Source organism: Pedobacter hartonius (assembly GCF_900107535.1).
GTDB lineage: Bacteria > Bacteroidota > Bacteroidia > Sphingobacteriales > Sphingobacteriaceae > Pedobacter > Pedobacter hartonius.
The window spans coordinates 57,672-157,934 of record NZ_FNRA01000013.1; the positions used below are offsets into that span (position 1 = coordinate 57,672).

At 43.0% G+C, this 100,263-nt stretch carries 99 protein-coding genes and 1 tRNA gene; 64 read left to right on the top strand and 36 right to left on the bottom strand.

Features of this window, described 5'->3' with window-relative positions; genetic code table 11:
* Together BLW16_RS19375 and BLW16_RS19380 are read left to right on the top strand one after the other, a co-directional pair.
* Positions 1 to 996 carry a fumarylacetoacetate hydrolase family protein gene (locus BLW16_RS19375; protein WP_090559531.1) on the top strand — a complete coding sequence of 332 codons (996 nt, stop codon included), beginning with the start codon at positions 1 to 3 and terminating at the stop codon, positions 994 to 996.
* Positions 996 to 1,889 carry a flavin reductase family protein gene (locus BLW16_RS19380; RefSeq protein WP_090559532.1) on the top strand — a complete coding sequence of 298 codons (894 nt, stop codon included), beginning with the start codon at positions 996 to 998 and terminating at the stop codon, positions 1,887 to 1,889. Before BLW16_RS19375 ends, BLW16_RS19380 begins: the two co-directional genes overlap by 1 nt.
* A 4-nt stretch (positions 1,890 to 1,893) precedes the next feature.
* Here BLW16_RS19380 and BLW16_RS19385 read toward each other — a convergent pair whose 3' ends face one another.
* The 6 genes from BLW16_RS19385 to BLW16_RS19410 all read right to left on the bottom strand — a co-directional run bounded on the left by BLW16_RS19385 (position 1,894) and on the right by BLW16_RS19410 (position 7,925).
* On the bottom strand, positions 1,894 to 2,409 hold the full coding sequence (locus BLW16_RS19385; RefSeq protein WP_090559533.1) for a C40 family peptidase: 516 nt from the start codon (positions 2,407 to 2,409) through the stop codon (positions 1,894 to 1,896).
* A gap of 56 nt (positions 2,410 to 2,465) precedes the next feature.
* Positions 2,466 to 3,167 (bottom strand): SDR family oxidoreductase, encoded by a 702-nt coding sequence (locus BLW16_RS19390; RefSeq protein ID WP_090559534.1) that lies wholly within the window; start codon positions 3,165 to 3,167, stop codon positions 2,466 to 2,468.
* Positions 3,168 to 3,169: 2 nt separating this feature from the next.
* Positions 3,170 to 4,954 carry an aromatic amino acid hydroxylase gene (locus BLW16_RS19395; RefSeq protein WP_090559535.1) on the bottom strand — a complete coding sequence of 595 codons (1,785 nt, stop codon included), beginning with the start codon at positions 4,952 to 4,954 and terminating at the stop codon, positions 3,170 to 3,172.
* Between the two features lie 84 nt (positions 4,955 to 5,038).
* Entirely contained in the window at positions 5,039 to 5,518 is a 480-nt protein-coding gene (locus tag BLW16_RS19400; protein ID WP_090559536.1) for a GtrA family protein, read from the bottom strand.
* Positions 5,519 to 5,590: 72 nt separating this feature from the next.
* Entirely contained in the window at positions 5,591 to 6,286 is a 696-nt protein-coding gene (locus BLW16_RS19405; RefSeq protein ID WP_090559537.1) for a CAP domain-containing protein, read from the bottom strand.
* A gap of 151 nt (positions 6,287 to 6,437) precedes the next feature.
* Positions 6,438 to 7,925 (bottom strand): glycine--tRNA ligase, encoded by a 1,488-nt coding sequence (locus BLW16_RS19410; protein WP_090559538.1) that lies wholly within the window; start codon positions 7,923 to 7,925, stop codon positions 6,438 to 6,440.
* 125 nt (positions 7,926 to 8,050) lie between these two features.
* Here BLW16_RS19410 and BLW16_RS19415 point away from each other — a divergent pair, with 125 nt between their 5' ends.
* The 6 genes from BLW16_RS19415 to BLW16_RS19440 all read left to right on the top strand — a co-directional run bounded on the left by BLW16_RS19415 (position 8,051) and on the right by BLW16_RS19440 (position 13,865).
* Positions 8,051 to 8,758 carry an ATP-binding cassette domain-containing protein gene (locus tag BLW16_RS19415; protein WP_090559539.1) on the top strand — a complete coding sequence of 236 codons (708 nt, stop codon included), beginning with the start codon at positions 8,051 to 8,053 and terminating at the stop codon, positions 8,756 to 8,758.
* Between the two features lie 95 nt (positions 8,759 to 8,853).
* The gene (locus BLW16_RS19420) at positions 8,854 to 9,426 is read left to right on the top strand and encodes an outer membrane protein (protein ID WP_090559540.1); all 573 of its coding nucleotides are present in this window, start codon (positions 8,854 to 8,856) and stop codon (positions 9,424 to 9,426) included.
* A gap of 125 nt (positions 9,427 to 9,551) precedes the next feature.
* Positions 9,552 to 10,280, top strand: coding sequence for a gliding motility-associated ABC transporter permease subunit GldF (gene gldF / locus BLW16_RS19425; protein ID WP_090559541.1), 729 nt, complete (start codon positions 9,552 to 9,554; stop codon positions 10,278 to 10,280).
* Positions 10,274 to 11,965 (top strand): gliding motility-associated ABC transporter substrate-binding protein GldG, encoded by a 1,692-nt coding sequence (gldG, locus tag BLW16_RS19430; protein WP_090559542.1) that lies wholly within the window; start codon positions 10,274 to 10,276, stop codon positions 11,963 to 11,965. The genes gldF and gldG overlap by 7 nt, the downstream gene beginning before the upstream one ends.
* A 35-nt stretch (positions 11,966 to 12,000) precedes the next feature.
* Positions 12,001 to 13,125: a DNA polymerase III subunit beta gene (gene dnaN / locus BLW16_RS19435; RefSeq protein WP_090559543.1), complete on the top strand. Its 1,125-nt coding sequence runs from the start codon at positions 12,001 to 12,003 to the stop codon at positions 13,123 to 13,125.
* Between the two features lie 86 nt (positions 13,126 to 13,211).
* Positions 13,212 to 13,865: a VTT domain-containing protein gene (locus tag BLW16_RS19440; protein ID WP_090559544.1), complete on the top strand. Its 654-nt coding sequence runs from the start codon at positions 13,212 to 13,214 to the stop codon at positions 13,863 to 13,865.
* On the opposite strand, the gene BLW16_RS19445 is transcribed toward BLW16_RS19440, so the two are convergent.
* The 4 genes from BLW16_RS19445 to BLW16_RS19460 are packed head-to-tail and all read right to left on the bottom strand — an operon-like array spanning position 13,843 to position 19,076.
* Complete coding sequence (locus BLW16_RS19445; protein ID WP_139298360.1) at positions 13,843 to 14,736, bottom strand: zinc dependent phospholipase C family protein; 894 nt, start codon at positions 14,734 to 14,736, stop codon at positions 13,843 to 13,845. The two genes, BLW16_RS19440 and BLW16_RS19445, sit on opposite strands and share 23 nt — an antisense overlap.
* Positions 14,737 to 14,773: 37 nt before the next feature.
* Positions 14,774 to 16,603, bottom strand: a complete 1,830-nt coding sequence (hscA, locus tag BLW16_RS19450) for a Fe-S protein assembly chaperone HscA (protein ID WP_090559545.1) — start codon at positions 16,601 to 16,603, stop codon at positions 14,774 to 14,776.
* A gap of 37 nt (positions 16,604 to 16,640) precedes the next feature.
* Positions 16,641 to 17,741 carry a DUF3810 domain-containing protein gene (locus tag BLW16_RS19455; RefSeq protein ID WP_090559546.1) on the bottom strand — a complete coding sequence of 367 codons (1,101 nt, stop codon included), beginning with the start codon at positions 17,739 to 17,741 and terminating at the stop codon, positions 16,641 to 16,643.
* Positions 17,742 to 19,076: a dihydroorotase gene (locus BLW16_RS19460; RefSeq protein ID WP_090559547.1), complete on the bottom strand. Its 1,335-nt coding sequence runs from the start codon at positions 19,074 to 19,076 to the stop codon at positions 17,742 to 17,744.
* Between the two features lie 618 nt (positions 19,077 to 19,694).
* Between BLW16_RS19460 and BLW16_RS19465 the strand changes: the two genes are divergently transcribed.
* From BLW16_RS19465 to BLW16_RS19570, 22 genes are all read left to right on the top strand, one after another.
* A complete protein-coding gene (locus BLW16_RS19465; protein ID WP_090559548.1) occupies positions 19,695 to 21,032 on the top strand; it encodes a DEAD/DEAH box helicase in 1,338 nt (445 codons plus the stop codon).
* Between the two features lie 2 nt (positions 21,033 to 21,034).
* Entirely contained in the window at positions 21,035 to 21,304 is a 270-nt protein-coding gene (locus BLW16_RS19470; protein ID WP_090559549.1) for a hypothetical protein, read from the top strand.
* Between the two features lie 59 nt (positions 21,305 to 21,363).
* Entirely contained in the window at positions 21,364 to 21,699 is a 336-nt protein-coding gene (gene gldC, locus BLW16_RS19475; RefSeq protein WP_090559550.1) for a gliding motility protein GldC, read from the top strand.
* A gap of 144 nt (positions 21,700 to 21,843) precedes the next feature.
* Complete coding sequence (locus BLW16_RS19480) at positions 21,844 to 22,644, top strand: TIGR04325 family methyltransferase (protein ID WP_090559551.1); 801 nt, start codon at positions 21,844 to 21,846, stop codon at positions 22,642 to 22,644.
* Complete coding sequence (locus tag BLW16_RS19485; RefSeq protein ID WP_175470649.1) at positions 22,637 to 23,665, top strand: glycosyl transferase; 1,029 nt, start codon at positions 22,637 to 22,639, stop codon at positions 23,663 to 23,665. The genes BLW16_RS19480 and BLW16_RS19485 overlap by 8 nt, the downstream gene beginning before the upstream one ends.
* Positions 23,666 to 23,702: 37 nt before the next feature.
* Positions 23,703 to 24,182 (top strand): hypothetical protein, encoded by a 480-nt coding sequence (locus BLW16_RS19490; RefSeq protein WP_090559552.1) that lies wholly within the window; start codon positions 23,703 to 23,705, stop codon positions 24,180 to 24,182.
* Between the two features lie 5 nt (positions 24,183 to 24,187).
* Complete coding sequence (locus tag BLW16_RS19495; protein ID WP_245735392.1) at positions 24,188 to 24,778, top strand: RNA polymerase sigma factor; 591 nt, start codon at positions 24,188 to 24,190, stop codon at positions 24,776 to 24,778.
* A gap of 10 nt (positions 24,779 to 24,788) precedes the next feature.
* Complete coding sequence (locus BLW16_RS19500) at positions 24,789 to 25,778, top strand: FecR family protein (protein WP_175470650.1); 990 nt, start codon at positions 24,789 to 24,791, stop codon at positions 25,776 to 25,778.
* Between the two features lie 4 nt (positions 25,779 to 25,782).
* Positions 25,783 to 28,323 (top strand): TonB-dependent receptor, encoded by a 2,541-nt coding sequence (locus BLW16_RS19505; RefSeq protein ID WP_090559555.1) that lies wholly within the window; start codon positions 25,783 to 25,785, stop codon positions 28,321 to 28,323.
* A gap of 1 nt (position 28,324) precedes the next feature.
* Positions 28,325 to 29,164, top strand: a complete 840-nt coding sequence (locus BLW16_RS19510; RefSeq protein WP_090559556.1) for a hypothetical protein — start codon at positions 28,325 to 28,327, stop codon at positions 29,162 to 29,164.
* A 112-nt stretch (positions 29,165 to 29,276) separates the two neighbouring features.
* Positions 29,277 to 29,684 carry a hypothetical protein gene (locus BLW16_RS19515; protein WP_090559557.1) on the top strand — a complete coding sequence of 136 codons (408 nt, stop codon included), beginning with the start codon at positions 29,277 to 29,279 and terminating at the stop codon, positions 29,682 to 29,684.
* 99 nt (positions 29,685 to 29,783) lie between these two features.
* A complete protein-coding gene (locus BLW16_RS19520; protein ID WP_090559558.1) occupies positions 29,784 to 30,443 on the top strand; it encodes a heme exporter protein CcmB in 660 nt (219 codons plus the stop codon).
* A gap of 113 nt (positions 30,444 to 30,556) precedes the next feature.
* Positions 30,557 to 31,216: a cytochrome c biogenesis protein CcsA gene (ccsA, locus tag BLW16_RS19525; RefSeq protein WP_090559559.1), complete on the top strand. Its 660-nt coding sequence runs from the start codon at positions 30,557 to 30,559 to the stop codon at positions 31,214 to 31,216.
* Between the two features lie 2 nt (positions 31,217 to 31,218).
* Positions 31,219 to 31,425 carry a CcmD family protein gene (locus BLW16_RS19530; protein ID WP_090559560.1) on the top strand — a complete coding sequence of 69 codons (207 nt, stop codon included), beginning with the start codon at positions 31,219 to 31,221 and terminating at the stop codon, positions 31,423 to 31,425.
* Between the two features lie 170 nt (positions 31,426 to 31,595).
* The gene (locus BLW16_RS19535; RefSeq protein ID WP_090559561.1) at positions 31,596 to 33,017 is read left to right on the top strand and encodes a Glu/Leu/Phe/Val family dehydrogenase; all 1,422 of its coding nucleotides are present in this window, start codon (positions 31,596 to 31,598) and stop codon (positions 33,015 to 33,017) included.
* Positions 33,018 to 33,339: 322 nt separating this feature from the next.
* Positions 33,340 to 34,011, top strand: a complete 672-nt coding sequence (msrA, locus tag BLW16_RS19540; RefSeq protein WP_090559562.1) for a peptide-methionine (S)-S-oxide reductase MsrA — start codon at positions 33,340 to 33,342, stop codon at positions 34,009 to 34,011.
* A 350-nt stretch (positions 34,012 to 34,361) separates the two neighbouring features.
* Positions 34,362 to 34,853, top strand: coding sequence for a cytochrome c maturation protein CcmE domain-containing protein (locus BLW16_RS19545; protein ID WP_090559563.1), 492 nt, complete (start codon positions 34,362 to 34,364; stop codon positions 34,851 to 34,853).
* A 5-nt stretch (positions 34,854 to 34,858) separates the two neighbouring features.
* Positions 34,859 to 37,327 carry a heme lyase CcmF/NrfE family subunit gene (locus BLW16_RS19550; RefSeq protein ID WP_090559564.1) on the top strand — a complete coding sequence of 823 codons (2,469 nt, stop codon included), beginning with the start codon at positions 34,859 to 34,861 and terminating at the stop codon, positions 37,325 to 37,327.
* A gap of 2 nt (positions 37,328 to 37,329) precedes the next feature.
* Positions 37,330 to 38,094: a Rossmann-like and DUF2520 domain-containing protein gene (locus BLW16_RS19555; protein ID WP_090559565.1), complete on the top strand. Its 765-nt coding sequence runs from the start codon at positions 37,330 to 37,332 to the stop codon at positions 38,092 to 38,094.
* Between the two features lie 14 nt (positions 38,095 to 38,108).
* Positions 38,109 to 38,690 carry a KdsC family phosphatase gene (locus BLW16_RS19560; protein ID WP_317039983.1) on the top strand — a complete coding sequence of 194 codons (582 nt, stop codon included), beginning with the start codon at positions 38,109 to 38,111 and terminating at the stop codon, positions 38,688 to 38,690.
* 105 nt (positions 38,691 to 38,795) lie between these two features.
* Complete coding sequence (locus BLW16_RS19565; protein WP_090559567.1) at positions 38,796 to 39,179, top strand: hypothetical protein; 384 nt, start codon at positions 38,796 to 38,798, stop codon at positions 39,177 to 39,179.
* Positions 39,180 to 39,251: 72 nt separating this feature from the next.
* Positions 39,252 to 39,821 carry a Maf family protein gene (locus BLW16_RS19570; protein WP_090559568.1) on the top strand — a complete coding sequence of 190 codons (570 nt, stop codon included), beginning with the start codon at positions 39,252 to 39,254 and terminating at the stop codon, positions 39,819 to 39,821.
* On the opposite strand, the gene BLW16_RS19575 is transcribed toward BLW16_RS19570, so the two are convergent.
* The 9 genes from BLW16_RS19575 to BLW16_RS19615 all read right to left on the bottom strand — a co-directional run bounded on the left by BLW16_RS19575 (position 39,797) and on the right by BLW16_RS19615 (position 48,455).
* Entirely contained in the window at positions 39,797 to 40,726 is a 930-nt protein-coding gene (locus BLW16_RS19575; protein WP_090559569.1) for a Ppx/GppA phosphatase family protein, read from the bottom strand. The genes BLW16_RS19570 and BLW16_RS19575 overlap by 25 nt on opposite strands.
* Positions 40,727 to 40,755: 29 nt before the next feature.
* Positions 40,756 to 42,087: an ABC transporter permease gene (locus BLW16_RS19580; RefSeq protein ID WP_090559570.1), complete on the bottom strand. Its 1,332-nt coding sequence runs from the start codon at positions 42,085 to 42,087 to the stop codon at positions 40,756 to 40,758.
* A gap of 4 nt (positions 42,088 to 42,091) precedes the next feature.
* Complete coding sequence (locus BLW16_RS19585; protein WP_090559571.1) at positions 42,092 to 42,997, bottom strand: ABC transporter ATP-binding protein; 906 nt, start codon at positions 42,995 to 42,997, stop codon at positions 42,092 to 42,094.
* 146 nt (positions 42,998 to 43,143) lie between these two features.
* Entirely contained in the window at positions 43,144 to 44,226 is a 1,083-nt protein-coding gene (locus BLW16_RS19590; RefSeq protein WP_090559572.1) for an AI-2E family transporter, read from the bottom strand.
* A gap of 92 nt (positions 44,227 to 44,318) precedes the next feature.
* On the bottom strand, positions 44,319 to 45,497 hold the full coding sequence (dnaJ, locus tag BLW16_RS19595; RefSeq protein WP_090559573.1) for a molecular chaperone DnaJ: 1,179 nt from the start codon (positions 45,495 to 45,497) through the stop codon (positions 44,319 to 44,321).
* A gap of 2 nt (positions 45,498 to 45,499) precedes the next feature.
* On the bottom strand, positions 45,500 to 46,087 hold the full coding sequence (locus BLW16_RS19600) for a nucleotide exchange factor GrpE (RefSeq protein WP_090559574.1): 588 nt from the start codon (positions 46,085 to 46,087) through the stop codon (positions 45,500 to 45,502).
* A gap of 126 nt (positions 46,088 to 46,213) precedes the next feature.
* A complete protein-coding gene (locus tag BLW16_RS19605) occupies positions 46,214 to 46,897 on the bottom strand; it encodes a cell division ATP-binding protein FtsE (protein ID WP_090559575.1) in 684 nt (227 codons plus the stop codon).
* A gap of 4 nt (positions 46,898 to 46,901) precedes the next feature.
* Entirely contained in the window at positions 46,902 to 47,105 is a 204-nt protein-coding gene (locus BLW16_RS19610) for a fructose-6-phosphate aldolase (protein ID WP_090559576.1), read from the bottom strand.
* Between the two features lie 330 nt (positions 47,106 to 47,435).
* Positions 47,436 to 48,455: an acyl-CoA reductase gene (locus tag BLW16_RS19615; protein WP_090559577.1), complete on the bottom strand. Its 1,020-nt coding sequence runs from the start codon at positions 48,453 to 48,455 to the stop codon at positions 47,436 to 47,438.
* 78 nt (positions 48,456 to 48,533) lie between these two features.
* Between BLW16_RS19615 and BLW16_RS19620 the strand changes: the two genes are divergently transcribed.
* Positions 48,534 to 48,884 (top strand): 4Fe-4S dicluster domain-containing protein, encoded by a 351-nt coding sequence (locus tag BLW16_RS19620; protein ID WP_090559578.1) that lies wholly within the window; start codon positions 48,534 to 48,536, stop codon positions 48,882 to 48,884.
* Between the two features lie 64 nt (positions 48,885 to 48,948).
* On the opposite strand, the gene BLW16_RS19625 is transcribed toward BLW16_RS19620, so the two are convergent.
* Entirely contained in the window at positions 48,949 to 49,398 is a 450-nt protein-coding gene (locus tag BLW16_RS19625) for a universal stress protein (protein ID WP_090559579.1), read from the bottom strand.
* Positions 49,399 to 49,507: 109 nt separating this feature from the next.
* Here BLW16_RS19625 and BLW16_RS19630 point away from each other — a divergent pair, with 109 nt between their 5' ends.
* Positions 49,508 to 50,287: a C40 family peptidase gene (locus BLW16_RS19630; RefSeq protein WP_090559580.1), complete on the top strand. Its 780-nt coding sequence runs from the start codon at positions 49,508 to 49,510 to the stop codon at positions 50,285 to 50,287.
* Positions 50,288 to 50,607: 320 nt separating this feature from the next.
* Here the strand turns inward: BLW16_RS19630 and BLW16_RS23060 are convergent, their stop codons facing one another.
* The 10 genes from BLW16_RS23060 to hisG all read right to left on the bottom strand — a co-directional run bounded on the left by BLW16_RS23060 (position 50,608) and on the right by hisG (position 59,006).
* Positions 50,608 to 50,808, bottom strand: a complete 201-nt coding sequence (locus tag BLW16_RS23060) for a DUF6934 family protein (protein ID WP_139298361.1) — start codon at positions 50,806 to 50,808, stop codon at positions 50,608 to 50,610.
* A 121-nt stretch (positions 50,809 to 50,929) separates the two neighbouring features.
* A complete protein-coding gene (locus BLW16_RS19635) occupies positions 50,930 to 51,826 on the bottom strand; it encodes a WD40 repeat domain-containing protein (RefSeq protein ID WP_090559581.1) in 897 nt (298 codons plus the stop codon).
* 9 nt (positions 51,827 to 51,835) lie between these two features.
* Positions 51,836 to 52,423: a bifunctional phosphoribosyl-AMP cyclohydrolase/phosphoribosyl-ATP diphosphatase HisIE gene (hisIE, locus tag BLW16_RS19640; protein WP_090559582.1), complete on the bottom strand. Its 588-nt coding sequence runs from the start codon at positions 52,421 to 52,423 to the stop codon at positions 51,836 to 51,838.
* Entirely contained in the window at positions 52,420 to 53,175 is a 756-nt protein-coding gene (hisF, locus tag BLW16_RS19645) for an imidazole glycerol phosphate synthase subunit HisF (RefSeq protein WP_090559583.1), read from the bottom strand. Before hisF ends, hisIE begins: the two co-directional genes overlap by 4 nt.
* A gap of 3 nt (positions 53,176 to 53,178) precedes the next feature.
* Positions 53,179 to 53,928 carry a 1-(5-phosphoribosyl)-5-[(5-phosphoribosylamino)methylideneamino]imidazole-4-carboxamide isomerase gene (hisA, locus tag BLW16_RS19650; RefSeq protein WP_090559584.1) on the bottom strand — a complete coding sequence of 250 codons (750 nt, stop codon included), beginning with the start codon at positions 53,926 to 53,928 and terminating at the stop codon, positions 53,179 to 53,181.
* Positions 53,929 to 53,932: 4 nt separating this feature from the next.
* On the bottom strand, positions 53,933 to 54,523 hold the full coding sequence (gene hisH, locus BLW16_RS19655; RefSeq protein WP_090559585.1) for an imidazole glycerol phosphate synthase subunit HisH: 591 nt from the start codon (positions 54,521 to 54,523) through the stop codon (positions 53,933 to 53,935).
* 104 nt (positions 54,524 to 54,627) lie between these two features.
* Positions 54,628 to 55,761 carry a bifunctional histidinol-phosphatase/imidazoleglycerol-phosphate dehydratase HisB gene (gene hisB / locus BLW16_RS19660; protein ID WP_090559586.1) on the bottom strand — a complete coding sequence of 378 codons (1,134 nt, stop codon included), beginning with the start codon at positions 55,759 to 55,761 and terminating at the stop codon, positions 54,628 to 54,630.
* Between the two features lies 1 nt (position 55,762).
* Complete coding sequence (hisC, locus tag BLW16_RS19665; protein ID WP_090559587.1) at positions 55,763 to 56,809, bottom strand: histidinol-phosphate transaminase; 1,047 nt, start codon at positions 56,807 to 56,809, stop codon at positions 55,763 to 55,765.
* Positions 56,799 to 58,097, bottom strand: a complete 1,299-nt coding sequence (gene hisD / locus BLW16_RS19670) for a histidinol dehydrogenase (RefSeq protein WP_090559588.1) — start codon at positions 58,095 to 58,097, stop codon at positions 56,799 to 56,801. The genes hisC and hisD overlap by 11 nt, the downstream gene beginning before the upstream one ends.
* 57 nt (positions 58,098 to 58,154) lie before the next feature.
* Entirely contained in the window at positions 58,155 to 59,006 is an 852-nt protein-coding gene (hisG, locus tag BLW16_RS19675; protein ID WP_090559632.1) for an ATP phosphoribosyltransferase, read from the bottom strand.
* Between the two features lie 282 nt (positions 59,007 to 59,288).
* On the opposite strand from hisG, the gene BLW16_RS19680 reads away from it, so the two are divergent.
* From BLW16_RS19680 to BLW16_RS19750, 15 genes are all read left to right on the top strand, one after another.
* Positions 59,289 to 60,866, top strand: a complete 1,578-nt coding sequence (locus BLW16_RS19680) for a L,D-transpeptidase family protein (RefSeq protein ID WP_245735394.1) — start codon at positions 59,289 to 59,291, stop codon at positions 60,864 to 60,866.
* Positions 60,867 to 60,887: 21 nt separating this feature from the next.
* Positions 60,888 to 62,915, top strand: a complete 2,028-nt coding sequence (locus tag BLW16_RS19685; protein ID WP_090559590.1) for a BatA domain-containing protein — start codon at positions 60,888 to 60,890, stop codon at positions 62,913 to 62,915.
* Positions 62,916 to 62,918: 3 nt separating this feature from the next.
* Positions 62,919 to 64,199: a dihydroorotase gene (locus tag BLW16_RS19690; RefSeq protein ID WP_090559591.1), complete on the top strand. Its 1,281-nt coding sequence runs from the start codon at positions 62,919 to 62,921 to the stop codon at positions 64,197 to 64,199.
* Positions 64,192 to 64,866, top strand: coding sequence for a hypothetical protein (locus tag BLW16_RS19695; RefSeq protein WP_090559592.1), 675 nt, complete (start codon positions 64,192 to 64,194; stop codon positions 64,864 to 64,866). Before BLW16_RS19690 ends, BLW16_RS19695 begins: the two co-directional genes overlap by 8 nt.
* Before the next feature lie 6 nt (positions 64,867 to 64,872).
* Complete coding sequence (locus BLW16_RS19700; protein WP_090559593.1) at positions 64,873 to 65,430, top strand: DUF4199 domain-containing protein; 558 nt, start codon at positions 64,873 to 64,875, stop codon at positions 65,428 to 65,430.
* 96 nt (positions 65,431 to 65,526) lie between these two features.
* A complete protein-coding gene (locus tag BLW16_RS19705; RefSeq protein ID WP_090559594.1) occupies positions 65,527 to 66,477 on the top strand; it encodes a glycosyltransferase family 2 protein in 951 nt (316 codons plus the stop codon).
* A gap of 1 nt (position 66,478) precedes the next feature.
* Entirely contained in the window at positions 66,479 to 67,447 is a 969-nt protein-coding gene (locus BLW16_RS19710; RefSeq protein WP_090559595.1) for a glycosyltransferase family 2 protein, read from the top strand.
* Positions 67,444 to 68,232 (top strand): hypothetical protein, encoded by a 789-nt coding sequence (locus BLW16_RS19715; protein ID WP_090559596.1) that lies wholly within the window; start codon positions 67,444 to 67,446, stop codon positions 68,230 to 68,232. Before BLW16_RS19710 ends, BLW16_RS19715 begins: the two co-directional genes overlap by 4 nt.
* A gap of 7 nt (positions 68,233 to 68,239) precedes the next feature.
* Entirely contained in the window at positions 68,240 to 69,745 is a 1,506-nt protein-coding gene (locus tag BLW16_RS19720) for a GH3 auxin-responsive promoter family protein (RefSeq protein WP_090559597.1), read from the top strand.
* Positions 69,742 to 70,908 carry a 1-deoxy-D-xylulose-5-phosphate reductoisomerase gene (locus BLW16_RS19725; RefSeq protein WP_090559598.1) on the top strand — a complete coding sequence of 389 codons (1,167 nt, stop codon included), beginning with the start codon at positions 69,742 to 69,744 and terminating at the stop codon, positions 70,906 to 70,908. The genes BLW16_RS19720 and BLW16_RS19725 overlap by 4 nt, the downstream gene beginning before the upstream one ends.
* Positions 70,909 to 70,938: 30 nt before the next feature.
* Entirely contained in the window at positions 70,939 to 72,270 is a 1,332-nt protein-coding gene (gene rseP, locus BLW16_RS19730) for an RIP metalloprotease RseP (RefSeq protein WP_090559599.1), read from the top strand.
* Positions 72,270 to 72,803: a Fe-S protein assembly co-chaperone HscB gene (hscB, locus tag BLW16_RS19735; protein ID WP_090559600.1), complete on the top strand. Its 534-nt coding sequence runs from the start codon at positions 72,270 to 72,272 to the stop codon at positions 72,801 to 72,803. Before rseP ends, hscB begins: the two co-directional genes overlap by 1 nt.
* 78 nt (positions 72,804 to 72,881) lie before the next feature.
* Positions 72,882 to 73,184, top strand: coding sequence for a DUF3817 domain-containing protein (locus BLW16_RS19740; RefSeq protein ID WP_090559601.1), 303 nt, complete (start codon positions 72,882 to 72,884; stop codon positions 73,182 to 73,184).
* Between the two features lie 66 nt (positions 73,185 to 73,250).
* Positions 73,251 to 73,330 (top strand) — tRNA-Leu (locus BLW16_RS19745).
* A gap of 138 nt (positions 73,331 to 73,468) precedes the next feature.
* On the top strand, positions 73,469 to 74,629 hold the full coding sequence (locus BLW16_RS19750) for an RNA-binding domain-containing protein (RefSeq protein ID WP_090559602.1): 1,161 nt from the start codon (positions 73,469 to 73,471) through the stop codon (positions 74,627 to 74,629).
* A 113-nt stretch (positions 74,630 to 74,742) separates the two neighbouring features.
* Here BLW16_RS19750 and BLW16_RS19755 read toward each other — a convergent pair whose 3' ends face one another.
* Positions 74,743 to 75,600: a recombinase zinc beta ribbon domain-containing protein gene (locus tag BLW16_RS19755; protein WP_090559603.1), complete on the bottom strand. Its 858-nt coding sequence runs from the start codon at positions 75,598 to 75,600 to the stop codon at positions 74,743 to 74,745.
* A 35-nt stretch (positions 75,601 to 75,635) separates the two neighbouring features.
* Between BLW16_RS19755 and BLW16_RS19760 the strand changes: the two genes are divergently transcribed.
* Positions 75,636 to 76,181: a hypothetical protein gene (locus tag BLW16_RS19760; protein ID WP_090559604.1), complete on the top strand. Its 546-nt coding sequence runs from the start codon at positions 75,636 to 75,638 to the stop codon at positions 76,179 to 76,181.
* 72 nt (positions 76,182 to 76,253) lie between these two features.
* On the opposite strand, the gene BLW16_RS19765 is transcribed toward BLW16_RS19760, so the two are convergent.
* The 3 genes from BLW16_RS19765 to BLW16_RS19775 form a co-directional block, all read right to left on the bottom strand.
* Positions 76,254 to 76,586 (bottom strand): hypothetical protein, encoded by a 333-nt coding sequence (locus BLW16_RS19765; RefSeq protein ID WP_090559605.1) that lies wholly within the window; start codon positions 76,584 to 76,586, stop codon positions 76,254 to 76,256.
* A 208-nt stretch (positions 76,587 to 76,794) separates the two neighbouring features.
* Positions 76,795 to 77,211: a hypothetical protein gene (locus BLW16_RS19770; RefSeq protein ID WP_175470651.1), complete on the bottom strand. Its 417-nt coding sequence runs from the start codon at positions 77,209 to 77,211 to the stop codon at positions 76,795 to 76,797.
* Positions 77,208 to 78,944, bottom strand: a complete 1,737-nt coding sequence (locus tag BLW16_RS19775) for a T6SS effector amidase Tae4 family protein (protein ID WP_090559607.1) — start codon at positions 78,942 to 78,944, stop codon at positions 77,208 to 77,210. The genes BLW16_RS19770 and BLW16_RS19775 overlap by 4 nt, the downstream gene beginning before the upstream one ends.
* A gap of 1,064 nt (positions 78,945 to 80,008) precedes the next feature.
* On the opposite strand from BLW16_RS19775, the gene BLW16_RS19780 reads away from it, so the two are divergent.
* From BLW16_RS19780 to ltrA, 8 genes are all read left to right on the top strand, one after another.
* A complete protein-coding gene (locus BLW16_RS19780) occupies positions 80,009 to 80,509 on the top strand; it encodes a hypothetical protein (protein WP_090559608.1) in 501 nt (166 codons plus the stop codon).
* Between the two features lies 1 nt (position 80,510).
* The gene (locus tag BLW16_RS19785; protein WP_090559609.1) at positions 80,511 to 81,026 is read left to right on the top strand and encodes a helix-turn-helix domain-containing protein; all 516 of its coding nucleotides are present in this window, start codon (positions 80,511 to 80,513) and stop codon (positions 81,024 to 81,026) included.
* Positions 81,007 to 81,483: a hypothetical protein gene (locus BLW16_RS19790; RefSeq protein WP_090559610.1), complete on the top strand. Its 477-nt coding sequence runs from the start codon at positions 81,007 to 81,009 to the stop codon at positions 81,481 to 81,483. The genes BLW16_RS19785 and BLW16_RS19790 overlap by 20 nt, the downstream gene beginning before the upstream one ends.
* A 631-nt stretch (positions 81,484 to 82,114) precedes the next feature.
* Positions 82,115 to 82,474 (top strand): hypothetical protein, encoded by a 360-nt coding sequence (locus BLW16_RS19795; RefSeq protein ID WP_090559611.1) that lies wholly within the window; start codon positions 82,115 to 82,117, stop codon positions 82,472 to 82,474.
* Positions 82,471 to 82,833, top strand: a complete 363-nt coding sequence (tnpB, locus tag BLW16_RS19800) for an IS66 family insertion sequence element accessory protein TnpB (RefSeq protein WP_090559612.1) — start codon at positions 82,471 to 82,473, stop codon at positions 82,831 to 82,833. Before BLW16_RS19795 ends, tnpB begins: the two co-directional genes overlap by 4 nt.
* Positions 82,834 to 82,888: 55 nt before the next feature.
* Entirely contained in the window at positions 82,889 to 83,524 is a 636-nt protein-coding gene (locus tag BLW16_RS19805; protein WP_090559613.1) for an IS66 family transposase, read from the top strand.
* A gap of 34 nt (positions 83,525 to 83,558) precedes the next feature.
* Positions 83,559 to 83,795, top strand: coding sequence for an IS66 family transposase (locus BLW16_RS19810; RefSeq protein ID WP_139298362.1), 237 nt, complete (start codon positions 83,559 to 83,561; stop codon positions 83,793 to 83,795).
* Positions 83,796 to 84,425: 630 nt separating this feature from the next.
* Complete coding sequence (ltrA, locus tag BLW16_RS19815; RefSeq protein ID WP_090559633.1) at positions 84,426 to 86,144, top strand: group II intron reverse transcriptase/maturase; 1,719 nt, start codon at positions 84,426 to 84,428, stop codon at positions 86,142 to 86,144.
* A gap of 193 nt (positions 86,145 to 86,337) precedes the next feature.
* Here ltrA and BLW16_RS19820 read toward each other — a convergent pair whose 3' ends face one another.
* The gene (locus BLW16_RS19820) at positions 86,338 to 87,042 is read right to left on the bottom strand and encodes a LytR/AlgR family response regulator transcription factor (RefSeq protein WP_090559615.1); all 705 of its coding nucleotides are present in this window, start codon (positions 87,040 to 87,042) and stop codon (positions 86,338 to 86,340) included.
* A gap of 337 nt (positions 87,043 to 87,379) precedes the next feature.
* Between BLW16_RS19820 and BLW16_RS19825 the strand changes: the two genes are divergently transcribed.
* The 8 genes from BLW16_RS19825 to glf all read left to right on the top strand — a co-directional run bounded on the left by BLW16_RS19825 (position 87,380) and on the right by glf (position 99,233).
* The gene (locus tag BLW16_RS19825; protein WP_090559616.1) at positions 87,380 to 89,029 is read left to right on the top strand and encodes a vitamin K epoxide reductase family protein; all 1,650 of its coding nucleotides are present in this window, start codon (positions 87,380 to 87,382) and stop codon (positions 89,027 to 89,029) included.
* 127 nt (positions 89,030 to 89,156) lie between these two features.
* Positions 89,157 to 89,426, top strand: coding sequence for a hypothetical protein (locus tag BLW16_RS19830; protein WP_090559617.1), 270 nt, complete (start codon positions 89,157 to 89,159; stop codon positions 89,424 to 89,426).
* A 42-nt stretch (positions 89,427 to 89,468) separates the two neighbouring features.
* A complete protein-coding gene (locus tag BLW16_RS19835; RefSeq protein ID WP_090559618.1) occupies positions 89,469 to 91,007 on the top strand; it encodes a TlpA family protein disulfide reductase in 1,539 nt (512 codons plus the stop codon).
* A 65-nt stretch (positions 91,008 to 91,072) separates the two neighbouring features.
* A complete protein-coding gene (locus BLW16_RS19840) occupies positions 91,073 to 92,659 on the top strand; it encodes a DUF6734 family protein (protein WP_090559619.1) in 1,587 nt (528 codons plus the stop codon).
* A 5-nt stretch (positions 92,660 to 92,664) separates the two neighbouring features.
* The gene (locus tag BLW16_RS19845; protein ID WP_090559620.1) at positions 92,665 to 94,512 is read left to right on the top strand and encodes a glycosyltransferase family 2 protein; all 1,848 of its coding nucleotides are present in this window, start codon (positions 92,665 to 92,667) and stop codon (positions 94,510 to 94,512) included.
* 42 nt (positions 94,513 to 94,554) lie between these two features.
* The gene (locus BLW16_RS19850; RefSeq protein WP_090559621.1) at positions 94,555 to 96,744 is read left to right on the top strand and encodes a peptidase domain-containing ABC transporter; all 2,190 of its coding nucleotides are present in this window, start codon (positions 94,555 to 94,557) and stop codon (positions 96,742 to 96,744) included.
* 44 nt (positions 96,745 to 96,788) lie between these two features.
* Positions 96,789 to 98,120, top strand: a complete 1,332-nt coding sequence (locus BLW16_RS19855) for an HlyD family secretion protein (RefSeq protein WP_175470652.1) — start codon at positions 96,789 to 96,791, stop codon at positions 98,118 to 98,120.
* Complete coding sequence (gene glf, locus BLW16_RS19860; RefSeq protein ID WP_090559623.1) at positions 98,121 to 99,233, top strand: UDP-galactopyranose mutase; 1,113 nt, start codon at positions 98,121 to 98,123, stop codon at positions 99,231 to 99,233.
* A 334-nt stretch (positions 99,234 to 99,567) separates the two neighbouring features.
* Here glf and BLW16_RS23065 read toward each other — a convergent pair whose 3' ends face one another.
* Complete coding sequence (locus BLW16_RS23065) at positions 99,568 to 100,149, bottom strand: hypothetical protein (RefSeq protein ID WP_139298363.1); 582 nt, start codon at positions 100,147 to 100,149, stop codon at positions 99,568 to 99,570.
* Positions 100,150 to 100,263: the final 114 nt, after the last annotated feature.

A 100,263-nucleotide genomic window follows, 5' to 3' on the forward strand; every position in this document is an offset into this window, starting at 1 on the left:
ATGAAACTAGTATCATACAAAACAGAGGATAGAGAGCACCTGGGTGTTTTCGTAAATGGTCACATTTATAACCTGAATTCCTGTGATAAGCAGATACCGAATGACATGAATTCTTTTTTAAAGGATGCTGAAGTACTGATGGAGCGCGCTTTAAAAATTGACGCAGGGATCAAGTCGGGAGCAATAGAACCTAAAGAAGAAGCCTTCTATGAGGTAATTGCGCCGGTGCCGCACCCTTCCTCCTGCCGTGACGGCTACGCTTTTCGCCAGCATGTTTCTACTGCACGAAGGAACAGGGGCCTGGAGATGATCCCTGAATTTGACCAGTACCCTATATTTTACTTTACAAACCACAACGCTATCAGCGGTCCCGGAGAAATAGAATGTATGCCGGATCATTTTCAGCGGCTGGACTTTGAACTGGAGGCAGCCATAGTGATTGGAAAAAAGGGGAGGAATATTACCGCCGCTGAAGCAGACAATTATATTGCCGGTTACATGATCATGAATGACATGAGTGCCAGGACGCTGCAAATGGAAGAAATGATGTTAAACCTTGGCCCAGCAAAGGGGAAGGATTTTTCTACAGTAATTGGCCCATGGCTCGTTACACCTGACGAACTTGAAGCTTACAAAGTTGCCACTAAAGCAGGTCATACAGGGAATACCTACAATCTGAGCATGACTTGCAGGGTCAACGGAAAACAGGTGTCGGCAGGCAATATGGCCGATATGGACTGGACATTTGCAGAAATTGTGGAACGCTGTGCCTATGGTACAGCTATTTTGCCAGGGGACGTGATTGGCTCAGGAACCGTAGGTACGGGCTGTTTTCTCGAACTGAACGGAACAGGTTTGTTAAATGATGCAAACTACCAGCCGCAGTGGCTGGAGGATGGTGATGTGGTAGAAATGGAGATCACCGGCCTTGGCCGTTTGAGCAATACCATCCGTAAGGCCGATTCTGACTTTTCTATCTTAGCACTGAAAAAATAATGATTACCCTTAATGTCTCCGATCTGAGCCCTGCCCAACTGCAAAACTATATGCATTATGCAGTTGCGCCGCGGCCTATATGTTTTGCTACTACCATTGATCATGCTGGAAATATCAATTTAAGTCCTTTCAGTTTTTTCAATATGTTTAGTACCAATCCTCCGTTATGTATCTTTTCTCCTTCCCGGAGAGTGCGCGACAATACGAACAAACATACGCTGGAAAATATCCTTCAGGTAAAGGAATGTGTGATCAATATTGTCAATTATCCGATGGTACAGCAGATGAGCCTTACCAGTACAGACTATGCAAAAGGCATCAATGAGTTTGAAAAGGCAGGTTTTACCATGCAGGCCTCACAGCTGGTAAAACCACCCCGCGTAGCAGAAGCTCCTGTGCAAATGGAATGTATCGTGCAGGAGGTGATCCACCTGGGGGAGAATCCCGGTGCGGGAAACCTGGTACTGGCAGAAGTGAAACTGATCCATATCAGGGAAGATATCCTGGATGAGGAGGGAAAGATTGACCAGGCGAAGATCGACCTGGTGGCACGTCTGGGGGGCGACTGGTATTGCCGCGTTACGCCTGAAAGCCTTTTTAAAGTGGCCAAGCCATTAACTACAATGGGTATTGGTGTAGACGCATTGCCGCATCAGGTCAGGAATTCTTATGTACTTACAGGAAACGATCTGGGCATGCTGGGTAACCTGGAGCAAATTCCTTCTGAAGAGGAAATAGAGATGATCAGGAATACTTTTGAAGTAAAAGAAATACTGGATGCCACGATCGGCGATGCTGTGAACCGCCAGCGTGAACTACATGAACTGGCCAGGGAAATGCTCAAAAACGGAGAGATATTGAATGCACTGAAAGTTGTTTTGCTGGAAAGCTGAAATACTACAGAATACTCACCGCTCTCAACAACCTGCTGCGGTAATAGGCGTTGAGCGTGGTAATGGTTACACCATGTGCCCTGCCTGATGTGGAATGGATAAAGTGTATGGTATCTCCTTCAATATCGGCGATAATGCCGACATGTCCCACTACCCGTCTCCGGGGGTTAGTACCCGTAAACACCAGTACGTCGCCTACTTTTGCGTTTTCCAGTTTGATGGGAGTACCAGCCACGTTAAATTCTGTAGAAGAACGCGGAACATCAAACCCGAAATTGTGGAACACATAACTTACAAAGCCGGAACAGTCAAACCCGATGGATGGATTGCTGCAGGCATAACGGTAGGGTACACCAATCATGGTTTTTGCAAAGCTGATCAGTTTCCCCCCGGGAGTTTGTGGTGTAAACCGGGAATTGAGTTTTTGAAGTAATTCTTTATACTTGGCAGGCACGGTCTGTGCTTTGCCGGCGGTGGCAAACAGGGCTGTAAAACAAAATAAAAGAAGTATTTTTTTCATGCTCTGCCCTAAAGATATTAAAATATTCTTCAATAGGACAAATGTCTCAAAAAAAATTATGGGGTAGTCACAGCTACAGGGAGGATCTTTCCATTAAAGAATTTATGCCCGGTAGCTGCAAAATCTGCCACGTACTTACCCATTTCAAAGGCCATTACGGGCGACTGGTATCCTGGAAATGCCAGCTCCAGCATTTCTGTCTGTGCTGAGCCCAGGGCCAGGCAATTGATTTTGACCCCGGTTTCTGCAAGTTCAAAGGCAAGGCATTCCGTAAGTGTGGCCAGCGCGCCTTTGCTCGTAGAGTAAGCCAGAAGACCGGGAAATTTGATACTTCCCTGGAAGCCTCCCATACTGCTGATGTTCACAATGTGGCTGCCGGCCTGCATCAGCGGCAGCAGATTTTTGATCATGTTAAAATGACCCGTCACGTTGCCCAGGAACATGTCGTTCATATCCTCTGCAGTTGTTTCGGTAAAAGGTTTATTGATCAGCTGCCCTGCATTATTGATCAGGATATCTATCGTTCCCAGCCGCTGCTGTAAAAAGGGAACAAGGGCAGCGTAATCATCATGTACAATATCGAATTCTACAGGCAGCAGCGTGCAGTCGGGATTGATACCCCTTGCAATTTCCAGCAGTTTCCTTAATTTATCGGCCGATCTTGCAATACAGACTACTTTATTCTCAGTCTTTAAGGTAAACTCCAGTGCGGTCTCGAAGCCTATTCCGCTGCTTGCTCCTGTTAATACGATATTCATCTTTAATCTTCCTCTGTGATTAGTTGTGTAACCGGATTTGCAATTACATGCAGCCCGTCATTGATCAGTTTTTTATGGTCAGGCTCATTGGAAGCTTTCATTTCCAGGTAAATCCTGACATCTTTTTCCAGTTCCGGATAAGCGCCTGTATAGTGGAGTATCTCTAGTATTTCAAGTGCACAAAGCCAGTCCTGGCGGTAGGATGTTTTTAAACGTTCAAATAAATCCGGCAGCTGCTGCAGGTTATCCTGCGTTTCCCTGATTGTCCTTACGGTTTTGTAGATCTGGTGTAATGTCGCTGTGGCAGTGTCATAAACCACCTTTTCTGTTTGTTTCCCGCTGATATGGGTGATCTCTTCATAGGCTTCTTTATCGGCCGCCCCGTTGAATACCGAGACTATTTTTTCACCTACGGCCATGTCATACGTGCCCCATTCCGGTTGAAAGAGAACATTGCCATTACTTTCTTTTACTGTACAGTCATCAAAAGTAATGAGGATGATTTTATCTGCAGCCCTTGTTACTGACCTCACCGTTCCGCTTACCCGGATGCCGCTGTCAAAAATCAGCTCAGTTGCTTTTCCTTCTTCAACAGTAATGGCCTTTAGTTCTTTATCACTAAAATCTTCAAGTGGTTTTACCTCATTTGTCAGTTTGCCAACAGGCGATGAAAAGCCATCTTTATGGTATATTTTGTGATGGCCTTCAAGTTGTTTATCGCCCAGGGCAAGTGCTGAAGGGCCTGTGGTTTTGATAAAGGTCAGTTCATCCCTCTGGTCAATTCCCATATCACTGAATACCCCTGTCACCTGCAGCCCTGAACTGTAAACGGCTGTAGCCGGGTTCCGGGATTCCATTGCTTTGATGATACTTTCTGTGCCTCCTTTTCTGAAGGCCATGGTATCTGCAAATTGTTCCAGTACATCGATCAGGTTCTGAAAGGTCTCTGTGACGAATAACTGGGGTTGTGTTTTAGTAATATCATATGCATAGTTGATCGTGTCTATCGTGTAAGGGATCTTCTTAACGGTGTCCATCATGCAGGAGGCGCTCTCCCCAATTGACGAAAGCAGGCCCGCACCATATATCTTAGGGTCAGACAGGCTACCGATCAGTCCGTATTCCACTGTCCACCAGTGAAGGCGACTCAGCAGGGCCATTTCTGACGGGTCGCCCATATTGTCTGCGATCTGCTGCAGGTTTTCTTCGGCCTTCGCAATTTCATATTCGGGTACGTCTACTGCCTCCTTTAAAATTGACAGCGCACGGATAGCCTCATACAATTCGAAATCTTTAGCCGAAAACATTGCTTTTGCCCCGATAGAACCAATATAACTCAGGTAACTGTTGTAATCTGCATCTGCAATGATCGGTGCGTGGCCGGCCGATTCATGAATGATGTCCGGCGCCGGTGTATACTCAATGTGATTGATCTGCCGGATATCTGCGGCTATAACCAGTACACGGTAGGCCTGGTATTCCATAAAGGCTGCAGGGGGTATAAAACCATCAACAGTTACTGCACCCCAACCCAGTTTACCAAGATTGTTGTTCATCGTTTGCAGGTCCGGAATATATTCAATGCTCAATCCTGCACGCTGCAGCCCTTTGATATAGGGATAATAAGCAACATCTTTCAGATAGCTGTAGTTCTGACGCATTACATAACGCCATACTGCCTGATCTACGGATGTATATTTTTCATAGTTCTGATCCACAATGAACTGCCTCAGATGCCTGGGCAATCCTGCTACCTGCGGATTATTAAAATTATTGAAATCGCTCATAACCAATTTATATTTGTGCCCTCTAAGATAAGCCTGCCGGCAGGATTTAGCAAGGAACGGGCTGCCCTTTTACTTTACGGTGATTTATTTTTTAAGCCTGAAAGAGAAGTGCGTTTGAATAAAATAACTGGCTAGTGCCAATACGATTGTCGTAATGAATTTAGAGATGGTTGGATAGAAGTGAAAAGTCTCCACCATGATCTTGATCATGGCAAAGTTGAGCATCATATTGGTGCTCACCACAATGCCATACCTGAATAGCTGTATCCGGCCTTTAAGTTCAGATTTGGTAAATACGAGGTACTTGTTTAATGTAAAACCGATGATAAACGTTAAGGGAGCCTCAATGATCAGCGTTGCTACAGGGGCTGTAATCATCTCCGGAGGAAAAGATAATATGATATCCTGCTGGTGGAGCACATAATTATAGATCAGAAAGTATAAAATGATTCCGCTGGCGGTATTCGTGCCACCAGAAACGATATACCTGAAGGTATGGATTGATAACCATCGTGAAAACGGCGGGTAAAAGAAATCAATAAATCTGAGGACGGCTTTTCGCATGTGTAATATCGGATATCCGGTAAAGGCCTGCAATTTAGGGATAGAATATCATTTCCCGAAATTATGAGGTGATTACCGGGCAGCGGGTGCCGAAATAAAATCAATGACTGCACAATACCTGTATCCCGGATGGGTTTTAATATTTACTCCTACAAGGCTCAGGTTGTATCCGGTTCCCAATATCGTTTTTCGGTGCCCTAAATCAGGCACATTTTTATCCAGCAGCAGCATACATACGTTGGCCAATCCTTTTGAAAACCCAAAGGCCAGGTTTTCTGCCATTGCCCTTCGGGGATAAAATTTGGAGATCCTGTCCTTTACCGTTCTGCCATCACTGGAATTATGACCGGCCTTATTATTTTTGCTCAGGTCTTTTGCATGTTGCTGTGCAATCCAGGTGAGTGTTTCATCAGGACTAAACAGCGGCAGTCCTTTAATCTCCCGGAGATCCTGCTCCAGCCCCCGGTAGTATTTGTCCTTGCGGTTTACCTTCAGGTCGTCATAATTACTATAGCGCTGCATATCTATATTGTAGGCATTGGCAAAATCCTGGAAGAATGTATTGAAAAATTTCTGTCCGTCTGTACGTGCGAGATTCATATAAAAGATGATCTTTTTTTCTTCCTCGTTCAGATAATCAGTGTTTCTGGCGGTGTTAGCATTGTCGAGTTCTTCCTGGGTCCAGATATTATCGGAAGTGTAAGATTGTGCATTTACATGGCCGAGACCAAAAAAAAGCAATAAGAAAGCAATGGGGATGAATTTCATTTATGGTTAGCGTCGGTATCGGGTTTTAGATCTCTATCCCTCCATAACAATAATAAGACCATTTGCTGCAGAAATAGTTTAATGGCTGTTCGTAAACAAAAAGACCCGCCGGGTTTTGCCGGCAGGTCTGTATTGTATATGAACGCGTATCCTATGATTTCCTGAGCAGGTTTTTCCAGCTCACCCTGCTTTCGATCAGCTCATTCAGCGCCGAAATTTCTACTCTTTGCTGCTCCATGCTGTCACGGTGGCGGATCGTTACGGTATTGTCTTCCAGCGTCTGGTGATCAATGGTGATGCAGAATGGTGTTCCTATTGCGTCCTGTCTGCGGTAGCGTTTTCCGATAGAGTCTTTCTCTTCATAAACCACATTATAATCCAGCATCAGGTCATCCATGATTGCCTGTGCTTTCTCCGGCAGGCCGTCCTTTTTCGTCAATGGCAGGATCGCTGCTTTGATCGGTGCCAGGCAAGGGTGTAAATGAAGAACAATACGGCTATCTGTTTTTTCGCCCTCGCTCAGGTCCTGCTCTTCAAAAGCATTGATCATGGTAAGGAGGAACATACGGTCCAGGCCGATCGATGTTTCAATGACGTAAGGGATATAATTTCCATAAGGCTTGCCATCTTCATTCAGGTCATTGTCAAAATATTGCATTTTCCTGCCTGAGAACTCCTGGTGCTGCGTTAAATCGAAGTTGGTGCGGCTGTGTATACCTTCAACTTCTTTAAATCCGAACGGGAACTCAAATTCAATATCAACTGCTGCATTGGCATAGTGCGCCAGTTTCGCATGGTCATGGTATTTATATTTTGCAGGATCTGTTCCTAAAGCTGTATGCCATTTCAGACGGGCTTCCTTCCAGTAAGCATACCACTTCATTTCTTCACCGGGGCGGACAAAGAACTGCATTTCCATCTGTTCAAATTCGCGCATACGCATAATGAACTGACGGGCAATCACTTCATTCCTGAAAGCCTTGCCGATCTGTGCAATCCCAAAGGGGATCTTCATCCTTCCCGATTTCTGTACATTCAGAAAGTTTACGAAGATACCCTGTGCCGTTTCCGGGCGAAGGTAAACTTCTTCGGCACCTTCCGCCATGGCACCAAACTGGGTGCTGAACATCAGGTTAAACTGGCGTACATCGGTCCAGTTTTTTGTACCGCTTACAGGACAAGCGATCTCATGCTCCTCGATTAGTTCTTTAAGCCGGGGAAGGTTCTCCGCTTTAAGTGCTTCATCCATATCGGCCTGAAGTTTTGCTGCTTTATCTGTTTTTCCGTCTTTTTCATAACGGGCAATTTTATCTTCTAATAACTGATCGGCACGGTAACGTTTTTTCGAATCTTTATTATCGATCATAGGGTCACTAAACCCGTCTACGTGGCCGCTGGCTTTCCATACTTTAGGGTGCATAAATATTGCAGAGTCAATCCCTACGATGTTTTCATGCATTTGTACCATAGATTTCCACCAGTAGGTTTTGATGTTGTTTTTTAATTCGGCGCCCATTTGACCGTAGTCATACACGGCACTTAATCCATCATAAATTTCGCTGCTTTGAAATACGAAACCGTATTCTTTAGCGTGGGAGATCACATTTTTAAATTGTTCGTCGTTATTCGTTTTGGCCATAATACTGCAAAGATAGAAAGTTGAGGGTAATTTTGACCGAATAAGTAAGGACTAATTATTACTTTTGAAAGGGATAGCGGTTAAAAAGGCTTTTTCCATATCAGGACAGATTATAAATTCAGGCATTGAGTATACAGGTAGAAGGTTTATCTAAAACGTACGGTCAGCAAAAGGCTGTCGACAATATCAGTTTTAAAGCCGTTCCCGGCAAAGTACTGGGCTTTTTAGGCCCGAATGGCGCGGGTAAGTCTACTACAATGCGGATGCTGACAGGTTACCTGAAGCCAACGGCCGGCAGTGCGAGCCTTGGTGGCTTTGACACACAGCGCCAGAGTCTGGAGATGAGACGCATTCTCGGGTACCTCCCCGAAAACACACCCTTGTACACAGATATGTATGTCCGCGAATTCCTGACCTTTATTGCTGACACCTATCAGCTGGAAAAACCGGGCATTAAAGTAAAGGAAGTGATAGGCCGGGTGGGGCTTGGCGACGAGCAGCACAAGAAGATTTCCATGTTGAGCAAAGGATACAAACAACGGGTAGGCCTTGCACAGGCAATCATCCATGATCCCCGTATACTGATCCTTGATGAACCTACCACAGGACTGGATCCCAATCAGCTGACAGATATCCGCGAGCTGATCAGAAACCTCGGTAAAGATAAAACTGTGATATTGTCTACGCATATCATGCAGGAAGTAGAGGCTTTATGCGACCAGGTAGTGATCATTAACAAGGGAAAGATCGTAGCTGATTCTTTACTTAATGAACTTAAAACCAAACATCATACTGACTCTTTGGAGGAAATATTCAGGAGTTTAACAAACTGATACATAGTATTTTGTTGAACAACTCTCATCTTTGGCCAACTTTTTGTTTAGGTATTTACGGGAGAGAAATCCCGCTAACTAAATAAAAAACAATTATGAAAAAGTTATTTTTACTAACCGCAATCGCCGGAATATTTGCATTCTCAAATGTTTCTGCACAGACGAAAGATCCTGCAATGACTGGCTCCAAAATCGGAATCGGTGCAGAATTTGCCTTCCCTACAGGTAACTTTGGTGACGCTTACAAATTGGGATATGGAGGAACTTTACAGTTCCAGACGCCAATCATAGAAAAATTGAATTTTACCGCGTCTGCGGGTTATCTTACCTTTAGAGGTGAAGATATCGCCACTGTTGGGGGAGTAACATTTAGAAATGCAGATCTAAACGTAATACCAGTAAAAGCAGGTATCAACTATTTTCTGGCAGAAAACATTTATGTAGGTGGTGAGCTGGGTGCTGCCTTCGGTACCGGTGATAATTCAAAAACCTCATTCGCCTATACTCCGCATATTGGAGTTGAATTTCCGGTATCTGACAAAGGATCTATCGATCTGAGCGCAAGATACGAAGAATGGTCAACCAACTATGATGGGCCGGGTAACACCAACTTTAACTTCAAATCGAGATTTGTTGGGTTAAGACTGGCATATAACTTCGGTTTATAACCAACTAACTTAGAATAGTGAAAGGCAGCCTGTATTCCAGGCTGCTTTTTTTTTGCTGTTTTGCGAATAGAGAATGGTTTCATTTTCCCCTAAATTATCTAACTTCGGCATCATTATCATTTTTCATGTACGCAGTATTTAAACGCGAATTATTCAGTTTATTGAATTCAATGATGGCATACATCACCATTGGTGTCTTCTTACTAGTCTCCGGATTACTCCTCTGGTTTTTCCCCGATACCTCTATCCTGGAATACGGTTATGCTGAACTCAATGGTTTTTTTAGTCTCGCGCCGTTCCTGTTTATATTCTTAGTTCCAGCGCTCACCATGCGGTCATTTGCCGAAGAACGCAGGGAGGGGACGTATGTTTTACTGGCAAGCAGGCCATTAACAGACTGGCAGATCATCCTGGCAAAATATTTTGCCTGCCTTACCCTGATCATATTTGCCTTGATCCCTACCTTATTGTATTATTATTCCATTATGCAGCTGGGCATGCCGAAAGGCAATATTGACGGAGGCGCGGTTGCAGGTTCCTACATCGGGCTATTACTGCTTGGTGGCGCATTTGCTGCAATAGGTATCTTTGCTTCATCCCTTACCAAAAACCAGGTCATTGCTTTTGCCCTTGCTGTGTTTCTGTCGTTTATCGCCTACAGCGGATTTGACGCATTGGGCAAGATCTTCGCCCCGGGTATTCCGGAAGATATTTTTGTATGGCTCAGTGTGAACGAACATTTTCAATCGATGAGCCGGGGAGTACTGGACACGCGGGACCTTGTATATTTTATTACTTTCATGTTATTGTTCCTGGGGATGACTAAGCTGGTGATCGGGGGTAGGAAATGGTAAATGCGGGAAATAACAAATGGCTGAAGCCAATCCTTTTCATCATTGTATTGGCGGGGCTGAATATCGCCGCCCGGTATAGCTATACACGTTTTGATTTTACCCTTGAAAAGAGGTTTACATTACATCCAAAATCGAAGGCTGTCCTGGCTAAGGCCGATCAGCAAATTACGGTTACTGTATTTTTAGATGGAACCCTTCCGGCAGCATTTAAAAGGCTTAAAAATGCAACATCGGATTTGCTGAACGACTATAAGGCAAACTCAGCGGTGAAGATCAAAGTTGTTTTTACAGATCCCCTCAATGGGCTGGACCAGCAGGCGCAGGACACCGTTTTACAAAACCTGTATGCTAAAGGCATAGAGCCAACCAGTCTGAATATCAAAAATGATGCTGGCTTTACCCAAAAGACAGTTTTTCCGATGGCCATCGTACAGGCAGGAGACAGGCAGGTTCCTGTTAAGCTTCTACAAAATCTTGATGCCGCGGGGAACTATGAACAAAACATCAATAACTCTATCCAGAACCTGGAATACGTTTTCACTTCGGCAATTAAAAAAGTCAGTACGGGTGAAAACCCAAGGATCGGATTTACCGAAGGCAATGGAGAGCCTGCCGATCCTTATCTGAGCGATGCGATCAAATCCCTTTCTGACAGTTATGAGGTGGGGAGGGTAGACCTGAACCTGATCAGCAGGCAGGGGCTGGATAAATTGAAGGTGCTGTTTATCACTAAACCCCAGAAAGAATTTTCTGAAGCCCTGAAGTATAAGATCAATTATTTTGTAATGAATGGAGGCAGGATCGTATGGAGCCTGGACCAGGTCAGTGCAGACCTGGATAGCCTGAAAGGCAAAGGGCAGCAGCTGGCCTTTAATAACAAGCTGAACCTGGATGATATGCTCTTTATGTATGGGGCAAGGATAAATTATAACCTGGTGGCCGATCTGAACTGTGCTGAAATACCGCTGGCCATGGGTGGCGGCGGCGGACAGCAGCGTGATATCCAAATGGCACCATGGGTATATTATCCTGTGCTGATTCCGCAGGCTTCCGTCAGCCTGGTAAAAAATATTGACGGGATACGTACGGAATTTCTGAGTACTGTAGACACCATCGGAGTAAAGGGGGTTCGCAAAACATTCATCCTGCAGACATCGCCATACCATATAGAACACAATACACCAGAGGTATTATCCTTACAGACTATTGCTGAGGCACCGGACCAGCGTTTGTATCTGCACCCGCCAAAAAATGCAGCCGTATTGCTGGAAGGATCATTTCCTTCAGTGTTCCTGAACCGGCAGGTCCCGGCCGGAATTACCGAAGATTTCAGCAGCGGAGCACTTAGCAAACCTACCAAAATGATCGTCATCGGAGACGGTGATATCTTCAGAAATCAGGTGAGCGGACGTGACGGTTCCGTTTTTCCTCTGGGATTTGACCGTTATACACAAAGAAATTTCGGAAATAAGGCCCTCCTTTTAAATATTGCAGATTACTTGTCTTCAGATGATAATCTGATTGATTTGCGAAATAAAGAGGTCAGGGTGAGGCTACTGGATAAACAATTACTGCGGGCACAGAAGTCTGAATGGCAGCTGATCAATCTGATTCTGCCCTTATTACTGTTAATATTGTTCGCAATTTTTCAACATTATTACCGCAAGTATAAGTATGCAAGGTAATTTTTATATTTTTGAGAATTGACCAGATCATAATTATGAGATTTATTGTATCCACATCAACACTTTTAAAACATTTACAAACAGTTAATGGTGCCTCAAGCAGCAGTACTGTTTTGCCGATACTGGAAAATTTCCTTTTCGAGATTAAAGATGGTAGCCTGACTATTTCTGCAACTGATCTGCAGACCAGTATGACCACATCTTTACCAGTGGAGTCAAAAGAGGGCGGAAAAGTAGCTGTACCGGCAAGGATCTTATTAGATACTTTAAAAACACTTCCTGATCAGCCGATTTCATTCAATATTGATGATACTTCATTTTCAATAGAGATCAGCGCAGGTGATGGAAAGTATAAGCTGAGTGGTGAAAATGGAGATGATTTTCCTAAGATCCCTACAGTGGAAAATGCCTCTTCGGTAAACCTTCCTGCCTCGGTGTTAACAGAAGCGATCACCAAAACCATCTTTGCGGTAAGCAGTGACGAACTCAGACCGGCAATGACAGGCGTTTTTTGCCAGTTATCTGATCAGTTTATCACCTTTGTGGCTACTGATGCACATAAACTGGTAAGATACAGGCGTATGGACAGCAAGGCTGATAAGACAGCTTCATTCATCCTGCCAAAAAAAGCACTGACTTTACTGAAAGCAGCTTTGCCTTCAACTGATATCAATGTTTCTGTAGATTATAATGCTACCAGCGCATTCTTTAAATTTGAGAATATCAACCTGGTTTGCCGTTTAATTGATGAGCGTTATCCTGATTATGAAGCAGTAATTCCTGCGAACAATCCCAATAAACTGATTATAGACCGGGCCCTGTTCCTGAATACTTTACGCCGTGTGGTTATTTTTGCCAATAAAACTACCCACCAGGTAAGATTAAAAATCAACGGAAGTGAATTAAACATATCTTCTGAAGACCTGGATTTTGCGAATGAAGCGCATGAGCGCTTAAGTTGCCAGTATGAAGGTGAAGACCTTGAAATTGGCTTTAATGCACGTTTCCTGATCGAAATGCTGAGTAACCTGGGAGGCGAGGAAGTAACACTGGAACTTTCTACACCAAACCGTGCAGGATTACTGATCCCTCAGACGAATGATGAAAATGAAGATGTTCTGATGCTGGTCATGCCTGTCATGCTGAATAACTATAACTAAAAAAAAAGATACTACCTTTGAACGTCATTATGCAAGACTCCATTATTCTTTCGTAATGACGTTTTTTTATAAGCAAGATACTACCTATGGATATCATTAATCAGCTCATACAATTTATTCTGCATACAGATGTAGAACTAGTTAAACTCGTAAGTAGCTACCAGACCTGGACCTACCTTATTTTATTTCTTGTCATCTTTGCCGAAACCGGATTTGTGGTAACGCCATTTTTGCCGGGTGACTCGATGCTGTTTGCTGTGGGTGCGCTGATCGCGAAGGGCGGAACCGGATTGGATATCTGGTTGATGTTCTTTCTGTTGACTGCCGCAGGTATATTAGGCAATAGCCTGAATTACCGCCTGGGAATGTTTTTCGGTGTTCAGGTTTTCAAAGAGAACAACAAGATACTGAAGCTTGAATATTATAATAAATCGCACATGTTCTTTGAAAAACATGGGGGCAAGGCGATCATCTTCAGCCGTTTCTTACCGATTATCAGAACAATTGCCCCTTTTGTTGCCGGTGTGGCAAAAATGCCCTTCGGTAAATTCACCTATTTTAATGTACTCGGAGGAATAGCCTGGATTGCTACGTTGCTTTTTGCGGGCTTTTTGATGGGTCAGATTCCGATTATCAAAAACAACTTCTCAGCAGTTATTGCGTTCATCGCCATTGTTACTTTTGCACCTGTAGTTTTTGCAGCCGTAAAATCTATGTTCAAAAGTAAAGAGGTTGTTTAACACCATGCATGTTTTCCAGGGTTGGCTGGCCTGCATCAACCCATGCGGAATACCAGTAGGAACCCACTGCCAGAATTGCCGCACGCATCTGTTTTTCCACCATATGGTTTAACCGGTTATGGTATTCATTTGAATATTCAAATGAATACTGTTTCGTTACCTGTCCGTTTCGTTTGGTGTAGCCGTATTTGCGATAGGAAGGGAAAATATGGTTTAGATGAGACTCTACCGTTAGCGTGCTGTCAGCGAGACTGTGGGTATGCGCAATGATCTTCCACGCTTCTTTGAGCGGGTCCTGAATATAAACAGCCCTTCCCACGAGGAAATTGTACTTTTCTGAGAACAGTTCCGGCAGTCGGCTTTCCCAGAAGCCATGGATGCCTTTCTGATTGCTGAGTTGCCCGTCATGATTTTCGCTGGTATGCAAAGGAACATGGGCATCACTGAGATAGTGGCCAAGGTAAGTGGAGTTGATCAGTATCCTGGCAGAATCCCTTTGTTTAAAAGCATTGACCAGCTTGTAATAGCTGCGCTGGATCTGCCAGGGGAGAATACCATTTTTATATAGTTTTTTTCTTCCGTACTTTTTTACTGCATCTTCCCATTTTCGGGGGATACTGTCCACCACCGTTTCATATACTTCAGTATCCAGGTAATGCCCCGGTGCTTCTGCCGTATCGGCGTAACGGCGTTTATCCGGATCGGTAGAATGATTGGTGATATAGTCTATGTTGTACTTATAGAACCTGGTCATTCCTGAAGGAACGGTGAAAACAGCCAGGTGATTGATCTGCATGTGGGCAAAGAAACCCCAGGAGCAGCTGAGGAGCCCGGCTGCCAGAAATGTTAAGCAAATGAAAGTCCTTTTCATTTGCTTAAACTAATGCCGGGAGGCAATATGTTGGTAATTAATCTGTCTTTTTTCCTCTCATGGCCTGTGCAACAGCCTCTTCCATTAAGCGCTCCGCAAAAGGGCGGGTAAACTCGTTCAGCTCAGCGGATTTTTTAAGGATAAGGTCCTTATTACCTGAAAGCAGTGCCTGTTTCAGCGCCCCGGTCTGCAGTTTGGTTTCATTCAGTTCCATCGAATTCAACAGGTATTTATTCCTGCCGATAAACTGCTCTGCAGTAAATAAGAGTTGTTCACCTGCTGCTCTTGCTTCGATCAGCATTCTTTGTGTGACCTCTGATTCGGCATGGGTAACGCTGTCCGTAAGGCCATAACTCGGCCTGATATCTATTTCCTGTTTCACACCCGAACGCAGTTCAGTAGCCTGCACGGTCAAGATCCCGTCTGCATTCAGCACAAAGTTGATATGAACTTTAGGAACTGCGGCGGGCATCGGAGGAATGCCTTTCAGCTCAAATTCGGCAAGTTTCCGGTTTTCCTTTACCGGGCCGCGCTCTCCCTGGAAGACAGAGATCTTCATATTTACCTGGCCATCAACAGAGGTGGTGTATTGCCTGCCTGCTTTGGCAGGTACTTTTGCATTTCTGGGAATGATTACATCCATTAATCCGCCAGTGGTTTCAATTCCCAGTGAAAGCGGGGTTACATCCAGCAAAAGGATATCCGGACGGTTACCGGCAAGGATATCGGCCTGTATGGCTGCACCAAGGGCAACCACCTCATCAGGATTGATGTGATCATGTGGCGGGCGGCCAAAGAATGCCGCCACCTGTGCTTTTACATAAGGTGTGCGGGTAGAACCACCTGCCATTATCACGTCGTCGATATCCTTAACTGTTAAGTTAGCATCTGCCAGGGCTTGTTTGCATGAATTCAGCGTCCCGGCAACTTTAGAGGCAATCAGCTGTTCAAAAGTTTGCTTATCCAGCGTACACCAGATGTCGCCCAGCTTTTCGTTGAACAGGTTCTGGCTGCTCAGGGCTTTTTTGGCTTCTTCAGCTTTAAGGCGTAGCTGCTGCATCAGAATATTGTCAGCCTTTAGGACTGCGGTGTCCAGTTTGTTATTTTCAATCCAGTAATGAACAATTGCCCGGTCAAAGTCATCTCCGCCGAGGAAGGTATTTCCGTTGGTGGACAGAACTTCAAAAATACCGTTCTGAATGGCTAGTATGGAAACGTCAAACGTTCCTCCGCCAAGGTCATACACAGCAATTGTTTTTTGCTCGGCAGGGTCCAGGCCGATGCCGTAAGCCAGACTTGCCGCGGTGGGCTCATTGACGATCCGCAGTACATCCAGTCCGGCCAGCCTGCCTGCATCTCTCGTTGCCTGTCGCTGGCTATCATTAAAATAGGCAGGTACAGTGATTACCGCCCTGTTCACAGGGGTTTTCAATGCATGTTCTGCCCGCTTTCTTAATTCTTTTAAGATCTCGGCCGACAATTCAATAGGCGTATAGAATTTATCGCCAGCCTGTATCTTTACCAATGAATCATTATTGTCGTCAATCAGTTTATAGGAAAACGTATCCTGTTTTTCAGCAACATCCTTATAGGAGCGGCCGAGCAGGCGTTTCACTGAAAATATAGTGTTTGCCGGATCAGTAATCAGAAATTCCCTGGCCTCATTCCCCACCAGTGGAACACCGGCAGCATTGAAATGCACGATTGAAGGAACCAGGAGGCCTTTGCCTGTATCATTGATCACTTTCGGGTTTTTGTCAGGGTCAATAAAAGCAACAAGGCTGTTGGTCGTTCCTAAATCAATACCAACAATGATCTCTGGTTGCTGTAATGTACCTGTAGCCAGGTTAATCGATATCTTTGCCATGAGAGCAAATTTAGGAATGTTTTAATGTTCTTTTGTTTTAAGGTTGTAATGTTTTGCCCCGCTTCGCCTGCATTTCCTGTTTGTGCAGGTTAAACACCCATAATACAATATCCTGATAGCTGTCAGTCCCTTTTTTCTGATTATTGATCTTCAGGAATTTATCCAAGGCAGTGCCCATATAGGCAGACATATCCCCATTGTATTGCTTCCAGAACTCCTGTTCTTCCTTAAAATCAGCCAATGTGCCGGCATTGATCTTTTTCATCAGTTGTGCAAATTCTTCGGGCTCCTTCATCCTGATCTCAAACAGCACACTTCTCAGGATATTATAATATCCCGAATACTGGAAATTAACATCAGAACTATTAATGCTCACCAGGTAGCCGATCAGGTTGGCTTCATCCTCACGTGCAATGCCCAGGGTATGTGATATTTCGTGGGCAGTAACAAATGGGAGATCCATATAGGGGAGCCTCATATTCACATTGGCTTCGCCGGAAAGCGGGCAGTAATAACCTTCGATGCCTGTTTTGCTGACCAGCCAGCTAAACATCACCGGTTTCACTGAAGGGCTGCGGTAGCTGAAAAATGGATTTTGCAGGGCCAGTTTAGCGTAAGCAGATTCAGACTGATCTTTCAGTTCTGTAACCGTGTATTTCTTTTTTTTGCGTTTTACTTCTGCGGCATTTACCTTTTTGACCAGAAAATCACCCAGCAGCACCAGGTCCTTTGTGGTATACACCTTGTCGCTGATGCCCAGTCGTACTGAGATGGATGGCCGGGAATAATTTAAACCCCACAGTACCTTAAATGTGATATAGAGGATCAATGAGAAATTGACCAACTGTAATACAGTGCTGAGAATGGCTGCCTGGCTTAACTGCTTGCCGGCGGCCTGCTTTATGACTTTAAAAACTGACCATAGGCAGAATATGACCAATAGTGCATACAGGAAATCTCCCAGTGCAAAAGGGATAAGACTGCTGATGAGACGCTGTGCGACCGAAGAAAACTGGTAAAAACCGTCGGAATACAGATATTCCACTGCATTGCTGCTCAGTCCGAAAAGGAAGATCAGCAGCGCGATGCTGAACAATATGCCCAGCTGCAGGAATTTTTTTCGGATCGCGGGATTCATCTATCTGTTGAAAGCCAGTCTTTTTCCTGTTTCATTGGTCATGAACTTGCCTTTCTGGTAAGCCAGGTTGCCCGAGATAAAGGTATGTGTGATCTCTGCCTGAAAGGTTTGTCCCTCGAAAGGTGACCAGCCGCATTTGTATAAGATATTGGCTTTTGTTACCTTAACCGGGTCATTTAGTGCCACGAGTACAAGATCAGCCCAGTAACCTTCCCTGATGAACCCCCGTCTGTCAATCTGGAAGCAGGTGGCCACATTGTGCGCTGTTTTTTCCACGATCTGTTCGAGTCTGAGCTTGCCCTGGTGATACATTTCCAGTAAAGCGGGTAAAGCGTGCTGTACCAGCGGGCCGCCTGAAGGCGCCTGTAAGTAAGGCAGTGCTTTTTCTTCTATCGTGTGCGGGGCATGATCTGTAGCAATGATATCAATATGGCCATCCAGCAGGCCTTTAAGAATGGCTTCCTTGTCGGCCAGCGTTTTCACGGCTGGGTTCCATTTGATCAGGTTTCCTTTGTCGGCATAATCCCTGTCATCAAACCAGAGGTGATGCACACAGGCTTCTGCAGTGATCCTTTTGTCTTTTAAAGGGGTAAGGGCATCAAATATTCCCACTTCCATTGCGGTGGAGATATGCAGGATATGAAGGCGGGTATTGTATTTTTTTGCCAGGGATACTGCAAGAGAGGAGGAGGTATAACATGCTTCTGCGGAGCGGATCAGCGGATGCATCTCTATCGTGATGTGATCCCCGTACCTTTCTTTGAAAGCTGCCATATTCCGCTGAATGGTCAGCTCATCTTCGCAATGGGTGGCCACCAGCATCGGTGCCTGGCTGAAGATGTTTTCAAGCACCTGCTCGTTGTCTACCAGCATATTCCCTGTGGAGGAGCCCATAAATACTTTGATCCCGCAAACATTGGCAGGATCAGTTTTCAGGACTTCTTCAATGTTATTGTTGGAGGCGCCCATGAAAAACGAATAGTTGGCAAGCGACATTTCTGAAGCGATGGCGTATTTATCGGCCAGCAGCTTCTGTGTTAACGTATTGGGAACGGTATTGGGCATTTCCATGAAGGAAGTGATTCCGCCGGCAACGGCAGCCATGCTTTCAGAAAAGATATCTGCTTTATGGGTTAAACCCGGTTCGCGGAAATGGACCTGGTCATCAATCATGCCGGGCAACAGGTGGAGGCCATCTGCATTGATCTCCTGATCTGCTTTCCTGCTGATCTGCGGGTTGATTTCATCAATAAATCCGTCTTTGATATAGACATCCGCAACAACTGTTTTGCCTTCGTTGACAAGGGTTGCGCCTTTGATAAGGATGGTTTTCATATTGTCAAATCTATGAACTTTTTAATCAAATGTTCAGATGGAGACGGATTAAATAAGATGATGTGTTAGGCTTTTGCTAAATGCGGCATATGATTTTAGTTATTTCAATGTTATTAGATTAAAGTTAATTTAATAGAAATTAAAAATTAATATTTGGTTTTTAATATTTCATTTAAATTATTATGTTTGTCTTGTGATTTAATTTAAATGGTACGATGGACAGCGAACGTTATAAAGATGTACGGGCATCAATAGACAATTCTGAATATAAATTTATTAGTGAAGGTTAAAATGGGCTTATTGAAAAGGTCGTACAATATAAAATATTCGATGAGGCCTTACCAGATCTTTATAATCTGGGTTTTGGTCATCTGGGTACACAATCCGCTGTCAAGATTGATAAAAGTCTGAATAAGCTGAAACACGTCAATTTGTTTGAAAAGAAGTTTGAAGAATCAAATGCTGCTTTGTTGAAAACCAATCTCAGCCTGATTGGCTGCTGATCTGAAATGCAGGTTTGCAAACTTGCAAACCTGCATTTCATGACTCCCGGATTTTGCAAACCGCTTCAGTGGTGTTTTTACGCTTAGCTAATATAGATTATAGTATATTTGCAAAATGTCGAAAACATTCGAAGAATTTAACCTGAACAGGCAGATTTTAAATGCTGTTGCTGATGCAGGCTTTACAGTTGCTACGCCAATACAGGAAAAAGCAATTGCACCGGTTTTATCCGGCCAGGATATTTTTGGTATCGCTGAAACAGGAACCGGTAAAACGGCGGCTTATGTGCTGCCGATATTGATGCAGTTAAAATATGCACAGGGTGATGCTGCACGTGCATTGATCCTCGCGCCAACGCGTGAGCTGGCCATGCAGATCGCTGAACATGTAAAAATATTCTCAAAATATACAGACCTCCGTTCCGTTGTTGTATTCGGCGGAATAGGGCCGAAAACGCAGATCGAACAGATCAAAGCCGGTGTGGATATTATTATTGCTACACCCGGACGTTTCCTGGATATCTACCTTTCAGGGCACATCAACACCCAGTACCTGAAATTCCTGGTACTGGATGAAGCAGATAAAATGATGGATATGGGCTTTATCGGCTCTATCCACAGGATACTGGAAGTGGTGCCGCGAAGAAGGCAGAACCTGCTTTTCTCGGCAACAATGAGTGAACTGGTACACAAGATCGCGGGTGATTTTCTGAAAAACCCTACAATCATCGAAGTAGGGGAGCAGGCCACTCCGGCACAAACCGTTACCCAGGTGCTGTATGAGGTACCGAACTTTAAAACCAAGATCAACCTGCTGCAGCACCTGCTGAAAAATGACGTCGATTTTAAAAGACTGATGATCTTCTGTAAAACCAAAACTGTAGCAGATAATATTTTCAGCTTCATCGAGCGCCGGTTCGGCCCGGAAGCCGTTAGGGTAATCCACGCCAATAAAGGGCAGAACACCAGGATCAACTCGATCGCCGCTTTCAAAGAAGGAAACCTGCGCGTACTGGTAGCTACAGATGTGGCCTCCAGGGGAATTGACGTTGCTGAAGTGAGCCACGTGATCAACTTCGATGTGCCGATCATCATTGAAGATTATGTGCACCGTATCGGCCGTACAGGAAGAGCCTATGCAAAAGGCGATGCGCTGACTTTCTGTACAGAAGCAGAAAAGTATTACATCAGGAAGATTGAAAAACTGATGCGCCAAAGTATTCCTGTGGTTCCCCTGCCGGAAGAAGTTTTTGTGGAAGAAACACCTTATGAAGAACGCCAGTATATTGCCAGGGAGATCGATACCCAGAAACGGAAAGACGATCCTGACTTTAAAGGGGCCTTCCATGAGAAGAAACATGCCGCCGCCATAGCCGCTTCGGCTGCTGCTGCTGCCAAAAAGAAAACTGATAAAACACCGGCCTGGAAGAAGAGGAAATTTAAAAAATCGTAAGCTTGAAACTAACACCTTTAAATATAGTGACCTCAGGCTGCCTGGTACTGGCACTGCTGATGCTATTTAGTCCCAGTCAGGCGCTTTCCCTGCAAAAAGGACTGAACGGACTGCTTACCGGACTATGTTTCTTAGCTGCAATTATTGCTTTCATTTCAGACTTGATTTTCAGGAAGTTCATACCTTTGCTCCGAAACTTATGGGTGGTAGAATGTGCTTTTATCGTATTTACCGTAGTTTTAATGGTGATCTTAAAGATCACTGTTGCTTAAATTTCTAAAATAAAACGCTTAAATAACCCGGGCTTGCAAGCTCCTGAATACAAAAATTAATGAAGACAGCAGAAATTAAAATAACAGTTGAGTTAGATGACAACAATGTCCCAGAGAACCTGATGTGGGAATCTACAGATGCAGAAACACAGGAGAAAGTTCCGGTGAAATCGATGATGCTTGCGCTGTGGGACCATAACTATAAAAATTCAATGCGTATAGACCTCTGGACTAAAGATATGCCTGTTGATGAGATGAAAAGGTTTTTCTATGAAACTTTGCAGACCATGGGAGATAGCTTTCTGAAAGCAACCGGTGAAAAACTGATCATTGAAGACCTGCGCGATTACTGTGCACATTTTGCGGATAAAATGGGAATAGACATGGGTAAATAACCCATTTCTTATTTTTATAGAAAATCAGGATTTCAGCAATGGAATCCTTTTTTATTTTACACAAATTTTATTTTATAAATTTCAATTCCTTATAGGACCTTTTGGATAAACGGTTGTCATGAACATGAAAATCGATAAGGTCTCATGTTTAAACTCTTCCCCTCAAAACATAAAAAAATCAAGTATGGCTGGTTTGGAAATTATACCTCCTGGGAAGATGCTGCAGCAGTAGCATGCGGGTACGATTCTGCCAATATCCTTGCCAAAACCAGGGACGCACTGCTGCAGGTAAAAAACGGAACCGCTGTATATGAACGGGATTCCGTGATTTTTGCCGACAAAGAATACCCATTCCCCTTAATTTCCTGTCTGCTTTGCAGTGCTGCACTGCTTAAGCGGCCCCTTCATATCCTTGATTTTGGTGGCTCCCTCGGTAGCACATACTATCAAGTTAAAGATTTCATTGACCAGGACAGCTGTGCCAGCTGGAATATTGTTGAACAGGAGCACTACGTAAATTGTGGCAAAGAGAATTTTGAAGATGACCACCTGAAATTCTACTTTTCCATTGAAGATTGCCTGCAGGAAAAAAAGATTGATCTCATCCTGTTGTCCAGCTCTGCCCAATACCTGTCAGCACCGCACCAGTTTCTGGAAAAACTAGCTGGTTATCCTATCGATTTTATCGTGTTCGACCGTACTGCATTTCATCATGGTGAACAAGACAGGATCACCTTACAAACCGTACCGCCGGAAATTTACGAAGCCTCTTACCCTTCATGGTTTTTCAATACAGATGGTTTTCTAAGCCATTTCAATGCCAACTACCGGATCATATGTGAGTTGCCGCCCTACGTAAACGGCGAGTCAGTCATGTTCATAGACCATCAGCCAACCGGCTTCAACAAAGGATTTTACCTCATTAATCAATCTCTGCATGCTTAAATTTTGTACTTTATTTAACACTACCTATCTCACACGCGGATTGGCCATGTACAATTCGCTGAAACAGGAATGCGAAAGCTTCCATCTGTATATCTTCGCGTTTGACGGTAACAGTTATGACCTGCTGTCAGCAATGGAATTGGAGCATGTTACGGTCATCAGCCTGCAGGCCTTTGAAAACGAAAGGTTACTGGCCATTAAGGACGGGCGTACGGCCGGAGAGTACTGCTGGACCTGCGCTTCCTCGACGATCAAATATTGCATCGAAGAATTTAATCTGGACCACTGCACTTATGTTGATGCAGATCTGCTTTTCTTTAGTGATCCCGGCGTACTGGTTGCAGAGATGGCTGAAAAATCGGTCCTGATTACTGAACACAGGTATACGCCCGGTTACGACCAGACATCAACCAGCGGAATTTACTGTGTACAGTTTGTTACCTTCAAAAGTACTGCCGCAGGTTTGGAAGTGCTGAACTGGTGGGTGGATGCCTGCATCGAATGGTGCTTCAACAGGATGGAAGACAATAAATTTGGGGACCAGAAATACCTTGATGACTGGCTTAGCCGTTTTGACTGCATTCATGTGCTGCAATACCTGGGCGGTGGCGTAGCACCCTGGAATGTTCAGCAATATAACTTCATGCACAGCGGGAAACATATAACGGGTACAGCGCTTGCATCCGGCGATAATTTCGATCTTGTGTTTTATCACTTCCATGATTTCCATTATCTGAAGGGCGAGAATTACTGTTTGTCAGCCCCGCAGTATGTACTGGACCGTAATTCGGTTAAACATATTTATAAACCCTACACACGGGCACTTACTATTGCCAAGGCACAGATATTTGAGCAGAACAGGGAAATTGCCGCACATGAACTCATAGAAGATATCAGCTGGATTACCGCTGTAATTGGTCGTTCAATTTTATTTTTTTTGCGTGGTTATTACAAAAATTTCTACCGTCAGCGAACCATAGAATATGGGGTTGTAAGCGTAAAAATGTTCAACATCTTCTAAACTCTATTTAGTAATTTAGCCTCTTGTTTTTAAATAAATGGGGTTAAAAAAGAATAGGTTTTATATTTTCCCGGCTGTGCTTCTGATACTTTTCTGCATATTATCGTGCAAAAAGCAGCAGCCAGCGGAGGATGCCAGAATTGAACCGCCTGTCAGGACATATATAGTTACAGCAAGGATAGATCAAAAAGGGACGAATTCAACATCTGAAGGTACAGGAGTATTGAAAGGATTTTATGATGAACAAAGTAAAATATTCTTATATTCAATTGAATATAAGAATATTAATGCTTCTTTGATTACGTTGCGAAGCGGTGTTAAGGGCACTGCGGGTGAACTTATAAAAGAGATTTATAAAAATGGAGGGACTGTTGAATTAAAACAACCTATAGGCGGATCTTTGAAACTGACGCCTTTACAAGAGCGAAACCTGCTTAAAGGCCTATGGTTTGTAGCAATAGGTACGGGCTCAACGGCACCTGAGATATCCGGCAGCGTTACTTTGAAGCAGCAATGACCGGAATGAACAGTAAGGAGCAGGAAATTGTAAATGCCATAAGGAACCGTGAGAAAAGTGTATTTGAATCTTTATATAAGGAATATTACAGGCCTTTATTTGCAGTTGCCTTCCGTTATGTACGGTATGCACCCGCTGCTGAAGAAATTGTGCATGATGTGTTTTTAATGATCTGGAAAAAAGCAGATCAAATAAATATTCAATATACAATAAAGAGTTATTTATATAAGGCAGTTGTAAATTCATCGCTCAACTTTATTAAAAAGGAAAAAAATGAGAATGAGAAACAAGCAGCTTATATGAAGATCAATACGACTAATGGGTTGGAAAATGATGAAACTGAACGGCAGGAAGCTTTGTTAACCAGTGTAGAAAATGCGATTGATATCTTACCTCCGAAATGCAGGGAGGTGATGTATTTAAGCCGTTTCGGGAAAATGAAACAACAGGAGATCGCTGATCAGATGCAGATATCGGTGAAAACGGTTAAAAACCATCTGACCTATGGTTTCCACAAAATACGCGAGCACCTGGAAAACCAGAACCCGCAATTATGGCTGGCCGCATTTATCTTATTTGAATACCTGCGGCACTAAAAATAAAAAAATGGAAGAGTTTGATACCAATGAAGAATTTATTTACTCACTGATCATTGATGAGCTGGATGAGCAGATCAGCCCGGAAAAAAAACGGTTGCTGGACAACTGGCGTACCCTGAATCCGGCCAATGAAGATACCTACCATGAATTTGTCAGGATTCAGCAGAATATAGATAAGCTGTACGAAATGCAGGCTTATACCCCTGAAGAATCATGGGATATACTGGACAAAAAGATCGATCAGCTGGGCTTCCATAAGCCCTTCATCAGCAAGAACCTGAGGACATGGTTAAGCGTGGCCGCATCAATATTGCTGATATTTTCTATCGGTTATTATTTTATTGACCATACAAAGTATATTGTTGTGTCAAATGCGCCAAATGCAGCCCTGAAAACAGTGTTCCTTCCTGATGGTACACAGCTGGATCTGAATGCAGGTGCTTCGGTCAGGTATATCGGAAGGGACTTCAATACCGACCGAATGCTTGAATTACTTGACGGTGAAGTTTTTGTGAGGGTAAAACATGATGACCGGTACCCTTTTGTGGTAGATCTTGATAAATTACAGGCCAGGGATATCGGCACAAGCTTTAATATTATTAAAGATCAGCGAAACATTACGCTTACCGTGGAAGAAGGAAAAGTAGCGTTAAAGAAAATCGCTGACAACCAGTCAATTCTATTAACAGGTGGGACAACAGGCCGTTATTCCTCTTTGACAGGAGAGTTGATCGTCCAAAAAAACCAGGATGTAAATTATAAAGCCTGGGCAGACAAAGACTTTGTCTTTGTGGAAACTCCCCTAAAAGAGGTGACCAGGCAGCTGAGTAAAGCTTACCATACACCGATCTCTGTAAATGGTAATGACCTGAAAAGAAAAAAACTCACTGCCCACTTACATTACCAGACCCCGGATAGTGCGTTAAACGTTATCGCTGCTACTTTACAATGTAAATTAACGAATTCAAAGAGCGGCTATATCTTATCCGGGAATTAAGGGTATGCTGAAGCGTGTGATCGCATTCCTTTTATTCGTTGTGATACTGCAGACAACTCAACTCTATGCACAGCAGTCCGGCCCGCTGGATAAACAGGTCAGTATCCATCTTCCACCAGATTCTTTGATCACTGTGTTGTTAAAGCTGCAGAAAAAGACCGGATCCAGCTTTTCCTTTAATCCTGATCTGTTGAGAAACTACAGGGTAGAGGATATAAATGTAGTAAGAACTCCTTTGGGAACGGTATTGCAAAAAATCTTCAGCGGCACGCATTTCACTTTTGCGCTTGTTGGAAAAGATATTGTTATTACTGAGGTTAAACCTGAAAAAAGAACAGTGCATGGGCATGTGTCCGACCGCTCCAATGGTGAAGTGCTGATTGGCGCAACCGTATTTATCCCCGAACTGAAAGTGGGCGTACTGACCAACCAATATGGCTTTTATGCATTGAATATCCCTGAAGGAAATTACGAACTCCATATTTCAAATTTGGGTTACCAGACAAAAAATATACCGCTGAACCTCACTGAGGATGAGCAGATCGAAGTTGAACTTTCAGTAGAGACCAATAATCTTTCTGAAGTAACCATCAGGCAGCCCGTTACACCAGACCCCCTGCTGCTGAATGAACAAAACTTCACACCCAGGCAGCTGAACCGCCTCGCTTATTATGCGGGAGAGTCTGATGCCGTTAAGGCGCTGCAAATGCAAAATGGTATCAAGGCGATTTCCGAAGGCAGTTCCGGCTTATTTATCAGGGGTGGTAATTCTGATCAAAATCTTATTTTGCTGGACGAAGCCGTGATTTACAATCCCTCACACCTGTATGGCCTGGTGTCTGTCTTTAATCCTGATGCCATCAATAACGTGCAGGTATATAAAGATTTTATCCCTGCTAATTATGGGGGCAGGCTTTCTTCAGTGATCGAAAACCGCATGGCAGAGGGCAATAATAAGGAGTTTCATGTCAACGGGGGAATCAGCCTGATGTCTGCCCGGATTTCCGCTGAAGGCCCTATCGTAAAAGACAAAAGTTCATTTATTATCGCATTCAGAAGAAGTCTGCTTGATGTTTTTCACAGCCGGTTTAAGCTGTTTAACCCAAGCTCTGTTTATTATGATATCAATGCCAAGGCAAACTATAAACTAAACACCAGGAACAACCTTTACTACTCAATTTATGGCGGGGAAGATCACCTGCTGTCTGATAATTCATTTGCCAATAACTGGGGCAATATTACCTCTACTTTACGCTGGAACCACCTGTTTAACTCAAGGGTATTTATGAACTTTTCGGCCATATACAGCAATTACAGTAACCTGCTCGACCTTAATGCGGACACGCTTTCTAAAAAAAGCCAATGGAGAACAGGAGTGAAGGACCTGACCTTAAAGGCCGACTTTACCTATTACAACACCCCGGAAAATCTGATCAAGTTTGGCATGATCAGTACCTACCACCGGTTTATTCCCGGTGAAACAAACAACTCAGCAAGCGATGAATTCAATATTGCGAAAGACCGTTCCCTGGAATCTGCCCTTTATTACAATCAGCAAATCTCCCTCGGTAAACATTTTGAATTGAATTACGGATTGCGGATCAGCCTTTTTAAAAATGCAGAAGAACGGCTCGATATTTTCGACCAGGCAGGGAACCGCCTGAAACAGGATGACCATCAGACGTTTTTAAACCCGGAACCCAGGTTAAACCTGAGTTACCTCGTCGCCTCCAAACAGCGTTTCTCCATTACCTACAACCGTAGTTACCAGTATTTACAGCTGATACAGAACAGCACACTCGCATTTTCTTCGCTGGAACCATGGATACCGGCCTCATCAACGATCAAACCCCAGCACATTGATTATTTCTCCGGCGGATACTGGTATGTACAGGAGCAGTTTTCATTTTCAGTGAACGCCTACCTCAAAAGATTGTATCAGCAACTCGATCTGGCGGGCCATGCACAGATCATCCAGAACCCTGACATCAGAAATCAGCTTGAAGCAGGTTCCTCAAAGGCCTCCGGTATTGAGGCAGAGATCAAAACCACAGGAGCGAAGTTCAGCGCCACTCTGGCGTATACCTATGCAAGGGTGTTCCGTACCATACCGGGAATAAATGATGGGAAAACGTTTGCTGCCAATTATGATATCCCTCATGAGATGAAAGCTACTGTGACGTACAATTTCACCAAAAAGCTTTCTGTACAATCTTTTTTCACCTATTCCACCGGAAGACCGCTGACACTTCCGACAGGTTATTACCAGCATGACGGGATCAATGTGCCTATATTTGAGGGCAGGAATACATCCAGGTTTCCGGATTTCAGCAGGCTGGATATTTCCGGGCAGTACCAGATTACATCAAGGTTATCAAAAAAACGTGTGTTGAACAGCGTCCTTTCTATTGGAACCTATAACCTCTATAACCGGAAAAATCCGCTATATTACCACTTGAGTACCGATTCAACCCAACCACAAAAAAGTACGCTTGAATATGCCTTCGGGTTTTATCCCTGGGTTGCTTATCGCTTTAAAATTTAATATGAACCCAGTACGTTATATTTTTGTATTATGTATACTGGCGGCTTTCGCCGGTGCCTGCAAGAAAAGCAATGAGGAAATTGAATTCCGGGCTCCCGGAAAAATATATGATATTACTGTGGAAGGGGGGATAAATACATTTTATCGTGACCAGTATATCCGTTTGACAAAACCTGCCCTAAACCCCGACTCTCTGCCTGCTGCGATCAGGAATGCCGTCGTAACGGTAAATGACGGCAGGGCCGATCTGGTTTTTAAGGAAACAGCGGAGGCCGGCGTCTATTCTGCCGCCAATACCAGGAGCCCCAATTATAACCAGGCATACCGGCTTACAATTGTTTATAAGGGCAAAACTTATACCGCAGTTGATACCCTGAGGCAAGTGGTAAATATCAATGATGACTATTTGCCCCTTGCTGTCAGCAAAACAGCTGACGCACAATACAACGGTACCATCCCCAAACATACCTTCGGCTATCTGAACCCGAATAAATGGTGGATCTGCTATGGGGCGATCCCAAAATGGGACCCCTCAAAATTTATGCTGACGCAATATTACAACTATACCCATTTTCTGGGTTCCCCGAATTCCCTGTATCCGCTAACTAATCTTAAACGCAACTTTACATTGGGGGCCGAAGATGTGGTGACGATTTTTAAAATTTCCATTTCAGAGGGATACGCAAAATATTTATATGGTGTTTTCCTGGAAACAGACTGGAACGGCTTGTTTTCCAGCGTGCCTGTAAATGTTAACGGGAATATTTCAGGAAATTCGCAGGGGTATTTTTCTGTAAGTGACGTGGACAGGAGGATGTATAAGGCAAAAGAGCTGAGGTAGACTGTCATCACTGCAGACCGCTGAAATAATTGTGTAATACTTTCTAAATATTTAAATTCGCCATCTTTTAAGCCTGCAAAGGCATAATTGTAATCTAATTAAGCTTTTTTCTATGAGAATTCAGGGTGTTGTAGGTGCTATCGTCATGGCGGCAGGCGGGATGTGCCCTTTGGTACATGTGACATTTATGGGCAACTGGAACTATTTTCAAATTGATCCGGTTCTGGGAACAGTATTTTATTTCATCGTTGTGTTGGGTTTAGCGGCGTCTTATTTTAATAAAAGCGGTTTGATGCGTTTTTCCGGCTGGGCCGGTCTGATCTGGATTATCCTTACACTTTGTGCCGTATGGCTAAAGTCGCACGATTTCTTTAGCTTCATTCATTTTAAGAAACTGATCAATCTGGCTGCGGGCATGGTAAAATACAGGTGGGGATGGCTGGTCATTCTTGCCGGTGTACTGGCGCTGATGACGGTAAGGAAACCTGTTCCTGTACTGCAGCCCGGTTCAGAAGTTTAGTACTCATTTATCATGGCAATACAATAATATCCTGAATTGGGCTTTCAAATGTATGCCACAGCATAAAAAAACGAACCATAAAATTATCTTTGTCCTGAAATGCAGTTGATAAAAGAAGTAAAATTTTTAATTGGCAAAGAGTTACTGCTGGAATGGCGGTCGAAATATGCCCTGAATGGTGTGGTACTGTATGTGGTATCGACTGTCTTTGTGTGTTTTCTTTCTTTTGTGTCTCTAAAAGGTGTCACCTGGAACGCACTGTTCTGGATCATTATGCTTTTCGCATCCATCAACACGGTCTCCAAAAGTTTCCTTCAGGAAAGTAAGGGAAGGCAGCTGTATATCTATACCATTGCCAGTCCGCTGGCGCTGATCATCTCCAAAACCATTTATAACGTTTTTTTAATGCTGCTGGTCACACTGATCGCCCTTGCATTTTATACGCTTGTGTTTGATTATGTTCCGCAGGATATGGGGTTGTACATTCTGGCAACCATCCTCGGAAGCCTGAGTTTTTCCACGATCTTTACCATGATTTCTGCAATAGCCTCTAAAGCGGGAAACGGAGGTATGCTCATGGCGATCTTAAGTTTCCCCGTGATCATTCCCGTGATCATCATGCTCATTAAGCTGAGTAAAAATGCTGTGGATGGGCTGGACAGGAGCGTAAGCCTGGATGAAATAGCTACGCTGCTGATCATCAATGTGTTGGTTGGCGCATTCTCCCTGCTGCTGTTTCCTTATTTATGGCGCGACTAAGGGATTTACAATAATTGAACAAAATATATAAAGCTTTATTAACTTTGAATCCGCAATTTAAACTGGCCTGAGTAATACACGGCCTGTTTGGTAGCAATCTAAATCTGAAATAAATGTATAAATCCTGGTGGAAAATTTTAGGGGCAGTACTGGTAACCTACTCTACAATAGCTGGTTTCCTGGCTTCAGTGCCCCCATTACCTATATTGCATCAAAGTATTAGAAACTTATATTTCCATGTACCGATGTGGTTCAGCATGATTATACTTTTCAGTATATCGGTAGTTCACAGTATTAAATACCTCAGCAGTAATCAGCAGGATGACGATCTGAAGTCGGTTCAAAGTATTAACGCGGGGATTGTATTCGGGATACTGGGCATTATCACCGGTGCTGTCTGGGCACGGTTTACCTGGGGACAGGCCTGGAGTTTTGATGTGAAACAAAATTTCGCCGCCATTGCATTACTGCTGTATTTCGCCTACCTGGTGCTCAGAAATGCCATCGACGAAGAACAGAAAAGGGCCAAAATCTCGGCCATCTACAATATTTTCGCTTTCCCGATGATGGTAGTACTTCTTTTTGTGCTGCCGAGGTTGTCAGATTCACTGCATCCCGGTAACGGCGGGAACCCGGGCTTTAATGCCTATGACCTGGACAGCCATATGAGAATGGTGTTTTATCCGGCCTGCCTGGGCTGGATATTAATAGGATGCTGGATATACAGCATACTTTTCAGAGTGTCTTCTTTAGAAAAAAACAAACAGATATAACCATGAAGAAATTAATTACTACTGTCCTGATGTTAATGGTTACACTGCAGTTGTTTGCGCAGGGCGAAGGTTCTGCAATTGCAGATACGCTGGCCGGATCGGAAAAAATTTATGTTGTGGTTACCTGCGTGACCATAATTCTGCTCGGACTGCTGTTCTTTCTCTTCTCCATTGAAAGAAGATTAAAAAAACTGGAAAAAAAATCTTAAGATAAAAATCTCGTTTTAAAGCGTTAAATAAGGGTTTTTGCTGAAAAATGTGACCTGTGTGTCGCATACACTAAGCAATTATTTATTTGTATTAATCATTTTTTTTAGTGCAATTTTGCAGCCATAAGGAATTTTAACTAATTCATTTAAATAAAAAAAAACCAAATATAATGGCTACTACAGCAAACGAGACAACTTTTTTTACAGACGTCTGTAAGAATTTTGACAACGCAGCACAATTCACCGGTCACCCCGAAGGACTACTAACCCAGATCAAAGCTTGTAACAGTGTCTATCGCTTCCAGTTTCCCATTCGCAGAGGAAACGGATTTGAAGTAATTGATGCATGGCGTGTGGAACACTCTCATCACATGAGCCCTACCAAAGGAGGAATACGCTACAGTGAGATGGTTAATGAGGACGAGGTCATGGCTTTGGCTGCACTGATGACTTACAAATGCGCAATTGTAAATGTTCCTTTTGGCGGCGCCAAAGGCGGGATTAAAATTACCCCAAAAAATTATACTACCGGCGAGCTGGAAAATATTACCCGCCGCTATACCACAGAATTAATCAAAAAGAATTTCATCGGTCCCGGCATTGATGTTCCTGCACCTGACTATGGGTCTGGTGAGCGTGAAATGAGCTGGATCGCAGACACTTATATGACTATGAACCCCGGGCAGCTTGATGCGCTGGGTTGTGTTACCGGTAAACCAATTGCCCTGCATGGCATCCGCGGTCGTAAAGAAGCAACGGGACGTGGTGTGGCGTATGCAGTCAGAGAATGTGTAAGGGTCACTGAAGATATGCAGAAGATCGGCTTTCAGGCTGGTTTGGGAGATAAAAGGGTAATCGTACAGGGCTTAGGTAATGTAGGCTACCACTCTGCAAAATTCCTGGCCGAATTCGGCGCTACCGTTGTTGGTCTCTGTGAGTATGAAGGCGCAATTTATAACGCGAACGGGCTGAATGTAGATGAAGTGTTCGCACACCGTAAGCTGACAGGTTCAATCCTTGGATTTCCGGGAGCGACAGAATTTAAAAACTCTATGGAAGGCCTTGAACAGCCTTGCGACATCCTGGTTCCTGCAGCTTTGGAGAACCAGATCACGGTTCATAACGTCAGAAATATTAAAGCCAGAATTATTGCTGAAGGTGCCAACGGACCTTGTACGCCGGAAGCAGAAGAGATCTTTACCGAAATGGGAGGGATCATCATCCCTGATATGTATTGCAATGCCGGTGGGGTTACAGTATCGTATTTCGAATGGCTGAAAAACCTTTCACACGTAGCTTTTGGCCGTATGGAAAAACGTTATGCGGAGAACTCCAATGCTAACCTGATCAATACGCTGGAAAGTTTAACCGGACAAAGTATTCCATCTGAGCACCGTTTAATGATTGTTAAAGGTGCTTCTGAGCTGGAACTTGTAAATTCAGGACTGGAAGATACGATGATCCATTCTTATCATGAGATCAGGGAAACACTGGTAACAAAACCGGGTATCCAAACGTTGAGGACAGCTGCTTTTGTAGGTTCGATCGACAAGATTGCAGTTTCTTATATGAACCTTGGTATCTGGCCATAAGGCTGGTATAACTAATCCAGGTTTACTGAGCGAAGTCAGCTTTCTTAAGCTGATCCTGGCTTAGCTGAAAAAAAGGAGTCTCACTTTCGGTGCTGCCTGCTGCTGAAGCGCAGGCAGCACCGAAAGTGAGACTCCTTTTTTCTGAAAATTATCTGTAGCATGATGGCTTGGCAGGCGTTTCAGGGAAATAGTATGGATGCAGGGTCATTTTTGTTATCGCCTTAGTTACCGCCAATCAAAATGACATTCGGGTTAAAAACCACCCCTTCTCTGTTTCGTATATTGTATAACGAACCCCGGGTGGGTTAAAAAACTAACGAAAATGAGAATAGGTATTTTTTTATTGCCGGTCATGCTGCTGCTCAGCGCATGTTCCGGTACGGGTCGCACTACCCAGCAGAAGATAGCCAGTAACAATGGATTTGCCGTTTTACCTCAACCGGCCCCAACTGAGGCCGTGGCAACCTTTGCCGGGGGCTGTTTCTGGGCAATGCAGGAAAGTCTGATCCAGCTGAAGGGAATACATACCGCCATCAGTGGATATGCAGGCGGGATCACACAAAATCCCAATTATGACGAAGTTGGAGGCGGGCAAACAGGACATGCCGAGTCTGTACAGGTGTATTATGATCCGTCGGTGATTTCATATGAGCAATTGCTAAAAGCTTTTTTTATTGCCCATGACCCTACAGAGCTGAACAGGCAGGGGCCTGATATGGGCTCCGAATACAGGTCGATAGCGTTTTACCGGACGCCCCAGGAATTAAAGGCGATTGGTAAGGTGATGTCTGAGATGGAAGCTGCAAAGTATTATAAGGATAGCTTTGTCACCGAAATGGAGCCATTTAAGATCTTTTATCCCGCAGAAAGTTCACATCAGAATTATTATGAACGAAATACATGGAACCCTTATATCAGAAACGTATCTGAACCAAAAGTGATGCATGTAAGAGAAGAACTCCCTCAATTGATTAAAACAGAATACCTTAAATAGGGGCATCTTCTTCCGATTGGTGTGCGTTGCCGAATTTCTGTAATTTTTATGTCAGCCTACTATCAATATATTGTCATCTAAAGTATTAGACTGTGTCCAAAGGGCATTCCGTGCTTATATTTTTTATCTTTGTGCGTTCTTAAAATTTGTTTTACAGAGAAACTGACATTTGCCAAATTTTAACTCCCGTGATCATTAACCACCGGAGGCAGGTTGAAGACCAAAAACAAGAAAGACAACTGAAAAAAACAAATATTTACCGATGAAACCACTAAGAGCATGCAATTCACAAACAGCGATGAAAATGCTCGCAGTAGCTTCATAACCGCTAAAAAAACAAATATATTCTAATGAAAAAAAGTGCAATTATTGGCTTAATTACAATTGCGATCTGCGTATGTTTCCTGGTAAGCTTAAATGCTGATACAAGCAATTACTCTTCCTTTACCGAGGCTGCTAAAGACTCCAGGGAGTTTCACGTAATGGGGCATTGGGTTAAAGAAAAAGGAACTTTTTATGATGCCTTTAAAGATGCCAACCACTTTTCTTTTTACATGAAGGATGAAAAAGGAGATATTAAAAAGGTGATTTACAGTGGAACCAAACCGGCGGATTTTGAACGGTCTGAAAAATTGGTATTGATAGGAAAAATGAATCATGATACTTTTCTTGCTTCTAAAATATTGATGAAGTGCCCTTCTAAGTACAACAATGATATTGTGGAGATTAACAAAGACGGAAAAGCCATTGGCAAGGACGGAAAGGTTATTGAGATGAATGGAAGGGATATGAATAAGGACGGACAGGCTATGCAGGACGGACAAGAAAAAAAATACAAATAATTTTAATGAACATACAATTCACAGGAGAATCTCTCCTTCCCGGTAAAGTTGGGCAGTTTTTTATTGTTTTAGCATTTGCAGCTTCGCTACTTTCAACTATTTCGTATTTCTTCGCTACACGCAATAAAGACCTCACTGATCAATCCTGGCAAAGGCTGGGCAGAATTGGATTTCTGGTCAATTTCATCAGTATCATCGCTATCGGAGGGACATTATTTTATTTGATCCTGGATCATTATAACGAATACTATTACGTGTATTCGCATTCCTCAAAATCACTGCCCGTATATTATATTGTTTCTGCATTCTGGGAAGGACAGGAGGGAAGCTTCTGGCTTTGGGCATTCTGGCAGTCTATTTTGGGAACCATCCTGATCTGGAAAGCCAAATCATGGGAAAGCCCTGTACTAACCGTTATTGCTTTCTCCCAGGTATTCCTTACTTCTATGTTACTGGGGATAGAAATTTTTCATTACCGCGTAGGAAGTTCTCCTTTTATCCTGTTAAGGGATGCCGTTAACCTGAAGGATATGGCCCCGGTGGTATTCGCCGATGCAGAGAACTTTAAAAACTATTTAAAATTTATTACCGACGGAAGAGGACTCAATCCTTTGCTGCAAAACTACTGGATGGTAATTCACCCGCCTACTTTATTTCTTGGTTTCGCCAGTATGGTAGTGCCTTTTGCCTATGTGATTGCAGGCTTATGGACAAGGAGATATAAAGAATGGGTAAAACCCGCCATGCCATGGGTGCTGTTTGCCGTAATGGTATTGGGAACAGGAATTATCATGGGGTCCTTCTGGGCATATGAAGCACTGAACTTTGGTGGCTTCTGGGCATGGGACCCTGTAGAGAATGCTTCATTAATTCCATGGCTTACCTTAATCGGTGCCCTGCACGTGATGATCGCATTTAAAAATACCGGTCACGCTTTTTTTACTTCCATCGCATTGGTGCTGATCAGTTTTATCCTTGTGCTCTACGCCTCTTTCTTAACCCGAAGCGGTATCCTCGGTGAAACATCTGTTCATGCTTTTACAGATCTTGGAATGTTTGGCCAGCTGGTATTCTTTAACGTGGTATTCCTGATTATCCCGGTGGTCCTGATTGCAATCCGCTGGAAAGAATTGCCTATCACCAATAAAGACGAAGAAACCTATTCAAGGGAGTTCTGGATGTTCATCGGTGCACTGGTAGTTACTGTAGCCTGTATACAGGTGATCTTCTCTACTTCGGTTCCGGTATTTAACAAAGCATTCGGTACCAATTTTGCCCCGCCTATAGATGCCGTAAAATATTACAACCAGTGGCAGGCGCCGTTTGCCATCCTGGTCACGCTGATCTCAGGTTTCTCACAGTTCCTGAAATATAAACGTACAGATGCCCGTAAATTCTACAGCAGCCTGATCGCCACCATTATTATTGCCTTGGTTGTTACCGCAGGTTTCGTGTTTGTGACTGACGTATACAATAACCTGATCTATATCCTGCTTTCATTCAGTTGTATGTTTGCCATCCTATCCAATGCCCGCGTATTGTCGCAGGGTGTATCAGGTAAGGGCAAATTGGTTGGTGCTGCAGTGGCCCACATTGGTTTTGCTTTATTACTGGTCGGAGCACTGGTTGCGGCGGCTACAAACAAGCCAATCTCCCTTAATGCCTCCAATTTTATTCCTGTAAAGGATTTTGAAAAGGCTGATAAACCCGGCGAAAACATCGTGCTCTACAAAAATGAGCCGAAGAAGATGGGCCGTTTTACAGTGACGTACACCAGCGATACTACGATAGCACCCAATACCTATTATAACCTGAACTTCAAAGTTTTTGATGAGCAGTCAGGTAAAATGAAAGAGAATTTTGACCTGAACCCAAGAATTCAGATCAATGAAAAAATGGGGCTGATCGCTTCTCCTGATACCAAACATTACCTCACATACGATGTATATACCCACATTACCAGTGCTCCTGATAAAAAGGAATCACATGGTGAAATGGATGCAGAAAGTGATGAAACGAACTATAAAAAACCAAGGATCGTCAATGTAAGTGAAGGTGATACGCTGCATACCAGTAGTGGGATCATCACGGTAAAGGGCCTTAACTTTAAGCCTACGGCAAAAAGCCTGGCCCTGGAAAAGGGTGACCTTGCAGTGGGGCTTCCGCTGGATATTGACCTGAATGGCAAGATCTATAAGACTGAGCCGATCTTCCTGGTAAAAGGTAACAATACTTTCGATTTTGCCCGTAATATTACTGATCTGGGACTAAGGGTAAGATTTACTAAAATACTTCCTGAACAGAAAAAAGTGGAATTACAGGTGTTTGAAAAACCTCAGCAGGCAAAAGACTGGGTGGTATTTAAATCCATTGAATTCCCTTTCATTAACCTGTATTGGGTAGGACTGATCGTAATGGTGATCGGGTTCCTGATCTCTATCGTCAGAAGACAAAAAGAAATTAAGTCGGCCTAAAAATGAACATCGTCTGCATTGGTTCAGGAAATGTGGCAACACACCTGGCTATCGCTTTTAAGGCGATGGGCGCCGAAATCGTGCAGGTATGGAGTCAGGACAGCAAGAATGCCGAGATTCTTGCGGCACTGACCAAAGCAAAGCCCATTCAAAGCTGGGAGGAGCTGGACCGCTCCGCAGATTGTTATGTCATCGCTGTTAAGGATGACGCCATTGAGACAGTCGCAACCCATCTGAAAGGCGTAAAGGGTATTGTGGTGCATACTTCCGGGGCAACAGCAATGGATACCCTCGCTGGCGCGGGAAGCGGATATGGTGTATTGTATCCGCTACAAACCTTCTCTAAAACCAAAGCAATAGACCTTAAGAAAGTACCTTTTTGCATAGAGGCCGACCGCCCGGAGAGCCTCGAAAAAATAGCTGCTATCGCACAGCTGCTCAGTCATGAAGTTGCTGAAGTGAGCAGTGAACAGCGTAAAATACTACATCTTGCGGCCGTTTTTGCCTGTAATTTCAGCAACCACCTCTACCATTTGAGCAGTCAGTTACTGGCACAGCACCAGCTGAAGTTTGACCTGCTCAAACCGCTGATCACGGAGACTGCAGCAAAAATACAATATGCCTCAGCGGCAGAAGTACAAACCGGGCCTGCGGTAAGGGGCGATGAAGAAACCATGCGCAAACACCTGGATTTGCTGAAGGACTCGCCAGAGCTGCATCACATTTATGAATTGCTTAGCAATAGCATTAAAAAAGCACAGCGATAACAGAATTACCGTTTTTGCTTCTTATTTTTGGGAACCATTATGAATATTTATCAATTGAGAGTCAGGCGATGCTGCTGCAAAAACTAAAAGAAATTACCACCTTCATCTTTGATGTGGACGGAGTGCTGACTACCGGCGATGTGCTCGCTTCGGAATCCGGAGAGCTCCTGCGCACTTTTAATATCAAGGACGGGTATGCTTTACAGCTGGCGGTCAAAAAGGGTTACCACGTATGCATTATCTCCGGCGGAAACGGACAGGCGATGGCAAAACGTTTTGCCGGACTGGGCATACCCGATGTATATCTGGGGGTATCCGATAAAGTCCAGATCTTTAATCATTATCTTGATATATACAGTATCGATGCCGCTGAGGCATTGTACATGGGTGATGATATTCCAGACCTGAATGTGATGAAGCTGGTTGGCGTTGCCACCTGCCCTGCAGATGCTTCATCTGATATTAAAGCAGTTTGCAGTTATATTTCTCCCTATAAGGGAGGAAAAACCGCTGTCAGGGACGTGATCGAAAAAGTTTTGAAGATACAGGGAAAGTGGTTCGATGCAAATCCTTCTGCGGCTGATTCCGGCAAATAATTTTTATAACCGTTTAAACCTTCCCCAATTTTTTCACTCTATTCTGAAAACAAAGCTTAAACAGGATCTGGAATTATTCAGTCCTCAAAACTTAAAAAGATTCTTATGAAAAAATTATTGATTATTTGCGGCATGTTATTCAGTACGATAACATTTGCACATGCACAAGTTGGAAAAATGATGGGTACCCCGGAAGAACGGGCTACTAAAATGACTACTCAGCTGACCGAAAAACTGGCACTTACAGCAGATCAGCAAACTAAAGTAAAAACAATCCTTCTGGACCAGAACACACAAATGACCAAAGCGCGTGAAGATGCAGGTGAAGACAGAAAAGCGATGCGTACCAAAATGATGTCAATGATGCAGGAGAGCAATACAAAGATCAATGCAGTGTTAACTGACGATCAGAAAAAAGCATTTGCTGCTTATCAGGAAGAAAGAAAAGCTGCCATGGCAAACAGAATGGGCGGACGGGGAAATAACTAATCCCAAAACAAATATCAAATAATAGAAGCGGCTCCTGGCCGCTTTTGTTATTTTAGCACATTATTAAATCATATGTACAAGCAAACCACTCCACTGATCCTCGCCTCTAAATCACCGCGCCGCCAGGAGCTTATGCAAGCCATGGGGCTCCATTTTAACGTGCTTTTAAAGGAAGTTGATGAAAGTTACCCCGATCAGCTTTCTCCCGCGGAGATTGCCTGTTATATCGCTGAAAAGAAAGCACTGGCCTTTACTGCTGAGCGGGAAAACAGCCTCGTCATTACGGCCGATACGATCGTCGCTTATAACGGGGAGATCATGGGTAAACCCGCTGATGCCACACATGCACTTGAAATGTTAGCTAAACTTTCAGGAACCGCCCACCAGGTATATACTGGGGTAAGCCTTGCCTATAGGGATCAGCTCAAAACTTTTTATGATAGGACAGAAGTATGGTTCAGGGTGCTTAGCGAAGAGGAGATTGAACATTATATCAGCAATTATCATCCCTTCGACAAAGCAGGTTCTTACGGAATTCAGGACTGGCTGGGTTTTATCGCCGTAGAGAAAATCATTGGTTCCTATACCAATGTCATGGGCCTGCCTACAGAAAAACTTTATATGGCATTATCGGATTTCTGATCTTCCCAGCTACTGTAGAGAACACCCATCTTAAGGTCATAGGTAGAGAGGCTGATGGATCTCAGGCCGGTCTTCTCCATTACATAACTGGTGATCAGCGCTGCAATGACAATCATATCCACCCTCAGCGGGATGAGGTTTGGCATGGCTGTCCTTTCCGCATGGCTTGAACCCACCAGTTTTGCAGCGAGTCTCTTGTAGTCTTCTGCATCCAGCGAAGCTGAACTTATACTTTTGATATCAATATCTTCCAGCAGCATTGCTGCGAAGGTTTCGAATGCGCCGGCAGAGCCAATGAGTACTTCGGGCTTGTAAATAACACAGGCCTGCAGCAGGTCGGGCAGTTCCTTCGTCAGCCGCTGCCGGATGGACAGCTGATCTCGGGTACTGATCGGGTCTGAGTGAAAATATGCTTGCATGAGCCTTGCAGCCCCGATATTATAGCTTTTCTTCCAGAGATAACCCTCTGCATTACAAATGATAAATTCGGTACTTCCCCCGCCGATATCCATGATGAGGGAAGTTGTGCGGATAATGCCGGTGGCTTTAACCCCCTGGAATATAAAGGCCGCCTCATCCTCCCCGCTGATCACTTCAATAGCAATCCCGGCCCTGTCTGCTGCCGAGCTGACAAAATCTGCCCCGTTTGCCGCGCTGCGTATGGCAGAGGTGGCAATGGCCCTGACCACCGCCACCTCATGCCGGTCAATTTCGTTTCTGAAATCTTTCAGCGTTGCAATGCCCCGCTCAAAAGCTTCGGGAATGATCACATGATCGTTAATGCGGCCTTCGCCAAGCCGTACAGGAACATTGGTTTTATAGATCAGGGTTACACCTTTAGAAGATATTTCTGCTATAATCAAATGGAAGGTATTTGTACCGAGATCTATGACTGCTGCTTTCATTCTTTTTTATCAAATAACGATTAAAGATATCAATTCTTATAAGTAAACCACTTGATCATTTCTTTCAGGCTGGTTTTCTTGCCGTACATCAGTATTCCTACCCTGTATATCCTGGAAGCCACCCATACGGTGCCTATGAAACCCAGGATCAGCAAAACCATTGATAGGGCCAGCTGCCAGTCGGGCACACCATAGGGTAACCTTACCATCATTGCGATAGGAGAGGTAAAAGGGATGACAGATAACCAGAATGCAATATTTCCGTAGGGATCATTTGTGACCACACTTAAGGAGAGCGTGTACCCCAGCAGCAGCGGCATCATGACGGGAAACATAAACTGCTGCGTTTCCGTTTCGCTGTCTACAGCAGAACCTATTGCAGCATATAATGCGCTGTAAAACAGGTAACCCCCTAAAAAGAAAAACAGGAACAAGGTGATGATCTTTGTCAGGTCAAGGTTTGCCAGGCTTTTCTGTATATTTCCGACCGGGCTTTTGTCCGTTGCCTCTTTGATCATCTTATCTTTGTTCTGCTGCTGCAAAGCTGCCGAAACCGACGTTTCAGTGATACCAGTTTTACCGGCATAGATCTTTAGCACAGCGGTGGAGATGATCCCCGTCAGCACGATCCACAGGATGAACTGTGTAAGGCCCACCAGAGCTATCCCGATGATCTTGCCCATCATCAGCTGAAAAGGTTTTACTGAAGAGATCATCACCTCTATGATACGGTTTGTTTTTTCCTCGATCACGCCACGCATCACCTGGATGCCGTACATCAGGATAAACAGAAACATCAGTATTCCGCCTGCATAGGCGATAATGGTACTGGCACCGGCGCTGGAATCTTCTTCTTTGCCTGTTTCACCGATTTTCTTTATGTCGATATCCACTGATGATTTCAGGTTATCGAGGTCCTTCTGGGCCAGCCCGCTTTGTTTCAGTTTCTGGTTGCGGATCGCATTTCCGATATCGTCGGCCACCCTTGAGTTTAAGCTCATGCCGGCCTGTTTGGTACCCAGCAGCTGTATCCCCGATGGGGCATCCAGGCTGAACCCGGGTAGGTAAAGCACATAATCATAACCTGTTTTTGCCAGTTCAGCTTTCATCTGCGGCAGTGATTTGTTTACATAGGTATACGTTGCATTTTTTGAAGAGATGAGTTTCTCGGTCAGGGTTTTGTTATTGTTCACTACAGCTATTTTATTGGAGCTACCTTTGATTCCCTGGAGGGAGAAATAGATCATCATACCGTAGAACCCGGCAATGATCATGGGCGTGGTCAGTGTCATCACTATGAATGACTTTTTCTTTACCCTTGACAGGTATTCTCTTTGTATAATGAGTAAGATCTTGTTCATGGCGTTAATCTTTGGTTTTAACCTTGTCAATAAAAATATCGTTCATCGTAGGGATCACTTCGTCCAGGCGCTGAATATTTACCACCGGCAGTAATACAGACAGGAGCTGGTTAGAGGTTTGCCCTTCTTTCAGCTGTACTTTTAGTGTTGTCTTTCCCCTTTTGATATCCTTATACAAAATATCAAATATACCGGATGGAAGTTCAGTATTGTAATCCCCTTCATATTCCACCCAGTAGGTATTGTTCCTGTACTGTTCTTTGATATCTTCAACAGCACCATCCAGGATCTTCCTTGAACGGTGTATCAGGGCAATGCTGTCACACAGTTCCTCTACGGATTCCATGCGGTGTGTGGAGAAGATAAAAGTTGCACCCTGTCTGTTCAGTTCCAGGATCTCGTTCTTTATAATCTCTGCATTTACAGGGTCAAAGCCGGAGAATGGCTCATCAAGGATGATCAGCTCCGGCTGATGTAAGACCGTGACCACAAACTGCACCTTTTGCTGCATCCCCTTACTCAGATCTTCTACTTTTTTATTCCACCAGCTGCCCATTTCCAGTTTCTCGAACCAGTATTTTACCCTTTTGGTGGCTTCAGCCATGCTGAGGCCTTTCAGCCTGGCCAGATAAAGCACCTGTTCGCCGATCTCCATTTTTTTATATAAGCCGCGTTCTTCAGGCAGATATCCGATCCGGGAAATATGATTTGAATTTAAACGCTGTCCGTTAAAGATCACCTCTCCGCTATCGGGGGCCGTAATTTGTGTGATGATCCTGATAAGGGAGGTTTTGCCTGCGCCATTGGGGCCCAGAAGCCCGAATATTTTTCCCTGCTCTACCGTCAGACTTACATCATCGAGGGCACGGTGCGCCGCATATTGTTTCACAATATTGTTTACGCTTAACATAGAAATAGTTTTAGTTCTATATTAGTATATAAAAGAAAGGAAATGTTACAAAATTAATCAGCATTTGAGGCAGGGGAGAAAAATCAGCCTTCTTTTACTGCCGGAAGCGTCCCATTGTGGTAAAAATGCGTTTAAATATGATGTTGTTATTTTGCAAGCAACAGCTTAATTTTGTCAATTAGACCGGTTTTTTTATTGCGCTGGTTTTCTGTTCCAATCAGAAAGCCGTAAGGCTGCAGCTGGGGCACCCGGTCACATATGATTTTAACGATTCCCAGGAGGGGGATGGCGAGAATCATTCCCGCAACGCCCCATACCATTTCTCCGAGAACGATCACCAGAATTGTAAAAAGCGGGTTGATGTTCACCTGTTCCCCTACGATAAGTGGTTCTAGTATATAGGTTTGGATAAATTGCACCAGCGCATAGGTGACCAGTACCCCGATGATCATTTTGGTATCTCCACCCTGTGCTACCACGGCCAGCACTGTCAGGGAGGTACCTGTAAGATTGCCTATAAAGGGAATGATCTCGAGAATTCCGCAGAGCACTGCAAAGAAGATGGCGCTTTCAACACCTACAATACTAAATCCGATGCCGTACATTACCCAGAGCAGTACGATCATCATGCCCAGTCCGCTTAAGTACTGCTGTGCTACATCTCCGGCCTTATGGACAATATGATCAGCCGTACTCTTGTCGTCTGGCGGAACGAGTTTGAGGATGAATTTTTTGATGTGTGAACGGTATACCAGAAAAAGAAACATGTAGACAATGACCAGTATGGTATTGACCATGATTCCCATGATGCTGCCTGCAAAGGTTGCCAGCATAGTCCCTGCACTGCTTCCTGCGCTGCTTTCTTTTGCCATTTGTTGCTGCTGCTTCATCGTGATGCCAGTACTTTCATGCAACCAATGGCGGAGATTGGTGAACAGGGTCACCACCCGCTCTTTCATAAGGTCTATATTATCAGCAAATCCGCTCAGTTGCCAGGCCAGTAAAAATACGATAACAGCAATTGCAGAAAGAAAGATCACTATGCAAAGGAAGGAGGCGAGGCCCCGGCTCATTCCTATCCGTTCAAACCATCCCGATAAGCGGGAGAAAAGCATTGCAAATACTGCAGCGAGGGCCAGGGGGATGAGGAAACCGGCAGCAAAATACAAGCCGGCAAATGTTAAAAAAAAGAAAAGTAGTGTGTAAATGCTTTGTTGAAGTCTATCCATAATTGTTCACACAACAACACTTTTTTATTAAAGTTTTCCGGCATAAAAAAAGCCACCTTTAAAGGGTAGCTTTTTTTATTTGTCCGGATATATTATTCGAAGTATTCTTTCATTTTTTCGAAGAAGCTCTTGTCGTTTTTACCTGGCTGAGGTTTAAAGTTGGGAGAATCTCTTAATTTTTCAAGGATACTGCGTTCTTCACTGCTCAGTACTTTTGGTGTCCAGATATTCACATGAATGATCTGATCTCCGCGGTGGTAAGAATTTACTTCAGGAATACCTTTAGCTTTCAGCCTCAGCAGCTTTCCGCTTTGTGTTCCGGGTTCAATTTTAATCTTCGCTTTTCCATCGATCGTAGGTACTTCTGCACTATAACCGAGGGCTGCGTCAACAATGCTCAGGTGCAGGTCATACACCACATTATTACCTTCGCGTTTCAGCGTTTCATGAGGGATTTCCTCGATCAGGATGATCAGGTCTCCCGGGATACCGCCGTTAGGGGCAGCATTCCCTTTTCCGCTCATGCTCAGTTGCATACCGTCACTTACTCCTGCAGGGATATTGATTGAAATGGTTTCCTCACCGCGTACGGTTCCTTCACCATGACAAGATGTACATTTGGAAGTGATCTGACTGCCTGATCCGTTACAGGTAGGGCAGGTAGAGGTAGTTTGCATTTGCCCCAGAATGGTATTGGTCACCCTGCGAACAGAGCCACTTCCACCACAGCTTTTACAGGTACTGATAGAAGACTTGTCTTTTGCACCGCTACCGTCACAGGTTTTACAAACCACCTGTTTGTTCACCTTTATTTTTTTCTCTGCGCCATGCGCTATTTCCTCAAGAGTAAGTTTTACCTTAATACGCAGATTGGATCCTTTGGCCACACGCCTGCCGCCGCCGCCGCCGCGCTGCTGCCCGCCGAAAAAGCTTTCGAAAGGACTGCCGCCACCACCGCCGCCACCAAAGATATCGCCAAACTGGCTGAAAATATCTTCCATATTCATGCCGCCGCCGCCATAACCGCTGCCGCCACCTGATGCTCCTCCAACACCGGCATGACCGTAATGGTCATAACGTTGTTTTTTCTCAGGGTTGCTCAGCACTTCATACGCTTCAGCTGCTTCTTTGAACTTATCCTCCGCCGTATGGTCATCCGGGTTTTTGTCCGGATGGTATTTTATAGCCAGCTTTCTGTAAGCTTTTTTAATCTCTTCAGGTGAAGAGTTTTTAGCTACGCCAAGGATATCGTAATAATCTCTTTTACTCATAATTAACTACCAACAACAACTTTTGCAAAGCGGATCACTTTGTCATTTAACGTATAACCTTTTTCTAATTCGTCTATAACCTTTCCTTTCAGCTCGTCTGTAGGGGCAGGGATTTTAGTAATAGCTTCATGAAGATCTGTATCAAAAACAGTATTGATACTTTCCTGTTCTTTCAAGCCTTTCTGCGCCAGAATGCTTTTAAGTTTGGTATGTACCAGCTGCACTCCCTCACGGATGGCGTTGATATCAGTAGCGTTTTCAGTCGCTTTATTTGCACGGTCAAAATCATCAAGAACAGGAAGCATAGAGATGATTACATCCTTACCTGCTGTCTGTAAAAGTTCTACACGTTCTTTCTGTGTACGTCTTTTAAAATTATCAAATTCAGCAAAAAGACGTAAGTATTTGTCATTCAGCGCTGCATTTTCCAATTTTAGCTTTTCTTCTGCAGAAATCTCCTCCACCGGTTCTGTAACTGTTTCTTCAGTTGCCGCACCTGCGTCTTCGTTTTGCTCTTGGTTCAACTGCTCTTCAGCAGTGTTTTCCGTAGTAGGATTTTCTGTATCGTTCGGTTTCTTCTTGCTAAACATACTATAGTAGAATTTTTGTGTATAAAGTCAAAATGTTTGCCAATGGAATATATCAGCCATGCTGTCAGTTTTGTTTGAACAACACTGTACATATTGGCTGAAAAGGAAAATTTTGTCAGGAATAGCCTAGTTTATTGTGGCATCCTCATGCACTATGCCGGCCTCACATTTGATAATGCGCGATGGTAGGGTGCGTATGATATGGTAATCATGTGTGGCCATCAGTACCGCTGTTCCGCTCTGGCTGATCTGTTTTAACAGCAATACGATCTCTTCAGAAGTATCGGGGTCTAAATTTCCGGTAGGCTCATCAGCAAGAATAATATCAGGGTTGTTCAGCAGCGAACGTGCGATGACTACACGCTGTTGTTCACCACCGGAAAGCTCATGCGGCATTTTCCTGATTTTTGAGCGCAGGCCTACTTTTTCAAGTACGTCCTTCACACGTTCTTCGATCAGTTTTTTGTCTTTCCATCCGGTAGCTTTCAGCACAAAGTCGAGATTTTTTTCAACTGTCCGGTCTGTCAGCAGCTGGAAATCCTGGAATACGATACCCAGTTTCCTGCGCAGGAAAGGAACATCCCTTTCCGCCAGTTTTTTCAGATCGAAGCCGGCTATCTGTCCTTCTCCGTTACCAATATGAAGATCCCCGTAAATGATTTTCAGCAAACTGCTTTTTCCCGATCCGGTCTGGCCGATTAAAAATACAAATTCACCTTTGTCTATATTGAGGTTTACGTTGGATAACACCAGGTGTTTCTGTTGAAATACATCTACGTTCTTTAAATTGATAACCGCGTTTCCTGTCATTGTTTTAAATATCTAATTTTGCAATCTGACCAAATGGTAGTTCTTTTACCAGGTCCATAATGTAAGGCAGCTTGTGGCCAAGGCCCAGTTTATCGAGCGACTTGTCTGGCCTGTCTACCCTGAAATAGGCCAGCAGCGTAAACTTATCGTCCCTTAACTGAACATAGTCTGGTATTTTGGCAATGCCTTTAACTTTGATTACATACATTTTGTTCAAAAATAGTGTTTCAAAATGAGAATTACGAAACGAAGAATACTGTTACACTACTCTTTTATGCATCTTATTGTTTTGGAACGATCTTCTACTGCAATCTACGGCGTTATTAAGTGCTCTTATACGACCTGTAAAGGAATGTCCAACCAGTCCTCCCGAACATAGCCCATGCGTACTTTCCGGATGCCACAGCTATACCGCGGCTATACCCCCTTAGGCAAGGCCGGGGTATAGCTGTGGTAAGGTTTTGCTAAGATCGGGGTATGCCCGGGCAGACCGCAATAACAAAATAATCAGATCACCGTAAGAGTTAACAGTTATCCGTTATAGGCTGTTCAGGAAATCTATAGTATTCACATTATCTGCGTAATCCCATAAGGCAGGATGCTGACTCTGGCCGAAGGTTACGATACCACTTTCAAGCTGAAGTTCAGTACTGGTAACCACACATTGAATGTTGTCCTGCATAGAGATAAGCTTTTCATTTAAATCATTCAGGCTTTTGTAGTATTCAAAATACAGGACCGCAAGCGGAGAGGAAAGGCCTGTATCTTCTTTTAATAGCAGGAAGCCATTGTCATAGTGCGGGGCAGAATTTACAAGATAGATCGATTTGTTATAGTCGTAGTTGTTATTGTATTTAAAATGATTGATGATGGGCTGAAACTTTTCCAGGGGTTCGAAGAAATTTTTAATCTCATAACCTTCGGGAAGATAGATCTTGGACACGTTACGGCAGCCGAGACCAAAGTAGTCAAAGATATCGTGGCCAAGCAGGGCTATGTCTTCTGTCTGTTCTTTGCCGTTCAGTACGGCGATGCTGTTCCTGTTCTTCCTTATAATGTTAGGTACCTTTCCGAAATAGTAGTCGAAATACCTGGATGAATTGTTACTGCCGGTAGCGATAATGGCATCAAAATCTTTGAGGCGCTCTGCGAAAACAATTCTTTTTCCAAGTGCCGGTTCAAAGATGACCAGCTGTCTGAGCAGTGCCGGGAGCAGTTTATTATCTGAAGAAGAGAGCTTAATCACTGCAGTATTTCCGGTAGCCAGTACGCAAAGTATATCGTGGAAGCCCACCATAGGGATATTTCCTGCCAGGATCATTCCAATGTTTTTCGGGGTTCCGGTTACCTTAATCCCTTCAAACCATTTTTCCAGCGCTGCGGGGTTCAGCATCTCCCTGAAGGAGGATAGGGACCGCTGCACTTCTTCCGGCTGGAACCACGCATTGTGATGAATTGCTAAATCGGTTACGCTGTTGAATTCATCATCTGGCTGATTCAGGAAATCACTTAGTTTGTGAAATGCAATAATTAACTTTTCAGCGGTAAGGCTTGGCATGTTTGGAATGATTTTAAAGGATAAATTGTTATATTTGCAGTGCAAAGGTAACTTTAGCAAATAGATTTATACTAAGACATGGCTATTAAAATAACAGACGAATGTATTAATTGCGGAGCATGTGAGCCTGAATGCCCAAATAATGCAATATATGACGCAGGTACGGCCTGGCGATTTTCAGATGGCACCAATCTGGACGGAATCATTGATTTCGGTGACAAGGAGATTGATGCTGGTGCGGCACAGGAAGCAGTTTCTGACGAGGTTTATTATATCGTGTCAGACAAGTGTACAGAGTGCAAAGGTTTCCATGATGAGCCTCAGTGTGCCGCTGTTTGCCCTGTAGACTGTTGTGTGGATGACGAAGACATCCGTGAAACAGAAGAAGAATTATTGAAGAAAAAAGCCTGGTTACACCAGGAAGGCTAGTCCTGAGCATCATAAAACAGAAAAGGACGCATATGCGTCCTTTTCTGTTTTATGATGGATTTTTCTATACCTCGGCTTTGTTTGGAATGATCAATACAGGACATGCAGATTTGCGTGCCACATGTTCTGCAACACTGCCCATCAAAAAGTGGTAGAGACCGCTTCTGCCATAAGTACCGATCACGATCAGGTCGGCGCCCCATTCTTCAGCCTGGTTGATGATGCCGTGTGCAGCGCTGTCAATTACACTAAGATATGTTGTCTTTACGCCACCGGAATAAGTTTTTTCTAGTTCTTCGAGTAATACATGGCTATGTTCCTCACTGTTATCATAAGTTTCGAGGAAAACTGGTGCAATGGTAAGATCCTGGTTGATCGTAGCAGGTATAGGCTCTATGATATTGGCGAGCGCAACCTCTGCATCAAAGGTCTTTGCCAGTTCATAGCCCGATTTTGCAGCCTTCTCAGCGCAGGTACTATTGTCAACGGCTATTAATATCTTCCTGAAGTTCATAAATATGAGTGATTAATTTGTAATACCAAATTAACAATTTTATGAATCAAATGTTTAAAATGAGGTTTATTAGTTCGGGATCATTATTTTTACGCACCGATATTTTACTATGGAACAGAAATTCGCGATTTGCAGAGTAGCCATTGCAGCCCTGAGGCCGGCGGCCTCTGATAAAGCAGAGATTGCCACACAATTGTTATTTGGAGATGCTGTTGAAGTACTCGGACAGGCTGAGCCCTGGTGGCGTATCCGTAATGCTTATGACGGTTATGAAGGCTGGATGGATTTTAAACAGCTGACTGTGATTACCCGGGAAGAATATGAGCGTAACCAGAATTATCATACCCTGGTACCGCCGGCGGTACTGAATACGGTTACTGCTGCGGACGGCAGCCAGTTCTATTTGACTGCTTCGGCTAATTTGCCTGCTTATGCAGGCGGATCATGCGAAATCGGGGGGAATAAGTTCGGGGTAACGTTTGAACCTTACCAGGTACCTTCAGCTACTGAAGAGAAAATTAAAGAACTGGCCATGTTTTTCATGAATGCACCTTATCTGTGGGGCGGAAGGACTTTGTTTGGGATTGATTGTTCGGGTTTCTCTCAGGCTGTATATAAACTTGCGGGTATCCGCATCAGAAGGGATGCCTGGCAGCAGGCAGAACAGGGTGATACCGTCAATTTTCTGCCTGAAGTAAAAACCGGTGATCTTGCCTTTTTTGATAATGCCGAAGGCAGGATTGTGCATGTGGGTGTCATATTAAGCCCGGACAGGATCATTCATGCATCAGGAAGGGTACGGATTGATCCGATCGATGACCAGGGAATTTATAATACGGAACTGGGCAGATATACCCATAAGTTAAGGATTATTAAAAGGTTTTTTTAGCGCCTTGGATTATTCCCACTCCCAGATGATCATCATTGTTAAGCAGAGATAGATGCTTATGTTTAACTATATGGAATATTTAGTAATTTATTGTGTATTTTAAATCTGATACATTTGAAATTTTAAATTATATCGTTTACATTTGTATTGTATTTACAGCCAGTATTACTATAAAAAAGATATCGAAAAGAGCTGAGGGAGTTTGCTAAATTATTGGGAGTCAATCTTACCTTCGATAAATCTCTTGATAAATATTCTAAAATAGTGCCGGAGAAAATGAAGGAAAGCAATATACTTTTTCCCAATTCAAAATTCAATTTTTAGGTATTCACCTCCGATAGAAATTCCTTTCTTTTAAATAAGAAGCCATCAAAATTGATACCTCTTTTAAATCGGACTGGGATATAGTCTTTAGCGATTCTGTTCAAACCATAAATATCAAATGTTTCGTTGATCTCTTCATATGCATGATGAATGGCCATTTGATACAACCGTGTTTTTACCGGTGCTGATAAACTCATAATCGAGGTAATCTAATGAAATAGAAATATTATCATACTTTTAGTAGTTCATGAAGCTGAAATGAATAATATTTCTTATAAAGAATATTTCATCTATTTTGCTGTTCTTCAACTCTCGTATTTATTCCCACTCCCAGATCATCACCAACTTATCGTCCCCGATGGTGATCAGGTACCTGCCGTCCGGCGTCCATACCAGTTTATTAATGGAATGGGTGTGCCCGTTTGTGTTTTTCTCTATACTGAGGATCTTGTATAACCTCAGGTCTTCCGCACCCCATAACTTAATGCTTTTGTCCTGGCTTGCTGTAGCGAAATAGGGGAGTACCGGGTTGAAGGCAATTCCATATACACTAAAAAGGTGCGCCGGGATATTGTGCTGGAATTCATAATCAGGCAGTGACCAGAAATTGAGCTGTGCATCCCTGCCGCCTGAGATCAGGTATTTTCCATCAGGCGAATACTGAACTGAGGTTACTGGTAACGTATGTTTTTCCAGGGTATGAACCAGACTGTAGTCCTTCAGGTTGTAGATCCTGATCATATTGTCCTTACAGCCAAAAGCCGCGTATTGCGTATCAGGGCTGATTGCAATCGATCTTACCGTATCGTATGAAACAGGAATACGGTACAGCAAAGAATAATCAGTAAGCGACCATACGCCGACCGTTCCGTCTTCGCTGGCCGTCAGAAACTCCTGCTTGGACGGGATAGCAATAATGTCAAAGACCGGTTTTTCATGCGCCTGAAAGCTGGTCTTAACGGTTTGCGTTTCAAGATCAAAGATATTGACCTCACCACTGCGCTGCCCAACAAAAAGCTGGTCATTGTGATAATGCAGGCTATAAACCGAACTTTTTACAGGCATCAGCACCTTTAAAAAGCTCATTTTTTCCAGTGACCACTCTACTACGCCTTTATCATTTCCACCGGTAAAAAAGATTCCGTCTTTGCCGGAGTTGTCCAGCGCATAGACAGGGTTCTGATGACCACTCAGTGATTTTAGATGTTTCAGCATAATCAGGGTCTATTTGTGCCTGCCTTCCAGGTTTATACCTATATCAGCCAGTGTTTTACCCTTTTCCCTTAGCAGTACCAGCAGGTGGAACACCAGGTCAGAACTTTCATTTACAAAATCCACATCAGTTTCATTGAGTGCAGCGATCACTGTCTCCACACCTTCTTCACCAACTTTCTGTGCGATCTTATTGAGCCCTTTTTTGCGGAGTTTATTCACATAAGATTCCTCTGTAGGGTTGTCATACCTGTCGCCAATGATCTTTTCCAGTTCAAAGATAAAGTTCTGGTTGAAGTTCGTTTTAAAACAGCTTCTGCTGCCGGTATGGCAGGTTGGCCCCACTGGTGTAGCCTTAATCAGTATCGTATCATTATCGCAATCGATATGTGTCTCTTTTACATAGAGGAAGTTTCCGCTTTCTTCTCCCTTGGTCCACAGGCGGTTTTTAGTGCGCGAATAAAAGGTCACTTTTCCTTCTGCCTGTGTTTTAGTCCATGCTTCCTGGTTCATATACCCCAGCATTAACACTTCCAATGTTTGTACATCCTGAATGATTACAGGCACCAAGCCATTGGTTTTTTCAAAATCTATAGTCATAACCTTACTGGTATGTTGTGTTTTTTTAATTCGTTCTTCAGCACAGGGATCGGTATTTCACCAAAATGAAAGACAGATGCAGCCAAAGCGGCATCAACACCTGTAGTTGTAAAAACTTCTGTAAAGTGTTCAATTTTTCCGGCTCCGCCAGAGGCGATGACGGGGATATTGATCATCTGGCTGATCGTTTGCAATAAATTACAGTCGAACCCCTGTTTTGTACCATCATGGTCCATTGAGGTCAGCAGAATCTCTCCGGCACCCAGTTCTTCCGCCTGTTTGATCCATTTTTCTGTTTCCAGTTCTGTGATCAGTCTGCCGCCGTTCAGGTGCACCATATTCCTGCCGCCAACCAGTTTGGTGTCCACGGCAACCACAACAAACTGTACACCAAATACCTTGGCCAGGTCAGCGATCAGCTGCGGGTTTTTCACTGCTGCAGAGTTGATGCTGATCTTATCGGCACCTGCATTCAGCAGTGCTTCGGCGTCAGCGATCTCAGTGATACCACCACCTATAGTAAAGGGGATATTGAGTTGCCTGGCTACAGATTTCACCATTTCGATCATCGTTTTGCGACGCTCATGGGTAGCGGTAATATCCAGGAATACCAGTTCGTCTGCTCCCTGCTGTGCATATTGCCATGCCAGCTCTACGGGGTCTCCGGCATCCTTAAGATCCACGAAATTAACACCTTTTACTGTCCTTCCGTCCTTCACGTCCAGACAGGGAATGATACGTTTACTCAGCATGGATTACAGGGAAGTCATTGCCCTAAGGTTCCATTCCTTGATCTCATCAATAGTGATGCGGTTTTCATAGATCGCTTTTCCAACGACTACCGATCGTACTTCCAGTTTTGCCAGTTCTTCGATATCTTCCATAGAACTCACGCCTCCCGAAGCGATCAGCTTAATGAACGGAGAGTGTTCCAGTAATTTCTTATAGAGGTCTACTGCGGCACCGCCCAGTTTGCCATCTTTGTTGATATCCGTGCAGAGGAACCTGAAAAAGCCCAGTTGAAGACATTTGTCAACGTAATCCATCAGTTTAATCGGAGAGCTTTCCATCCAGCCTGAGTATTTGATCACCTCATCAAGCACATCGATAGCGATCACAATACGGTTGGCATAATCATATTTCTTGCCTACTTCTTTGCTGAGTTCGGCAAGGAAATCAGGATTTGTGATGGCCTGCGTACCGACGATCACGCGGTGAATACCGGCATCAAGCAGGTTGGTTACCTGTTCGATGGTACGGATACCACCTCCGTACTGAACACGCATATCCGTTTTGCGGATAATCTCAAAAAGTTCAGCCTGGTTGCTGAAATCCCCTTTGGCGCCGTTAAGGTCAATAATATGAATGAATTCTGTACCGTTAGACCGATAAGTTTCGATCATTTCGGCAATCGAGACTTCATATACTGTTTTTTGGTTGTAGTCGCCTTCTCTCAACCGGACAACTTTGCCATCTAAAATATCTATAGCGGGAATAATGTACATCTTGTTATTTTAAGTTTGAAAAATTCAATAATAAACGTTCTCCGGCAGCACCGGACTTCTCTGGGTGGAACTGCACCCCATAAAAATTATCCTTTTGTATTGCTGCCGAATATTCCTGGCCATAATCAGCAGTTGCGATTCCAAAAGTAGGGTTATATTCAATAAAATACGAATGCACAAAGTAAAATTGTGTCTGATTTTCAACACCTTCGAACAGTAAATTGTTTTTGATCTCTACATTATTCCAACCCATATGGGGAATCTTGATACCCAGCGCTTTATCAAAGAGTTTGGTTTGCAGGGGAATGATATTCGTCAGGGTGACATCACCCTCTTCGGAATGGTCTGTCAGCAGCTGCATTCCAACACAAATACCCAGTACAGGTTTTGTTAATGACCTGATCTTATCCACTAAACCGCTCTGGTTCAGTTTATCCATTGCTGCCCCGGCATGTCCTACGCCAGGGATAATGATATGTGAGTACAGATCAAATTCTACCTCAGAATTGATCATTCCATAGGTGATCCCGAGCCTGGATAAGGCTGAAGTGAGGGAAAAGATATTCCCTGCCCCGTAATTAACAATACCTACCATCTTTTAATTCCTGTCATTTAATCATCCAACAATTCTGTGTTAACCACTGACCGGCTGTGTTTGTTCTAACATCTCCTATACGAAGATCACAGCTGCAGCGTTACCTACAACAGTCCTTTAGTGCTTGGTAAAACTAACTTTTCTGCGTCTCTTTTGATAGACATTTTTATAGCTTTTGCAAAAGCCTTAAAGATACTCTCGATTTTATGGTGTTCATTGTCGCCCTCAGCCTTCACGTTCAGGTTGCATTTTGCGGCATCACTAAAAGATTTGAAGAAGTGGTAGAACATTTCGGTAGGCAGGTCACCCACTCGTTCGCGTTTAAATTCTGCATCCCAGACTATCCAGTTGCGGCCGCCGAAATCAATGGCTACCTGCGCGAGGCAGTCATCCATAGGCAGGCAGAAGCCGTAACGTTCTATACCCAGTTTGTTTCCCAGTGCTTTGGCAAAGGCTTCGCCCAGGGCAATACCTGTATCTTCAACGGTATGGTGCTCATCAATATGCAGGTCGCCTTTGGCAATCACCTTCAGGTCTATCCCGCCGTGACGGGCAATCTGGTCCAGCATATGGTCAAAAAAGTTCAGTCCCGTTTTAATGTCGCCTTTTCCCGTTCCGTCAAGGTCGATGCCGATCTCGATATCTGTCTCATTGGTTTTCCTGACGTGGTGAAATTGTCTGCTTCCTGCTTTCAGGAAGGTGTAGATGTCTACCCAGTGCTGTGTCTGCAGCGCGATATCATCCGTCAGTGTTTCAGCTTTCTCCAGAATTTCATTTGCGCCCAGCAGGTCATTGTTCCTCAGCCAGATTGCTTTTGCACCGAGGTTTTTTGCCAGGATCACATCATTGATCCGGTCGCCGATCACAAAGGAATTGGCGAGGTCATATTCGCCGGTCAGGAAATGCTGCAGCAGACCGGTATTTGGTTTACGTGTGGGGGCATTTTCATGGGCAAAGGTTTTGTCAATGATCACTTCAGAGAATACAACGCCTTCACCGGCAAAGGTATCCAGTATGAAGTTATGAACGGGCCAGAAGTTCAGTTCAGGGTGGGAATCTGTTCCCAGACCGTCCTGGTTGGTCACCATGATCAGTTCAAAATCCAGCTCAGCGGCTATTTTGGCGAGGTAGTACAAAGACTTCGGGTAAAACTTAAGCTTTGCGAATGAGTCGATCTGTTCATCTTCAGGTTCAGTGATCAGGGTACCATCCCGGTCTATAAAAAGGAACTTCTTCATATTAGTATGTTAACGATTTTAAAGCGGACAACAGTATTTCATTTTCTCGTGGTGTACCTACCGTAACCCTGAGGCAGCCATCACATAAGACCACCTTTGAGCGGTCGCGGATGATAATTCCCTGTTCCACCAGTGCATTGTATGTCCCTGCGGCGTCTTCCACCTCAGCGAGTACAAAGTTGGCGTCTGAAGGATATACTTTTTTAACCATTGGGAGGTCTGCGAGTTTCTGGCTGAGCAGTTCCCTTTCCGCAACAGTGATTTTGATCCAGTCGTTCACCTGTGCAACATGCTGCAATGCAGCTAAAGCAAGGTCTTGTGTAGACTGGCTGATGTTGTACGGCGCTTTCACCTTATTCAGGATATCGATCACGATGCTTGACGCAAAGGCCATTCCGAGGCGTAATCCTGCCAGTCCCCATGCCTTAGAGAAGGTCTGCAGGATCACCAGCTGCGGGTATTCCGTGAGTTCCTGGATGAAAGTGCGTTGTTTGGCAAAGTTGATGTAGGCCTCATCGATGATCACCAGGCCTTTGAAATTAGCCAGAACGGTTTCAATGTCTGTGCGGACGATTGAATTACCCGTTGGGTTATTCGGCGAGCAGATGAAGATCAGTTTCGTGTATTCATCAATGGCTTCAGCTATCCCTTCCAGGTCAAGCTGAAAGTTTGGCAGCAGGTTCACCTTGCGGATCTCCACATCATTGATGTTTGCAGATACCTCATACATGCCGTAGGTTGGCGGAAGGATGATCACGTTGTCCTTTCCGGGGTTGCAGAAACACCTGAAGAGCAGATCGATCGCTTCATCACTGCCATTTCCTAAAAAGGTATTTTCTATCGGCACACCCTTTATTTTACTAAGGGCATCTTTCAGGTCCAGCTGCAGCGGATCGGGGTAGCGGTTAAAGTTTTCCGGCAGGGGAGAGCCAAAGCTATTTTCATTGGCATCTAAAAATACACTCGCCTGTCCTTTATATTCATCTCTTGCGGTAGAATAGGGACGTAGGTTTTTAATGTTTTCTCGTTGTAAGTTCTTAATATCCATTTCTTGATTTTAAACGAATAGTGATCGCATTTTTGTGCGCCTGGAGCCCTTCGGCTTCGGCTAATATTTCTACAGTAGGGCCAATGGCCGTTAAACCTTCCGGGCTGATATGCTGGAAAGTTATCTTTTTTATGAATGAATCTATAGATACACCCGAATAGGCTTTTGCAAAGCCGCTGGTGGGTAAAGTATGGTTCGTGCCCGAGGCATAATCCCCGGCACTTTCAGGGCTCAGGTTTCCGAGGAAAACAGAACCTGCATTGCTGATCATCGGGATCAGTTCGCTGAAAGTATCTGTTGCCAGGATCAGATGTTCAGGGGCATAGGTATTGCTGAAATCCATTGCCTGCTGGGTATTCTCTACCAGCACTGCATAAGAATTTTCTATCGCCTGTGCGGCGATAGCTTCCCTTGGCAAAGCTTTCAGCTGAATTTCTACCTGTTCAAGGGTCTCTTTAATCAGCTCTGAGGAGGTGGATACGAGGATGGCCTGGCTATCTGCACCATGTTCTGCCTGCGCCAGGAGGTCTGAAGCTACAAAAGCGGGGTTTGCGGTTTCATCTGCAAATACCAGCACTTCTGAAGGGCCGGCGGGCATATCTATGGCCGTCATTCCTGAGGCCAGGACCAGCTGTTTGGCCTGTGTAACATAACGGTTTCCCGGGCCGAAGATCTTGTATACCTTAGGCAGCGTCTCCGTGCCGAAGGCCATCGCCGCGATCGCCTGTGCGCCGCCCGCCATATAGATTTTTTCGATACCCAGCAGCAGGGCGCAGTAGGCAAGGTAACAATTGGTCTTACCGTCTTTCTGGGGCGGGGAACAAACGACAATCTCCTTACACCCGGCCAGTACGGCAGGGATAGCGAGCATGAGAAAAGTACTTGGAAGTACCGCTGTTCCGCCGGGGATATAGAGGCCTACGCGTTCAATTGCGCGGGCTTCGCGCCAGCAGGAAACACCGGGCATTGTTTCCACTGCATCCTCTTTGTATAACTGCGCGGCATGGAACTTTCTGATATTGGCACAGGCGGTATCAATGGCGCTTTTTGCATCTTCAGGAATCGTTGAAGCAATCTCTTCGATCTCCTGTTTTTCAATATAAAGCTGCTTCAGTTCCACCTTGTCAAAATCCCGGGCGTAACTGAACAGCGCTTTGTCGCCTTCGGCTTTAACCCTTGAAATGATGTTCTTCACCCGGTCTGCGATAGCGTCATCGTCAGAGAGCTGTCTTAAACAGAGGTCTTCAATATTCTGTTTAGATAAATCAGTATAACTGTAGATTTTCAATGTTTTATGTTTTTGTGTTAACCAATAGTTAACAGTGAATGCCTGGATATATACAGTTTATGCGATGATTTTTTCGATCGGCATGACTACAATTCCTTCAGCACCGGCAGCTTTGAGGCTGTTGATTTTTTCCCAGAAATCCTGCTCTGCAATTACAGAGTGAACGGCTACCCAGTCTGGTTCAAAAAGAGGAACAACCGTTGGGCTTTTTACGCCGGGCAACAGGCTCACTACTTTTTCCAGGTTAGATTTGGCCACATTCAATACCACGTATTTGGTCTCTTTTGCACGCAGTACAGAACGTATGCGCTGCAGCAGTTCGATCACATCTTCATTGAGCTCAATGCCTTTATTCCCGATCAGGACGGCTTCAGATTTCATCACTTCAGCAAAGGGTTTCAGGCCATTGCTTTTCAGTGTTCCGCCTGTAGAAACGATATCGCAGATGGCATCACTCAAACCTAAGCCCGGGCCAATTTCTACAGATCCTGAAATGGTACGTACTATGGCATTCACGTTGTTATCCTTCAGGTATTTTTCAAGGATGACCGGGTAAGAAGTAGCGATAGCTTTGCCTTCCAGTCCGCTGATATCGGTGATCTCACTTTCATTGGGAATGGCAATCTTCAGCGTGCATTTTCCAAAGCCAAGTTTTTGCAGGTATTCTACATTAGCGTTTACTTCAGTGATGACGTTTTCACCTACGATACCCAGATCGGCAATACCATCCTGAACATATTCAGGAATATCATCATCTCTCAGGAAAAGGATTTCCAGCGGGAAATTTGTAACGGTCGATATCAATGAGCTTTTGTAGTTTTCGAATGATAAACCACAGTTTTTAAGAATTTCTACAGATTTTTCGTTTAGTCTACCAGATTTCTGGATAGCAATTTTAAGTGTTTTCAATTGATTGAAATTATTGAATGGAACATGAAAATAATTCGGAAACAAGTTTTGAAGTACAAAACATTACATATCTATCGCCATAACTGGCGATGATGCAAATGTAAGTGATGGTTCAAGTGTTTGTTCATAATTTTTTTGTCCCTATTCAATAATGCGGCTGCACACTGAGGTGATGCAAATATATAGATAGAATTGAGAAATCAAAAAATTAATGGCATTTTATTTGATCAGACTGGGCAGGTCATGCAGTTAAAAGCTGGGGGCCTGCTAAAAAAACACATTTTGAAAAAAGTATTTTATCTGTTATTATCCTTCTCTATCTTCCTGTCTGCCTGTAACTGGTTCAAAACCACACCTGAAGTGGGTCTCGTTTTGTCCAAACATTTCAAGGATAAGCTGTACAAAGATTTTGACACAGCTGCCTACAATGTCGTATTTAACCGCCATTTTGACTCCCTTAAATTAAAATTAAGCAACCCGAAAGTGCTCGGTAAGTACTATGCCGACAATGAACGGAGGACTGACCTGGTTACCCGTTTTTACGTGAACGGGGAATTGGATACCCTAAAAAACTACATATCCCGTAGTGCTGCACATGGGTTTAACCCCCAGATATTCAATTGTGCGGTACTTGAACAGTTATTAGCACAGCTATCGGCGCATCAGTTTAAATCCATCAGTGATGTCTACCCTGTTATCGCAGATCTGGAAATCTACAGTGCTTCTTCCCTTTTAAAATACGATACCTTCATTGGCTATGGAAGTATTATTCCGAAAAGGGTACTGAACAGGTATAATGTAACGACCTTAAGACCCGACAGTGCCAGTATGCTGAAGGTGCTGGAAAGCAAAGACCTCCTGCAATTGCTGGCCGCTATTCAGCCGGCAGGCGAAAACTACAAAATCTTACAGCAGGAACTCGCAAATCTGAAACGTGATCCTTCCGCTAACGCAGCCACCATCAAAACCATTGAGGTGAATATGGAGCGGTTGCGATGGAAGATCCCGGGTATAGGGGAGGAGTACGTGGAAGTCAACATTCCAGATTTCTCTCTGACCTGGTTCAACCACCAGGATACCGTTACCCATATGAAAGTATGCGTAGGGGGAAGGCGTGAAAAGGAGTATGAAGAGAAGATGAAGATCTTTCTGAAAACGCATTCGCTGGATGATAAACCCAGGAACCACCAGACCCCGATTTTACTGAGCAAGTTCAATTCCATCCAGGTGAACCCGGTCTGGAATATCCCTGTAAGCATTGCGCAGAGCGAAATCTACTACCAGGCGCTGCGTGACCCGTATTACTTATCAAATAATAACATGAGGGTGTATTACAAGGGCCAGCTGATCGCTGATCCTGATACTATCCAATGGAGAAAGTATCCCCGTGAACATTTGCCCTTCCAGTTTAAACAGGGATCAGGCGAAGGAAACGCCCTGGGGAAATTCAAATTCATATTTGATAACGGATCGAGCATTTACCTGCATGATACCAACAATAAGTCGGCTTTCATGCGGGATAGCCGAGCCATCAGCCATGGCTGTGTGCGTGTGGAGAGACCTTTGGAATTTGCAGAAAAACTGGTTGATGACAAATACCAGTACGACCAGCTGCGAATGGAAGTGAACCTGCCGCCAATTGATACCACCAAAATGGAAGTTTATAAAAAGCGGCTGGCCAAAAAAGCTGATACCGTAAATATATACCAGGTGAAACCCAAATGGTTCGGCACAAAAAAGAATGTCTCCATCTTTATCAATTACAAAACTGCCTGGGCTGAGAACGGGAAGATTGAATACCGTAATGATGTATATGATCTGGATGAGGCGATTTTTAATGCGATGAAAAAATTCAGATAAAATTTCTACCTTTGGTTTTTAATGAATTTCCTATACTCAGGTTTTCTTTTTTTTCTGCTGGCGATAGCCATTCCTATCCTTATTCACCTATTTAATTTCCGCAGATTCAAGAAAGTATACTTCAGTAATGTCCAGTTTCTGAAGGCCGCACAGGAGCAAAATTCATCGAGGGAAAGCTTAAAAAACCTGCTGATCCTTTTCAGCCGGATACTCGCCCTGATTTTCCTTGTTTTAGCCTTTGCACGTCCTTATCTTTCTTCTGATACCGCTTACCGGCCGGAAACGGGCAGCCTGGTCAATATCTATATCGACAATTCCTACAGTATGGGATCGGTCAATAAAGAAGGCAGCCTGCTTGACGAGGCGAAGCGCAAAGCAAAAGACATTGCAAAGCAGTTTTCTCCCAATGACAGGTTCCAGCTGACCACAAACGATTTTGAAGGAAGGCACCAGCACCTGGTGGGCTATGCAGAGCTGGCAGGCCTGATCGATGAGGTAAAGATCTCAGCGGCGCAGCGCAGTTTACAGCAGGTAATTAACCGTCAGCACACTACAGATGCCGGGAAAAGGAACCTCTTCAGCTATATCCTTTCTGATTTTCAGCGAAACTTTGTGGGCATAAAGGCAATCAGCACCGCTGCGGATGATCAGCTGTCGCTGGTTCGCCTGCAGGCCAATACGCTGCCCAATATAGCGGTGGACAGTATCTGGTCTTTATCTCCTGTACACCGGCCGGGGGAGCAGGAGAAGTTTGTAGTGAAACTGCGTAATTATACCAATGAGGCCGGTACGGGGATCCCGGTGAAACTGCTGGTCAACAACCAGCAAAGAGCTTTGGCAAGGCTGAATGTGCCTGCCGGGCAGTCTGTCACGGATACATTAACTTTCAGCGGTCTCTCTGCCGGCTGGCAAAAGGCGGCGGTGAGCATTAAAGACTATCCTTTAACTTTTGACGACGAGCTGAAGTTTACCTTTAAGGTGAGCAGTGGGCTGAACGTTTTACATATCAGCGGAGACCCTGCAGAGCGACATATCAGCGCCCTGTTCTCGGGGGACGGCTATTTCAGGATGACCGTCATGCCCGAATCCAATGTCGTATACGCTGCTTTTTCAGGCTACCAGCTCATTGTCCTTTCCGGTTTGAAGACGCCTTCCAGCGGATTGGCCCTGCAACTGAAAAACTTTGTTCAAAATGGAGGTTCCGCAGTGATCTTTCCTGACCTGGATGTCAATACCACAGAATTTTCTTCCTTCCTGCAGGGACTGTCGCTGCCGCCGGTTGTTTCCCTCAGCAGGGATACCCTTAGCGTCAAGACGATTGACCTGAAAAGTAACCTGTTTACTGATGTGTTTGAAGAAATCCCGGCTAAGGTAGATCTGCCCCTCGTGAACCGCCATTTTGTATATGCTGCAAATACCAGGAGCAGCAGGGAGAACATCATGGAACTGCCCTCCGGACAATCCTTTTTCAGCCGCTACCGGTTGGGTGCCGGACAAATCTATTTATCGGCCTCCTCGCTGAAAGCGGAAGACGGCAATTTGTCGCAGCACCCGGTTTTTGTACCGTTGTTGTATAAGATAGCCCTCACCAGCATACAGGAACAGCCGCTGTATTATACCATCGGGAAGAACAACCTGCTGACCACCACACAGCTGAGCCTGAGCCCTAACCAGTCGCTGCGCTTAACCTCAGGCGAAGACGAAGTGATCCCCGAGCTGAGGCAAACGCCGGGCAAAACCCTGCTGTATATTGCCGACCAGATCCGGGCATCAGGATTCTATGAGTTGCTGAAAGCGGATTCGGTGTTGAGTAGTTATGCTTTCAATGAAAGCCGCGCAGAATCAGATATGAATTTTACGGGCGACAAAGACCTTAAACAGTTTTTCGGCAAAAAGAGCTTAACCGTTGCAGGTGCCGCGACTGACCTTTCAGCTGCAGTTATGGAAAATAACTACACAGAGTTATGGAAACTTTGTCTAGTTTTGTGTGCTGTTTTTTTAGCTGCTGAAGCCCTATTGATCAGATTTTTTAACAAAAAAACTATATAAAACATGAACCTTCTCCTCACAGGTGTAACTATTGCCGATCCGAACAGCGAGTTTAATCATCAAGTACGTGATGTTCGTGTGGTACAGGGAATGATCGTTGAGATTGGGCTTGGTTTAAAACCACAGCAAACATCAAACCCCCAGGAAAATGAAGAAGTGGTCAACGGTAAAGGTGCTTTTCTTGCACCCGGCTTTTTTGACCTGAACTGCTCCGTAGGCGATCCCGGATTTGAGACCAAAGAAGATCTGCAGACCGCCAGTGCTGCTGCGCAGGCCGGAGGATTTACCGGGCTGGCAGTTTTGCCGCATACCAAACCGGTAGTGCATTCCAAAGCAGAAGTAGAGTATATCATTAACAAATCAAAAAATAACTTGGTTGATATTTATCCCGTAGGGGCAATCAGCCATGACCTGGAAGGAAAGGAGCTTGCCGAGCTGTATGATATGCAAAAGGCAGGTGCCATCGCATTTTCAGACGGTACGAAACCGATCAGTGACGATGGTTTTATGAGCCGCGCCTTACAATATGCAAAAGGCATCGACGGCCTGCTGATCGTGTACCCGGAAAATAAATCGATCGCCGGTAAAACACAGATCAACGAAAGTAAGACCAGTGTGCTGCTGGGTATGAAGGGCATGCCTGCGCTGGCAGAAGAGATGCATATCTCCAGGGATATCTTTCTGGCCACTTACCACCAGTCGCCCCTGCATATCAGCAACATCTCTACCGCAGGCTCGGTAGCGCTGATCAAAAAAGCAAAAAAGGAGGGGCTGCAGATCACCTGTGACGTTGCTGCGCATCACCTTGTCTTTACCGAAGAGCTGCTGAACGATTTCGACAGCAACTACAAGGTGAAACCGCCCCTGCGCGGCAAGACCGATAACAAAGCCTTACTGGCAGGATTGAAGGAGGGCACTATTGACGCTGTTTCATCACAGCACCGCCCGCATGAGCCGGAATTTAAAGATGTAGAATTTGAGATCGCTGCATATGGCATCATCGCCCTGCAAACTGTATTGCCGTTATTGGTGAAAGCAGGAATGGACGCTGCACTGATTGCAGAAAAGTTATCCGTTAATCCCAGAAAATTGCTTAACTTAAAAGTACCGGTGATTGCAAAAGGAGAGGCTGCCAATATCACGCTGTTCAGCATGACTGAACAATGGGAGTATAACAGCGGGAACAACTATTCAAAATCGAGAAACAGCCCTTTGCTCAACCAAACCCTCACCGGGAAAGTAAAACTAGTTTATAACAACAATCAAATTCAAGTATATGGATAGTAAAGTACAAAGCACCCTTATCGCTTCATTAGATAAATTCGCTGCGCTCTCGGGTAACGATTCGGTAAAACTGGAACAAGACCTGGTAGATGTTTTCAGCAAAGACCTTGGGTTCCTTGAAAAAGTGGAAGAATTTGATGAGGTATTTGATGAGCATCCTTCTTTTGATGAACTGAGAGAAGTATTCTTTGATCTGCTGATGATCAATTTCTTTGCGAGTGATATAAAAAAACTGGAAGAGGATTACCTGGATTCGGACGAATGGGTTGACATTGAAGAAGACACGATTGACCGTGGAACGGAACTCTTAAACCTGTTGTTATACATCAATGAATGCCATGACGAGCAGATCAAACCGGAACTGGGAGATTTCCTAAGGGAATTCCTGCTGGTTGAGGAAGATGAGTTCCAGGACGAGTACCATATTTATGAAGACCTGATCAGCAATCAGCAGCTGGCAGACAGCAGCATCGAGGATATCTGCAGCCATAAAGGGATGATCGATCTTGGGGAAGAAATGGAAACGCTGTTTGTTCCTTTCATGGCTTTCTTTAATCAGCCGAAGGCTAACGCCGAAGCGTTCAAAGACCTGGAAGAATTCAGTGCGGATAAGGAGTTTGATACTGCCGTATATGCTTTAATAGCAGAATTCAACGTACAGAACTAAATCACCATGGAACAACAAATAAAGGAATTGGAGATCAAGCCAAATAAACTGGCTTTCCAGGTGGCAGCTGGCTTTTCTGTTTACACTATTGTACTGATCTTTCTTTTTAAATTTCTGGGGATAGACGTACAGGAAGAAAATGTGCCGGTTGTAACAAAGATCATGAGTGCTGTGCTGTCCTATCTGCCTTACGTGCTGGCTATTTTATTTGCACAGATCAGGCATAGAAATGAACTTGGGGGGTACATTACCTTTGGAAGGGCATTTTCTACAGGCTTTCGTGTAAGTGCTACCGCAGGGATGTTCATTGGCCTGCTGATGATCCTTTACTACAAAGTACTGGACCCTGCGGCACTGGACCATATCCTGGATATTGCCATTGAAAAAGCTTCTGAAACGGCGGGCGACAGTGCCAAGGCGATCAGAAGTGTAAAAGCGATGGGTGCTTACATGCCGGTCATGATTGGCTTTGGCGCCGCGATCACCTATACGATCTATGGGATCATCATCAGCGTGGTTGGTGCTGCGGTGAACAAAAGGATAGCCCCGGTAAAATTTGACTAATAGTTTGTGTGCGAACATAAATTCTGCAACGTGCAGGTTTTGTCATTTTAATTGACAAAATTTGCACGTTAATCTTTAAGCCCATTTTATACCTGCATGGATATTTCCGTAGTCATACCCTTATATAATGAAGATGAGTCGCTGCCCGAACTGACCGCCTGGATTGCCAGGGTAATGGAGGAGCATAACTTTTCTTATGAGATCCTGTTTGTAGACGATGGCAGTACGGACAATTCATGGAATGTCATAGAAGAACTGAAAATCAGCTATCCTGCCGTGAAAGCTATCAAGTTCAGGCGTAATTATGGTAAGTCGGCCGCCCTCAATGTGGCTTTTGAAGCTTCGCAGGGCGAAGTTTTGATTACCATGGACGCCGATCTTCAGGACAGCCCTGATGAGATCCCTGAATTGTACAGAAGGCTGCGTGAGGAAAAACTGGATATCATCTCCGGCTGGAAGAAAAAACGTTACGACCCGATTACCAAAACCATCCCCACTAAATTGTTCAATGCGGCTACCAGGAAGATGTCTGGTATTCAGCTGAACGATTTCAACTGCGGCCTGAAGGCTTACCGCAGTGATGTGGTGAAAACCATTGAAGTATATGGAGAGATGCACCGTTATATCCCTGTGATTGCAAAATGGGCGGGGTTTAAGAACATCGGTGAACAGGTTGTGGAACACCGTGCAAGGAAATACGGCGTGACCAAATTCGGCTTCAGCCGTTTTATCAACGGCTTTCTGGATCTGCTGTCTATCTTCTTTGTGGGCAAATTCGGCAAAAGGCCAATGCACTTTTTCGGGTCTATGGGGGTGCTGAGTTTCCTGGTAGGAACCATCATGGCCTTATGGATCATTGGCGAAAAGTTATACCATATCTCCATGAACACTTCGTACAGGGAGATCACTGACCAGCCGGGATTTTACATCGCACTGGTAGCTATTATATTGGGTTCGCAGCTGTTCCTTACGGGGTTTGTGGCCGAGCTGGTTACCCGTAATGCATCTGAACGCAACCAGTACCTGATAGAAAAAGAGATCCTTTAATATGTTTTTCTCGATCATTATTCCCTTATACAACAGGCCGCAGGAAATAGACGAACTGCTGGCTACGCTTGCTATTCAGACCTATCCGCAGTTTGAGGTGCTGGTCATTGAGGACGGCTCTTCCCTCAGGGCAAAAGATATTGTGGAAGGGTATGCCGATAAACTGGACATCCGTTACTACTATAAGGAGAACGCCGGGCAGGGCTTTGCGCGTAACTATGGCTTTGAACGTGCCAAGGGCGACTATTTTGTGATCTTTGATTCGGATTGCCTGATTCCCCATGACTACCTTGAGATCGTTAAAGATTATCTTTATGATCATGACCTGGATGCCTATGGCGGTCCTGATGCAGCCCATGAAAGTTTTACACCCCTGCAGAAGGCGATCAGCTATGGGATGACCTCGGTGTTTACCACAGGAGGCATCAGGGGGAATAAAAAACATGCAGGGCAGTTTCATCCGCGCAGTTTCAATATGGGTGTTTCCAGGGAAGTTTGGGAAAAGGTGGGTGGTTTTAAGATCACCAGGCTGGGAGAGGATATTGAATACAGCATCCGTATCCATCAGAGCGGTTTTAAGATCGGGCTGATTCCCGGTGCAAAGGTTTTTCATAAAAGGAGGACCAGCCTGATCCAGTTTTACAGACAGATCCATTTCTTCGGCCGTGCCCGGATAAATATTTATAAACATTTTCCCGCTGAATTAAAATTAGTGCATTTTTTCCCCGCAGTGTTCACATTAGGCATCATGCTGGTGCTGGTGCTGAATATTTTTTATCCGCCGCTGGCATATATAAGTAACGTATTCCTTTTGGTATACTTTATGTTGATATTTTTTCACTCCCTTATCCTTAATCATTCTTTAAAAGTTGCATTTTTGAGCATTATATCCTCATTTATACAATTGACAGCCTACGGCTTAGGTTTTATCCAGGATTTTTTAAAAAGAATAGTACTTAAACAACAATGATAAATTTTTTAAAAGAGACTACGTTTACCGTTAATGAAGTAATAGGCAAGTCATGGGACCTGACCAAACGTCATTATTTTTCTATCGCTACCTTATGCTTTCTGATGTTCATCACTTCAAATGCTTCCGGATTAATGGCCTTTTTGATCAAGGATGTGAACAAGGGGCTCAGCGTGCTGATGGCTTTCTTTTTTATCATGATGTATTTCACCATCAACCTGTCGCTGTTAAAGTATATTTTTCACCTGCTGGACGATGAAGAACATGATGTGAGTATTGTGAGCACACTTCCTACCCGTCAGCAGATCATTAGGTTTGTGGTAGGCATGCTTTACTTTATGCTGGTTATTGTAGGTGTATATGTTATCGTGATCCTGGTTGCTTTCCCCTTTATCTATACGGGAATCAAGATGCCTGTCATTACCAATATCGCCATCGGGGTCGGTATCGTGGCAATTTTCATTACCTGGGTACGGATCTCTTTCTTTCCCTTTTTTATTATAGACAAAAATGAGCCGCCTTTCGGCTCGCTGAAATTCAGTCTTGCCATTACCAAGGGTAATTTCACTAAGATATTGCTGTTGCTGCTGGTTTTGGGAGGATTTTATGTGTTATGCCTGGTACTGATTGCACTACAATATCCTGTTGTTGCGTTCTTTGTTAATATTTTCAGTTCATTTATCATCGTGCCTTTGTCAAGCGTTGCTTTAACAATCGCTTACAGGAAGATGATGAGCGAATATCAGGGTGATGAAAATCCGGATATTATTCACAATATAGTTTAAACCATTTATGGGATTAAAAGCGGCATTAAGTAAACCGTTCGCTGCCTTTATTGTAAAAGGGCTAAACAAATGGAAAAAAAATGCAGTAGCGGCACAAAAGGAAACTATGTTACAGCTGCTGGCAGATGCAAAAGATACAGCCTTTGGAAAGGACCATCATTTTGCTGCGATCAGGAATTATGAGGACTTTAAAAAGCGGGTTCCTGTAAGGGATTACGAAGAGCTGAGACCCTATATTGACAGGGTAGTTGCCGGGGAGAAAAACGTGATGTGGAAGGGAAAACCAGCCTATTTTGCAAAAACTTCGGGTACTACTTCGGGTGCCAAATACATTCCGATCTCGAAGGAATCCATGCCGGAGCATATCAAGGCTGCCCGGAATGCCCTGCTCACTTATATACATGAGACCGGGAACGCCGGTTTTGTGAATGGCAAAATGATCTTTCTGCAGGGAAGCCCTGTGATGACGGAAAAGAACGGCATTAAAGTAGGGCGCTTATCAGGAATCGTTGCCAATCTGGTACCTGCGTATCTGCAGAAAAACAGGCTTCCGTCTTACGCCAGCAACTGTATTGAAGACTGGGAGGAAAAAGTAGCTGCTATTGTAGAAGAAACCTACCGGCAGGACATGACACTCATCTCTGGCATTCCGCCCTGGGCGCAGATGTATTTCGATAGGCTCAGCGAAAAAACAGGGGGTAAGCAGATCAAAGATATTTTTAAGAATTTCCAGCTTTTCGTTTACGGAGGGGTGAACTATGAGCCTTACCGTGCAAAGATTGAAGCCAGCATCGGCAGGAAAGTAGACACGATAGAAACCTATCCCGCCTCAGAGGGCTTTATTGCCTATCAGGATAGCCAGCAGGATAAAAGTTTGCTGCTGCTGGCGAAGGCCGGCATGTTCTATGAGTTTATTCCTGCGGACGAGTATTACGATGAACACCCTACACGGTTGAGCCTGGAAGATGTAGAGCTGGATAAAAACTATGCCCTGATCCTGAATACGAATGCGGGATTGTGGGGCTACAGCATTGGTGATACGGTTAAATTTGTCTCCAAAAACCCGTATAAGATCTACGTAACGGGAAGGATCAAACATTTTATTTCGGCCTTTGGCGAGCACGTGATCGGTGAGGAAGTGGAACAAGCCTTGTTGGCTGTCGCAAATGAAGAAGGGGTTGGTATTACCGAATTTACTGTTGCCCCGCAGGTGAATCCTGCGGCGGGCGAACTTCCTTATCACGAATGGTTTATAGAGTTTTCGAATGTGCCGGAAGACATAAAAGCCTTTAGTAAAAAAGTAGATAAGGCTTTACAAAAGAAAAATATTTACTACTTTGACCTTATTGAAGGTAAAATTTTGCAGCCCCTGGTCATCCGGCCTTTACCAAAAGATGCATTTGTAAACTATATGCGTGCCGAAGGCAAGCTGGGAGGACAGAACAAAGTTCCGCGGTTATCGAATGACAGAAAGATTGCAGAGGGCCTGATTAAATTGACGGATAAGATTTGAAAAATATAACAATACTGGGGTCTACTGGCTCTGTTGGTACTCAGGCCCTGGAAGTGATCCGGGCAAATACGGCCTTGTACAAGGTAGTGGCACTCAGCGCCCGGTCCAATGCTGCCCTGCTGGTGCAGCAGGCACTGGAATTTCTGCCGGAAATGGTAGTGATCAGCGATGAAAGCCAGTATCAGGCGGTAAAAACAGCGCTATCCGGAAAAGGTATTACCGTACTGACCGGCGAAGCTGCGTTATGCGAAGCTGCGGCCCTGGAAAGTTCAGCTATTGTACTTACAGCAATTATGGGCTCGGTAGGGCTGCGCCCTACGATAGCTGCGATTGAGGCAAAGAAAACCATAGCACTGGCCAATAAGGAAACCCTCGTTGTAGCCGGGGAACTGATCAACCGCCTCGCTGCTGAGCATGGCGTGAAAATCATTCCCGTAGATTCGGAACATTCTGCCATCTATCAGTGTCTGGTAGGAGAAGAACCGGAGACCATTGAGAAAATTTATATCACTGCCTCAGGTGGTCCCTTCCGGGGAAAAGACCGCAACTTTCTGGCGCAGGTAACCAAAGAGCAGGCCTTAAAACATCCCAATTGGGTAATGGGTGCCAAGATCACGATAGACTCTGCTTCACTGATGAACAAGGGACTGGAAGTAATTGAGGCAAAATGGCTGTTCAATCTGGATATCAGCCAGATCGATGTGATCGTACATCCGCAGTCTATCGTCCATTCCATTGTGCAGTTTAACGATGGATCGATGAAAGCCCAGCTGGGTTTGCCCGATATGAAACTGCCTATTCATTACGCAATGGCTTATCCTAAACGCATAGACAGCCAGTTTCCGAGGTTTAATTTCCTGGATTATCCGGAGTTTACTTTTGCCAGGGCGGATATGGATACTTTCCGTAATCTCGGCCTTGCTTATGCAGCCCTTGAAAAAGGAGGAAATATGCCCTGTATCATCAATGCGGCCAATGAGGTGGTAGTTGATGCCTTCTTAAATGACCAGATCGGATTTCTTGGAATGAGCGATGTGATCGAACAATGCATGGCTGACCTGCCTTTCATCCAGGAGCCCGGCCTGAACAATTATTTAGAAACCGACGAGCTTACACGTATATTTGCCCGGGAGTTAGTAACAAAAAAATATTTAGCGATCTAATTAAAAATATAAAAACACAACAATTAATATATGAACGGATTGATTATGGTTGCCCAGTTGTTACTGGGATTATCAATATTAGTAATCTTACACGAACTGGGACATTTTCTTGCGGCGCGTGCCTTTGGTATTAAAGTAGAGAAGTTTTATCTGTTCTTTGATGCCTGGGGAGTAAAGTTATTTAGTATTACCAAGGGGGGAGTGGAGTACGGTATTGGATGGCTGCCTCTGGGCGGTTATGTGAAAATTGCGGGAATGATTGATGAGTCGATGGACAAAGAGCAGATGGCTTTACCGGCGCAGCCCTGGGAATTCAGGTCTAAACCGGCATGGCAGCGTTTGATCGTGATGCTTGCCGGGGTATTTGTAAATATTGTAGTAGGGATCTTTATCTTCTGGATGCTGACCTTTAAATTCGGTGAAACCTATATTGCGAACAGCTCTGTTGTGAGTGGTATCAACCCGGGTGTAATCGGCAAGCAGATCGGCCTGAAACAGGGTGACCGCGTGATTGCGGTAAACGGAAAGAAGGTGGTCCGCTATGAAGAACTGCTGAGTTCAAAAGTGCTGATGGGAAATACAACGCTGACAGTTAGCCGTGAAGGAAAAACCCTTGATGTGAAGGTTCCTGATAATATTCTGAATAAAGTTGCCGACCTGGGGATTGAAGAGTTTGTCAGCCGTGTACCATTACTGACAACTACTGTTGATACCGTGGTTAAGGGAAAGGGCGCATTCAGAGTGGGCATGAAAAAGGGCGACCGCATCGTAGCCGTAAATGAAGTCCCTGTGAAATACAATGTAGATGTATCCAGGGAGCTGAAGAAACTGAAAAACAGAAAGCTTATGCTGGATGCTTACCGGGGTACGGAATTGCTGCATTTTGAATTGTCTACTGATAGCGCCGGTACCATTGGAATTGGCTTTAATGCTGACGAGATCAGGGAAGAAACCATCAATTATGGGTTTTTCGCTGCTTTGCCTGTTGGCCTGAACCAGGCATGGATCTCCTTTACTGATAATGGCAAGGGAATCTGGAAAGTGCTGAGTGGTAAGATCAAAGCAGATAAGGCATTCTCCGGACCTGTAGCAATTGCACAGAAGGTGTATGGCGGTATATGGATCTGGTCGCATTTCTGGGCTTCTACAGCCCTGATTTCTATCGCACTGGCATTTATGAACCTGCTGCCTATTCCTGCGTTAGACGGGGGCCATGTGGTGTTCCTGTGCGTAGAAATGGTGAAAGGGAAACCATTGGGCGATAAATTTATGGAGACGGCCCAGATCGTGGGATTTGTGATGCTGCTGTCGCTGATGGTATTTGTAATTGGTAATGATATCTTCAAAGCCTTTATCAAGTAATGAATTATTTTGAGCGCTATAACCTGCCGGTCTCATTTCATCCTGATGCTGCTCTTGTAAAGCTCAAATTTTATGAGCTGAGCAGGAAATATCATCCTGATTTTTATATCAATTATTCGGAGGAAAAACAGGAGGAGGTTCTGGAACTGTCTACGGAGAATAACATGGCTTACCATGTGCTGAGTGATCCTCAGAAACGCCTGCATTATATTCTTGAACTCAAAGGATTGCTGGCAGAAGGGGAGAACTATGTTTTGCCCCAGGATTTCCAGATGGAGATGAAGGAGATAAATGAAGCGCTCATAAACCTGCAGGCAGAACCTGACGTTTCCAGGCTTGAACTCATCAGGAAAGAAATGCTTTCAATTGAGAACGGTATTGAAGAAGAACTGAACAGGCTTGCTGCTTTGTTTGACAGCCTTCAGGAGGATGCTCAGGAGCCTGTGCTGATCTCGGTAAAGGATTTGTATTACAAAAAGAAATACCTGCACAGGATCAATGACAGCCTGTTTAAGCTGGAATCAGCACTATAGGTGTTTACTCAATGTAAAATATAAAGATAACCGGGCATTGCTGTCCCGGTTTTTCTATTTTTATGCAAATCTGAAATTATGAGCACCTTGTCAATTTTTAAGAAAGTAGCTATTGCTGAAGGGCTTTCCTATCTGGCGTTATTGTTAATAGCGATGCCATTGAAATATTTTGCCGGAATGCCTTTGGCGGTGAGATACACCGGGTGGGCTCATGGAATGCTGTTTGTTTTGTATGGGGCTTTCGTGATCATGTGCGCAATGGAGTATAAATGGAAGCTTGGTAAGATCGTGCTGGTGTTTTTGGCGTCATTATTGCCTTTTGCCCCTTTTATTGTAGAGAAACGGCTGCATGAAGGTGCTGAAGATCAGGTTAAAGGATAATATTTGAAATAAGGCTTGGATATATAGGGCTGAATATATAGATTTGCATCCCGCTTAATAAGCAATGCCCAGTTGGCGGAATTGGTAGACGCGCTGGTCTCAAACACCTGTGGGAAACCGTGCCGGTTCGACTCCGGCACTGGGTACATTTTGGAAAAACAGCCTCTAATTAAATTTAGAGGCTGTTTTTGTATAGGATTGTTTGATTATCTTTATGAATTGAAACGTATACTGATTTTAATTAAATTAGTAATAGATTCAATCACCGTAAGCTTTTATGAATTATGCATGCATCAGAAATATTAAAGATTATTCAGCAGGGGGAAAGTTCAAAAGTCCAATTTAAAGAAAAGCTTCCTCATACAGACTCTTTAGCACATGAATTAATTGCTTTCTCTAATTCTAAAGGTGGAGTAATTATCATCGGTATTAATGATAAGACTGGTGCGCTGAATGGTCTTACTTTTACGGAGATACAGGATTATAATCAAAAATTGGTTAATACTGCTTCGCAGTCTGTTTTTCCACCTGTTGTAATTGATACTGAGGTATTAACTGTTTCGGATAATAACATTATGATAGTTTATATTTCTGAAGGCATCAGCAAGCCTTATAAGGATAGATTAGGAACTATATATTTGAAAAATGGTTCTGATAAAAGAAGGGTCACGTCTAATGATGAAATAGCAAGACTTTTACAGAGTAGCGGATCTATGTTTGCAGATGAGGTTCCGGTTCTGGGAACTTCAAAAGCAGATGTAAATCTAAATCTCTATGATAATTTTCTAAAACGTAAATTTAAGAACTCACTGGAGGATTTAGGCATAGATCTCTCGAAATCCTTAGAGAATCTGGGACTATTAAAGGCCGGTCAGCTCACGCTCGCAGGTTTACTTTTATTCTCAGAAAAACGCAGTATAATTAAACCTCAGTTCTCGATTCAATGTGTAGCTGTTAATGATGTGAATTTAAGTGGAAATCATTTTATTGATAATGAACCCGCTTTTGATGGTACATTAAACGATGTTTATCTTAAAGCATTTGGGTTTATTGATAGGCATATTAAAAAAATTCAAAGTGGTAATTCTTTTAATAGTCCAGCGGTATGGGAGATACCCCAAGAGGTTTTTGAAGAAGTTTTAGTCAATGCCTTAATCCACAGGGACTATTTTGTTCAATCCACTATAAAGGTTTTCATCTTTTCTGATAGAATAGAAATAGTAAGTCCGGGAAAACTTCCGAATTCATTAACAATAGAAAACATAGCAAATGGTATTTCAATAGCACGGAATCCTGTACTACAATCACTTACTCAGTATATTTTGCCTTATAAAGGATTAGGAACAGGAGTAGGGCGTGCAATTTCTGCTTACCCTAAAATTCAGTTTGTGAATGATGTAAATACAGAACAATTTAAAGTGATTATTCCTAAACCGAATAATTGATTAATATGGATGATAATTGTTTAAATTAGCTATTTCTCGAAGATATAAAAGAAATATAGCCGGTTCGACTCCGGTACTGGGTACTTCGCCGGAATAATTTCTAATCTTAGATCTTATTCCGGTTTTTTATGCCATAACCCGTTGTTAATCTGATAGATAAGTAGAACTGCAAAGTTCACTTTATCGGTTCGACCCTTATTTTCTTTAATAGTCCATTTTTCGGGATAGATCGAACCAATGATACGTCGTTTACCTTCAATATCAGCCATTTTATATAGCTTATCAATGTTTTTTAGATTTTCCAACGTTTTATTCACGAGATCATTAAGATCCATAGCGTTAGAGGCTTCATTTTTGATTTTTTTCAGTTCAGCTTCTAACTTTAAAATCTTTTCATCCGCATTTGCCTTCATTATTTTATAGTCAGAAATATCAATATCCTCTTGGAGAAGTAATGTACGGGAGCGCGTTAATAAGTTTTGCTGCTCCGTTATGGCAGCGATGCCCCGATTCTTGTCAGCTTCAAATGTCTTATTATTAATTATATCACAGACTATCTGTTTGAACAACTCTGCTCTACCAGGTTTAGGAACGAATCTTCTAAGTTCACTTTCAAATTCCTTATTGATAACATCCGCGCTAAACCTGACCCTACAAGGCGATTTACAGTGGTAATAATAATACCCCGGTCTTCCTTTCGAAGCGCTTCCTGTAAGCGTTCTTTTGCATTCAGGGCAATACATAAAGCCTCTCAGTGGTAGATTTAAAGGGGTGGCGATTTTCACACCTTGGATTTTCTTTTTACCATTCAGAACATCCTGTACGTCCCAAAATAAATCCTCGGAAATAATTGGCTGATGAATGCCTTCAACTAAGTTTAATTCAGTGTCCTCGCTTGGTGGAATAATTATTTTACCACAGTAAACAGAGTTACGTATGGATGTCCAAAACGAGTTTCTGCTACATTTCATACTTTTTGATTTTCCAAGTTTCCATACGTGATCGGTTGCATAAAGACTTTCAGCGAGCCTTTTACGGTTCCAAAACCCATAATATTTACATCAAGGACGGCAATGGTTTTACTATCAACCAAGCGGCTAACCTGATTCAAGGGCGTTCGGTTTTTAGAACTGATTTGCTAAATATTAATGGGCAAGAGTATAAAGCCTGGATTACCTTGGAATTAAATCAGCCTAAAGATGGTTACGGCAATTTCAGATCTAAAATGTTTAGTGAAGGATACGGCTTTAATCTGAACGAGGTATTGAGTCGTTATTCGATTAAAGAGCTCGAAGATCCCGGTCTCATGGAAAAACTTGAAACATCATTGAAAAATGGTGGCAGCCCACTGGTTACGGTTAATAAAAACGGCGAAGATATCCGTCTTCGGATCGCAGCAGTTCCCCAGTTCACTCAAATTAATTTTTATGAGCAAAATGGCAAGCCTGTAATGAGGGAGCAGTTTTTAACGTCGAAAGCACAGGAGAAGCTTGCCCATAAAACCGAGGGTCATCAGCAAGGCATGTCAAAAAGCCAAGGATTAAGCAGGTAGAGCCCTTTCATTGTTTTGTTGATCAATTTCTTGTCACTGGGCAATATTGTGCATAAATGATATTGCCCTTTTTCAATGCTTCTTCAGCGGTCTGAACTGGCTAATGAACTCCTCCTCTTGAAGTGAATTTGCTACTTTACCATTAGATAGCAAGGTTTTAACATGTTGAACGATCTCATCATCACCTTCAGCTTTTCTCAGTCGTACTTTTAGATTTTTGTCCCAATCGGTGAGCGCTTCCTCTGTTGTTTTCCCACAACCCAAAACGCCTTTTTCACGATTTGACCCAAATATGCAGCAATACAAATCCCTGTTTTTGTAAACAACAGGTTTTAAAGCCTTTGCGGCGCCTGAGTAATCGACTTCGATGATTCGCTCAGGATCAATTTTCATCTGCTCCAACATGGTTGAGAATTTAGTTTATCAAAAACAGTTTGCTGTATGGGTTGATAAATACGCTATCAAATCTTTTTTTTTCAACAATGGTCGCAGGATTCTCTGGGTAGTAGTTTCCGAAATTTTCGATCAAATAGTATTGAGGTACGCTCCCTTTCAATGAGTTTCCGTGCCTCAATACCAATCATCTACATCTAGGTTGCTGTAGATAATATAATTATGGATTATTTTGTATTTGGTAGTCATACCTGCGGATCAATGAATCTAATTCTTCACTCTGTGAGAATTCGATGCAAGACATCATATATGGCTTCTTACCTTCATAATCTGCGATTTGGGTAGGTGTAATTGAATTGAACGCCTTATATGCTAAGCTATCCACAGCATTGTAAAGGTTATTTTTGGTGGTGCGACTGTAATCCGTAATTTCTACATACACCGTTTGGCTGATATCGTTCCGAAACGCTGTATCCTGTTTACCAACCAAAGATAAACAGCTGCATAATGCATATTCCTTCATCCATTGTCGTCGTTCTTTCAAAATCGCTTCCATAGCCTCATTTTTTCTTACCTTACATCCTCCTGTATAAAGTAAAATACCCATAAAAGGTATTATAAAAAGTATTTTTTTCATTCTAACTGCCATACTACTATTCTTGCTACTCCACCGAGTGCGTTAAAATAATCGTGCCCACCGATAGCCATAAAACCATTCCACAATGTGGCATGCCCATATGCGCGGAACTTACGAGGGTAATTTGGTTGCATAATAAATATGCCTTTTATACCCTTTAATTTTTCCCTGAACAGGTTTCCTTGAGGGCCTCCGTCGATTTCTTTCAATTGCAAACGATAGGTAGTTTGAAAAACCTGCTTTAGATAATTATAAAGATGTATTGAAGATACGAAATAATATTTACCATCTGCGCCGCTTGTTGTTTGATTTGGAATATAAGGAATTCGAATTCCCGAATAATTTAAAGCCCGTGAAACCCGCAATGCGCATGCATTGCCATACTTCACAGGATTAGACTGGTACATTGCCAAAATGTCTCCACCAACAAGAGCATATACTTGTGGCGCTGGCAGATCACCTCCGGTCGAATTTTTTGGATAGTTAGCATACATTGCATCATATGAAGGAGCAGCTGTCGCGCCATATTCTGGATTCGGCTCATCATTCCACATCGCAATCTCTGGATCATCGTCCGATATGTTCGGAATCGCTTCATAAGAAACGGTAGCAGGAGATGATGTACCATTCGTCCAGGTAATGTTTGTTCCGGTTATCCCCGGCAAGATGAAATCAGGTCGTGGCCAATCGGATGTGTTAGAGCCATTTCCTTCTCCTATGGCATAAAAATAACCAACTGCAAAGGGACCTTGGGGTTCATTTACATGGAAATATGCGGCAGTTACCTCCCCTTGGTTAGTATATATTTCTACTATCGTTCCTTCGTAACTCACACCGTCGACAGTTAAAGAGGAAGAAAACTGATCGGACACCGAATAATTCCTTGATTTAACATAATTGACCAATGAACCAAAATTGGAATCCGGTACGATTGCATTACTACCGTTTAATCCAAATATTCCTGGCGTATCGGGATTACCTCCCTGTCCAGGATCAGGGAACTCACCACCACCATCACAAACAACGATACAATTTTCTCCGATCTGCTGAGTTTCGCAAACCCAATCGTTAGGATCTCCTGTACCTGGACCTCCAGGACCCGAACAAATAGTTTGAAAGATAGGGGTACAAATTGGAGAACAAGTAGATGCGGAGCTTTCGCTGTTAACCCTTGTCTGGTTTTGAACAGAAGAGCTACTTACTTTGTATTTTTTAATAAGTTTCCCGTCCTTAATCCGCAACAGCCGGTATGGTTGTCCATCTATTTTTTTAAACTCAATGTATCCGGTAAATGTTGATCCTAACTGAAGGAATGTGTTCTCACGTATATCCTTCCCTTTCTCGATATAACTAATATCTGGGATATAAGTTATAATATTTGATGTTAGCCTGTCAGACGAATCTTTATATACAATCAACCTGGACAATGAAAATTCTGATCTTTTAATATTGTCTTTGGAATTTTCTCCATTTAATTGATACATAGAGATTTCGTTCTTTAGGATACTTATTGGTATCTCAACAATGCTGTAGGAATTCAACGTCACTTCAACTGTGCTTTCCCAATTCGGAGTTATGACCGCCGAAAGTGAAGCTATTTCGCCGTTTAAAAATTTAATCTGCTGAGTTTTACTTAGGTTCTCATAATAGTGTCTTGCTTCCAGAGTTGTTAGTTGGCTTTCCGGTTCGGTTCTAACCGAAGTTTCCTTTGTACACGAAGCGCAAGGAAGCAAATAAATAAAATTAATATTTTCCGCATAAGTGATATGTTTTTAGTTTTTTTCCAAAAAGAATTAGCCTTGTATTTTTTTTATAGGATTATAATGTGTGTTTACGCCGAACCGCACCTGGACATTCTGCCTTAAATGATTACGTTATTGAACAATCATCTGCTGTTTTGTGTAAGCTGTTTTCTGGATTAAGTGATCGAGTGTGGCGTTTGCACACTTGGCGGTTGTTTTGAAAAATTCTTCATTGTGCCTGCATAACAGCACAATCCTTGCTGAAGAGTTAGCGTGTTCGTCAAATAGCTTTTAGTCATTTTAATAGATTTAATATGAATACACTTAAACATATCTAATTATATGACTAAGAAATAATTTACTACACAAGTGCTGTCAACGCGTTACGAATGTATCAATAACTATAACTTCATACGAGGAAGACTATATCGATTATAATAAATCGAAACAGTTGATGACCACATCGTAAATCATTTAAACTTGTCAACATTAAAAATCGTTATCTGCCCATCGTGAAATGTTCACTTTGCCTAACCAAATGTCCAAGTGATTAGACCCTAACGTAAATTGAGTGATATCTGGGTTTGATTTAGATTAAAGACGTGATCCGATGAAATTCGTAATGCCGCACGTTAAATGCGGTATGTCATTATTACTAAATTTACACATATTGGCCAATATAAATCCCAGATTGAGGACCAACGCTTTTTAAACCTTTCCTAATAAGTCCTCCAGTTTAATTAACTCCTTATGATGCGGAGAGCATTTCCCTGCCTGCATGAGCCGATAGTACTATGCTTTAATTGTTTTTATTGATATTCAAATTTACCTATAGGGGAGATGGGAATTGGATAGGTGGATTTACTAGGCGTATGTTATAAGGGAGAGTTGAAGGTCAGGAGCGATATCTTTGGTTGATCATAGTAGCCAAGAATATATTTCTTACAAGTTGAAATTTGGATTAGAGATTTAAATAAAAAACAATTATGTTTGATTTTGTGTCAAACGAACTAATAATGTCATTTTTTTAATCTTTATTTGTACTTAACTTAAAAGTGAATACCTTTGTTATCCAAGATTATACTGTACTTGATGAAAATGCCTGTAATTTTTACATGGTGAAATTTGATGGTATAGATATATCTGAAGTTGAAAAATTCTATTACAGGTATTTCAATGAGGATAATGAATTTTTCGAAGATGCTGAGAGTATATTTGCTCTCATAGAATATTTAAGTATACATGGAATCAAGGCCATTAAAAAAGATAGACCAGAAGCTGGAGCTTTCGCTTTACCTCCTAAATCAATGGAAGATGAGTGTGAAGCTTTTTACGTTGGAAACAATTTGCGATTATATTATGTTCAAATAGCACCTAGCATAGTTTTATTGTTAGGTGGGGGTATAGCTCACGATAGCGATAGTGGACGTCCGCCGATTCAGCTTCAAGAGGCACAGATGTTTGTTAAAAAAGTTAAAGAAGGTTTAAATGTATCTTATACTATATCGGGAAATAAGTTGGTCTCGACAGATAGTGAGGAAATAATTATTTATTAGTATGCAAAGTGATATTTTTTTAAAAGCTAAAGAAAAGATTAGACCTGAACAACGCATGTTTATTGCTAAAAATATGTCTCTTATTGATCAAATATTTTCAATATTGGACGAAAAAGGTTGGTCTCAAAAAATATTGGCTAATAAACTAGGGAAATCTGAATCTGAAGTTAGTAAGTGGCTTTCAGGATTACATAACTTTACTCTTAAATCAATAAGCAAGTTAGAGTCCGTACTAGAGCAAGACTTATTGATAACTCCTCTATCAATCTCGGGAAAATTCACAGCCCAACTAGAAGTTCATGCAACAAAGGTATATTCTGATGTTGTAGGCTGTTTTACTGACCAACCAACAACAATTGCATATCGACAACACTTAGATATTACGTCGAATGGAAAACAAACGTTGATTCTCAAAGAAAAGAAGATGATCTTTGACAAACCTTCAGCAATCGTCTACAATAGAATATTACTAAGTCCTAGAAAACACCGCCTTTCAGATGAATACAGTGCAGCCTAAAATAGGTCAAGTAGATCCTGATAAAATCTCTATAAGAAATATAAAGATTACCAACGCTCAAGTAAACTCATTATTAGATGAGCCGGTAAATGATCAAGATGATGTCAAGATCCAGTTGAATACTACGACAATGTTTAACCAGGAAAATGAAAGTAGAATAATATTCCAAATTAACATAACTAAAAGAAAGGAAAGCGGTGAAGAGATAGCAAATGCTACATTTACCATTCAATTTGATTTTCATGTTGAGAATTTGGATGAATTCCTTTCTTATCCAGACGGACCTGAAAAAGACTCGTTGACTGCTGATGCTTCTATAGGATCGACATTAATGGGAATAGCATATTCAACTTCACGAGGAATAATCTTGACCAGGTCCAACGGTACACCGTTGCAAGGTGTTATCTTACCGGTTATTGATCCGAGAAATTTACTTACAACCGAAATAGATGAATAATGCGCTAGATAGATATTGCAAACCTAATTATACCCAGCTATCAGGGTACAATAATAGCCTTCAAGGCGTGATTGAAGCCTGATTATTTGAAATCACATACAGTATAACATGCGTATTAGGGTCACTTTGCCTGTAAGTACTGCTTACTTGCAAATTACTGTCCTCAAAATTAGGTAGCAATCACGTTGGTATTGACAAAATATGTACGTTGTATTGACGGGGCTATTGTATAACATTTATAGCCAGATCAAACCTTGGTGCTAACTGCCGGTTAGTGACAAGGTAAGGGTGTCGCCAAAATTGTCGGCTCCATATCTGATCAACCGCCTAATTTCAACTTACTCAGTTAGCCCACTGGGTAACCCACAGTTACTTGGTTGTATTTTGGGTAAATGCAAATATAGGTGCCTATGATTGCAAAGCAGGGGTTTGACATGATGTCGAGGGCCAGGGCATAAATATGCCTTTGATATGAGAGCGCATATTTGCGCTGTCCTTTTTTTTCGGATAGCGATGTTACTAACCGCCAGTTACTATCATAATAGACCAAAATTCATCGTAAGCTAACACTACGGTGCATATTGACATGAGCTTACGCGGATTATAAATTTGGCTTCATAAAAATATTATTATGGAGCTTCAAAAAATCAAACCCCGCAGAGCGATATGCATTCGCAACAAGCAGCTGATTATTCAACTGCTGGAAAAATACGAATCCTCAAAAGCACAGACCAGTCTGGTTCAATTTTGTAAAGATCATGATGTACCGACAGGTACATTTTATACCTGGCTCAGGTATCAGCGTGAGGGAAAATATAAAGCCAATGGTAGATTTATGGCCCTATCTCCTGAACCTATATCCGTGCCGGAACCAGCAGTGTCACTTCCTGTATTTGCCAGTATAAATTCAGGAGCGCTCACTGTCCAGCTGCATCAATATGTTGCGCCAGAATATATTCAATCACTACTGGACAAAGGCAGAGGATTATGATACCGACTGGTAAAAATTATTTTGTATACCCCGATTGTATTGATGGCCGCAAAAGTTTTAACGGGCTTACAGGGATTATCCGTAGCGAATTGCAACGCGATCCTGCAGGTGGCGATGTATATATTTTTGTGAGCCGCTGGCGGCAAAGCATCAAACTATTATTCTGGGAACACGGCGGCTTTGTGATTTACTATAAGAAGATGGATAATGGGAGTTTTGAGGTTCCGCCACTTCGTGCTGATGGACAAGGGCGGCATATCAGCGAAATTCAATTACTACAGGTCATCCGTGGGATTGAATTTCAAAAAGAAAAGCAACGCAGCAGCATACGGAAAAACACCCTGGCTTTAGAGCAGTAACGGGTGAGAAATTTACGGCGAAAATTTGCAGAAAAAGGTAAGGTTGTTTATTTTTATGGCAACCAAATCGCCCTTAATGCAGTCAGCAGATACGATTGATTACAAAGAACTCTACGAACAATCCCGTAAGGAAAATATCCTCCTGCGGGACGAGTTCAAGCAGTTGCGTTTGGTGAACGAGCAGCTGCTCCATCGATTGGAACAATTGCTCAAACTGAGCTTTGGCAGCAAAAGTGAACGCTATCCGGGCAAGGAACAAAGTCCTGATCAGCTTCGTTTGGGGCTGATCGAAGAAGTGACTGCCACTGTAACCGCACCTGCACCTGTTCCTGCTGAAAAGGCAAAACCGACACAGGCAGTGCAACAAAAGAAGAAGCACTTCGTGATTCCAGAAAATATTGTGGATGAGATCCAGGAGATCCATCCTGATGTAATTCCTGAAGGTAGTAAATGTACTGGAAGCGAAGTATCTTATCGCTTAAAATGCAGTCCTGCACGTTTGACGGCTAAAAAGATTATCCGTTATAAATACCTGTTACCTACACCAGCCGGTGATCCGGGCCTGACCAGCAAGATCATTATTGCGCCTCTACCCGATGAAGTGATCAAAAACTGTATGGCTGATGCCTCGCTGCTGGCCACGCTGATTGTTGAAAAGTATTGTGACACATGCCGGTTTACCGCCAGATGACCCGTTTTGACCGTACAGGAATAAAACTGGCACCCTGTTAAATCCATTATATGAAAAACTTAAACAGCAAGTGCTGCAAAGCAATTACCTGATGATGGATGAAACAACGATGAAGGTGATGGATAAGAGTAAAAAAGCACAACTCATAGAGGATATTTCTGGGCAGCGCAGGCTCCGCCAGCTAAACTGGTATTCTTTTAATATCAGCCTGGGCGTAATCAGGAAGTGCCACAGGCACTACTATTCGGTTACAAGGTTACCTCCAAAGTGACGGCTACAGCTGTGTGCGACCTGCAAAGGTCATTGTCTAATTGTTCAATCAGGAAACTGAACAACGAACCTGCCATGCTGTTGGCAGTAGCCTACTTCGACATGCGAGCCGAGTAATTGGCTTGTGTGAAGCTCGAAAGACAATATACCGAATGCCTGATAAGCAGACCCATTAAACCGTGAGGATACACTGGGTTCCGGAAAGTTCAATTCCGGATAGGGTTAGGCTTGCTGATATGATAAAATTAAATGAATCGATGTTAAACGCCGTTAAGCCGAATAAGCGAAAGGAACTGAAACGCTTAAGCCAAAATGGTAACTGTGCGGGATATCCCTTGGCATGTTTAGGGATACACAGCCAACGAACGCACACGGTGAAAAGTCGATATCTAAATCAGTGTGTTGGATAATGGCAACAGGGTAAGACCGTTTATTCGCATTAGTATGCAAGGCCAAGCGCAAGCGAGGCTGATGAATGAGCGGTTAAAGGAGGAGATAAAAAGCGAATGGTGACCGATGATGGGTCACATATGGGATGAAAAGATTGCCCTACAGTGAAAACTGGCAGACTTATCTCTGGTTATTTTAGTGATAAACGATGAAGAACTTTTTTTTAAAAGACAATATGCAAATGACTGTGAACTCAAGTAGTGCCACGGATGCTATTGCCATCTGCAAGGACTGGAATTCCATTGATTGGGATCACTGTCTATTGGAGGTAAAGAAGCTTCAACTACGTATCGCTAGATGGGAAAGGCTTAGAAACCGGCGCAGAGTCAAGGCTTTACAATGGTTACTAACCCACAGCTTTGCTGCCAAATGTTTGGCCGTAAAGCGAGTATCACAAAATAGAGGCCATCGAACTGCGGGCATTGATGGCATCGTAATGTCTTCGCCCACGGATAAATGGGAAATGGTAAAAAGCCTAAACAGAAGAGGATATAAATCACTTCCATTAAGGCGGATCTATATTCTGAAATCCGACGGAAAGAAACGGAGGCCTCTTGGACTTCCGTGTATGAAAGACCGAGCTATGCAGGCACTGCATACGATGGCATTGTTGCCGATCTCAGAAATGAATGCGGATTGGAACAGTTATGGTTTTCGTCCTGAAAGGGGAACTGCCGATGCAATTGAGAAATTATTTAATGGACTTGCCACCAAGCGGTCTTCACAATGGGTCTTGGAGGGGGATATAAAATCCTGCTTTGATCTGATTAGTCACGACTGGATTCTTAATCATATTCCAATGGATAAAAAGGTTCTTTCGCAATGGCTGAAATCAGGGTTTGTGGAATCAGGGAAGCTCTTTCCAACAAATTATGGTACCCCTCAGGGAGGACTTGCCTCACCGACAATTGCCAATATGGTTCTAGATGTTATCGAAGACCTGATCGGCAAAAGGTTCGGTTCAGCAAAATTAGATGGTGATTATTCCAAGCAGCGAAAGAACCCCATACTGTTTGTGCGTTATGCTGATGACTTTGTTGTAATTGGCCGGACAAGGGAAGTCTTGGAACAGGAGGTAATGCCAATGATCCAAATGTTTCTGAAAGAACGTGGATTGGAATTATCGGAAACAAAAACCAAGATAACCCATATTCATGATGGATTTGACTTTCTTGGGCAGAATGTTCGAAAATACCAGTTAAAAAATGGTATAGAGAAACTTTTGATAAAACCATCAAAAACCAATATCAAGACTTTCCTCACCAGTATCAGAAAAATAATACGTTCGGAAAGAAGTATAGGGCAGGCGGAACTTATCCGATTACTGAACCCGAAAATAAGAGGCTGGACATATTATCACAGATCAGTTGTTTCCTCAGAAATATTCAGTGCAGTGGATAAGGAAATCTGGAAGGCCTTATGGAAGTGGTCAGTTCGAAGACACCCCAATAAGGGTAAAAGATGGATAAAGTCAAGGTACTTTCATCGTATAGAACTACGCGACTGGATCTTTAGGGCAATCAATACTGAGAAGGGTGCAAAGGTGATAGATACCCTCTGTTTTGCCAGTAGTGTTCCAATTGTACGGCACACCAAAATAAAACAACAGGCTACACCATTTGACCCATCTTATGAAAGATACTTTCAGGAACGCACTTCACAGAAATGGAAGAACAACAAAAGTGGAAAATTGAAGGTAATGGCCTTATGGAAACGGCAAAAGGGTACCTGCCCTGTTTGCCTGGAAAAAGTGACTAAACTAAGCAACTGGATTGTATACTGGCATAAAGGTAAACTAGAGGGAGGAAGCGACAAGCTGGACAATCTTAGCTTATTGCATCCAAAATGCGCACGAGGTGACAAACCAAAATTTGTGATACCCCATCGGCCACACCAATAAAGTTTGGCTTTAAAATGACTTGAGCCGTGTGCAGGGAAACTTGCATGCACGGTTCTTAGGGGAGTCGGCCCAGGTAACTGGGCCCTCTTACCCGACTATGAAACGCTGGCTACAAACAAGGATATCACGCTATTATGTTGCATGGCACACGCAAGGCTCTCCATGAGTGACACCAAGTACTTCTGACACTAATTTACCTGCTCTTTATGCTAATACCAAAATACCGGTATAATTCCTCACGATATTGCCCCCCAATGGGTATAACCTCTATACTTCCGTTCATTATAATCATATTGCCAGTGATTTTTTTAACGAAATTAAGGTTAACGATATAGGATTTCTGAACTCTCAAAAACTGTCCGGTGCTGGCCAGTCCATCTTCCATATCAGATATCTTTTTCCAAACAAGATATTCCTTGTTTATGGTAACTACTTTAATATAATCCTTATCGCTTTTTAAAAAAAATATCTCACCGTGCGGGATAATCACGTTCGAAGATCTGTCCTTGATAATAAGACTTTTCTTATCAATCCCATTGCGTTTGTTGTCATCGGCAGCATGTATTTTATTGACAGTTTTCAGCAAACGGGTTATACTAAATGGTTTTAATATATAATCGAAAACATTAAGTTCAAAACTTTCAACCGCGAAAGCAGAGTGGCCGGTGACGAATATAAAAATGGGCGGATTTTTTAATGTCTTAAAAAATGATACGCCGTCCAGTTCCGGCATCTGAATATCACAAAAAATGATGTCAATTTTACCTGACCCAATCAAATCTGTAGCTTCCAATGCATTTTCAAATGCACCGTTCAGATGCAGTCCCGGTATTTTTTCGATATATCCTGACAGCGTCTCTCTCGCCAGACGTTCGTCATCGATTACGATACAGTTCATACTAAAGGTTTTATCTGGTTAGTTTATAAGGATATATAATTCGCAACTAAACCAACTGGATCATCAATATATCTTACTTAGAGCTTGCGTAATTGCGAAGGGACACGGCTAAATAACATATCTCGAAAGTGTTATTAATTCTAAATTTAAGAGTTTAAAGATATTTGGGACATGATAACTGTATTGTAATAGGATTTTTACAGAATTTACAGGTATTTTAAACAAATCGGAGATTACAGCTCATTGGTAACAGTCAAACCAGAGTTGATCGAACTTATTACCCCGATCCAATTTGCAATAGTAAATTCATAACAACATTAAATGCAGGGTACAAACGATGATGCAAACTTTAAATAATTTACTTTTTGCTTCTGATAACGAGGTTGATAAGGTTTATATGTATTTACGTCTTTTAAACGTACCGGTTAGCAGACATGCGGTGAAAAGCGAATTGATGGATCATCCGGATGCAAATAGCCTCCTTTCTATTAGTGATACGATTGCGGGCTTTGGTGTAGAGAATGTTGCGGCGATGGTTTCTTCAGAAGAACTGGATCAAATATCCGCACCATTTCTTGTCCGAACGCAATCTGGTGAGGGACTGTCACTGGCTATAGTAAAAGAAATTAATCATGATTCTGTCACCTACATGCCTTCAGGACAACAGCGTTGGCAACGCATTAGGAAGGATCTATTCTTGCAGGATTTTCAGAGACTTGTTTTGGTTGGAGCGGTAAATGACACTACCCGGCATCCTCAGTTTGCAATAGACCAAAAAAAGGAAGAATCGCAGCAAAGGAAAATAACATTTGGTATGCTGGCGTTGCCATTATTAACAGTAAGCCTGATCGTGCTATCGCTGTTCAAGTACCGGCTGGCAGCAATTATACCTTCGCTGTATACTATACTTTCCCTGGCGGGGGTAATGGTCGGTAGCCTGCTGCTGTGGCATGAAATTGACAGGCAAAGCACCTTGCTGAAACAGGTTTGTGCAGGGGGTAAACGGGTTAATTGCGATTCTATTTTGAGTTCGCAGGCTTCTGCAGTCTTTGGTGTCAGCTGGTCGCTTATTGGTTTTAGCTATTTCGCCGGTTCGTTGTTAGCGATTCTGACAATGGGTATAATGAATAGCTTACTGTTTGAATGTTTTACTCTTTTAAGTTCAGGTGCCCTTATCTATACTGCCTTTTCACTTTATTACCAGTGGCGTATTGCTAAACAATGGTGCCTGTTATGTCTTTACACCCAGGGCATCCTTATCCTGCAGGCAGGTTTATTAGTCTCAAATAGTAAAATAAGTATGTTCAATGCTTTGATCCCGGAAAATTTAATTCTCCCAATGATCACTTGTTATATCCTACCTTTTGTCCTGGGACTAATTATTGTACCGGTTATAAAAAAAGCGAGAGAAGGAGAAGAATACCAAAAAAGCCTGGCGCATTTAAAGTCAAATGCTGAGGTGTTGAAGGCGCTGTTGTACACACAGCCTATGATTACCTCATCAGCCAATGGTTTGGGGATTACCCTTGGCCGCGAAGATGCAAGGCATCGGTTAATTAAGGTTTGCAATCCTTACTGCGGTCCGTGTGCAAGCGCGCATGTTGTGATAGATGAGATTTTAGCGGATAACCCGGACTTGCAGATACAAATCATTTTCACTGCTTCTGATGATGATCAGGATAGAAAAGCAGCTCCTGCCCGTCACCTGATGGCAGTATCCGACAGTGCTGATGAAGGGTTATTGAAGCAGGCTTTGGACGACTGGTATCTCGCAGAAACAAAAGACTATTCCGCATTTGCTGCTAAATATCCTGTGCATGACAAACTGCAGCAGCAGGGCAGTAAAGTTAAGGCCATGCGTGAATGGTGCGACCAGATGGAAATCCGCTTTACACCCACTTTTTTTTTAGACGGATACCAGTTACCGCGCAGCTATCAAATAGGAGATCTGAAAAAACTGAGATGGGCGGAGGATGAAGATAAATAGTTTAAGCCTTCAAAGGCAGAAAAATATCATAACATCTGTAAACTGTAGCAGGACGCAAAGTTTGACAGAAGCGCTTACCTGCTTAAGTGGTAAACAACAAATTATTTTTAACCAAATGCCTTAAAAAATGGAAAAGCTTAAATTAAAATCACTTGGACTGGGTGCTACCGATATCCTGTCCAGGGCACAAATGAAAAACGTTTGGGGAGGGGCAGACTGTACCGTTACCAATACTTCATCCAGCGGTACAACAGTTACCAACATCACCTGGCCAGGAGGAAGTGGCGCAAGCTGTTCTTATATGAGCAGCTGGGCAGGCAGTTACGCTAGCAGCCAACAGGGACAATGCGGTGGTCATACTACCTACGATTGTGGTTGTGACGGCTGGGGCAATTAATGAATCTGAAGGGGGAACTGCCCCCTTCATTAACTTTGTGCTATGAATATAAAACTTCCTTTTTTTTTGATTATAAGTGCCGCTTTAATTTCGTATTCTTCGCATGATAAGCCGGGTAGGCCATCACTTGGTGAAGCCGGTACTGTGGTGGTTTCTGTCGCTTTAAAATCCCACGAAAGCCTGGTGTTCAATAGCTTTGACAGGTATAGCCGAAAATATGAATTTAAAAATTACATAGAAAAGGATACCTTAATCACCAGGCAAATCAAGCTGTCCAGACCCGCATTGTGGCAGTATGGAAATTTTTTAGTATTACCAACCGGTCCGGTCTTAAAAATCTATTCCCTGCTGTTACTTCCCGGAGATACGGTTTTGTTGAAGGGAATTAATGATGGAGCGATAGCTATGACGAAAAGTTCCGGCTACCAAAAACTGCTTGACAGCTTAATTACCTTACCTAAAGAATTTTATTGGTATGACGCAAAATCGCAGCAGATACTGGTTAAGGATTCGGGTATTAAACAATTTTTACAAAGTATCGAAAATACATTTAGCCAGAATGAAAATCGTATAGACCGGTTAAATGTATCAGCGCTGAGAAGCGACTGGATAAGAAAAGTAAACAAAAATATTAAATATACTGCTATTGCACACTTATTACAGAATAAGGAAATCAATTCATCTACAGTGATGGACAGTGTGTATAAGGAAATGTATGCTGATGTTAACGATATACTAGCTGTAGATGCGATAAATAACAATGTGATTATGGGTGCGATAGTGTCCTATAATGCAAAAAAAAACGATCAAAACTTAAATAAAGACAACTTTTGGGCCACTGCTGCCGGGGTTGATACTGTGCTCAGGAAAACTGCCCTTTACAAAGATTATTTAAAATCTGCGATGGAGGCTCAATATATTAACGCTCCGAAAGAAATAATGACGATCAGGCAGCAATTAGCTGATATAAGCTCCAGATCCCCATTTTTGGATACACTTTACCAGGTCAGCGGGATATTAGCTGAAACATTTAAAGATTACAGCGGAGCCAAGCAAAAATTACAAAACTATGCTGGGGGACATTATGCATATATAATGGACGCAGACAACCAGGCCGATAATCACGAAATTAAACCGACAAAGTACTTACCACCAATTCTGCTTTATGATTTTGCGGGAAAGAAAGCCGATTTTAAACAGGTAGTAGCTTCAAATGACTATAAATTAACACTCGTTGATTTTTGGGCCAGCTGGTGTATTCCCTGCATTATGGAAATGCCGGCGCTAAAAAGGGCAGAGGAAAAAATGAAGGGCAAGCCAATAAAGTTTGTAACCATTAGCATCGATAAAGACCAGGATATTAGCAAATGGATTACTGCAGCAAAACAGAACAAACTTTATGGCAAGGCTTTTCAATATAGACTGGCTAATTTCAAGCAATCCCCGCTAACTAAACTAATCCATATCAGGAACATTCCAAGATATCTCCTCATCGATCAGCAGGGAAATATCATAGATGATGACTTCTACCGGCCGAGCGATGAACGCTTTCAATTGCAACTAATGAAACATCTGGACTGATTGCCCGGGAAGCAGGGGGAACCTAATAATTTGAAATTAAATAGGACAAATTTAATGTATATCGTATGAGAATTGTACAATCTTTCTGGTCTTCTAACCGTAATTTATTGGAAAACAGGTTTGGATGGGTGTCCCCGCAATATCACCTGATGGCTTGGACACTAAGTTCTCTTAAATTAAGAGAACATTATGAGGATTTGCATTTATGTACTGATAGTAACGGCTATGCTATCCTCATAGACCAGCTTAATCTTCCTTACAGTTCGGCAGAGATATGTTATGACAATATTGAATTTGACAAAAACCAATGGGGCATTAGTAAAATCCTGACTTATGCTGCTCAGACAAAGCCGTTCATCCATGTTGATGCGGATGTCTTTATATGGGATAAATTCAGTGAAGAGCTTGAACAGGCCGGTTTAATTGCGCAAAATATTGAACGGGGAACAGATTATTCAGATAGTATGTTCAATGAATTGAGAAGTAAGTTAGCCTATATCCCAGATATCTTTCAGAAAGAATTAGATACGAATAAGGTTTCCTCCTATAATGCCGGAATCATAGGGGGGAGCGACATCAGTTTTTTTAGGCAGTATGCAGATGAAGCCCTGGAAATGGTTAGCCGAAACAAACATCTTGCGCCGGACGAAACGACATACCTCAACTTTAATATCCTCTTTGAGCAGGTGTTGTTCTCTTTATTAAGTAAGCATCAAAATAAAAAGGTTACCTGCTATTTTAAGGAAACTTTTGATGATAACGGTTATCTGATTTCTTTGTTTTCTGACTTTTCCAGAATCGCCCTGGGTCAAAAATATTTTCACCTGATTGGAGGCTCAAAAAGAAATAAGGCTGTTTGTGACCTGATGAGTGCAATTTTACTGAATGAGTATCCCGAATATTACCATAAAATCATCAGGTTGTTCCCCGATAAACACAAGTACTTTTACAGCAAAATTTTTGGGTCTGATGCAGCTGTTTCAAATAAAACGGAAAGGAAAGCAGATTATCCCTGGGGCGAAATAAGCTTTCCGAGAACGGCAAGAGCATTCCCTTCTGTAAGAAATACCATACCGGCCGATCTGGAGGTAGATTATAGAACATTGGTCGAAAATCAGGATTCTGTATCTGCAAATGAGATTTTTGAATATGAACGTAACTTATCTGAATTGTTTGGTAGCTGGTGTAATATCAATGCTGCATCATTGACAGTGATCGAAACTTCAGCCTGTAATTACTTCGCTTTCTTTGCGCAGGATAAGAATCATCAGTTGAGGGCTGTTCTACAAAAAAATCCCCATCTGACAGTAATTGAAGATTCATTTGACTGGCTTCCAGAAACAAAATCCTCTATTAATCAGGATATCGGATTTGCACCATTTGAAGAGCTGAACGGTCTCGCTATCATTCCCCGGCTGTTCCTGAAAGGATATGAAGAAATATTAATTGATGGATTAGATCATAATATTTTCATGCTCTTAACCGAGCCCTTGTCCTTTGGGGCATTGTTGAAAGCCCTGGAACCTTGCTTTTCTACCGCAGAAATCTACGACGAATATGCGGCTGTTTACGAGCTGATGCTTAAGAAACTGAAGTATCTTTTTCATAGCAAATGCCTATTTATCCCCGGAAGTTTTACAGCTACTAATTAAATGATATGATTAAAGAACAATACGGGGTTTCCGTGATTATGCCAACCTATAATCAGGGAGCGTTTATAAGAGGTGCCTTAACAGGACTGTTTAAGCAGACGTTTGAAAATTGGGAACTGATCATCATCAATGATGGATCTACTGACTATACAGAACAGGTCATTGCAGGCCATCTGCGTGACGCCCGGGTACGATACTTTAAAAATGAACAAAACAGGGGACTGGGCTATTGTCTGAATTTGGGAATAGCACAGGCCAGATATACACATATCTGCTATTTGCCATCAGACGATATAATTTATAAAAATCATCTGCAGTCCCTTTACGGGAAACTTACAGCTACAAACAATGCTGTGTTAAGTTACACGGGTGCCTGTTTTCATAACACTGATAGTTATGCCACTGGTCTGTCTACTAATCGTACTCTGGGGAATGTTCCGGACCAGTGTCTGCAGTTGGTGCAGATTATGCACAAAACTACGGCTTGCAGGTGGTCTGAACGTGAAGTTCTTGTAACAGCTGATTTAGATGTTATGTTTCTTAACGAATTGCGTCAGGAAGGTGCATTTGTTGCAACCGGAAAAATTACCTGTGAATGGGTTAATCATCCTTTTCAGCGTCATAAAATCATTAATAAGAAAGAAGGCGGGAGCATTCATTTCTATAAAAATTATTATGGTGTAGATCAGAGGCTCAAATTCTACAGTGATGGCGTTTGTCTGGATGAAAATAAAATACCTGTAAACCTCAGTGAGATGAATACGGCACCCGGCAAACTGAAAATCATTATTGTGGGTGAATTAGGCTTTAATCCGGAAAGATTAGCAGTATTGGAAGAAGAAGGACATCAGCTCTTTGGAATATGGATCCGTAATCCAGATATCCACAATGCGGTGGGCCCCTTTGCATTTGGAAACATCCTCGAGTTGGATCTTGACAATCTTCAATCTCAAATTGCCGGGATAAATCCGGATTTGATTTATGCTTTGCTCAATACGCAGGCAGTTAAACTAGCTCATACAGTTATGCTTTCAAATCCTGGTATACCATTTATCTGGCATTTTAAGGAAGGACCATTTTTTTGTCGTAATGCTGGTCTTTGGAATGATTTGGTAGAACTTTATTATAATGCTGACGGTAGAATTTATATAAATCAGGAGTGCAGGGACTGGTTTGAACAATTTATTGGAGACCATGAGCGGCCATCGTATATTTTAGATGGTGACCTGCCGCCGGCGAATTGGTTTACATCAACCCGATTGCCCCTTTTGTCAGCTGAAGGGAATTGCATACATACGGTGATGATCGGACGTCCTTATGGAATAAGTCCGGATGACATTGCTGTGCTTGCAAGACATCAGGTGCATTTCCATTTATATGGAAAATTCTATCAGACTAAATGGCACAAATGGGTAAAAGCCGTGAATGAATTGGTACCCGGCCACCTGCACCTGCACGAGCATTGTAAGCCTGATCAATGGGCGGAGGAACTGTCCAGGTATGATGCCGGATGGCTGCATTGTTTTACCAGTAAAAATCAGGGTGATATCATCAGGTGTGACTGGAATGATTTGAATCTGCCGGCAAGAATGGCCACTCTGGCTGTCGCTGGTTTACCTATGATCCAGAAGGCAAATGAAGGCCATATTGTAGCTTCGGAAAGCATCTTGCGGCAGCTAAATATAGGTGTCCTATATACCTCTTACGACGATCTTGCACAGCAGCTGCATGATAAGCCATCGATGGAACAGAAGCGAAAGCAGGTCTGGGAGAACAGAATGTGTTTTTCTTTCGACTATCATTTAAAAGACCTGACAGACTTTTTTAATCAGGTAATTGCCTCTGCACAATAAAGCCGGTATAGCAAGAATTGATTTGTAAACATATAAGCGCCCGTGAAAAATTTTAATCATTATCGTCAGCGAAGTCAAATGGATTGTGGTGCTGCCTGCATCAAAATGGTAAGCAAACATTATGGCCGCAATGTGGACATCTATTGGCTGCGCAAGTTGTGCCAGCTTACCCGGTCGGGTGTTAATCTGCTTGGGATCAGTGAAGCTGCTGAGAAAATCGGCTTCCGGACTCAGGGTGTAAAAGTCAGCTCTGAAAAGCTTGTTCATGTGACCATACCCTGTATCCTGCATTGGCGGCAGAACCATTTTGTGGTCTTATATAAAGTGAATAAAAAATTTTATTTCATAGCGGATCCGGCAAGTGGTAAACGCAAGCTGACAAAAGATGAATTTCTAGACAACTGGTTTGCCCATAATCAGCTGTTTAACGGTATTCTATTAATGTTAACACCCACTCCTCATTTCTATGATAGTGAAGAGCAGGGGGAACCGGCAGGCGCAAAACTGCGATGGGGAAAGCTGCTTCGTTACTTTCAGATTTATCAGAAGCTGTTCGTGCAGCTCCTTTTGGGGCTACTGGTAGGTACAATTCTACAGCTGGTTACTCCATTCCTTACCCAGTCGGTTGTGGACATTGGGATCAATACGCGCAACATTAACTTTATTTACCTGATCCTCATTGCTCAGATTGCACTATTCATCGGGCAAACGGGCGTAGAGTTTATCCGCTCCTGGATTTTGCTGCACATCAGTACCCGGGTTAACATTTCCATTCTCACCGATCTGCTCATCAAGCTGATGAAGCTCCCGATGATTTTTTTTGAAACTAAGACTTCGGGTGATATTATGCAGCGTATGGCTGATCAGCAAAGAATTGAATCTTTCCTGACGGGGTCTACACTGGGCACACTTTTTTCTTTCGTTAACCTGATCGTTTTTGGATTTGTTTTAGCTTTCTATCATACGGGTATATTCCTGGTATTTGCTGTTACAACGATATGTTATACCGCCTGGATTCTGTTGTTTCTTAAACAAAGAAGGTCACTGGATTACAAACGTTTTTCCATCTCATCAGATAATCAAACGCAAATCGTTGAGCTGGTAGGTGCTATCCAGGAAATTAAGCTTAATAACAGTGAAAAACAGAAACGCTGGGTCTGGGAAACAATCCAGGCGCGTCTGTTTAAATTTAAAGTGAAAAGCCTGGCGCTGTCGCAATATCAGCAGGCGGGTTCTATGGCAATTAATCAGCTAAAGAGTATTATAATCACTTTTATGAGTGCGAAAGCAGTCATTGACGGCGACCTCTCCCTTGGAGGAATGGTTGCCATCCAGTACATCGTCGGTATGGTAAGCAATCCTATAGAGCATATCCTAAGCTTTATCCAGTCCTATCAGGACGCAAAGATTAGTCTGGAGCGGATTAATGAAATTTACAGTGAAGAGGATGAAGAGCCGGTTGGTAAAGACTGGCTGCGTGAATTACCCGCAGACTGCAGTATTCATATGAGCAATTTAACTTTCAGATATCCTGGTGCAGGTAATGATCCGGTGCTTACTGATATCAATCTGCTATTTCCCGAAGGTAAGACCACGGCAATTGTTGGCATGAGTGGTAGCGGAAAAACGACCATACTTAAATTGTTGCTGCGGTTTTATGAACCTGAGAAAGGACAGATTCATATCGGTTCTGCCGGTATCGGACAGATAGGCTTTGCTACATGGCGCAGCGCCTGTGGGGTGGTGATGCAGGATGGATTCATTTTCGCTGATACCATTGAAAGAAATATAGCGGTAGGAGACGAATTTCCTGATCAAAAAAGGGTAGAGGATGCTATACGGATAGCTAATCTGCAGGAGTTTATCGAGGAACAGCCTTTTGGAGTAAGAACAAAAATCGGGATAGCCGGGAAAGGTATCAGTCAGGGACAGCGGCAACGGCTCTTAATTGCCAGGGCAGTTTATAAAGACCCGCATTACATCATTTTTGATGAAGCGACTAATGCGCTGGATGCCAATAATGAAAGGGTAATTATTGATAACCTTAAAGAATTCTTAAAAAACAGGACGGCTATTATCGTTGCACACCGTTTAAGTACGGTTAGCCACGCAGATAATATTGTGGTGTTGGATAAAGGTAGAGTGGTTGAACAGGGGATTCACCGGGATCTAACCCTGCAGCGCGGAAAATATTATAATCTGGTTAAAAATCAATTGGAGCTGGGAAATTAACCGGACGCAGCACTGAGATGCCCGATATTTTGAATATATTAATTATGGAAAATACAGAAGTACCTATTATTACGCAAGAACGGGTAGTGATTAATGAAGTATCTGCTCCTGTAGAGGAGCTGCATACGGAAGACATACAGGATATAGTAGGAACGCCGCCTGGTAGCTTAATGCGCTGGGGAATAACCTGGGTGCTGATTGTATTGCTGGGTGTGATGGCATTAACCTCTTTTATCCGGTATCCGGACGTCATTAAAGCCCAGGTGAGGATCAATGCGGCCAATGCACCTAAAGCAGTAATCAGCCGGGTTTCGGGTAATATTGTGAAAATTCTGGTGAAAGAAAATGACCCCGTTGCTGAAGGGCAGCTTCTTGCCTGGATGGAATCTACTGCAGACCATAGGCAAATTCTGAATTTGGCAGATAAGCTGGATGCGATCAGGAACGGGCATTCAGAAGGAAAAGGCATGAATATAATACTTGACGCACCAAAGGGTTTGCGGTTGGGTGAACTGCAGAGCAGCTATCAGGCTTTTTACCAGTCTTATTTAACCTACAGCGCTGCCACAGGTAATGGTATATATTTAAAGAGAAAGACATTTATTAAGAATGATCTGCAGCATGTTTCTATGCAACGAAGCCAGCTTGGTGAGCAGGGAAAATTAAATGAACGCGAATTTAATCTGGCTGCAAAAAATTTTGAAAGATATGATGCTCTGGCAAAAAAGAAAATTATTTCCTCTTCGGAATATGAGGAACAGCAAGCCGTATTCCTGGCAAAACAGCATCCTTTACAACAGATTCAATCGGCATTGCTTGCAAATGAAAATAGCTATACTGCTAAAATGAAGGAACTGGCGGATCTGGAAAATCAGATCACAGAAGAAAAATCAAAATTTGCAGAAGCGCTAAACAGTTTGATCAGTGAAATTGAAAAGTGGAAAAGTCAGTACATCCTAACGGCACGGCAAAGTGGAACCGTGGCCTATACCGGTATCATACAGCTCAATCAATATATTCAGACCGGCCAGGAGGTATTTCGCATTGATCCCGGCAGTACGCTGTTTTTTGGCGAAGCTAAAGTGCGGCAATATAATATGGGAAAAGTGAAAGAAGGACAGGAAGTACTCGTTAAACTGGACGGCTACCCATTCGAAGAATATGGGGTTTTGAGGGGCCGGATGATGAGAATGACCGGAGCGCCATATCAGGACAGCATATTTCTTTCTAAAATTAAGTTATCGCCCATTACTCCGCAAAGGCATATTCAGCTCAGGACAGGGATGATAGGAACTGCCGAAATTATAACAGAAGATGCTTCGCTCTTTAAGCGACTGGCCAGGAATATTCGTTTGCTGGTTGATAAAAAGGATTAGATGGCAAACGTAAAATATGATTATCTGATTGTCGGATCAGGGCTTTTCGGCTCCGTTTTCGCGTATGAGGCTAATAAGGCTGGAAAAAAATGTTTAGTTATTGATAGACGGAATCATAGTGGTGGAAATGTACACTGTCAAAACCTGGAAGGTATTAATGTACATTCGTATGGAGCGCATATTTTTCATACAGATAGCCTCCAGATCTGGAAATATGTAAATCAGTTTGCAGACTTTAATCATTATATAAACTCGCCGCTGGCCCTTAGTGAAGGAAAACTCTATAATTTACCCTTTAATATGAACACGTTCTATCAGCTTTGGGGGGTGAAGACTCCTTCGGAAGCACGGAGTATCATTGAAGCGGAAGTGAACTCATCAAATTTTAAAACCCCTGCAAACCTGGAAGAACAAGCACTTTCCCTCGTTGGCGAATCTATTTACAAGAAATTTATACAGCATTATACAAAAAAACAATGGGGAAGAGATGCCAGTTGCCTTCCAGCATTTATTATAAAAAGACTTCCCCTGCGTTATACATACAATAACAACTACTTTAATGACCGCTATCAGGGAATCCCAATCGGCGGGTATAATTTAGTTGTTAACAAAATGCTTCAGAATATCGAATTGCGCTTGTCACATGATTTTTTTAAAGACAGGTCTTTTTTTGAATCACTGGCAGAAAAAATTGTATTTACCGGTAAAATTGATGAATTCTATCAATACCAATACGGAAAATTAGAGTATCGTAGTCTGAAATTTGAGCATGAAATACATGACATCCAAGATTATCAGGGTAATGCCGTTGTTAATTATTGCGATTTGACAGCTGCCTTTACCAGAATCATTGAACATAAACATTTTGAATTTGGAACTCAGAAAAGCACGGTGATAACCAAGGAATATGCGATAAATGAATCTTTAAACAGCGAACCTTATTATCCTATTAATGATACAAAAAATATGAAGATACTTAAGCGATATCAATGTCTTGCAGATAAAGAATCTAATGTGATCTTTGGTGGTAGATTAGCAGAATACAGGTATTACGATATGCATCAGGTAATTGCCTCGGCGCTAAAAAAAGCTTCAGATGAGCAATGGAAATAACTTTACCCGATGGAAGATTTGGGGTTTGAATATCCTTTAACCATCTGGGACCAGCGTTAAACAACAAATCCGTGCTTCTGAAAGAAACATGGATTTATTGAGAAACTTATGTTATCCAGCCACATTTTCTCATGATCTTTTACACTAGTTTTGTCGTTTAAGATACCTAAGCTTTTTTCATAATTATCTAATCATTTCCGATGTCATATTTCTGCGTATTACAGTGGTATAAGGGCAATTTTTACCAGATCTTCCATAAACTGGTTCAATCTTAGTACGTCCGGGGTACAGTTTTTTAAAAACACTTCGGTACTACCGATGTGATCAAACAGATCTACGGAAAAAGAAGATGACTAATGTATTTATGACTACTAATTGCACTAGTCATTTCCCGGGTAGCAGCATCGAGTTCTGCAGCTGATTGTCCAAGTAAAGGCAACATCTCTTTGACATCCTTTTCAATGGTATGATTATCATTTAAGAGTTCAACCAGTGAAATTATATTTGCCAATGGTCTTCTCACTTTATGTGAATTAGCAAAAATCACGTCATCAAACGTTGCAGAATAATTTGTTCTTTCCTTCAGTAATTTTTCTACAACCTTTTTGTAATTGATGGCCACTAAAGTAGTTGCCATCAAGCCAATTAATGACGTAGCCCTGTTTATTAGAAACGTCCAATGTGGATCATCCATCATGATATTAAAATACATAAAATTGATAATGATAAAAAAACATGCAATTGCAGAGAGAACAACTATTCTTCTTGTGGATTCTCTTAATGACACTAAAACCACGGCAGAATATAGTATTCCCACTGCCAAACATAATGGCGTAAAGTAGTCAAGAACCATCATTGCAAATAAGAGAAGTACAGGTAGAAACAAGCTTTTATAGTTAGCGGTTGGTTTTATCATTTGATCTTATTTTATGGCTTGGAGTTGCTATATTTGAGTAGACAGTAAGTTAAGAGAATTACATACCTTAACAGAAATTATGTCACAAGTAAGAAAAGCGTACCCGAAGGAGTT

Coding starts and splice junctions, on each gene's coding strand:
- BLW16_RS19410 (WP_090559538.1), bottom strand. CDS start 7,925: ATGGCCAAAACGAATAACGACGAACAATTTAAAAATGTGATCTCCCAC.
- BLW16_RS19480 (WP_090559551.1), top strand. CDS start 21,844: ATGTTTAAACTCTTCCCCTCAAAACATAAAAAAATCAAGTATGGCTGG.
- BLW16_RS19545 (WP_090559563.1), top strand. CDS start 34,362: ATGAAAAAAAGTGCAATTATTGGCTTAATTACAATTGCGATCTGCGTA.
- BLW16_RS19555 (WP_090559565.1), top strand. CDS start 37,330: ATGAACATCGTCTGCATTGGTTCAGGAAATGTGGCAACACACCTGGCT.
- BLW16_RS19750 (WP_090559602.1), top strand. CDS start 73,469: ATGCATGCATCAGAAATATTAAAGATTATTCAGCAGGGGGAAAGTTCA.
- BLW16_RS19585 (WP_090559571.1), bottom strand. CDS start 42,997: ATGTTAAGCGTAAACAATATTGTGAAACAATATGCGGCGCACCGTGCC.
- BLW16_RS19395 (WP_090559535.1), bottom strand. CDS start 4,954: ATGAGCGATTTCAATAATTTTAATAATCCGCAGGTAGCAGGATTGCCC.
- BLW16_RS19610 (WP_090559576.1), bottom strand. CDS start 47,105: ATGTATGTAATCAAAGTTAAAGGCATTGCCAAAATACCAGACTATGTT.
- BLW16_RS19485 (WP_175470649.1), top strand. CDS start 22,637: ATGCTTAAATTTTGTACTTTATTTAACACTACCTATCTCACACGCGGA.
- BLW16_RS19700 (WP_090559593.1), top strand. CDS start 64,873: ATGGAACAACAAATAAAGGAATTGGAGATCAAGCCAAATAAACTGGCT.
- BLW16_RS19620 (WP_090559578.1), top strand. CDS start 48,534: ATGGCTATTAAAATAACAGACGAATGTATTAATTGCGGAGCATGTGAG.
- BLW16_RS19615 (WP_090559577.1), bottom strand. CDS start 48,455: ATGCCAAGCCTTACCGCTGAAAAGTTAATTATTGCATTTCACAAACTA.
- BLW16_RS19530 (WP_090559560.1), top strand. CDS start 31,219: ATGAAGAAATTAATTACTACTGTCCTGATGTTAATGGTTACACTGCAG.
- hisB (WP_090559586.1), bottom strand. CDS start 55,761: ATGAAGAAGTTCCTTTTTATAGACCGGGATGGTACCCTGATCACTGAA.
- gldF (WP_090559541.1), top strand. CDS start 9,552: ATGTACGCAGTATTTAAACGCGAATTATTCAGTTTATTGAATTCAATG.
- BLW16_RS19695 (WP_090559592.1), top strand. CDS start 64,192: ATGGATAGTAAAGTACAAAGCACCCTTATCGCTTCATTAGATAAATTC.
- hisC (WP_090559587.1), bottom strand. CDS start 56,809: ATGGATATTAAGAACTTACAACGAGAAAACATTAAAAACCTACGTCCC.
- BLW16_RS19625 (WP_090559579.1), bottom strand. CDS start 49,398: ATGAACTTCAGGAAGATATTAATAGCCGTTGACAATAGTACCTGCGCT.
- BLW16_RS19785 (WP_090559609.1), top strand. CDS start 80,511: ATGCAAAGTGATATTTTTTTAAAAGCTAAAGAAAAGATTAGACCTGAA.
- BLW16_RS19385 (WP_090559533.1), bottom strand. CDS start 2,409: ATGAAAAAAATACTTCTTTTATTTTGTTTTACAGCCCTGTTTGCCACC.
- BLW16_RS19600 (WP_090559574.1), bottom strand. CDS start 46,087: ATGTTTAGCAAGAAGAAACCGAACGATACAGAAAATCCTACTACGGAA.
- hscB (WP_090559600.1), top strand. CDS start 72,270: ATGAATTATTTTGAGCGCTATAACCTGCCGGTCTCATTTCATCCTGAT.
- BLW16_RS19705 (WP_090559594.1), top strand. CDS start 65,527: ATGGATATTTCCGTAGTCATACCCTTATATAATGAAGATGAGTCGCTG.
- BLW16_RS19630 (WP_090559580.1), top strand. CDS start 49,508: ATGGAACAGAAATTCGCGATTTGCAGAGTAGCCATTGCAGCCCTGAGG.
- BLW16_RS23060 (WP_139298361.1), bottom strand. CDS start 50,808: ATGAGTTTATCAGCACCGGTAAAAACACGGTTGTATCAAATGGCCATT.
- gldG (WP_090559542.1), top strand. CDS start 10,274: ATGGTAAATGCGGGAAATAACAAATGGCTGAAGCCAATCCTTTTCATC.
- BLW16_RS19720 (WP_090559597.1), top strand. CDS start 68,240: ATGGGATTAAAAGCGGCATTAAGTAAACCGTTCGCTGCCTTTATTGTA.
- BLW16_RS19505 (WP_090559555.1), top strand. CDS start 25,783: ATGCTGAAGCGTGTGATCGCATTCCTTTTATTCGTTGTGATACTGCAG.
- hisF (WP_090559583.1), bottom strand. CDS start 53,175: ATGCTGAGTAAACGTATCATTCCCTGTCTGGACGTGAAGGACGGAAGG.
- BLW16_RS19500 (WP_175470650.1), top strand. CDS start 24,789: ATGGAAGAGTTTGATACCAATGAAGAATTTATTTACTCACTGATCATT.
- BLW16_RS19570 (WP_090559568.1), top strand. CDS start 39,252: ATGTACAAGCAAACCACTCCACTGATCCTCGCCTCTAAATCACCGCGC.
- BLW16_RS19825 (WP_090559616.1), top strand. CDS start 87,380: ATGATGCAAACTTTAAATAATTTACTTTTTGCTTCTGATAACGAGGTT.
- BLW16_RS19685 (WP_090559590.1), top strand. CDS start 60,888: ATGAATTTCCTATACTCAGGTTTTCTTTTTTTTCTGCTGGCGATAGCC.
- BLW16_RS19845 (WP_090559620.1), top strand. CDS start 92,665: ATGATTAAAGAACAATACGGGGTTTCCGTGATTATGCCAACCTATAAT.
- BLW16_RS19830 (WP_090559617.1), top strand. CDS start 89,157: ATGGAAAAGCTTAAATTAAAATCACTTGGACTGGGTGCTACCGATATC.
- BLW16_RS19445 (WP_139298360.1), bottom strand. CDS start 14,736: ATGAAAAGGACTTTCATTTGCTTAACATTTCTGGCAGCCGGGCTCCTC.
- ltrA (WP_090559633.1), top strand. CDS start 84,426: ATGACTGTGAACTCAAGTAGTGCCACGGATGCTATTGCCATCTGCAAG.
- BLW16_RS19605 (WP_090559575.1), bottom strand. CDS start 46,897: ATGACAGGAAACGCGGTTATCAATTTAAAGAACGTAGATGTATTTCAA.
- BLW16_RS19565 (WP_090559567.1), top strand. CDS start 38,796: ATGAAAAAATTATTGATTATTTGCGGCATGTTATTCAGTACGATAACA.
- hscA (WP_090559545.1), bottom strand. CDS start 16,603: ATGGCAAAGATATCGATTAACCTGGCTACAGGTACATTACAGCAACCA.
- BLW16_RS19770 (WP_175470651.1), bottom strand. CDS start 77,211: ATGAAAAAAATACTTTTTATAATACCTTTTATGGGTATTTTACTTTAT.
- BLW16_RS19400 (WP_090559536.1), bottom strand. CDS start 5,518: ATGCGAAAAGCCGTCCTCAGATTTATTGATTTCTTTTACCCGCCGTTT.
- hisA (WP_090559584.1), bottom strand. CDS start 53,928: ATGTACATTATTCCCGCTATAGATATTTTAGATGGCAAAGTTGTCCGG.
- BLW16_RS19715 (WP_090559596.1), top strand. CDS start 67,444: ATGATAAATTTTTTAAAAGAGACTACGTTTACCGTTAATGAAGTAATA.
- BLW16_RS19740 (WP_090559601.1), top strand. CDS start 72,882: ATGAGCACCTTGTCAATTTTTAAGAAAGTAGCTATTGCTGAAGGGCTT.
- BLW16_RS19495 (WP_245735392.1), top strand. CDS start 24,188: ATGAACAGTAAGGAGCAGGAAATTGTAAATGCCATAAGGAACCGTGAG.
- BLW16_RS23065 (WP_139298363.1), bottom strand. CDS start 100,149: ATGATAAAACCAACCGCTAACTATAAAAGCTTGTTTCTACCTGTACTT.
- BLW16_RS19590 (WP_090559572.1), bottom strand. CDS start 44,226: ATGGATAGACTTCAACAAAGCATTTACACACTACTTTTCTTTTTTTTA.
- dnaN (WP_090559543.1), top strand. CDS start 12,001: ATGAGATTTATTGTATCCACATCAACACTTTTAAAACATTTACAAACA.
- BLW16_RS19510 (WP_090559556.1), top strand. CDS start 28,325: ATGAACCCAGTACGTTATATTTTTGTATTATGTATACTGGCGGCTTTC.
- BLW16_RS19465 (WP_090559548.1), top strand. CDS start 19,695: ATGTCGAAAACATTCGAAGAATTTAACCTGAACAGGCAGATTTTAAAT.
- BLW16_RS19440 (WP_090559544.1), top strand. CDS start 13,212: ATGGATATCATTAATCAGCTCATACAATTTATTCTGCATACAGATGTA.
- hisIE (WP_090559582.1), bottom strand. CDS start 52,423: ATGACTATAGATTTTGAAAAAACCAATGGCTTGGTGCCTGTAATCATT.
- BLW16_RS19790 (WP_090559610.1), top strand. CDS start 81,007: ATGAATACAGTGCAGCCTAAAATAGGTCAAGTAGATCCTGATAAAATC.
- BLW16_RS19575 (WP_090559569.1), bottom strand. CDS start 40,726: ATGAAAGCAGCAGTCATAGATCTCGGTACAAATACCTTCCATTTGATT.
- BLW16_RS19840 (WP_090559619.1), top strand. CDS start 91,073: ATGAGAATTGTACAATCTTTCTGGTCTTCTAACCGTAATTTATTGGAA.
- BLW16_RS19755 (WP_090559603.1), bottom strand. CDS start 75,600: ATGAAATGTAGCAGAAACTCGTTTTGGACATCCATACGTAACTCTGTT.
- BLW16_RS19515 (WP_090559557.1), top strand. CDS start 29,277: ATGAGAATTCAGGGTGTTGTAGGTGCTATCGTCATGGCGGCAGGCGGG.
- hisH (WP_090559585.1), bottom strand. CDS start 54,523: ATGGTAGGTATTGTTAATTACGGGGCAGGGAATATCTTTTCCCTCACT.
- BLW16_RS19520 (WP_090559558.1), top strand. CDS start 29,784: ATGCAGTTGATAAAAGAAGTAAAATTTTTAATTGGCAAAGAGTTACTG.
- BLW16_RS19795 (WP_090559611.1), top strand. CDS start 82,115: ATGGAGCTTCAAAAAATCAAACCCCGCAGAGCGATATGCATTCGCAAC.
- BLW16_RS19835 (WP_090559618.1), top strand. CDS start 89,469: ATGAATATAAAACTTCCTTTTTTTTTGATTATAAGTGCCGCTTTAATT.
- gldC (WP_090559550.1), top strand. CDS start 21,364: ATGAAGACAGCAGAAATTAAAATAACAGTTGAGTTAGATGACAACAAT.
- BLW16_RS19710 (WP_090559595.1), top strand. CDS start 66,479: ATGTTTTTCTCGATCATTATTCCCTTATACAACAGGCCGCAGGAAATA.
- BLW16_RS19375 (WP_090559531.1), top strand. CDS start 1: ATGAAACTAGTATCATACAAAACAGAGGATAGAGAGCACCTGGGTGTT.
- BLW16_RS19490 (WP_090559552.1), top strand. CDS start 23,703: ATGGGGTTAAAAAAGAATAGGTTTTATATTTTCCCGGCTGTGCTTCTG.
- BLW16_RS19390 (WP_090559534.1), bottom strand. CDS start 3,167: ATGAATATCGTATTAACAGGAGCAAGCAGCGGAATAGGCTTCGAGACC.
- msrA (WP_090559562.1), top strand. CDS start 33,340: ATGAGAATAGGTATTTTTTTATTGCCGGTCATGCTGCTGCTCAGCGCA.
- BLW16_RS19580 (WP_090559570.1), bottom strand. CDS start 42,087: ATGAACAAGATCTTACTCATTATACAAAGAGAATACCTGTCAAGGGTA.
- BLW16_RS19535 (WP_090559561.1), top strand. CDS start 31,596: ATGGCTACTACAGCAAACGAGACAACTTTTTTTACAGACGTCTGTAAG.
- BLW16_RS19635 (WP_090559581.1), bottom strand. CDS start 51,826: ATGCTGAAACATCTAAAATCACTGAGTGGTCATCAGAACCCTGTCTAT.
- BLW16_RS19380 (WP_090559532.1), top strand. CDS start 996: ATGATTACCCTTAATGTCTCCGATCTGAGCCCTGCCCAACTGCAAAAC.
- tnpB (WP_090559612.1), top strand. CDS start 82,471: ATGATACCGACTGGTAAAAATTATTTTGTATACCCCGATTGTATTGAT.
- glf (WP_090559623.1), top strand. CDS start 98,121: ATGGCAAACGTAAAATATGATTATCTGATTGTCGGATCAGGGCTTTTC.
- BLW16_RS19550 (WP_090559564.1), top strand. CDS start 34,859: ATGAACATACAATTCACAGGAGAATCTCTCCTTCCCGGTAAAGTTGGG.
- BLW16_RS19765 (WP_090559605.1), bottom strand. CDS start 76,586: ATGTTGGAGCAGATGAAAATTGATCCTGAGCGAATCATCGAAGTCGAT.
- BLW16_RS19420 (WP_090559540.1), top strand. CDS start 8,854: ATGAAAAAGTTATTTTTACTAACCGCAATCGCCGGAATATTTGCATTC.
- rseP (WP_090559599.1), top strand. CDS start 70,939: ATGAACGGATTGATTATGGTTGCCCAGTTGTTACTGGGATTATCAATA.
- BLW16_RS19855 (WP_175470652.1), top strand. CDS start 96,789: ATGGAAAATACAGAAGTACCTATTATTACGCAAGAACGGGTAGTGATT.
- BLW16_RS19460 (WP_090559547.1), bottom strand. CDS start 19,076: ATGAAAACCATCCTTATCAAAGGCGCAACCCTTGTCAACGAAGGCAAA.
- BLW16_RS19455 (WP_090559546.1), bottom strand. CDS start 17,741: ATGAATCCCGCGATCCGAAAAAAATTCCTGCAGCTGGGCATATTGTTC.
- dnaJ (WP_090559573.1), bottom strand. CDS start 45,497: ATGAGTAAAAGAGATTATTACGATATCCTTGGCGTAGCTAAAAACTCT.
- BLW16_RS19690 (WP_090559591.1), top strand. CDS start 62,919: ATGAACCTTCTCCTCACAGGTGTAACTATTGCCGATCCGAACAGCGAG.
- ccsA (WP_090559559.1), top strand. CDS start 30,557: ATGTATAAATCCTGGTGGAAAATTTTAGGGGCAGTACTGGTAACCTAC.
- BLW16_RS19805 (WP_090559613.1), top strand. CDS start 82,889: ATGGCAACCAAATCGCCCTTAATGCAGTCAGCAGATACGATTGATTAC.
- BLW16_RS19820 (WP_090559615.1), bottom strand. CDS start 87,042: ATGAACTGTATCGTAATCGATGACGAACGTCTGGCGAGAGAGACGCTG.
- BLW16_RS19405 (WP_090559537.1), bottom strand. CDS start 6,286: ATGAAATTCATCCCCATTGCTTTCTTATTGCTTTTTTTTGGTCTCGGC.